At 60.9% G+C, this 112,709-nt stretch carries 107 protein-coding genes, 3 tRNA genes and 1 pseudogene (1 of these 111 running past the window's edge); 48 read left to right on the plus strand and 63 right to left on the minus strand.

Annotated elements, in window-relative coordinates:
* Nucleotides 1-3 precede the first annotated feature (3 nt).
* The 16 genes and pseudogenes from GY33_RS0109300 to GY33_RS0109380 all read left to right on the plus strand — a co-directional run bounded on the left by GY33_RS0109300 (nucleotide 4) and on the right by GY33_RS0109380 (nucleotide 16,021).
* Nucleotides 4-264, plus strand: a complete 261-nt coding sequence (locus tag GY33_RS0109300) for a type II toxin-antitoxin system Phd/YefM family antitoxin (RefSeq protein ID WP_031387074.1) — start codon at nucleotides 4-6, stop codon at nucleotides 262-264.
* The gene (locus GY33_RS0109305) at nucleotides 261-677 is read left to right on the plus strand and encodes a type II toxin-antitoxin system VapC family toxin (protein WP_031387075.1); all 417 of its coding nucleotides are present in this window, start codon (nucleotides 261-263) and stop codon (nucleotides 675-677) included. The genes GY33_RS0109300 and GY33_RS0109305 overlap by 4 nt, the downstream gene beginning before the upstream one ends.
* A 64-nt stretch (nucleotides 678-741) precedes the next feature.
* Nucleotides 742-2,076 carry an HD domain-containing protein gene (locus tag GY33_RS0109310; protein WP_051822468.1) on the plus strand — a complete coding sequence of 445 codons (1,335 nt, stop codon included), beginning with the start codon at nucleotides 742-744 and terminating at the stop codon, nucleotides 2,074-2,076.
* On the plus strand, nucleotides 2,073-2,594 hold the full coding sequence (locus tag GY33_RS0109315) for a hypothetical protein (protein ID WP_031387077.1): 522 nt from the start codon (nucleotides 2,073-2,075) through the stop codon (nucleotides 2,592-2,594). The genes GY33_RS0109310 and GY33_RS0109315 overlap by 4 nt, the downstream gene beginning before the upstream one ends.
* A gap of 223 nt (nucleotides 2,595-2,817) precedes the next feature.
* Entirely contained in the window at nucleotides 2,818-3,702 is an 885-nt protein-coding gene (locus GY33_RS0109325; RefSeq protein WP_235185498.1) for a hypothetical protein, read from the plus strand.
* A gap of 175 nt (nucleotides 3,703-3,877) precedes the next feature.
* Nucleotides 3,878-4,036 (plus strand): annotated as a pseudogene (locus GY33_RS21970) (chloramphenicol acetyltransferase); the annotation flags it as partial.
* Nucleotides 4,037-4,186: 150 nt separating this feature from the next.
* Nucleotides 4,187-5,086, plus strand: coding sequence for an alpha/beta fold hydrolase (locus tag GY33_RS19120; protein WP_084185022.1), 900 nt, complete (start codon nucleotides 4,187-4,189; stop codon nucleotides 5,084-5,086).
* A gap of 142 nt (nucleotides 5,087-5,228) precedes the next feature.
* Nucleotides 5,229-6,587: a PAS domain S-box protein gene (locus GY33_RS0109340; RefSeq protein WP_031387081.1), complete on the plus strand. Its 1,359-nt coding sequence runs from the start codon at nucleotides 5,229-5,231 to the stop codon at nucleotides 6,585-6,587.
* A gap of 281 nt (nucleotides 6,588-6,868) precedes the next feature.
* Entirely contained in the window at nucleotides 6,869-8,161 is a 1,293-nt protein-coding gene (kamA, locus tag GY33_RS0109345; protein ID WP_051822490.1) for a lysine 2,3-aminomutase, read from the plus strand.
* Nucleotides 8,151-9,089, plus strand: a complete 939-nt coding sequence (ablB, locus tag GY33_RS0109350) for a putative beta-lysine N-acetyltransferase (RefSeq protein WP_051822470.1) — start codon at nucleotides 8,151-8,153, stop codon at nucleotides 9,087-9,089. The genes kamA and ablB overlap by 11 nt, the downstream gene beginning before the upstream one ends.
* Nucleotides 9,086-9,949 (plus strand): ABC transporter permease, encoded by an 864-nt coding sequence (locus GY33_RS0109355; protein WP_028572798.1) that lies wholly within the window; start codon nucleotides 9,086-9,088, stop codon nucleotides 9,947-9,949. The genes ablB and GY33_RS0109355 overlap by 4 nt, the downstream gene beginning before the upstream one ends.
* A gap of 4 nt (nucleotides 9,950-9,953) precedes the next feature.
* Nucleotides 9,954-10,745 (plus strand): ABC transporter permease, encoded by a 792-nt coding sequence (locus tag GY33_RS0109360; RefSeq protein ID WP_031387084.1) that lies wholly within the window; start codon nucleotides 9,954-9,956, stop codon nucleotides 10,743-10,745.
* 30 nt (nucleotides 10,746-10,775) lie between these two features.
* On the plus strand, nucleotides 10,776-11,921 hold the full coding sequence (locus tag GY33_RS0109365) for an extracellular solute-binding protein (RefSeq protein WP_031387085.1): 1,146 nt from the start codon (nucleotides 10,776-10,778) through the stop codon (nucleotides 11,919-11,921).
* Nucleotides 11,922-12,143: 222 nt separating this feature from the next.
* Nucleotides 12,144-13,259, plus strand: a complete 1,116-nt coding sequence (locus GY33_RS0109370) for an ABC transporter ATP-binding protein (protein WP_031387086.1) — start codon at nucleotides 12,144-12,146, stop codon at nucleotides 13,257-13,259.
* A complete protein-coding gene (locus tag GY33_RS0109375; RefSeq protein ID WP_035271713.1) occupies nucleotides 13,256-14,386 on the plus strand; it encodes a proline racemase family protein in 1,131 nt (376 codons plus the stop codon). Before GY33_RS0109370 ends, GY33_RS0109375 begins: the two co-directional genes overlap by 4 nt.
* A gap of 18 nt (nucleotides 14,387-14,404) precedes the next feature.
* Nucleotides 14,405-16,021: an amidohydrolase gene (locus tag GY33_RS0109380; RefSeq protein ID WP_035271715.1), complete on the plus strand. Its 1,617-nt coding sequence runs from the start codon at nucleotides 14,405-14,407 to the stop codon at nucleotides 16,019-16,021.
* A 207-nt stretch (nucleotides 16,022-16,228) separates the two neighbouring features.
* On the opposite strand, the gene GY33_RS0109385 is transcribed toward GY33_RS0109380, so the two are convergent.
* Nucleotides 16,229-17,524, minus strand: a complete 1,296-nt coding sequence (locus GY33_RS0109385; RefSeq protein ID WP_035271717.1) for a HipA domain-containing protein — start codon at nucleotides 17,522-17,524, stop codon at nucleotides 16,229-16,231.
* On the minus strand, nucleotides 17,524-17,778 hold the full coding sequence (locus GY33_RS0109390; protein WP_031387090.1) for a helix-turn-helix domain-containing protein: 255 nt from the start codon (nucleotides 17,776-17,778) through the stop codon (nucleotides 17,524-17,526). The genes GY33_RS0109385 and GY33_RS0109390 overlap by 1 nt, the downstream gene beginning before the upstream one ends.
* 357 nt (nucleotides 17,779-18,135) lie before the next feature.
* On the opposite strand from GY33_RS0109390, the gene larB reads away from it, so the two are divergent.
* From larB to minE, 4 genes are all read left to right on the plus strand, one after another.
* Nucleotides 18,136-18,912 (plus strand): nickel pincer cofactor biosynthesis protein LarB, encoded by a 777-nt coding sequence (gene larB, locus GY33_RS0109395; RefSeq protein WP_031387091.1) that lies wholly within the window; start codon nucleotides 18,136-18,138, stop codon nucleotides 18,910-18,912.
* 385 nt (nucleotides 18,913-19,297) lie between these two features.
* A complete protein-coding gene (gene minC / locus GY33_RS0109400; protein WP_035271719.1) occupies nucleotides 19,298-19,981 on the plus strand; it encodes a septum site-determining protein MinC in 684 nt (227 codons plus the stop codon).
* Nucleotides 19,982-20,047: 66 nt separating this feature from the next.
* Nucleotides 20,048-20,854, plus strand: a complete 807-nt coding sequence (minD, locus tag GY33_RS0109405; RefSeq protein WP_031387093.1) for a septum site-determining protein MinD — start codon at nucleotides 20,048-20,050, stop codon at nucleotides 20,852-20,854.
* A 1-nt stretch (nucleotide 20,855) separates the two neighbouring features.
* Nucleotides 20,856-21,110 (plus strand): cell division topological specificity factor MinE, encoded by a 255-nt coding sequence (gene minE / locus GY33_RS0109410; RefSeq protein ID WP_028572806.1) that lies wholly within the window; start codon nucleotides 20,856-20,858, stop codon nucleotides 21,108-21,110.
* Nucleotides 21,111-21,244: 134 nt separating this feature from the next.
* Here minE and GY33_RS0109415 read toward each other — a convergent pair whose 3' ends face one another.
* Genes GY33_RS0109415 through GY33_RS19785 form a run of 3 tightly spaced genes read right to left on the minus strand, consistent with a single transcriptional unit; the run spans nucleotide 21,245 to nucleotide 24,218 of the window.
* Entirely contained in the window at nucleotides 21,245-22,612 is a 1,368-nt protein-coding gene (locus GY33_RS0109415) for a sigma-54-dependent transcriptional regulator (RefSeq protein WP_031387094.1), read from the minus strand.
* Nucleotides 22,609-23,214, minus strand: a complete 606-nt coding sequence (locus GY33_RS0109420; protein WP_031387095.1) for a hypothetical protein — start codon at nucleotides 23,212-23,214, stop codon at nucleotides 22,609-22,611. The genes GY33_RS0109415 and GY33_RS0109420 overlap by 4 nt, the downstream gene beginning before the upstream one ends.
* Nucleotides 23,215-23,219: 5 nt before the next feature.
* Nucleotides 23,220-24,218 (minus strand): HAMP domain-containing sensor histidine kinase, encoded by a 999-nt coding sequence (locus GY33_RS19785; RefSeq protein ID WP_161788460.1) that lies wholly within the window; start codon nucleotides 24,216-24,218, stop codon nucleotides 23,220-23,222.
* Between the two features lie 778 nt (nucleotides 24,219-24,996).
* On the opposite strand from GY33_RS19785, the gene GY33_RS0109430 reads away from it, so the two are divergent.
* The 3 genes from GY33_RS0109430 to GY33_RS0109440 all read left to right on the plus strand — a co-directional run bounded on the left by GY33_RS0109430 (nucleotide 24,997) and on the right by GY33_RS0109440 (nucleotide 26,818).
* On the plus strand, nucleotides 24,997-25,242 hold the full coding sequence (locus GY33_RS0109430) for a hypothetical protein (RefSeq protein WP_031387097.1): 246 nt from the start codon (nucleotides 24,997-24,999) through the stop codon (nucleotides 25,240-25,242).
* A gap of 252 nt (nucleotides 25,243-25,494) precedes the next feature.
* Nucleotides 25,495-25,764 (plus strand): hypothetical protein, encoded by a 270-nt coding sequence (locus tag GY33_RS0109435; RefSeq protein WP_031387098.1) that lies wholly within the window; start codon nucleotides 25,495-25,497, stop codon nucleotides 25,762-25,764.
* A 382-nt stretch (nucleotides 25,765-26,146) separates the two neighbouring features.
* Complete coding sequence (locus tag GY33_RS0109440) at nucleotides 26,147-26,818, plus strand: TIGR04211 family SH3 domain-containing protein (RefSeq protein ID WP_031387099.1); 672 nt, start codon at nucleotides 26,147-26,149, stop codon at nucleotides 26,816-26,818.
* Between the two features lie 326 nt (nucleotides 26,819-27,144).
* On the opposite strand, the gene GY33_RS0109445 is transcribed toward GY33_RS0109440, so the two are convergent.
* Genes GY33_RS0109445 through cbiE form a run of 3 tightly spaced genes read right to left on the minus strand, consistent with a single transcriptional unit; the run spans nucleotide 27,145 to nucleotide 30,257 of the window.
* Nucleotides 27,145-28,131, minus strand: a complete 987-nt coding sequence (locus GY33_RS0109445; RefSeq protein ID WP_031387100.1) for a GDP-L-fucose synthase family protein — start codon at nucleotides 28,129-28,131, stop codon at nucleotides 27,145-27,147.
* A gap of 9 nt (nucleotides 28,132-28,140) precedes the next feature.
* The gene (gene cobM, locus GY33_RS0109450; RefSeq protein WP_031387101.1) at nucleotides 28,141-28,929 is read right to left on the minus strand and encodes a precorrin-4 C(11)-methyltransferase; all 789 of its coding nucleotides are present in this window, start codon (nucleotides 28,927-28,929) and stop codon (nucleotides 28,141-28,143) included.
* Complete coding sequence (cbiE, locus tag GY33_RS0109455) at nucleotides 28,926-30,257, minus strand: precorrin-6y C5,15-methyltransferase (decarboxylating) subunit CbiE (RefSeq protein WP_031387102.1); 1,332 nt, start codon at nucleotides 30,255-30,257, stop codon at nucleotides 28,926-28,928. The genes cobM and cbiE overlap by 4 nt, the downstream gene beginning before the upstream one ends.
* Nucleotides 30,258-30,430: 173 nt before the next feature.
* On the opposite strand from cbiE, the gene GY33_RS0109460 reads away from it, so the two are divergent.
* Genes GY33_RS0109460 through GY33_RS19790 form a run of 3 tightly spaced genes read left to right on the plus strand, consistent with a single transcriptional unit; the run spans nucleotide 30,431 to nucleotide 33,310 of the window.
* Nucleotides 30,431-31,000 (plus strand): helix-turn-helix domain-containing protein, encoded by a 570-nt coding sequence (locus GY33_RS0109460; protein ID WP_031387103.1) that lies wholly within the window; start codon nucleotides 30,431-30,433, stop codon nucleotides 30,998-31,000.
* A gap of 48 nt (nucleotides 31,001-31,048) precedes the next feature.
* Nucleotides 31,049-32,701, plus strand: coding sequence for an AMP-binding protein (locus GY33_RS0109465; RefSeq protein WP_031387104.1), 1,653 nt, complete (start codon nucleotides 31,049-31,051; stop codon nucleotides 32,699-32,701).
* Between the two features lie 48 nt (nucleotides 32,702-32,749).
* Nucleotides 32,750-33,310, plus strand: a complete 561-nt coding sequence (locus tag GY33_RS19790) for a 3D domain-containing protein (protein WP_051822472.1) — start codon at nucleotides 32,750-32,752, stop codon at nucleotides 33,308-33,310.
* A gap of 37 nt (nucleotides 33,311-33,347) precedes the next feature.
* Here the strand turns inward: GY33_RS19790 and GY33_RS0109475 are convergent, their stop codons facing one another.
* Nucleotides 33,348-34,379 carry a glycosyltransferase family protein gene (locus tag GY33_RS0109475; RefSeq protein WP_031387106.1) on the minus strand — a complete coding sequence of 344 codons (1,032 nt, stop codon included), beginning with the start codon at nucleotides 34,377-34,379 and terminating at the stop codon, nucleotides 33,348-33,350.
* A 10-nt stretch (nucleotides 34,380-34,389) separates the two neighbouring features.
* Nucleotides 34,390-35,079 (minus strand): phosphoadenosine phosphosulfate reductase family protein, encoded by a 690-nt coding sequence (locus tag GY33_RS0109480; RefSeq protein WP_031387107.1) that lies wholly within the window; start codon nucleotides 35,077-35,079, stop codon nucleotides 34,390-34,392.
* Between the two features lie 240 nt (nucleotides 35,080-35,319).
* Between GY33_RS0109480 and GY33_RS0109485 the strand changes: the two genes are divergently transcribed.
* From GY33_RS0109485 to GY33_RS0109500, 4 genes are all read left to right on the plus strand, one after another.
* On the plus strand, nucleotides 35,320-36,285 hold the full coding sequence (locus GY33_RS0109485) for a patatin-like phospholipase family protein (protein WP_051822473.1): 966 nt from the start codon (nucleotides 35,320-35,322) through the stop codon (nucleotides 36,283-36,285).
* Nucleotides 36,286-36,342: 57 nt separating this feature from the next.
* On the plus strand, nucleotides 36,343-36,810 hold the full coding sequence (locus GY33_RS0109490) for a YaiI/YqxD family protein (protein WP_031387109.1): 468 nt from the start codon (nucleotides 36,343-36,345) through the stop codon (nucleotides 36,808-36,810).
* A gap of 95 nt (nucleotides 36,811-36,905) precedes the next feature.
* Nucleotides 36,906-37,679, plus strand: coding sequence for a sulfite exporter TauE/SafE family protein (locus tag GY33_RS0109495; protein ID WP_031387110.1), 774 nt, complete (start codon nucleotides 36,906-36,908; stop codon nucleotides 37,677-37,679).
* A 716-nt stretch (nucleotides 37,680-38,395) separates the two neighbouring features.
* On the plus strand, nucleotides 38,396-39,067 hold the full coding sequence (locus tag GY33_RS0109500; protein WP_035271724.1) for a nitrite/sulfite reductase domain-containing protein: 672 nt from the start codon (nucleotides 38,396-38,398) through the stop codon (nucleotides 39,065-39,067).
* Here the strand turns inward: GY33_RS0109500 and GY33_RS19125 are convergent.
* Both GY33_RS19125 and GY33_RS0109510 read right to left on the minus strand, forming a co-directional pair.
* Entirely contained in the window at nucleotides 39,059-39,895 is an 837-nt protein-coding gene (locus tag GY33_RS19125; protein WP_084185026.1) for a transposase, read from the minus strand. The two genes, GY33_RS0109500 and GY33_RS19125, sit on opposite strands and share 9 nt — an antisense overlap.
* Before the next feature lie 5 nt (nucleotides 39,896-39,900).
* Nucleotides 39,901-40,095: a ferredoxin gene (locus GY33_RS0109510; RefSeq protein ID WP_031387113.1), complete on the minus strand. Its 195-nt coding sequence runs from the start codon at nucleotides 40,093-40,095 to the stop codon at nucleotides 39,901-39,903.
* Between the two features lie 223 nt (nucleotides 40,096-40,318).
* Between GY33_RS0109510 and purD the strand changes: the two genes are divergently transcribed.
* Entirely contained in the window at nucleotides 40,319-41,596 is a 1,278-nt protein-coding gene (purD, locus tag GY33_RS0109520; RefSeq protein WP_031387114.1) for a phosphoribosylamine--glycine ligase, read from the plus strand.
* 93 nt (nucleotides 41,597-41,689) lie between these two features.
* Here purD and GY33_RS0109525 read toward each other — a convergent pair whose 3' ends face one another.
* On the minus strand, nucleotides 41,690-42,910 hold the full coding sequence (locus tag GY33_RS0109525; RefSeq protein ID WP_031387115.1) for a methyltransferase domain-containing protein: 1,221 nt from the start codon (nucleotides 42,908-42,910) through the stop codon (nucleotides 41,690-41,692).
* Between the two features lie 174 nt (nucleotides 42,911-43,084).
* Nucleotides 43,085-45,145, minus strand: coding sequence for an elongation factor G (gene fusA / locus GY33_RS0109530; RefSeq protein ID WP_031387116.1), 2,061 nt, complete (start codon nucleotides 45,143-45,145; stop codon nucleotides 43,085-43,087).
* 119 nt (nucleotides 45,146-45,264) lie between these two features.
* Here fusA and GY33_RS0109535 point away from each other — a divergent pair, with 119 nt between their 5' ends.
* A complete protein-coding gene (locus GY33_RS0109535; protein ID WP_084185028.1) occupies nucleotides 45,265-46,242 on the plus strand; it encodes a ParB/RepB/Spo0J family partition protein in 978 nt (325 codons plus the stop codon).
* Nucleotides 46,243-46,266: 24 nt separating this feature from the next.
* On the opposite strand, the gene GY33_RS0109540 is transcribed toward GY33_RS0109535, so the two are convergent.
* Both GY33_RS0109540 and GY33_RS0109545 read right to left on the minus strand, forming a co-directional pair.
* Complete coding sequence (locus GY33_RS0109540) at nucleotides 46,267-46,620, minus strand: DVU0772 family protein (RefSeq protein WP_031387118.1); 354 nt, start codon at nucleotides 46,618-46,620, stop codon at nucleotides 46,267-46,269.
* A 2-nt stretch (nucleotides 46,621-46,622) separates the two neighbouring features.
* Entirely contained in the window at nucleotides 46,623-47,201 is a 579-nt protein-coding gene (locus tag GY33_RS0109545; protein WP_084185030.1) for a lipocalin family protein, read from the minus strand.
* A 292-nt stretch (nucleotides 47,202-47,493) separates the two neighbouring features.
* Between GY33_RS0109545 and GY33_RS0109550 the strand changes: the two genes are divergently transcribed.
* Nucleotides 47,494-47,727 carry a cupin domain-containing protein gene (locus GY33_RS0109550; RefSeq protein WP_235185499.1) on the plus strand — a complete coding sequence of 78 codons (234 nt, stop codon included), beginning with the start codon at nucleotides 47,494-47,496 and terminating at the stop codon, nucleotides 47,725-47,727.
* 111 nt (nucleotides 47,728-47,838) lie between these two features.
* On the opposite strand, the gene GY33_RS0109555 is transcribed toward GY33_RS0109550, so the two are convergent.
* The gene (locus GY33_RS0109555; protein ID WP_031387121.1) at nucleotides 47,839-48,045 is read right to left on the minus strand and encodes a hypothetical protein; all 207 of its coding nucleotides are present in this window, start codon (nucleotides 48,043-48,045) and stop codon (nucleotides 47,839-47,841) included.
* A gap of 376 nt (nucleotides 48,046-48,421) precedes the next feature.
* Here GY33_RS0109555 and GY33_RS0109560 point away from each other — a divergent pair, with 376 nt between their 5' ends.
* From GY33_RS0109560 to mtgA, 5 genes are all read left to right on the plus strand, one after another.
* Complete coding sequence (locus GY33_RS0109560; protein WP_031387122.1) at nucleotides 48,422-49,462, plus strand: response regulator transcription factor; 1,041 nt, start codon at nucleotides 48,422-48,424, stop codon at nucleotides 49,460-49,462.
* Nucleotides 49,459-51,555: a GspE/PulE family protein gene (locus tag GY33_RS0109565; protein WP_084185032.1), complete on the plus strand. Its 2,097-nt coding sequence runs from the start codon at nucleotides 49,459-49,461 to the stop codon at nucleotides 51,553-51,555. Before GY33_RS0109560 ends, GY33_RS0109565 begins: the two co-directional genes overlap by 4 nt.
* 75 nt (nucleotides 51,556-51,630) lie before the next feature.
* Nucleotides 51,631-51,954, plus strand: a complete 324-nt coding sequence (locus tag GY33_RS19130) for a hypothetical protein (RefSeq protein ID WP_051822475.1) — start codon at nucleotides 51,631-51,633, stop codon at nucleotides 51,952-51,954.
* Nucleotides 51,951-52,727 carry an HD domain-containing protein gene (locus GY33_RS0109575; RefSeq protein ID WP_051822476.1) on the plus strand — a complete coding sequence of 259 codons (777 nt, stop codon included), beginning with the start codon at nucleotides 51,951-51,953 and terminating at the stop codon, nucleotides 52,725-52,727. Before GY33_RS19130 ends, GY33_RS0109575 begins: the two co-directional genes overlap by 4 nt.
* Before the next feature lie 177 nt (nucleotides 52,728-52,904).
* A complete protein-coding gene (gene mtgA / locus GY33_RS0109580) occupies nucleotides 52,905-53,660 on the plus strand; it encodes a monofunctional biosynthetic peptidoglycan transglycosylase (protein ID WP_084185034.1) in 756 nt (251 codons plus the stop codon).
* Nucleotides 53,661-53,762: 102 nt separating this feature from the next.
* Here mtgA and GY33_RS21430 read toward each other — a convergent pair whose 3' ends face one another.
* On the minus strand, nucleotides 53,763-53,921 hold the full coding sequence (locus GY33_RS21430) for a hypothetical protein (protein WP_162834855.1): 159 nt from the start codon (nucleotides 53,919-53,921) through the stop codon (nucleotides 53,763-53,765).
* A 49-nt stretch (nucleotides 53,922-53,970) separates the two neighbouring features.
* On the minus strand, nucleotides 53,971-54,600 hold the full coding sequence (locus GY33_RS0109590) for a LexA family transcriptional regulator (RefSeq protein ID WP_031387126.1): 630 nt from the start codon (nucleotides 54,598-54,600) through the stop codon (nucleotides 53,971-53,973).
* 151 nt (nucleotides 54,601-54,751) lie between these two features.
* On the opposite strand from GY33_RS0109590, the gene GY33_RS0109595 reads away from it, so the two are divergent.
* A complete protein-coding gene (locus GY33_RS0109595) occupies nucleotides 54,752-55,861 on the plus strand; it encodes an aminotransferase class I/II-fold pyridoxal phosphate-dependent enzyme (protein ID WP_031387127.1) in 1,110 nt (369 codons plus the stop codon).
* A 66-nt stretch (nucleotides 55,862-55,927) separates the two neighbouring features.
* Here the strand turns inward: GY33_RS0109595 and GY33_RS0109600 are convergent, their stop codons facing one another.
* From GY33_RS0109600 to rfaD, 10 genes are all read right to left on the minus strand, one after another.
* Nucleotides 55,928-57,421: a glycine betaine uptake BCCT transporter gene (locus GY33_RS0109600; RefSeq protein WP_031387128.1), complete on the minus strand. Its 1,494-nt coding sequence runs from the start codon at nucleotides 57,419-57,421 to the stop codon at nucleotides 55,928-55,930.
* Between the two features lie 47 nt (nucleotides 57,422-57,468).
* Entirely contained in the window at nucleotides 57,469-58,266 is a 798-nt protein-coding gene (locus GY33_RS0109605) for a universal stress protein (RefSeq protein ID WP_031387129.1), read from the minus strand.
* 177 nt (nucleotides 58,267-58,443) lie between these two features.
* Nucleotides 58,444-59,385, minus strand: coding sequence for an ADP-ribosylglycohydrolase family protein (locus GY33_RS0109610; protein WP_200874855.1), 942 nt, complete (start codon nucleotides 59,383-59,385; stop codon nucleotides 58,444-58,446).
* Nucleotides 59,386-59,412: 27 nt separating this feature from the next.
* Nucleotides 59,413-60,729 carry a CgeB family protein gene (locus tag GY33_RS0109615; protein WP_031387131.1) on the minus strand — a complete coding sequence of 439 codons (1,317 nt, stop codon included), beginning with the start codon at nucleotides 60,727-60,729 and terminating at the stop codon, nucleotides 59,413-59,415.
* Nucleotides 60,726-61,976: a glycosyltransferase family 9 protein gene (locus GY33_RS0109620; protein ID WP_035271729.1), complete on the minus strand. Its 1,251-nt coding sequence runs from the start codon at nucleotides 61,974-61,976 to the stop codon at nucleotides 60,726-60,728. Before GY33_RS0109620 ends, GY33_RS0109615 begins: the two co-directional genes overlap by 4 nt.
* 69 nt (nucleotides 61,977-62,045) lie before the next feature.
* Nucleotides 62,046-62,720 carry a ribulose-phosphate 3-epimerase gene (gene rpe, locus GY33_RS0109625; RefSeq protein ID WP_031387133.1) on the minus strand — a complete coding sequence of 225 codons (675 nt, stop codon included), beginning with the start codon at nucleotides 62,718-62,720 and terminating at the stop codon, nucleotides 62,046-62,048.
* Nucleotides 62,721-62,730: 10 nt separating this feature from the next.
* Nucleotides 62,731-63,735, minus strand: a complete 1,005-nt coding sequence (gene glpX, locus GY33_RS0109630; RefSeq protein ID WP_031387134.1) for a class II fructose-bisphosphatase — start codon at nucleotides 63,733-63,735, stop codon at nucleotides 62,731-62,733.
* Nucleotides 63,736-63,901: 166 nt separating this feature from the next.
* Entirely contained in the window at nucleotides 63,902-64,858 is a 957-nt protein-coding gene (locus GY33_RS0109635; RefSeq protein ID WP_031387135.1) for a hypothetical protein, read from the minus strand.
* Between the two features lie 9 nt (nucleotides 64,859-64,867).
* Entirely contained in the window at nucleotides 64,868-66,637 is a 1,770-nt protein-coding gene (locus GY33_RS0109640) for an AMP-binding protein (protein WP_051822477.1), read from the minus strand.
* Nucleotides 66,638-66,701: 64 nt separating this feature from the next.
* On the minus strand, nucleotides 66,702-67,676 hold the full coding sequence (rfaD, locus tag GY33_RS0109645; protein WP_031387137.1) for an ADP-glyceromanno-heptose 6-epimerase: 975 nt from the start codon (nucleotides 67,674-67,676) through the stop codon (nucleotides 66,702-66,704).
* 507 nt (nucleotides 67,677-68,183) lie between these two features.
* On the opposite strand from rfaD, the gene GY33_RS0109650 reads away from it, so the two are divergent.
* The 5 genes from GY33_RS0109650 (at nucleotide 68,184) to cobJ (ending at nucleotide 72,751) form a co-directional block, all read left to right on the plus strand.
* Nucleotides 68,184-68,600 carry a MucR family transcriptional regulator gene (locus tag GY33_RS0109650; protein ID WP_031387138.1) on the plus strand — a complete coding sequence of 139 codons (417 nt, stop codon included), beginning with the start codon at nucleotides 68,184-68,186 and terminating at the stop codon, nucleotides 68,598-68,600.
* Between the two features lie 274 nt (nucleotides 68,601-68,874).
* The gene (gene ahbB / locus GY33_RS0109655; RefSeq protein ID WP_031387139.1) at nucleotides 68,875-69,366 is read left to right on the plus strand and encodes a siroheme decarboxylase subunit beta; all 492 of its coding nucleotides are present in this window, start codon (nucleotides 68,875-68,877) and stop codon (nucleotides 69,364-69,366) included.
* A 203-nt stretch (nucleotides 69,367-69,569) separates the two neighbouring features.
* Nucleotides 69,570-70,838: a glutamate-1-semialdehyde 2,1-aminomutase gene (gene hemL / locus GY33_RS0109660; protein ID WP_031387140.1), complete on the plus strand. Its 1,269-nt coding sequence runs from the start codon at nucleotides 69,570-69,572 to the stop codon at nucleotides 70,836-70,838.
* On the plus strand, nucleotides 70,813-71,946 hold the full coding sequence (locus GY33_RS0109665; protein WP_084185036.1) for a cobalt-precorrin 5A hydrolase: 1,134 nt from the start codon (nucleotides 70,813-70,815) through the stop codon (nucleotides 71,944-71,946). Before hemL ends, GY33_RS0109665 begins: the two co-directional genes overlap by 26 nt.
* A gap of 22 nt (nucleotides 71,947-71,968) precedes the next feature.
* Nucleotides 71,969-72,751, plus strand: coding sequence for a precorrin-3B C(17)-methyltransferase (cobJ, locus tag GY33_RS0109670; protein WP_051822493.1), 783 nt, complete (start codon nucleotides 71,969-71,971; stop codon nucleotides 72,749-72,751).
* 93 nt (nucleotides 72,752-72,844) lie between these two features.
* Here cobJ and GY33_RS0109675 read toward each other — a convergent pair whose 3' ends face one another.
* From GY33_RS0109675 to GY33_RS19795, 14 genes are all read right to left on the minus strand, one after another.
* Nucleotides 72,845-73,174: an RNA recognition motif domain-containing protein gene (locus GY33_RS0109675; RefSeq protein ID WP_031387143.1), complete on the minus strand. Its 330-nt coding sequence runs from the start codon at nucleotides 73,172-73,174 to the stop codon at nucleotides 72,845-72,847.
* Between the two features lie 365 nt (nucleotides 73,175-73,539).
* Nucleotides 73,540-73,616 (minus strand) — tRNA-Asp (locus GY33_RS0109680).
* A 9-nt stretch (nucleotides 73,617-73,625) separates the two neighbouring features.
* Nucleotides 73,626-73,701: transfer RNA gene (locus GY33_RS0109685), tRNA-Val, on the minus strand.
* A 117-nt stretch (nucleotides 73,702-73,818) separates the two neighbouring features.
* Complete coding sequence (gene cysK / locus GY33_RS0109690; RefSeq protein ID WP_031387144.1) at nucleotides 73,819-74,775, minus strand: cysteine synthase A; 957 nt, start codon at nucleotides 74,773-74,775, stop codon at nucleotides 73,819-73,821.
* Nucleotides 74,776-74,799: 24 nt separating this feature from the next.
* On the minus strand, nucleotides 74,800-76,089 hold the full coding sequence (locus GY33_RS0109695; protein WP_031387145.1) for an O-acetylhomoserine aminocarboxypropyltransferase/cysteine synthase family protein: 1,290 nt from the start codon (nucleotides 76,087-76,089) through the stop codon (nucleotides 74,800-74,802).
* Between the two features lie 56 nt (nucleotides 76,090-76,145).
* Nucleotides 76,146-76,589 carry an RrF2 family transcriptional regulator gene (locus tag GY33_RS0109700; protein ID WP_035271731.1) on the minus strand — a complete coding sequence of 148 codons (444 nt, stop codon included), beginning with the start codon at nucleotides 76,587-76,589 and terminating at the stop codon, nucleotides 76,146-76,148.
* A 117-nt stretch (nucleotides 76,590-76,706) separates the two neighbouring features.
* Complete coding sequence (locus GY33_RS0109705) at nucleotides 76,707-78,290, minus strand: hydantoinase B/oxoprolinase family protein (protein ID WP_031387147.1); 1,584 nt, start codon at nucleotides 78,288-78,290, stop codon at nucleotides 76,707-76,709.
* A 55-nt stretch (nucleotides 78,291-78,345) separates the two neighbouring features.
* Nucleotides 78,346-79,524 (minus strand): alanine racemase, encoded by a 1,179-nt coding sequence (alr, locus tag GY33_RS0109710; RefSeq protein ID WP_051822479.1) that lies wholly within the window; start codon nucleotides 79,522-79,524, stop codon nucleotides 78,346-78,348.
* Between the two features lie 40 nt (nucleotides 79,525-79,564).
* Complete coding sequence (locus tag GY33_RS0109715) at nucleotides 79,565-80,104, minus strand: hypothetical protein (protein WP_031387149.1); 540 nt, start codon at nucleotides 80,102-80,104, stop codon at nucleotides 79,565-79,567.
* Between the two features lie 78 nt (nucleotides 80,105-80,182).
* Nucleotides 80,183-80,554, minus strand: a complete 372-nt coding sequence (locus tag GY33_RS0109720) for a hypothetical protein (RefSeq protein WP_031387150.1) — start codon at nucleotides 80,552-80,554, stop codon at nucleotides 80,183-80,185.
* A gap of 125 nt (nucleotides 80,555-80,679) precedes the next feature.
* Entirely contained in the window at nucleotides 80,680-83,058 is a 2,379-nt protein-coding gene (locus tag GY33_RS0109725; protein ID WP_031387151.1) for an SLC13 family permease, read from the minus strand.
* A 27-nt stretch (nucleotides 83,059-83,085) separates the two neighbouring features.
* Nucleotides 83,086-84,024, minus strand: coding sequence for an RluA family pseudouridine synthase (locus GY33_RS0109730; protein WP_161788462.1), 939 nt, complete (start codon nucleotides 84,022-84,024; stop codon nucleotides 83,086-83,088).
* Nucleotides 84,025-84,060: 36 nt separating this feature from the next.
* On the minus strand, nucleotides 84,061-85,746 hold the full coding sequence (locus GY33_RS0109735) for an FG-GAP repeat domain-containing protein (protein WP_031387153.1): 1,686 nt from the start codon (nucleotides 85,744-85,746) through the stop codon (nucleotides 84,061-84,063).
* 32 nt (nucleotides 85,747-85,778) lie between these two features.
* Nucleotides 85,779-86,288, minus strand: coding sequence for a hypothetical protein (locus tag GY33_RS19795; RefSeq protein WP_152555154.1), 510 nt, complete (start codon nucleotides 86,286-86,288; stop codon nucleotides 85,779-85,781).
* A 150-nt stretch (nucleotides 86,289-86,438) separates the two neighbouring features.
* Here GY33_RS19795 and GY33_RS0109745 point away from each other — a divergent pair, with 150 nt between their 5' ends.
* Complete coding sequence (locus GY33_RS0109745) at nucleotides 86,439-87,830, plus strand: RsmB/NOP family class I SAM-dependent RNA methyltransferase (protein WP_031387155.1); 1,392 nt, start codon at nucleotides 86,439-86,441, stop codon at nucleotides 87,828-87,830.
* Here the strand turns inward: GY33_RS0109745 and GY33_RS0109750 are convergent.
* Both GY33_RS0109750 and GY33_RS0109755 read right to left on the minus strand, forming a co-directional pair.
* Entirely contained in the window at nucleotides 87,813-89,669 is a 1,857-nt protein-coding gene (locus GY33_RS0109750) for a chloride channel protein (RefSeq protein ID WP_035271733.1), read from the minus strand. The genes GY33_RS0109745 and GY33_RS0109750 overlap by 18 nt on opposite strands.
* 10 nt (nucleotides 89,670-89,679) lie before the next feature.
* Complete coding sequence (locus GY33_RS0109755; RefSeq protein WP_031387157.1) at nucleotides 89,680-90,642, minus strand: bifunctional riboflavin kinase/FAD synthetase; 963 nt, start codon at nucleotides 90,640-90,642, stop codon at nucleotides 89,680-89,682.
* Between the two features lie 230 nt (nucleotides 90,643-90,872).
* Between GY33_RS0109755 and GY33_RS0109760 the strand changes: the two genes are divergently transcribed.
* A tRNA-Leu gene (locus tag GY33_RS0109760) sits at nucleotides 90,873-90,959 on the plus strand.
* A gap of 85 nt (nucleotides 90,960-91,044) precedes the next feature.
* Here GY33_RS0109760 and GY33_RS0109765 read toward each other — a convergent pair.
* From GY33_RS0109765 to GY33_RS0109800, 8 genes are all read right to left on the minus strand, one after another.
* The gene (locus GY33_RS0109765; RefSeq protein ID WP_051822482.1) at nucleotides 91,045-91,761 is read right to left on the minus strand and encodes a hypothetical protein; all 717 of its coding nucleotides are present in this window, start codon (nucleotides 91,759-91,761) and stop codon (nucleotides 91,045-91,047) included.
* 42 nt (nucleotides 91,762-91,803) lie between these two features.
* Nucleotides 91,804-94,494: a M16 family metallopeptidase gene (locus tag GY33_RS0109770; protein ID WP_084185038.1), complete on the minus strand. Its 2,691-nt coding sequence runs from the start codon at nucleotides 94,492-94,494 to the stop codon at nucleotides 91,804-91,806.
* Between the two features lie 139 nt (nucleotides 94,495-94,633).
* The gene (locus tag GY33_RS0109775; RefSeq protein ID WP_031387160.1) at nucleotides 94,634-94,903 is read right to left on the minus strand and encodes a hypothetical protein; all 270 of its coding nucleotides are present in this window, start codon (nucleotides 94,901-94,903) and stop codon (nucleotides 94,634-94,636) included.
* A 145-nt stretch (nucleotides 94,904-95,048) separates the two neighbouring features.
* A complete protein-coding gene (locus GY33_RS0109780) occupies nucleotides 95,049-95,537 on the minus strand; it encodes a hypothetical protein (protein WP_035271735.1) in 489 nt (162 codons plus the stop codon).
* Nucleotides 95,534-96,037 carry an EVE domain-containing protein gene (locus GY33_RS0109785; protein WP_031387162.1) on the minus strand — a complete coding sequence of 168 codons (504 nt, stop codon included), beginning with the start codon at nucleotides 96,035-96,037 and terminating at the stop codon, nucleotides 95,534-95,536. Before GY33_RS0109785 ends, GY33_RS0109780 begins: the two co-directional genes overlap by 4 nt.
* Nucleotides 96,038-96,052: 15 nt before the next feature.
* Nucleotides 96,053-97,450, minus strand: coding sequence for a DUF4139 domain-containing protein (locus GY33_RS0109790; protein ID WP_031387163.1), 1,398 nt, complete (start codon nucleotides 97,448-97,450; stop codon nucleotides 96,053-96,055).
* Nucleotides 97,451-97,644: 194 nt separating this feature from the next.
* A complete protein-coding gene (gene gap / locus GY33_RS0109795) occupies nucleotides 97,645-98,664 on the minus strand; it encodes a type I glyceraldehyde-3-phosphate dehydrogenase (protein ID WP_031387164.1) in 1,020 nt (339 codons plus the stop codon).
* A gap of 82 nt (nucleotides 98,665-98,746) precedes the next feature.
* Nucleotides 98,747-99,307 (minus strand): GAF domain-containing protein, encoded by a 561-nt coding sequence (locus GY33_RS0109800; protein ID WP_031387165.1) that lies wholly within the window; start codon nucleotides 99,305-99,307, stop codon nucleotides 98,747-98,749.
* A gap of 330 nt (nucleotides 99,308-99,637) precedes the next feature.
* Here GY33_RS0109800 and GY33_RS0109805 point away from each other — a divergent pair, with 330 nt between their 5' ends.
* Together GY33_RS0109805 and GY33_RS0109810 are read left to right on the plus strand one after the other, a co-directional pair.
* A complete protein-coding gene (locus GY33_RS0109805; RefSeq protein ID WP_051822484.1) occupies nucleotides 99,638-100,549 on the plus strand; it encodes an SEL1-like repeat protein in 912 nt (303 codons plus the stop codon).
* Nucleotides 100,550-100,556: 7 nt separating this feature from the next.
* Nucleotides 100,557-101,021: a tRNA (cytidine(34)-2'-O)-methyltransferase gene (locus GY33_RS0109810; protein ID WP_031387167.1), complete on the plus strand. Its 465-nt coding sequence runs from the start codon at nucleotides 100,557-100,559 to the stop codon at nucleotides 101,019-101,021.
* A 94-nt stretch (nucleotides 101,022-101,115) separates the two neighbouring features.
* On the opposite strand, the gene GY33_RS19135 is transcribed toward GY33_RS0109810, so the two are convergent.
* From GY33_RS19135 to GY33_RS0109860, 10 genes are all read right to left on the minus strand, one after another.
* A complete protein-coding gene (locus GY33_RS19135; protein WP_084185042.1) occupies nucleotides 101,116-103,161 on the minus strand; it encodes a TRAP transporter permease in 2,046 nt (681 codons plus the stop codon).
* A gap of 261 nt (nucleotides 103,162-103,422) precedes the next feature.
* Nucleotides 103,423-104,415, minus strand: coding sequence for a TAXI family TRAP transporter solute-binding subunit (locus GY33_RS0109820; protein ID WP_235185500.1), 993 nt, complete (start codon nucleotides 104,413-104,415; stop codon nucleotides 103,423-103,425).
* 366 nt (nucleotides 104,416-104,781) lie between these two features.
* Nucleotides 104,782-105,687 (minus strand): M23 family metallopeptidase, encoded by a 906-nt coding sequence (locus GY33_RS0109825; RefSeq protein WP_031387170.1) that lies wholly within the window; start codon nucleotides 105,685-105,687, stop codon nucleotides 104,782-104,784.
* 297 nt (nucleotides 105,688-105,984) lie between these two features.
* On the minus strand, nucleotides 105,985-106,752 hold the full coding sequence (locus tag GY33_RS0109830) for a tRNA lysidine(34) synthetase (RefSeq protein WP_031387171.1): 768 nt from the start codon (nucleotides 106,750-106,752) through the stop codon (nucleotides 105,985-105,987).
* Nucleotides 106,753-107,027: 275 nt separating this feature from the next.
* Nucleotides 107,028-108,047, minus strand: a complete 1,020-nt coding sequence (locus GY33_RS0109835) for an oligopeptide/dipeptide ABC transporter ATP-binding protein (protein ID WP_051822485.1) — start codon at nucleotides 108,045-108,047, stop codon at nucleotides 107,028-107,030.
* Nucleotides 108,032-108,970: an ABC transporter ATP-binding protein gene (locus GY33_RS0109840; RefSeq protein ID WP_152555155.1), complete on the minus strand. Its 939-nt coding sequence runs from the start codon at nucleotides 108,968-108,970 to the stop codon at nucleotides 108,032-108,034. Before GY33_RS0109840 ends, GY33_RS0109835 begins: the two co-directional genes overlap by 16 nt.
* On the minus strand, nucleotides 108,958-109,812 hold the full coding sequence (locus GY33_RS0109845; protein WP_051822486.1) for an ABC transporter permease: 855 nt from the start codon (nucleotides 109,810-109,812) through the stop codon (nucleotides 108,958-108,960). Before GY33_RS0109845 ends, GY33_RS0109840 begins: the two co-directional genes overlap by 13 nt.
* Nucleotides 109,793-110,740, minus strand: a complete 948-nt coding sequence (locus GY33_RS0109850) for an ABC transporter permease (RefSeq protein ID WP_031387175.1) — start codon at nucleotides 110,738-110,740, stop codon at nucleotides 109,793-109,795. Before GY33_RS0109850 ends, GY33_RS0109845 begins: the two co-directional genes overlap by 20 nt.
* A gap of 7 nt (nucleotides 110,741-110,747) precedes the next feature.
* Complete coding sequence (locus tag GY33_RS19800; RefSeq protein WP_161788463.1) at nucleotides 110,748-111,461, minus strand: class I SAM-dependent methyltransferase; 714 nt, start codon at nucleotides 111,459-111,461, stop codon at nucleotides 110,748-110,750.
* A 26-nt stretch (nucleotides 111,462-111,487) separates the two neighbouring features.
* Nucleotides 111,488-112,709, minus strand: the 3' portion of a protein-coding gene (locus GY33_RS0109860; protein ID WP_051822488.1) for an ABC transporter substrate-binding protein. 320 nt of this gene lie beyond the right edge of the window; only the last 1,222 of its 1,542 coding nucleotides appear in the window; its start codon lies off the right edge, out of view; its stop codon occupies nucleotides 111,488-111,490.

Raw genomic sequence — 112,709 nt, forward strand, 5'->3', positions numbered from 1 at the left:
AGTATGCAAACCTGGCAGCTTCAGGAAGCCAAGGCTAAGTTCAGTGAAGTGGTTAAAAGGGCACTGAATGATGGCCCCCAGGAAATTACCGTGCGTGGCGAACCGGCAGTCGTGGTGTTGACGAGGACGGAATACGAACGTCTGGTGAAGCCGCGACCGTCTCTTGTCGAGTTGCTTCGTTCTTCACCGCTGGCGAAATGGGACCTAGAAGGCGATTTGGATCTCGAACGCGACCATTCCCCAACTCGGGACGTGCTGCTGTGAGCTGGCTGCTGGACACCTGCATCCTTTCCGAGCTGGCCCGCTCCCAACCGAATCCTCATGTTCTCGGCTGGATCTCCGGGCTGCCCAACGAGGCGCTTTTCGTAAGCGTGCTGACCCTGGGCGAAATTCGCAAGGGAGTGGAGAAATTTTCCCAAGGGACGCGAAAGGAACGCTTACGGCTCTGGCTCGAGCACGACCTGGTCCATTGGTTCGAAGGGCGCATCCTGCACGTGGACCAAGGCGTGGCCAATCAATGGGGGGAGCTTCTGGCCATGCTGGGACGCACCGTCCCGGCCATTGACAGCCTGCTGGCGGCCACGGCCCTGCACCATGGACTGCAATTGGTGACGCGCAATGAAAAGGATTTCGCGTTTCCCGGACTCGTCGTTTTCAATCCCTGGTCTCTCGTCTAAGGCAATGTCGGCGTGAGATGAATGGAATGAAAAATTTTTACGAACACGACAGAGGAAGTGGCTGATGTCAAAGCTTACTCACGAATTTCGTGACCCTGTCCATGTTTTCATTCGCATGGATCCTGACGAAAGAAGCGTCGTAGATTCCGAACCGTTTCAACGGCTGCGTCACATTCATCAACTCGCTATGACCTATCAGGTTTATCCGGGAGCAACCCATCGTCGCTTTGAGCATTCTTTGGGTTGCATGGAGATCGCAACGCGGATTTTCGACTCGATAACCAGAACCGAAAAATTGAGAAAGCTCCCTTTGGAGGTGCGCGAAAGGATTCCCGAGCTTGATCATGAGGACAAGCTGTCACACTGGCGGAAGACCTTGCGTCTGGCGGCTCTTTGTCATGATCTTGGTCATCTGCCTTTCTCACACGCCTCGGAGGAGCTTTTACCTGAAGGCATTGACCATGAAATCCTGACCATGAGGTTGGTCCTCGAAGAGATGAAAGATCTTTGGTTTAAGATGAATCCAGCGCCCAAGCCGGAGCAAATTGCCAAGATCGCCGTTGGCAAGAAAAAAGCAAAGCACATGGAGTTCACCCCCTGGGAAACCATTCTTTCAGAAATCATTACAGGAGACGTTTTTGGTGCCGATCGAATGGATTACTTGCTGCGAGACTCGCTCCATGCTGGAGTTAGTTACGGACATTTTGACCATCATCGCCTGATTGACACGATGATGATCCTAGCCGGCCCCCCGCAAGACGACAGCCAGAAATACAGCATTGAGCCGGCGCTGGGCATTGAATCAGGCGGCGTGCAGGTGGCGGAATCCCTCCTTGTTGCCAGATATCTTATGTTTACTCAGGTTTATTTCCACCATGTGCGACGCATTTACGACGTGCACTTGAAGCGGTTTCTCAAGGAAAGCCTCCTTGGCGGCACTTACCCGGTTGACTTGAAACAGTTTTTGGCAATCACGGACAATGAGATATCAAGCCAAATCCTCCTTGCGGCGAAGGATAAAAAACGTGCTGGACATGAACATGCAAAAAGCATTGCAACCCGCAAGCATTACAGAAAAATTTACCAGTTGATGGTTCAGGACAGAGATTGCGCTCCTGACGTCCTGGAAAGGATAGCCAAGGGTTTGGCCGATGAGATCGGTTCAGAGAACATCATCATCGACTCACCGCACAAGAACATGGCAAGCAAAGATGATTTTCCAATTCGAACCGAGGATGGGCGAATTATGTCCGCACATGGTGAGTCAAAAGTTATGACGTCGTTGCCGGTTGCTGCGACGGGCTTTATTTTTGTTCATCCAGATTCCAGAGACAGGGCTTGCAAATGGCGTGAGAAATTCGTAGGGAATTATTTCCAAACCAGGGACGAACAGCCATGATTGAAGCTCACAGCACAGTAAAAATTCTTGAAATGATTGAAAAACTCAGGAAAAATGGCAATTGGGCGGGCGAAACCCATGTTCAAAAAGCCATGTTTTTCCTGGACAAGAAATGTCAAGTGGACACGGGATTCGAATTTGTTCTTTACAAGCATGGTCCGTATTCCTTTGAACTGCATGACACCTTGGACTTTCTTTTTGCTTTGTGCCTGGTCGAACACGAAATAAGGCCACCCTATGGCCCCAGGATAAAGCTGACAAAAAATGGGAAGATGTTTCTTGCTCGTCATGACGATGAACTTGCGCCGACCAAGAAGCATATCGCTGATGTTGCCAGCTGGTTTGGCTCAAGCGGTGTCGGTGAGTTGGAAAAACTGGCCACGGCGCTCTGGGTGCAAAGCGAAGCCAACGGTCAAGACTTTGCTGAAATGGCGAGGGAAGTCCACAAGATCAAACCTCACATTCCATTCAGTGAGGCAGAACAAGCTTTCCATAAGGTGAATGCTTTCCCTGCATAGCATTCCTATCTCTTTTTATCTTCCTGCTACCACCAAAGCCCGCGTAAAGCGGGCTTTTTCACTCCCAGACGATTTTATAGGCTTTGGGTGGGGCTGATGATAATAGAATCCAGAGGGACAGAGCAGGATGAACCGTCCTGGACAATTTGTTCAAACGGAATCCCTGGCCAGCATGCATACGGACAAGAACTGCAACGGCAAGTCAGCGACTACGAGCATCAGCATGAGCAAGATCATCCCGCTTTTTCCGGAACACAGCTCGCGAGGAAACGAGTCAAGTGGTCATGTCCGTGACCTTTCAGGGCCGTCGGGTATGAAACAGGCCGGCCCACTTTTCCAACTCTACATCGGCATCGACTACTCCGGCGCCGAAACGCCGAAAGCCAGCCTCAAGGGTCTGCGGGTGTACATGGCCGACCACGACAATCCGCCGTGGGAGGTTCCGCCTCCTCCCAGTCCTCGAAAATACTGGACCCGGCGCGGGCTAGCGCAGTGGCTGGCGGAGTTGCTTGCCGGGGACAGCCAAGCGCTGGTGGGCATTGACCACGGCTTTTCCTTTCCGCGCAACTATTTTCAGACCCATCGTATTCCCCTGGACTGGCCCTCCTTTCTGGATGATTTCCAGGCCCATTGGCCCACTGATGAAACCTACGTGTACGTTAATTTCGTCCTCGATGGGAGCGTGGGCAACGGCGCGGCCCGACTGGGAAGTCCCAAGTGGCGGCGGTTGACCGAAAAACTGGCTGGGGCGGCCAAGTCGGTCTTCCACTTCGACGTGCCCGGCTCGGTGGCCAAGTCCACACATGCTGGCCTGCCTTGGTTGCGTTATTTACGGAGCAGCCTTGGCGAAAAAGTGCATTTTTGGCCGTTTGACGGCTGGGGCGTGCCTCCCGGCCGTTCGATCATCGCTGAGGTCTATCCCGCTTTGTGGAGCCGGGGTTTCCCACGAGAGGGCCGCACCCCGGACCAGCATGACGCCTACAGCATCGCGGCCTGGATGCGCCAAACCGATTTGGACGGTAGGCTTCTCGACTTCTTCAGTCCGGACCTTTCCCTCAGAGAGCGCGAAATTGGCGGGATTGAAGGCTGGATTTTGGGAACGCGTTGACTGCCTGACTTTCAGGGCCAAGCCCGAGAGCACATGGGTCCACGTTTGAGACGACCGGAGATTCTACCGTACGAGAACACGCGGATTGCTTGGGAGCAGAGATGCTGGAGTGCCAAATATAACTGATACAAGAGGAAATACCGGGAACGGCCCAAGTCCATCAACCAAACATCCAATGGAAGGATTTCCGCGGGTCTGCTTCATCAAGAACACGGTGAGGAATCCGAACATCGTCATCGGGGATTACACGTATTACGACGATCCGGACGATTCGGCGAACTTCGAGCGCAACATGCTCTATCATTTCCAGTTTATGGGCGACCGGGAGGTCATCGCTTGGTTGGACTGGCCCGTAGAGCAGATCTCCCAACATCTGGACGTTATTGCTTCGGCTGACATCGAAGCGCTTCGCGCGTGTCGTCGCGACTGATCCAAGAACTTGACCAATGCGGACACGAAACACCCTATCATTCACAAAGAGGACATGATGAAGCTCAAGAATTTTCTGGTTGGTATCGTTTTTTCCTGCTTCTTGCATTCCATGCTGAACGCCCAGGTACTGGCGGATTCGGTTTGGCCGCGCATGGTCGGATCAGCCGATGGGGTGCCGATCTCCTATGAGGTGCATGGGACCGGCGAACCGACTCTGGTGTTCGTGCATGGCTGGAGTTGCGATGGGCGTTACTGGCGGATGCAGGTACCGCACTTCTCGAAAAATCATCGGGTGGTGGTGATCGACTTGGCGGGACATGGGCATTCCGGGCTGGGACGCGAGGATTACGCCATGGACGCCTTTGGCGAGGATGTCCAGGCCGTGGTCGAGGAAGTGGGGGCCGAGCAGGTGATCCTGGTCGGGCATTCCATGGGCGGGCCTGTAAGCGTGGCGGCAGCTCGGCTGATGCCGGGCAGGGTGATCGGCGTCATTGGAGTGGATATCTTTCAGGACGTCTCCCACCCCATGACGCAAGAGGATTTCAATTCCTGGATGGGATTGCTCCAACCCGACTTCTCCGCCGGGGCGGCCCAATTCGTGCGGCAGATGTTCATCGAGAAGACGGATTCTGTCCTGCGCGATTGGGTGGTGGCGGACATGTCGGCCGCGCCGTCGAAAGTGGCTGTCAGCGCCATGGAGAAAATGCTGTCGGACGTGGTCAGCGGTGAAGCACTCTTCGCCTTCGACGGGCTCGAGACGCCCATCGTGGCGATCAACGCGGACCTCTGGCCGACCAATGTGGAGGCCAACCGCCGCCATATGCATTCCTTCGATGCGGTTATCATTGAAGGAACCGACCACTTTCTGCACATGGCCGAGCCTGAAGCGTTCAACCGGAAGCTGGAAGGCGTGATTGCGGGCATGGTTGAGACGCGGAGCGGAGCGGAGTAGCCTAGGCAACTGACCTCCGAGAGCGTTCCGGAAGCGGAGGCGCTCATCCCTCATCGACTCTCTCTGCCGGGACATTCGCGCCGCACTGAGGTAAACGGCAATGATTGTTGGTGCATAAGAGGGCAAGGTGTCGAGCCTCTAATTGCCGCGCCTCAAACCGGAAGGAGCAACCGCCATCGCCCCCAAAACCACGGCTCCGCGCCGTCCTCGCAACCTGTCCGCCGTTGTCCGTGCGTTCAGCGATCATGTGGTGTTTGCTGACGCCGAGGGCAGGGTTCCGAGCGCCGGTCCGGGCGGGGCGGATGTTGTCGCGGGTGAAGATCCAGGCGGGACGTTCTGGGAAATCCTCGGGTTGCCGGTCCGGAGCCTGGAGCAGGCCTTGGAGCGGTTTCCGCCCGGGCGGGTGCATGAGGTCCACGCGCCGGGAGGCAAGGGTACCTTTGCACTGCGGATCATTTCCTTGCCCGACTGTTCCTCGAACCGTGAGCCACGGCCTCGATCCGACATCCAGGCCGGGCCCTCCACGGAGTCCGGCCTGACAGCTCGTCCCGCTTCCGCGGACGCCGCGCGCACCGCCTACGTGATCATCGCCACGGACAACCGGCCCATCGTGCAGTTGCGGGAGGTGTACAAGGAACGGATCGGGGAGAACATTCAGGCCCTGGAGAACTCGATCCATCTGTTCGGGGCCATGTTTGACGGGGTTCAGGACGCCATGCTGCTTTTGGCGCAGGATCAGGTCGTTCACGCCGCCAATCCTCGGGCCGGAAAGCTGTTGGATCCTCAGGGCAAAGGGCTTGTCGGACGTTCGGTCACGTCGCTGTTCCAGGCCGAGGACCGGGATACGGTTGCAGAAAAAATCGCCCGACTCAAGGACGGGGGGCGATGGACTTCCCGCAGGACGTGTCTGCGTCCGGACGGGGAAGCCCTTCCGGTGGAGGTGGCCCTCTGGCGGATCGATTTGCAGGGTTTCACCCTGTACCACATGGTATTGCGCGACCTGACAGCCCAGGCCCTGCTGGAAAAGGGTCTGCGCCGCAAGCGGGCCGAAGTGGAGGGCATGAGTCTGGCCCTGCGCAACGTGGTCCGCTCCACGGAAAAGGAGAAGGAGCAAGTCCGGGAGGCCATGCTCCGGGAGGTCCGGGCCGCGATCCTGCCGGCCGTGGAGCGCATGGCCAGGGAGGAATCCCCGGAGTTGCGCAACGCTCTCAAGGTGATGATCGAGGAACGCATCACCGCCTTTTCCGAGTCCGGTTCCGCCGACGGCCTGAACACCCAAACCGACGCCTCGGCGAACCTCCTGCTCAAGCTCACTCCCCGGGAGATCGAAGTCTGCCGACTGATCCGCATGGGTGCGGGCACCCAGCAGGTGGCCGAGCTGCTGAACACCTCCTTTGACACCATTCAGACCCACCGCAAAAATATCCGCCACAAGCTGGCCCTCAAAGGGCGCAAGGTTTCTCTTTCCTCCTTCCTCCAACAGCATAACTTTTTTGAATAATATCTTGTATCGGGTAGGCGCGCATACCCGAAAAATGCCCATTCTCCCCCCTTGCCGCCGCTCCCCAGGCCTGTTTTAGTTCCATGCTGGTAAAGAGGGACGACCACCATCGTCCCCTGAATGTATAACCAGGGAGGAGAATGTTTCAGTTAAGCGGGCGGCAACGTAGCGTCGCCAAGAAGATGACCACCGACCTAGCGGCCCGGAAGGCCAAGGCTGCGATTCAGCGCAAACCGCGAGTCGTCAAAGCCAGTCCGGACAGTCAGGCTTTTGATAAACCGATGGATTGGAAATCCCAGTGGACCGACTGGAAATGGCATGTCCGCAATTCCATTCGAGACCTGGATACCTTTGAGCGCCTGCTCGGGGTCCGCTTTCCGGACTTGCAGCGCAAGGCCTTCGCCCGGACCACGGACAAGTTCCCCATGTCCGTCACGCCCTATTATCTCTCCTTGATCGATCCCGAGGATTACGCCGAAGACCCGGTCTTTCTGCAGGCTTTTCCATCGCCCAATGAATTGCTGGTCGGCCGCAACGACATGAGCGACCCCCTGCACGAGGACGAGGACAGTCCGGCCCCGGGGATCACCCACCGCTACCCGGACCGGGTGCTCTTTCACATCAGCAACGTCTGTTCCATGTACTGTCGCCACTGCACCCGCAAGCGCAAGGTGGGGGATCAGGACACCGAGGCCATGGCCGGGAAGCGGGAATTGCTCCAGGGTCTGGACTACATCCGCAAGACCCCTCAGGTCCGGGACGTGCTGCTTTCCGGCGGTGATCCGCTGATGCTCTCCGATGAGCGCCTGGACTGGATTCTGGGCGAACTGCGGACCATCGACCATGTGGAGGTGGTGCGCATCGGCACCCGGATGCCCGTGGTCCTGCCTTACCGGATTACCGACGACCTGGTGCGGATGCTCAAAACGCATCATCCTTTGTGGCTGAATACCCACTTCAACCATCCCCGGGAAATCACGTCCACGTCCAAGGCCGCCCTGGCTCGTTTGGCCGACGCCGGAATTCCCTTGGGCAACCAGTCCGTGCTGCTGGCCGGGGTCAACGACTGCCACCGCCTGATCCGAACCCTGAACCAGAAGCTGGTCAAGAACCGGGTGCGGCCCTACTACCTCTACCAGTGCGACCTGTCCGAGGGACTGGAGCATTTCCGGACTCCGGTGGGCAAGGGCATCGAGATCATCGAGAGCCTACGCGGCCATACCAGCGGCTTTTCCGTGCCCACCTACGTGGTGGACGCCCCGGGGGGCGGCGGAAAGATTCCGATCATGCCCAACTACGTGGTTTCCTGGGGCGCGAACAAGGTCGTGCTCCGCAACTTCGAGGGCGTGATCACCACCTATGCCGAGCCGGAAAGCTACGAGGCCCGGTTTTGCGACCGCAAGTGCGACGCCTGCAACCTCCAGCTCAAGGAAGACGACGCCGTGGAGCAGTGCGTGGGCATCGAGAAGCTGCTGGCTGATTGGGACGACACGTGCAGTCTGACCCCCAGCGGCAATGCCCGGATGGAACGCCGCGACAATGCCCAAATGGAGCGACGCGACAATGTCGCCTAGCACCGCGACCGGCGGTATTTCCAGTTCCTCCGCGGACAAGCTGGAGCGCTTCGGCGCTTCCCTGATCCAGCACGGGCCGTTGAATGCCAGGGCCTACTTGATGCATCTGGCCCCGCCCGAGGAACCGACCATCGTGCCCACCCTGGAAAAACTGGCCCGCACGCACGGGTACACCAAGATCTTCGCCAAGGTGCCCGAAGGCGCGGCGGCCCGGTTCACCAAGGCTGGGTACGCGGCCGAGGCCGTGGTTCCCGGGCTGTATAACGGCCATGAAGCCGGCGTGTTCATGGGCCGGTATTTCGCGGACTGGCGCAGACACCCGGCCAATCCCCATGAGCTGCGCGACGTCCTGTCGGTTGCCCGGAGAAAGGCGGCTCAAGCCAAAGCCACTGCGTCTTCCCCGAACCCCGGTCCTTTACTGCCCCAGGACTCACGCATCACCCCCCTGGGCCCGGACCAGGCCGAGGACATGGCCGAAGTCTACCGCGTCGTGTTCGACTCCTATCCTTTCCCGATTTTCGACCCAAGCTACCTGCGCAGCTCCATGACCGGGAATACGCGCTTCTACGGCGTCCTGATCCGGGACCGGCTGGCGGCCTTGGCCTCCGCGGAGATGGACCCGGAAACCGGGTCAGCGGAAATGACCGACTTCGCCACCCTGCCTGAATTTCGGGGCCGCAAGTTGGCCGGGATCCTCCTGGCGCACATGACCGAACGGATGCGGGACCTGGGGCTGAGCACCTTGTACACCATTGCCCGGGCCGAATCCTACGCCATGAACGTCACCTTTGCCCGGGCCGGATATGTCTTCGGCGGGACCCTGCCCAACAACACGCATATCGGCGGAGGGTTGGAGTCCATGAACGTCTGGCACCTGGCGTTGCGTGACGCACCTTTCCATCCCTTCACCCGGAATCCGAAAACATGAAAGAAAGCCGCTGGCGGCCATGGCTGCTGCTTTCGCCGTCCCTGACCGCCATCTTCTTTCTGCTGGTGGTCCCGGTGCTCTTCGTCGTGGTCTACAGCTTCTGGCTGCGCGCCCCCACAGGCGCGGCCATCCCGGCGTTTCAGTTCGGCAACTACGCCCGCTTTTTCGAGGACCTGTTCTACCCGACCATCCTCTTCCGCACCCTGCGGGTATCGGTGATCTGCGTCCTGCTGTGCCTGGTCATGGGCTACATTCCGGCCTATTTTTTTTACCGCAGCAAATCCCGCTACCGCCAGGCCCTGATCCTGCTGATCATGGTCCCGTTCTGGATCAGCTTCATCATCCGGACCATGAGCTGGATCAACATTCTCGGGGCCAACGGATTCCTGAACTATACCCTGATGCGCTTCGGGATCATCACCGAACCGCTCTCCCTGCTGTACAATGAAGCGGCCGTGCTCATGGGGTTGATCCAGTATTTGTTGCCGTTCATGATCCTGAACATCTACGTCAGCCTGGAGGCCATCGACAAAAACCTGCTGGAAGCGGCCCGGAGCATGGGCTGCAACGAGTGGCAGGCCTTCAGGGAGGTCACTTTGCCGTTGAGTCTGCCCGGAGTCAGCGCCGGATGTCTGCTGGTCTTCGTGCTTACCGCGGGCACCTACCTGCCGCCGATGATCCTGGGCGGACCGGGCAACGAAATGATCGCCAACCTGATTTTCAACCGGGTCATCGGCACCCTGGACTGGCCCTTCGGATCGGCCATCAGCGTGATCCTGCTGCTGCTCCTGGGATGCATCGTCTGGACCTACAACCGCTATCTGGGCATCAATACGCTGTTCAAGGCGTTCAAGAGCTAAGGCCATGAAACTTCCCTTTTCCGGCTGGTCCCTGATCCGACTGTACACCATCCTGGTGTACCTGTTCATGTTTTTGCCCATCGTGGTGGTGATCGTCCTTTCCTTCAACCCGCAGCAGTTCGCCAGTTTCCCGATGCAGGGCTTCAGCCTGAAGTGGTACGTCCAACTGGCCCAGAACGAGGCCATTCTGCGGGCTTTCAAGAATTCCCTCGTCCTGGGCACACTCACCGCGTTGATCGCCTCGGCCATTGCCGTGCCCGCGGCCATGGCCTTTGTCCGTTACAGCTTCAGGGGCAAGAACACCTTGAACACCCTGCTGCTCGCGCCGATCATGATCCCGGAAGTGGTTCTGGGCGTGGCCCTGCTGCTGTTCATCCGCTGGCTGCAACAACCCAAGAGCTTCGCCCTGCTCCTGGCAGGACACGTGATCCTGACCCTGCCCTACGTGCTGCTCATCGTGCAGGCCCGGATGGTCAGCATCAAGCGGGTCTACGAGGAGGCCGCCCTGTCCTTGGGCGCCAGCCCGCTCCAGACCTTCAAGGAGGTCACGCTCCCGCTGCTCATGCCCGCGGTCCTGGCCGGGATGCTCTTCTCCTTCACCATTTCCTTCGACGACATCACGGCCACCCTGTTTTGGGCCACGGCGGAGCACCAGACCGTGCCCGTGCGCATCTTCGGCATGCTCCGCCATTCCATCAGCCCCGAAATCAACGCCCTGGGCACGGTGATGATCGTCTTCACGATCATGACCCCGCTCTTGGCCGGGTATTGTATTCGGAGGTTTTCGAAGAATTGAACCATGAACCCATAACCCCAGGAGGGAACCATGCAGAAACAACTCAATGACGTTCGTGAACGGTACGTGTCCGGGGATCTGTCTCGACGGGACTTCGTCAAGTACTGCGCCGTAGCCGGCGTGGCCGCCGGATTGGTGGGCGGGCCGTTCGGCCTGGCGCGCCAGGCCCTGGCCCAGGGCAGCATTCGCTTCGACGGATGGGGCGGAACCACCTCCCAGGCATTCCGCCGGTACGCTTTTGAGCCCTTTACCCAGGCCACGGGCGTACGCGTGATTGACGGCGAATTCGGGGACATGGACACCTACCTGACCCGGGTCATCGCCTCCTTTCCTCCAGGCGGCGAGTTCAACTTGGCCCACTTAAGCGGCGTGTTCGACTACGCCCGCTACGTGGGGCTGGAGTTCAACTCCGCCCTGGATGAGTCCAAGATCCCAAACCTGGCCCTGGTCATGGAGTCCATGATCGCGCCCTACCGCAAGCTGACCCCGGAGGCCCTGTCCGCTGTGCCCTACAACCTGGGCCAGACCGGCATCGCCTACAACACCAAGCACATTTCCAAGGAAAAGGCCGAGGAACTGGGCGCCTCTCTGCTCTGGGACGAGAGCGTGCGCGGCAATCTGGGCAGTTGGGGCGACTGGCGGACGAACATCTGGTACGCGGCTCTGCATACCGGGCAGAACCCCAACGACATCCAGGATATGGACGCGGTCTGGGACGCCCTGCGCGCCCAGGTGCCCATGGTCAAGAAATACTGGGGCTCGGGCGCGGAACTGATGAGTCTGCTGGCCGGCGAGGAAATCTACGCCACCGTGGCCTGGTCCGGCCGCATCGCCCACTTGCAGAACGACGGCTACCCCATCGGCTTCCTGGCACCGAAGAACTGCTATTCCTGGCAGGAATGCATTTTCGTGATCAAGGGTACGGACCTGGATGTGGCCCAGCAATTGCTGGACTTCATGCTCGCCCCGGAAGCCTCCATCGCCGTGGCCGAAGGGCAGATGTACCCGCCCAGCCTTGACCCCACCAAGGTCGACCTGCCGGAGAGCATCCGCAAGCTGCCGGCCTTTGATCCCACGGGCAAACTGGACGGCTACCTCTTCGCCGATCCGCTGTACTGGAACGACAAACAGATGGAGTGGGCCGAGCGCTGGGATCGCATCAGAGCGACGAGTTAGTTTTCATCCGGAAACGGCCCTTTTTCCTTTTGGCTGCGTCACTCTGCGCAATTATTCGTCAACGTATTGATATACGCCTCTTCGTAATTGCTTGAGTTCCTTGCCAAAAGAAAAAACTGCTCGTTTCTGAATTGAAAACTGTCAGTAGGGGCGAACCCGCGGGTTCGCCCCTTATTCCAACCAGACACCTCCATCTAACCACAACCCAAACAGGCGACCACCGTGACGACCACCCCAGAATACGCTGTTCAGCTCAAAGGCATTTCCAAACATTTCGGCAAGGTTCAAGCCGTAAAACCCATTGACCTGAATATCGAGCAAGGCTCCCTGGTGACGTTGCTCGGACCCTCTGGGTGCGGCAAGACCACGATTTTGAGGATGATCGCCGGTTTGGAGCATCCTACCAGCGGAGACATCTTCATCAAGGGTCGGCGGGTCAACGAGGTGCCCATCCACAAGCGCAACCTGGGCATGATCTTCCAGAACTACGCCCTGTTTCCGCACAAGACCATTTTCGACAACGTGGCCTTTGGCCTGAAGTATCGAAGCGTGCCCAAGGACGAGATCCGGGAGAAGGTCCGTCAGGCCCTGGAATTGGTCCGCCTGCCGGACGTGGAAAATCGCCATCCGGCCCAGCTCTCCGGAGGTCAGCAGCAGCGCATCGCCCTGGCCAGGGCCATTGTCATCGAGCCGGACGTTCTGCTGATGGACGAGCCCCTCTCCGCCCTGGACGAGAATTTGCGCGAGGAAATGCGTCGCGAGATCGACAACTTGCAGCAGATGATCGGCGTGACCACCATTTTCGTGACCCATGATCAACGTGAGGCCCTGAGCATGTCGGACAAGATCGTGGTCATGCACGACGGGGTCTTGCAGCAGGAAGGTCCGCCGGAAGAGGTCTACAACCATCCGGTGAACCGGACCGTGGCCGATTTTCTGGGCACGTCCACCTTTTTCCCGGCCACGGTTTTGGGCCGGGAAGACGGCTTGTATAAAGTACGCCTGGACGACGGGACGCTCTTTCTGGTCAAGAACGGCCGCGATTGGACCGACCAGAGCCGGGTGGAACTGGTGATCCGGGCCCAGAAGCCGAACATCGTTCCGGCCGGGGAGGACGAGGCCATGGACCAGCCGAACCACTTTTCCGGGAAGATCAAGGACCGCAGCTACATGGGCGGCGAGGTCAGCTACTTCGTGGAACTGAAAAACGGCCTGGAGTTGCACGTGGTCACCCTGGGCGATCAGCAGCCCATGAAAATCGGCCGCCGGGTGGACGTGCACATTCCCCCGGACCACTGCGGACTGCTCCCCGCGTCTCCCGCTTCTCTCGGTTCATGAACGCATCCTTGCGAGCCGAGGACGTCTCCCGCGCCTTCTTCGCCAGGCACCCCCGCCGCGTCCAGACCGTGGACTCCCATACCGGCGGCGAGGCCACCCGCCTGATCGTCTCCGGAGTTTGCCCGATTCCAGGGCCAGTCCCAGGGCCAATCCCAGGGCGGTCCATGGCTGAAAAGCGGCGCTGGTTTCAGGACAATCTGGATCCCGTCCGGCTGCGGCTGACCCGTGAGCCGCGCGGCCACCGGGACATGGTGGCCGCGGCCCTGACCGATCCGGTCTCGCCGGGCGCGGCCTTCGGCCTGATCTACATGGACGCCTGTCGCTATCCCCACCTCTGCGGCCACGCCACCATCGGCGCGGTGACCTCCATGCTGGAACTGGGACTGCTTGATCCAGGCCGCGGCCCGAACGACACTCGGATTCAGCAGTCCTCCGAAGACCCGCTCGTCCTAACCCTCGTCGTGGACACGCCTTCAGGTCCCCTGCCCGTCGAGGCCCGATTGGACCCAACGGACACGTCCCGCGTGTCCAGCGTGACCCTGACCTCGGTCCCGGCTTTCGTATTTGCCGAAAACGTCTACCTGGACGTCCCGCCCCGGCTCTTCGGCCTGGAACGGCTGCGCGTCGATCTGGTCTGCGTCGGCGGCTTTTTCGCCATGGTGGATCTGGATCAGCCGGGGTTGGAGATCGGCACGGCCTCTTCACGCCGGATCATCGACCTGGGCATGGAGATCATCCGCCTGGCCAACGAGCAGGTCCGCGTCCATCACCCCCTGCGCCCGGAAGTCGCCACCGTGGACGTGACCGAGTTTTACCGGCACACTGGACGACGCGAAGGGCACGGTTTCGTGGTCTACGGCGAAAGCCACCTGGACCGCTCGCCCTGCGGCACCGGAACCACGGCCAAGCTGACCCTGCTGCGCCACAAGGGGCTGCTCACGGACGACACGGAGTACGTGAACTCCGGACCGTTGCGGACCACGTTCACGGCGCGTGTCCATGAACAGACAACTGTGGGGGATTATCCCGCGATCACCGTGCGCTTCACCGGCAGCGCGCACCTTACCGGGCTGCATGAATTCGTCCTGGATCCCAACGACCCCTTTCCCGAGGGGTATCTCTTGTGAGAACCCCTGTGAGGACCAATGTCCCAACCTGACCTGATCCTGGAAAACGCCCGGATACGGACCATGGACCCGGCCATGCCCTGGGCCGCCTCCCTGGCCATGCATGCCGGGCGAATTGCTTCCGTTTCTCCGGACCGGAGACATCCCGAACCGGCCTTTGCCAAGGCCCGTCGGATCGACCTGGAAGGGCGGCTGGTGCTGCCCGGATTCTGGGATTCCCATTTCCATTACTACCAATGGGCCATGGGCCGACAGGGCGCGGCCCTGGACCAGGCCCGGAGCTTCGGACAGTGCATGGACCTTCTGCGGGAACTGGCCTCGCGGCCCGGGGAAGGCTACTGGATACAGGGACAGGGTTTTAATGAGTCCGACTGGCCGGAAAACCGTCTGCCGCTGCGCGGAGATCTGGACAAGGCCTGTCCGGACCGGCCCGTGCTGATCTGGCGCTGCGATCTGCACCTGGCCGTGGCCAGTTCCAAGGCCCTGGAACTGGCCGGGGTGGACGAGGTTGTGGCGGACCAGCATTCGGGTCTGATCGAGCGGGACCAGCAGGGCCGCCTGACCGGCATTCTGCGCGAGGAGGCCGTGAACTGCGTCAAACGCGCCATCCCCGAACCGACCTTCGCCCACACCAGGGAAGTCATGGACCGGGCTCAGGCCGGGCTGCACGCCCTGGGCATCACCGGGGTGCATGACGTGCGTCTGGCCGGAAACATCTCCGAATCCGCGCTGACCTTTCGGGTCTGGCAGGCTTTGCGCCAGGAGGAGCGGCTGAACCTGCGCTGCTGGACCAGTCTGCCCGGCGAAAACCGGGCCACGGCCGCGGAAATCGGCCTGCGTACCGGGCTGGGCGATGCGTATTTGCGTCTGGGCCACCTGAAATATTTCATGGACGGCGGCATGGGCGCCCGGACGGCCTGGATGCTGGAACCGTACCTGGACACCGGGAACACCGGGCTGTGTCTGATTCCGCCCGAGGAAATGCTCCAGGAAGTCCTGCTGGCCGAAGAGGCCGGGCTGGCCGTGATGGTCCACGCCATCGGGGACCGGGCCGGGCATGAACTGGTGGGCGTTTTCGAGGAAGTCCAGCGCCGCCGCCCCCCCTCGGCCATGCCCCTGGCCCTGGAACACCGCATCGAGCATGTCCAGGTGCTCCGGGAGGAGGACATCCGCCGCCTGGCGGCCCTGAACATGCCGGTCACGGCCCAGCCGCCGAACATGATCCTGGACATCAACATGATCAACCAGTGCGCCGGAGACGTCGGCCGCCACGCTTACGCCTTCCGCTCCATGCTGGACGCCGGGCTGTGCCTCCTGTTCAGCTCGGATTGCCCGGTCTGCGATCCCAACCCGCTGGTGGGCATTCAGGCCGCCGTGACCCGTGCCCGGTCCGACGGGACGCCCGAAGGCGGCTGGCATCCGGAGCAGAAAATCAGCCTGGATCAGGCCGTGGCCGCCTACACCAGCTCCCCGGCCCGAGCCTACAACCTCGCCCACCACCACGGCGCGATCAAGCTCGGCGCGGCCGCGGACCTTGTGATCCTGGAACGGGACATCTATACTTGCGACCCCGCCGACATCGCCGCCACTCCGGTGGTCATGACCGTCTTCAACGGCCGGATCGTCCACGAATAATGCATTTGTTCTCCATCCCCACGGGATGGTTCATAATTGGTTGACAAAACGTAACGCCTTCTTTCTGGCATCCTTCGGTGTAAGGGGCTACAGGCTTACTTGTTTGGTTGATTTTGACCGCTAATGAGTATGTGTATGGTGTTCCTGGAACCTGGACTTGGTCCCGGCGGGAATTTCGGAACTTTCCGACTTTCCGAAACTTTTTCCTTAAAGCCTGACATGTGGAAGCTCTTCGGCGATGGCCAGGAGGCGTGTGGCATTCCCCTTGACCTTTGCCATCAGCTCTTGGGAAAAGTCCATTTCCGCTCCGTGCCGGACATTGTCCAGGGGCAAACTCCCCATACGTTCCAACGCCGCTGAACAGATTTTTTTCAGGCTGGTCGCCACCTGGCGCAGCGGCAGATGGCTTGCGTCACAGAATTCCGCCAAGTCATAGGGCAAGATTTTTTCGGCAACAAATTCGTCTCCGATCGCCATGGCCAAATCCCGTTCGAACTCATCTCCATAGATGTCGATGCTCAACAGATCGTAGCTCGGTGCCACGTCGATCCCTGATTTGCCGACAAAGAAAGAGATGTTCTTGCCATGCGCATCGCTGTTGCCGATCAGGATCTGGAACAGGGTCCAGTTCAGCAGATCTCTTCCGGCCAAGGCCGGAATGCGACAGTTCCGACTCGAAGCAAAGAGTTTCGGCAGGCTGACCCCCGTCCTTATGCGAGCCCCTTCCCCTGACTTGCCGAAAGGACGCTCATATTTGTAAGTTGGCGGCAGATTGAGCATCTGGCAGCCATCAATGAGATGCCGCCTGTCTACCTTATCCCCCAACCAGCGCCGATCGAACCGCTCGACGACCAGAACCGGCTCACCAAAACGCTGCAAGGAGACCTTGGCAACAGGCAGCTTGACCAACTCCGCCAGCTTCATGCAGAGGAACTCGTTGATTATCATGTGCATATCAGGTCGCCGACCAAACTTAAGAATATGCGTCGAAGCCAGTTCGCCCTCGCCGAATCCCATGGCGCCGTCGGGCCTGATCATGATCGGCAGTTTATCTTGAACGCCGGTGACCGATAGGCGATGCCTGCCATCCCAGTTGGCAATGGAAATCCTTTGGCGCTGTGCAATCCGCTCGGCCAGTTCCTCTGCGCCGACCTCACGAAATTCAGTTGGCCGAGGCTCCTGGTCGGTGCCATGATATTGAAAAGTCAGCGCCCCGGTCGTCTCGGTACCAATCAATGCAACAAGACCAAAGACATTGCTCTTGGATATCTGGTTGTCGACCGAAAGTTCTTCCAGCCACTTACCTTCCGGAAGGAGATTGGAAAGAAAGCGCTTTACTTTCTCGGATTCGCACTCTCCCGGCTTTAGATGCGGCGATATGGCATACCACTGGCCATTGAGCCATGATGGGGCATACTCCAGGCCGTAGCGATCGTCCTTGCCCTCAAAGGTTGCCAGACCCAGTGGTTCGCGATTCAGAAATACGGACAAGGCCGCCGCCATCACTCCTCCCAAGGTTCGACGCTGAGATGGATGCCGAGCATGCGGCAGACCGTCAGGATGCTGGAGAGTTTGACGTCTCCCCTGGCTGTTTCGATCTTGCTCAGGGTATCGACTGCGACCCCGCAAAATGCCGCGGCCTCATGCATTCCCAGCCCGGATTGGGTTCGGCGGGCACGAACGAACCTTCCCAGGGTCTCGGCGTCGAGGGGACCGCTTTGCACAGGTGTTGGCTTTTTTTTGATGACTTTTGGCATACCATTCTCCACAAAGTTGCTGCTAAGGCAGTATTTATGGCTTTGCGAAGCCCTTGTCAAATAAAATACCGCTAGAGCAGTAGGAAAAGGCATGGTGTTCTTGAGATCTGGTAATATACCAGTAGGGCAGTATTTTGTTTGGGGTTCTCTCTGGGAGGTTTTTGGGAACTTTTGAGTTGAGCAGGTATATCTTGCGGATTGGACCCCACCACAAACGAATAATTGACGAAATCGAACCTCGCATTGTAGTGCAAGGCTGATCGGACGCTGGATACGCTTCGCTTGTCACGCCTACACTCACCCCCCTGCTCCACCGGAATGCCGGATTGTGTTGCGCAGGCTGAGGAAAAGAATACGATGGAAAAAAACGAGATGCACCGCCTGCTGGACGATGTGGCCCAAGGACGGACCACGCCGGACAAGGCCCTGGACCGCTTGTGCTTCACGCCTTTTTTGGAGGTCGGGTGCGGCGTGAACCTGGATACCCATCGGGCCCTGCGCACGGGGCACGGAGAAACGGTTTTCGGTCAGGGAAAGGATCCCGAACAGATGGTCAGGGCCGTGGGCGGCTTGGCCGCTTCCGGGCAGCCGGTGCTGGCCACCAGGGTGAACCGGGAACAGTCCGAAGCGCTGTGCGCGGCCTATCCCCAAGGAACATACTGGCCCCGGGCCCGACTTTTCAGTCTGGGCGCGGAACTCCCCGTGAACGAGCCCTGGCCGAATCAGGGCGCGGTGGTCGTGGCCTGCGCCGGGGCCGCGGATCTGCCCGTGGCCCTGGAGGCCTTCGGCACGGCCGCGTTCCTCGGGCTGAACGCGGGACTGATCAGCGACGTGGGCGTGGCCGGACTGCATCGCCTGCAACCGCACATGGAGACCCTGTTTCAGGCCAAACTGCTGATCGTGGTCGCGGGCATGGAGGGGGCCTTGCCCAGCGTGCTGGCCGGACTGACCGGAAAGCCGATCCTCGCCGTGCCCACCTCCGTGGGTTACGGGGCAAGCTTCCAGGGGCTGGCCGCGCTGATGGCCATGCTCAACTCCTGCGCCCCGGGCATCGCCGTCCTGAACATCGACAACGGATACGGGGCGGCCTGCATGGCCGCGAAAGTCCTGGCCCAGTTCGAATTCGGTTCGTGATTGGCGAGGTGCTATTATATCCGCCGACCCCTGTTCCGTTACTCTGTTCCCATCAAAATCGAAATCGCGATCGAAATCGATATTTGAATCGGAACTGGAAAATCCCGTGCATCACCCCGTGATGACGCCATCTTCTTGGACATGACGTTCGATTTCGATCACGATTTCGATCACGATCACGATTTCGATTTCGATTCAGATAGCGGGCGAGGATCGAGAGCAAAGCTGCCTTGGACCGCACTCCCCCCTGGGCTGTTCCTCTGGGCTTGTCTTCAAGCGCATCCCGCTGTAAACCTTGCCGTCATGGCCCAGCACGACTTGCCTCCCCTCCACCCATCGTCACGCCGGCCGGGCGTCCTGTCCGGAAAGCGCCGGAAACCATTCGATGTCGGCTTTTGAGATCCGGGGCAAAGTCGCCCCCTGCACGCTGTTTCGTCCCTTGACGCCAAACCTGGAAGAACTGACCGCCGACGTGGACAGCCGTCTGAGCCAGACGCCGGAGTTCTTTCGCAACATGGCCGTCATCGTGGATCTGAGCGGCCTGGGGGAGTTGCGCGAAAGCATCAATTTGCAGGCCCTAGTCCGGACCTTGCGCGAAAAGGGTCTGACGCCCGTGGGCATCCAGGGCGGGAACGAATATCAGGAGCGCCTTGCCCCGACCCTGTACCTGGGGGTTTTCCCCGCCGGGAAACAAGCCTCTTCGCCAGTGCAGACGGAACAGCCCGCCTGCCCGTCCCAGGAGAAGCAGGCCATGCTGGTGGAAAAACCGGTCCGGTCCGGACAACAAATCTATGCCAAGGACCGCGACCTGATCGTCCTGGCCCCGGTCGGTCCGGGGGCCGAAGTCATCGCCGACGGCAACGTCCACATCTACGCTCCGTTGCGCGGCCGGGCCCTGGCCGGGGTGATGGGCAATGAAAACGCGCGCATCTTTTGCAAGGAGCTGCGCGCGGATTTGATTTCCGTGGCCGGGTTTTATCAGGTCAGCGAGGACCTGCCCGAGGACATGCTCGGACGCCAGGTCCAGGTTAGACTGGCCGGACATCAATTGCTGGTCGAGGCGATCTGATCCGTCCGCCGCCAATACTCGAAACACATTCAACACCCTGAACAGCGTTCTTGATCAGGAGGAACCGTGGGAAAAATTATCGTTGTCACGTCCGGAAAGGGAGGAGTCGGCAAAACCACCTCCAGCGCGTCGCTGGCCACCGGCTTGGCCAGACGCGGCTTTCAAACCGCCGTCCTTGATTTCGACGTCGGCCTGCGCAACCTGGATCTGATCATGGGCTGTGAGCGGCGGGTGGTCTATGACTTCGTGAACGTCATCCAGGGCGACGCCACGTTGAACCAGGCCTTGATCCGCGACAAGCGCGTGGAGAACCTCTACATCCTACCGGCCTCCCAGACCAAGGACAAGGAAGCCCTGCACCAGGACGGGGTGGCCAAGGTGCTGGAGGACCTGAATTCCCGCTTCGACTACGTCATCTGCGATTCCCCGGCCGGAATCGAACACGGCGCCCTGATGGCCATGCATTTCGCGGACGAGGCCATCGTGGTCACCAACCCCGAAGTCTCCTCGGTGCGCGATTCAGACCGTATTCTGGGACTGCTGCAAAGCAAGACCGTCAAGGCCAAGAACGGCGAAGTGATCAAGGAACACCTGCTGCTGACCCGTTACGACCCCGAACGCGTCCAACGCGGAGACATGCTCAGCGTGGAGGACGTTCAGGAAATCCTGGCCATTCCCCTGCTCGGGGTCATCCCGGAATCCAAGTCCGTCCTGACCGCTTCCAACTCCGGTGAACCCGTTATCCTGGACGAGGTCAGCGATGCCGGCCAGGCTTATGCCGACGCGGTATCCAGGCTGATCGGGGAAGACGTCGCTCACCGTTTCATCCAACCGGCCAAGAAGGGTTTCTTCTCGCGGTTGCTGGGGGGTTGAGATGGGTATTTTCAGCTATTTTCGATCCAAAAAATCCACGGCCCAGGTCGCCAAGAACCGCCTGCAAATCATCGTCGCCCACGAACGCGCCCAGAACTCGGGCTACGACTTCCTGCCCAGACTGCGCCAGGAAATCCTGCTCGTGGTCCAGAAGTACGTCCATGTGGAGCTGGAACACATCAATGTCGACGTGAACCGCGACGGGGACTGCGAAGTCCTGGAGTTCAACGTCACCCTGCCGGACAGCAAGTCATAGTCCCGTGGCCCCCTTGGGCATGCACGCGATGCGTCCAACCAGGACATCTGTTTTTATCAACGATTGCGGCCTCCTGCATCTTGTACGCTGACGGATGTTCTCCTCTTGCCGGCCACCGAGTTATTGATGGCGGCTCAGGATTTTTCCCCCCGCTTGGGAATATCAATCCCGTATTTTCGCACCTTGTAATGCATCGCCCTTCGGCTGATGCCCAGGAGGTCGGCGGCGTCCTTTTGCACCCAGTTCACGTGTTTAAGAGCGCGGATTATCGCGTTGCGTTCGCTTTCATCCAGGGAGAGCACCGAGGCTTCAGGCTGCTGCGCGGACGGCTCCACATGCAGGTCCTCGGCGGTGAGCACCGGTTTGTCCGACAACAAAGAGGAAACTTCCATAACGTGCCGCAATTCTCGGATATTGCCCGGCCAGGGATGCTTTTCCAAGAGGCGCAGGGCGGCTGTTGAGAGTTCAGGACACGGCATGTTGGACTGTTCGCAGAAGGATTGCAGAAAAAACTCCGCCAGAGCAGGAATGTCCTCCCGTCGATCCCGCAACGGCGGGACGTGCACCCGAACGACCTTGAGGCGGTAGTAAAGATCCTCACGGAACGTCCCCTGCCCCACCATGGCCGCCAAGTCGGCATTGGTGGCCGCGACAACCCGGCAATTGACCGTGGTGGTATGCACATCGCCAAGCCTGCGCACGGTCTTTTCCTGCAGAAACCGTAGTAGCCGTGTCTGCATCTCCATGGAAATATTGCCGATTTCATCCAGAAACAGCGTCCCCTCGTTCGCCGCCTGGATCAGACCCTGCTTCTCCTGCAGGGCATGGGTGAATGCGCCCTTGATGTGGCCGAAAAGTTCACTTTCCAGCAACGTCGATTGCGTTGAACCGCAATCAACCACCACCAGTGGCCCGCTTGCACGTCTGCTCAACCGATGCAGCAACCGGGCGACAAGTTCCTTGCCTGTTCCGGATTCTCCCTCAACGAGCACGGTGACGTCACTTGGGGCAACACGCTTGATCAACGTCAACAGCTTGGCCATGGCCGGGCTTTGTCCCGCCACCAACCCGATATCCCTCATGTCGGAAGGGGCGAGGCTCGTCGTTCGGGTGCTCGGCCTTCCGGCAAGCACCTCCTTGACCTTGGCAACGAGCTCCCGCCCATTGAACGGCTTGGTCAGGTAGTCGGCCGCTCCTTGTTGGACGGACGCCACGGCTTCGGGGATGCGTCCGTAAGCCGTCAGCAAAATAACCGGCAATCCGGGCCATCCCTTCCGAACTTCTTTCAACAGTTCCTGGCCGTTCAGCCCGGGCATCCGGATATCGGAAAGCACCAGATCAACGGCCTGGTCGTGCAATTGCGCCAAGGCGTCCTGACCGTCCTGGGCGGTCAGGACGGAGAATCCGGCGGAAGCCAGCCGTGTCTCCAGGAGATGGAGAATGTTCGGGTCGTCATCCACCACCAGGACGCAATTTTCAACGAAATTTTCTTCTTGGCTCAATTGACAACTCCAGGCACGGAGAGTTGACGTTTTTGTTGCTCCAAAAACTGAAACAAGCCTTCCAGTTCCTCGACCTGGCTCCGCAGCAGAGCGACTTCTTCCCGTAACGCCGCGACCTGTCTGGACTTTACCTCGAATTCCGTTCGCAGCACTCGGCTATCCTGTCGCGCAGCATGGAATTCCAGGGCAAACTGGAGCACGGGGCGCATCAGATCCGGGTTCAGGGGCACGTCTCCAGCCCCGAGTCTCAAAGCGAGATGATCAAAATCGCGCAAATGCCGTTCAACCGCGTCCACGTCCTCAGCGGACAGCAAGCCGGAAAGAACGGCTCCCAGCATCGCCCTGTCCAAAATATCCACCTTATCCGTCTCCAGGGCAGCCCTGAGGAACAGCGATCGCGCCTCGACATAGCCCTCACGCTGGTAGGCGCTCAACGCCCGTGCCAGTCGATCGTGGCCCAGACTCCAGTCGACCTCGCCCAACGCAGGCCGAAGCAGGTCCTTGTCGAACCTCCACGGCGCCCCCCCGGAGGAACAGCCCAAGAGCGCCGTGATCAGCAAACCCGCCAGGACGAGAGCAATTGTTCGAAATGGTTGTCGCATAAGCCTTAGTCCCGATGGTTCATGACCAGGGGGAGCGTGAAACAGAACGCGCTTCCGGTTGATGACGTATCCTCCAGCCATATCTCTCCTGAATGCGCCTCGATGATCCGCCGGGAAATACTCAAGCCCAGCCCGGCTCCATCGGAAATTTTTTTGACGCCTTCTCCACGGTAGAAACGTTGAAAAACATATTTTCGTTCCCCCGGAGGGATTCCCGGACCTTGATCCATGACACAGGTTTTCACCATGCCGGATGCCTCCAGCACCGTAACGTTGATCGTGACCAATGAGCCACATGGGGCGAATTTCAGGGCATTTCCCAGCAGGTTGAAGAGCACTTGCTGAATATGTTCCTTGTCCGCCAAAACCCAAACCACTTCCTTCAGACGAGGCGGTTCGACGATTATGGATTTCTTCACGGCAATGGGTTGGATACGCAGGATGGCCTCGCGAACCAGATTTAGGAGGGGCAAGGCTTGCACGGAGAGGTCGATCCGCTTTGCACCCAAGTTGGAGATCTGCATCAATTTCGTAAGCAGATCAGAAAGTCTGTGCGCCTCTTTTTGCGCAATATCCAGGTAGGCTGACTGGCGTTGATCCACCGTTCCCAGAACCCCGTCCTGGACGAGACTGACGGCCTCCCGGATGCTTGTCAACGGCGTACGGATTTCGTGACTGAGCATGGATATGAATTCCGCGCGCACACGGGCTTCCACCTCCAGACGTTCGGCCATTTCGTTGAACGCCCCAGCCAACTCTCCCAGTTCATCCGAGGAATTCGTCTCGATCGGCCGGAACTCCTCATCATTGGCCATTCTGCTGATGCCCAGACGGATTTCCCGCAGTGAGCGATTCAAATGCAGGGCAATGCCAAGGCTCGTAGCAACACCCAAAAAAGTCATCGCCGCCAACCCCGTCAGCCCCCAACGGTATGCTGCTTCTCCTCGGTCGTAAATCTCCTGGACGCTCACATTGATCCGGTCAAAAATGCTCAGACGATCCATCGAAATCAGAGTGATCCACAGCTCTGTACGTTCTTCACCGGGCAATCCGGCATGTTCCCCATTGTGATGATAATTTGCAAGATCCGCATGTAAGAAGGAAATTCCCGGAGAAGGGTCACCTTGGCCGGCGAATGCACTCACTAATAAACGAAGGGTTTCCAAGTGATCCCAGGAGGCCGAAAGATACTCCTCCCGGCCCAAAATCTCGTACTTCCGAAAATTTTCAAGATAACTCAAAAGAGTATCCATGACCTGATCGGATCTTGCGACCCTGGCGAAATCTTCACTGACGATCCGTCCCGAAGTGGAGACGACATCCCTGATGCCCAAGAAGAGAGAAAAGATAATGATAGAGAAGCACGTAATCAGAGCGAGACTCCATACCAGGAGTTTCGTCGTTACCCCGATGCGCAACGGAATCGATGCCTTGCCCATTATCCCTCCCAGTCCGGTGTTGACCCGAGGCGCTTCGCCCAGTCCCTATCATGTCAGCCCACGCCACGGATCACAACCGCGATTATCCGATTCAATCCTTGCCTTCCGTCAGATGCGGATCACTTGAAGCTTTCGGTTTTCATATAAGTGGGGTGCAAAAAATGAAACCGAAGTACCGAAACTGCACGATAAGTCCTGGAAGGAAAGCAAAAAAACATTAAAATATACTAGATTACGTGTGGCATGCGGATTGCTTTGTCGAAGTTGTCTCCGGTCATTGGGGACTGGAGTTGTATTCGAATTGTCACGTCGTCAGGATGTGGCCTAATGAAATGGAGGTTGTATGAGAGGTTTTCTGACTGGAATCGTTTTGGGCTTCGTTTTTATGATTCCCTTTGCACTGGTCGCGGGAACGTTCGAAAAAGGGCAGGATATGATTGTTTGCATTCATGAGGGAAGCATGAGCATCGTGATCACGGAAGAAGAGTGCCCAGGTGAAGCCCGTGCGGGCACTCTCGTCGATGTGGCGAGCGAGCATGTCGATGTGCAGGTTGGCGAGGAAGTGTTCCGCGTGCCTTTGACTCAGTAACGGAAAAGCAGGTCCCGAAAGGCATTTTTCGCTTTCGGGACCCTGTGCCATAGCAGGAGATCGCCGTAAAGGTCGCCATCATTCATGGTAGAGGTGGGTGCCTGGTCATCCAAGTCAGTTAAAGCCCAGTTACGGTTGCCTCCTGCAGATGAGCAAGAACATCCAATGCCCTCAGCGGAAATGATCTCTCATGATTGCGTAACGAGATAATGCAGATGAATACTGGTTCTTATCCTTGAAGGAATGTCGATAATGAAAAAAAAATCCTGTTCCGCGGAAGATGTGGCCTCCGCATGCATTGAAAAAATTCACAGTACGCGACAACCAAAAGCTGTTTTTCTATTCAGCGGCACGGACCATCAAGTTGTCGGTGCGGAAACCAAAAAATATGCCCGGCTGCTCAAGACTCATCCGGATAATTTTCTCGGCATTTATGACTCACGGGCGACAATGGAGTGGCTGTGTGAAGATGTTTGGCACATGTTTCACAATTATGGCGCGAATATTGATGCTGAACAGTAATTTTCGAACGGACACGGCATCTGATCTTTCGTATGTTATTTATATTGAATATCCGTCATAATATTGGATAGAGCATCTTACTATAAATCAGATCAGAAGCATACTGAAGTCAGTAGGTATGTTTTCTTTCGCTGTAGATCAAAATACATGAAAGGACGAATACTCATTTTGGAGAAAAATGATGCCTTTTCATAATGTCATTGGCATGAGCATTGTCTTCCTTGCGTGCATGATCATCGCAATTTCATCGTTCTCACGAACAAACAAAGAGCATCCTGGAAAAGATACTCTGGCCGACAAGCGCTGACCGTGAAAACTCCACTAGAGAGGTGGTCCTGAAAAATCTCCGTTTAAACAAACCCTGATGGAGCTAAAAATAAACATGATGATGCTTTCGCGGATAGCCGCCCTTTTTTTTCTCTCGATCCTACTGAACGCAGACGATCTGTTTGCCAGATCCACATACGTCGCGGAACTGCAGCAGATTACTCAACGAACCGGTCCCTCCACTGACCATCGGATCGTAAAGATGCTGCCCTCCGGAGCCTTGCTGACCGTCCTGGAAGAAAGTGATGGATGGCTGCGCGTGCGGGATGCGGATGGCAGCACTGGGTGGGTACTGCAACGGTTCACCACAACCGAACTGCCTGCGCGACTGCAACTGGAACAACTACGGCAAGAACATGAAGACCTTCGAGAAACATCCGGCGGAGCTTTGGGCCGGATCGCCGAGTTGGAAGCGGCAAAGAATCAATTGGAAAGCGCCCTTTCTGAATCAATCAGAAACCATGATGTCCTGGAGCGGGAACACGCGACGCTGCTTACGGAAGCCGCCCATGTCGTGGAACTTCGTGAGCGCCATGACACCACCATGGCGCAATTGGAACAGGCGCAGATCAGGGTTCGACAACTCAGCTCCGATAACGAAGAACTCCGGGCATCCGAGCGTCTCCGCTGGTTTCTATTCGGTGGCGGGGTCGTTTTCACGGCTTGGTTTTTCGGCTTCTTGAGCGGACGGATGCAACGAAAACGCCGTGCCGGTCTGCAATACTGATCCCGGTCGTCCCAAAAAAGGCGTTGAAAAAATCCCAATTGTTGCGTCGCCTCGAAAAGTTCAAACTCTCACGTATCAATAACTACGCTTCGACCTTGATTCGATTGCCAGGACGGCAAATCGAAAATGTGGCGAAGTACAGCCCGTGAAGGCCGGACACAGGACGTGTCCGGTAGCTTTTCTTGCTCCTTGCACTTGGGGTTTTTGAACGGACTGCCGACAAGGGACTTTTTCAACACTCAGATAAGGGAAGACTTTATTCCAGTTCGGGATGCCGACTTCGACTTTTTGCGCGAAATTCCGCCCAGGGACTGTTTCAGATCAGCTCAAGCAGCGTCATTCGCGGCAGGCGATATTTTCTGGTTGGAAAGGAAATCCCGGTAGGTCGCCCCCAATCCCTCTCTCAAGCCGAAGGTGGGCTCCCAGCCCAAACCCCGCATCCGGGAGACGTCCAGCAACTTTCGCGGAGTGCCGTCCGGCTTGTCCGTGTCCCAGACGATCTCCCCTTCGTACCCGACGGTCTCGCGGACTATCCTCGCCAGTTCGCGGATGGTCTGGTCCTCGCCGGAGCCGATGTTCAGCAGCGGCGCGACGTCCTCCCTCAGCAGCCCGGCATAGTCCTCCTCGGGCGAATTCATTAGATACACGCAGGCTCGGGCCAAGTCGTCCACATGCAGAAATTCTCGGCGCGGCGCACCCGTGCCCCAGAGCGTGACGTGCGGCGCGCCGGAGACCTTGGCCTCATGGAACTTGCGGATCATCGCCGGGATGACGTGGCTGCCGGCTAGGTCGTAGTTGTCGTTGGGGCCGTAGAGGTTGGTGGGCATCACGGCCAAGAAGCGTGTGCCGTACTCCCGGTTGTAGGCCCAGCACATCTCGATGCCCGCGATCTTGGCCACGGCGTAGGGCCGGTTGGTGGGCTCCAGGGGACCGGTGAGCAGGTACTCCTCCTTCATGGGCTGGGGGCAGTCCCTGGGAAAGATGCAGGACGACCCCAGAAAGAGCAGTCGTCGCGTTCCGCAACGCCATGCCTCGTGGATCACGTTGGTCTGGATGGCCAGATTGACGTGGATGAACTGGGCCGGATAGGTGTTGTTGGCCAGAATCCCGCCCACCTTGGCCGCTGCCAGGAAGACGTAGTCCGGACGTTCTTGCTCGAAAAACCGGCGCACGGCCCCCTGGTCGGTCAGATCCAATTCCGAGCTGGTCCGCTGGAGAACGTTCCGACACCCTTTGGCCTCCAAAGCCCGAACCAGAGCCGAACCTACCAGGCCGCGATGGCCGGCTACGTAGATTATTGCGTCGTTTTGCATGGCGATGTGTTATTGCAGAGTTTGGTTCTTTTCGTTTTTTCGAAACCCATGTTCGAACTCCGGGGCGTAAAGTCTGGAGGAGGTGGCTAGTTCCTGGCTGGGAAGGACGAGGAAGATGGTCTGGCGTTCCCAGAGAGGTTTTGCCCCGGTCTTGGCCAGCTTGTCCAGGGTCAGGCGTTGGATGTCTTCCTCGGGCCAGCCGACGCGGTGGGCGGCGATGATCGTGGTGTCCGGAGGGTAGCCGCCGTCGAGCAGTTCCCGAGCCAGCTTTTGGTGGCTGGGGCCGCAGAGGTAGACGGCCAGGGCCGCCTGGTGAACGGCCAGCCTCCGCAGTTGTTCCAGTTCGGGGACCCTGGTCCGGCCGTCCAGGCGGGTCAGGATCAGGGACTGGCAAATCTTTGGAATGGTGAAGGACACGTTGGCCGCCGCCGCGGCGGCCATGGCCGCGGTTACACCCGGAACCACGGCATGGGAGATCCCCTCCGCGTCCAAAAGGCGGGCCTGTTCACGCACCGCGCCGTACAGGCCGGGGTCGCCGGTGTGCAGCCGGACCACTCGATGGCCCGAGCGGGCCGCGTCCCGAATCAGTTCATGGGTCTGGTCCAAGGTCAGTCCGGAGGAATCCACGATCCGGCATTCGGGCCCGGCCTCTTCCAGCATGGCCACCGGAACCAGGGACCCTGCGTAGATGATCAGGTCCGCTTCCCGGATCAGCCGTTGGGCCTTGAGGGTCAGCAGTTCCGGGTCCCCCGGACCCGCGCCGACGAAGTAGACGTTGGGGGTGGGTGTTGCACTCATGACATGGGCTTGCGACTGCTGAGCAGAAAGACGGGGTTTTGGGCGCTGATGCGCAGGTCGTCGGCCAGGGGAGCGCCGTGCCCGGCCTGGACCTGGACGATTTCCAGACCAAGGCCGCGGTGCTCCAGAAATGTTTTGGCCCGGTGCATGCTTCCCAGAAGCACGGTGGCGGCCACCAGCTTGCCGCCGGGCTTGAGCCTGTCCCAGGCTGATTCCAGAATATCCTTCGAAATATCACCCGGGCCGTGCCCCTGAATGTTTCCCGGGCTGTTTCCAGGGCTGTTTTTGGGGCTGCTTTCCGGGCTGCATCCTAAACTGCTTCCGAGGCCGCCGCCGAGAAAGATCCGATCCGGGTGGGGCAACGTTTCCAGACAGTCGGGCATCTGGCCGTGGACCACCTGGACCCAGAAGGCGTTGGTTCGCCGGACGTTCTCCCGGATCATCGCGACGCGGCGCTCCTCCCGCTCCACGGCCACCACGCCGCCCCTGGGCAGGAGCAGGCCGGCTTCGATGCCCACGGAACCGCACCCGGCCCCCAGATCCCAGAGCAGATGATCCGGCTCCAGGGCCAGGGCCGCCAGGGCTGCGGCCCGAATCGTCGGTTTGGTGATCAGGCCGCGCTCGTGAACGTAATCCTCTACGGCCATTCCCAGGGTCAGGGTGATTTCCGGCTCTCGGACCCGTTCCAGGAGGACGAGGTTCAACGGAGAGAAGGCCTGTTCGACGGCTTGTTCCAAGGAGTACGCTCCCCAATTCTGGCTGGGCAGTCCCAGGTCCTCGAAAACCCACATCTGAAAAATTTCAGCCCCGCGTTCCAGGAGCATCCGGGCCAGGGCCGCCGGGGCATGCCGCCCGTCCGTATACACGGCCACCCGATGGTTGCGGCCCAGGGCCGCGAATAACGACGCGGTTCGATCCCGACCGTGCAGGGAGACCGCCGGGACGTTCTGCCAAGCGATGCCCAGCAGCGCGGCGGCTGCCTGGAGCGTGGTGGTTCCGGGATGCAGCCGAACGTTTTCGCGCCCCAGACGGCGGACCAGCAGCGGGCCGATTCCGTAAAAACAGGGGTCCCCGCCCACCAGCACCACCACGCGGCGTCCGGCTTCCCAGGCCTGGTCCAATCGTTCCAGCGGCGAGGCTAGGGGAGCCTTGAGCACGACTCGTTCGCCCCGGAAATTCGGGAAGTCCGCCTGGATGCGTTCCCCGGCGGCCAGCATGTCCGCCTCCTGGATCAAGCGTTCCAGTTCCGCATGGCCATGCCGCGGCCCTTGTCCCAGTCCGACGACGTCGATGGGATGGCGGATCGGCTGGACATGATGGATGGACATGGTTCGGGCCTGGGGTTGCGCGAGGGCTGGATGCTGAATATGACAACCTTTCTTGACGGCTGGAGAACGTCTTGCCGGGCCGAAGGACCGTTTGTCAGGAATCCTTCACGGCAAGGCGAAATAGGTGTTCAACCGGACCGCCTCGGCGGTCATGCTTACCAAAGGTTCGGAACATGAGCAAAGAAAACGTCGGCGTCAGAATCCGCAACTTGCGGGAGGAGCGGGAAATCAACCGGGAGCAGTTGGCCGAGCGCACTGGTTTGGCTCCGGAATTCATCTCCCGCATGGAAGACTCCGGGGATGTCCCCTCCCTCGGCCCGTTGCTGAAGGTCGCCCGGGGCCTGGGCGTGCGGCTGGGCACCTTTCTGGACGATCAGGTCAGCCGCGATCCGCTGATCGTGCGCCTCGAAGAACGCCAGGCCGGGCTGAACATGCACAAGGACCACGGCGGTCCGCTGGCCCTGCGCTTCTTCCCCTTGGGCCTGGGCAAGACCGACAGGCACATGGAGCCCTTCTTCATCCAGGTGCTCCCCGACCCGGCCCAGGAAAAAAGCCTTTCCGCCCATGAGGGCGAGGAATTCATCGTCGTCGTATCCGGAGAGATCGAGCTGCGCTACGGCCGGGAGACCCAGCGACTCAAGGCCGGAGACTCGGTCTACTACAACTCCGCGATTCCGCATCACGTGGGAGCGGTGGGCCCGGAACCGGCGGAGATCTACGCGGTATTGTACATCCCTGAGTAACGTTCCGAACAGGTAGTTGCTCAACAAACGTCCATCTGGGGAGCATTCGTGGACAAGCCAATTCTTCGAGAAATCACCCTGGGCCGACTTCTGGACGAGGCCGTCAGGGACTATCCGGACAATGACGCCGTGGTCTACGTGGACCGCAACTTTCGCCTCACCTACCAGGAGTTCGGGGAGGTGGTGGATCAACTGGCCAAGGGCCTGATGCACCTGGGGGTGCAAAAAGGGGAGAAAGTGGCGGTCTGGGCCACCAACGTGCCTTACTGGGTGGCGCTGCAGTTCGCCACGGCCAAGATCGGCGCGGTGCTCCTGACCGTGAACACCAACTACAAATCCAACGAACTGGCCTATCTCCTGGAGCAGTCCGAGGCGGAGACCATCTTTCTGATCGACGGATTCCGGGATACGGACTACGTGGCCACGGTCAACGAACTGGTCCCCGAACTGCGCGTCGACGCCCGGGGGCACCTGCGCAGCAAACGTTTTCCGCACTTGAAGCGGATCTTTTTTCTGGGGCCGGAAAAACACCGGGGCATGTACTCCATTCCTGAACTGCTGGCCCTGGGGCACATGGTTTCCCAGGCCGACTATCTGGCCAGACAGGCCACGCTGGATCCCCACGACGTGGTGAACATGCAGTACACCTCCGGGACCACCGGCTTTCCCAAGGGGGTGATGCTCACCCACTACAACATCGCCAACAACGGCTTCTGGATCGGCGAGAACCAGCTTTTCACCCACAAGGACCGGATCTGCCTGCCCGTGCCGCTGTTTCACTGCTTCGGTTGCGTGCTGGGCGTGCTGGCCGCGGTCAGCCACGGCAGCACCCTGGTCATCCTGGAAGGGTTCAACCCGGTGCATGTGATGGCCTCGGTGGAGCAGGAGCGCTGCACGGCCCTCTACGGCGTGCCGACCATGTTCATCGCCGTGCTGGAGCACCGCCTCTTTCCCAAGTTCGACTTCAGCTCCCTGCGCACCGGAATCATGGCCGGTTCGCCCTGTCCGGTGCGGGTGATGCGCCAGGTCATGGAAAAGATGTACATGCGCGACATCACCATCTGCTACGGCCTGACCGAGACCTCGCCGGTGATGACCCAGACCCGGGTGGACGACGACGTCAACCGCCGGGTGGCCACGGTGGGTCGGGCCATGCCGGCCATCGAGGTCCGGGTGGTGGACCCGGAAACCAACCAGCCCGTGCCGCCGGGCGTCCAGGGCGAGGTCTGCTGCCGGGGCTACAACGTGATGAAGGGCTACTACAACATGCCCGAGGCCACGGCCCAGACCATCGACGCGGACGGCTGGCTGCACTCCGGCGACCTGGGCGTGATGGACGAGGACGGCTACCTGGCCATCACCGGACGGATCAAGGACATGATCATCCGGGGCGGGGAGAACGTTTATCCCCGGGAGATCGAGGAATTCCTGTACACCATGGAGGGAATATCCGACGTCCAGGTGGTGGGCGTGGCCAGCCGCAAGTACGGGGAGGAGGTGGGCGCGTTCATCGTTCCCAAGCCCGGCGTGACGCTTACGCCGGAAGAGGTCAGGGACTTCTGCCGGGGGAAGATCGCTCGCTACAAGACGCCGAGATACATCGCCTTCGTGGAGTCCTACCCCATGACCGCCAGCGGCAAGATCCAGAAATACAAACTGCGCGAAACCGCGGCCAAGCTGTTTCCCGAGGCCATGCGCTGACCGGAGGAGGCGGCCCGGTCTACGCCTCGCGACGCCACAGACCATCCCATGCGTTTTTCGCTCCCGATCATTCTCATCCTGGCCCTGACGAACGTTTACCTCCTGGTTCAGTCAGGCGCACGTGTCCAGGACATGGTGCCGCCTTCAGCCGAAGAGAGCCTGGTGAGCGCCGAGCATCAGTTGGAGCTGCTCAAGGCCCAGGACAAGATCACGATCCTCAAGCTGATGCTGGACCGCTACCGCGAGGCCAACACCCACCGGCTGCGCCTGACCGCCTACACGGCCAGGCCCGAGGAAACCAATGAAGACGTGGAAAACACCGCGATCATGCAGACTCCAAGACCCGGATGGACGGTGGCGGTTTCCCAGGACCTGCGGGGCTGGCTGGGCAAACGGGTCTACGTGGAAGGCTTTGGCGTGCGGTTCGTCGGAGACCTGATGAACCCCAGGTACTCGAAGTCCATCGACGTCCTGGTGGCCGACGTCGAGGAAGCCCGAGACATCGGCGTGATCCTGGACGTCTTCGTGACCCTGATCGAGCCCCTGCTCCCGGAGCACTACGACGGCGACTTCGATATCACGGCAGTGTTCAATTGGAATCGGGAATGACGGGTCAATCCCGAAAGGGCTGTGTGTCGGCCGTCCGCTACCCGAACGTCTCCAGGCAGGCGTCCCGAGCGACTTCGGCATAGAAATGACGGTGTTCCAGGGGCAAAGGGATTTCCTTGTCCGTGGCCAGGGAGGCGTAGGTCTTGAGCAGGTGCTCGCGGACCAGCCTCATCCCGTTTTTGCGTCGGTTCCCGGCACCGGAAACCAGGAGTTCCTCGGCCAGCCGGATGATTTCCCGGGCCCGAACCGTGGCGCTGTGGTCCCGAAGCACCCGGCGCTTGCCGCGCCGGGAGATTTCCTCCAGCCGTTCCGGATCGTCCAGGGCTTCGCGGGCGATGCGGGCCGCGGCTGAGGCGTCGTTGCGGGGATAGATCAGGATTTCTTCACCAGGGACAAAGACCTCGCGCAGGCCGTTTTCCACGTCCTCGGTGAGCACCGCCGCGCCGCAGGCCGCGGCCTGGAACAGCCGAAAATTCAACTCGCCCACAACACTCTGGTTGATCACGATCCGACTGCGCCCAAAAATCGGCGCGTACGCGCCCTGCTGGACAATGGTAGGGCAAGTTTGGCGAAACCGGCGTAAAAACGGCCCTCGGTCCGGGTTCAGCGGCGGATTCAGCGTGCCCACGAAACTGACCGGAATGTCCCGCTCCATGCCGGGATCCCGGTCCATGTCCAGACGGCAGTAAAGCGGAAACCAGCGACACTCGCGCCAGGCCCGAGGGTCCCGGAACAGCTTCAGATAATCCTTCTGGGCCACCAGGAACAAGTCAAAGGCCCAGCTGTAGGGCACGTGCCAGGGGTTGCAGTACTGGTCGATGGAGTACCCGACCACCACCCCCGGCAGCCGCTCCAGACCGAAGACCTCCAGCGGCCGACACCGGTCCACCCAAACGGTCAGCTCCGGCCGAAAGTCCCTGGCCGAAAGAATCTCCCACAGTTCCCGCGGACCGATGAGATGCTCAAGGGTCACGTCATGACCGGCCCCTTTGCCCATGGTCAGGACATGGTGCCCCATGTTCTTCCAGGCCGGGACGAAGTCCGTTCCCCCAACGCTCAAGATGCGCATGCTTTGTGCCTCAAAAGTATCCCAGACTGCGCAGGGTTTCCATTTGGCGTTCCTTGTCCTGATCCCTGCCGGAGCGCTCCCCGCCGCCCGCGGCCAGATCCGGGGCCTGATCCGGCGCGACGGTGCAGGGCATGCAGCCCAGGGAGCGGTAGCCTTGGGCGTAGAGCGTGCAATAGGGCAGCCCTTGTTCCATGATGCAGGCCCAGATGTCCATTTCCGTCCAGTCCAGGATCGGGTTGACCTGGAGATGATCCGGGGATTCGCGAGGCTCCACGGGCTGGCGGTCGCATCGGCTGGGCGCTTCGTCCCGGCGTAGTCCAGTGAGCAGGGCGGACAGGCGGAGGTCGACGATGGCCTGCTGTAAGGGGAGAATCTTCAGGTCGCGGCAGCAAGTCAGCTTGTCCTGGGCCACTGGGTAAACATCCAAGGGGATGTCCGGGCGTTGCACATGCAGGTCAATTTCCCATTCCCGGGCCACCTGATCGCGCAACTCCAGTACCTCGAGAAACTTCAACCCGGTATCCAGGTTCACGGCCCGGCAGGGGGCCATGTCCCGCTCCCGGAGCAGAGAGCGCCACAGCCAGAGGACCACGGTGGAATCCTTGCCTCCGGTCCAGGCCACGGCGGTCCGCTCAGGACCGTGTTTGGCCAGAACCTGTTCGAGGATGTGTCGGGAGTGGAGAATTTTATCGTGCAGCATGACAACGGCTCCTCGCAATCAGTTTTTCGAACTTCATGCGACGATTGGTTGGCCAAACCTGTATGTCAGTGTGGACAATTGGGCAACAGGCCGTCAGCCATGCCTGATTTTCAATTTCGGTTGACGCCAGGTTGATCCGAGTGAGAATACGGATTTGCATCCTGCGGTGTTGGAAGGCTGAAGAAGTTGTCTTTTGCGCGGGCGAACCAATGAGGATAAGAAGATGGGTACGGTGCATTTATGGGCTCGGTCGCCTGGATCGACCTGGAGGTGGACGCCGATCGACGTCGGAAAGATTCGGCGGGAAGCATGGGGACGTCTGGTGGGATCGACGTGGAGCTGAATCTGGTCGACGCCGGCCTGGTGCTGGAAGGCGGAGGGCTGCGCGGGGTGTTCACGTCCGGAGTGTTGCGGCGGTTCATGGACGAGGAGCTGTGGTTCGCTTCGGTGTACGGGGTGTCCATGGGCGCGTGCAACGGGGCCAATTACGTGGCCCTCCAGCCGGAGCGCAACCGGATGGTGAACATCGGTTTCGTGCGGGACCGCCGCTATCTGAGCTGGCTTCGGCTGCTGCGCGGCGGGGAGTTGTTCGGCATGGAGTTCATTTTCCAGGTTGTCCCGCGGCAGATCATTCCCTTTGACTACGCGGCGTTCCGGGACAGTCCGGTGAAATTCCGGGTCGTTCTGACCGATTGCGTGCGGGGCGAGGCGGTCTGGCTGGAAAAGGGCGAGTTCGCCCGGACCGACGATTCCGTGGACGATGTGTTCCGGGCCACGGCTAGCCTGCCCGTAATCTCGACCCCGGTGCGTTATCAAGGGCGCATGGTCATGGACGGCGGCATCGTTGATCCGATACCGGTCCGCGCTTGCGTGGAGCAGGGCGACGCAAAGCGCGTGATCGTCCTCACCCAGCCGGACGGATACGTCAAAAAGCCGAGCAAAAGCGGATGGGCCTGCAGATGGCGGCATCCCGAACTCGCGGGCATGCACCGGCTCTTGGCCCACCGTCATGACGTCTACAACCAGACCCAGACCGCGATCCGGGACATGGAGGCCCGGGGTGAGGCCTTTGTCATCCGGCCGGACACGACCCTGGGCGTGGGCCGGGTCTGCCGCGACCCCAAGAGGCTCTACGATCTCTACGACCACGGCTACTTCGCGGCTCAGAACCGCATGAACGCCTTGCGGGAGTATCTGGCGGCCTGAAAAAGGGCCTATCCTCTTGTTTTTTTCTCCACTCATCAGCCCAAAGGATGAATGCAATTGCTGCACATCTACATTGATGCCGACTCGTGCCCGGTCAAGCAGGAAGTTTATCGCGTCGCAAGCCGGTACCAGCTTGACGTGACGCTGGTGGCTAATTCGCGGATGCACGTACCCAGTGAACTTCGGGTAACGCTCATGGTGGTGAAGGGCGGTTTTGACGCGGCTGATGATTGGATTGTCGAACACGTCGACGCCCACGACATCGTCGTTACCGCCGACATCCTGCTGGCCGACCGCTGCCTGAAAAAGGGCGCGCTCGTCGTCGGCCCAACCGGAAAAACCTTTACCGCCGAAAGCATCGGCTCAGCCGTCGCAGTCCGGGGCCTGATGGCGGAACTTCGCAGCTCAGGGGAGATGACCGGAGGGCCTGCGCCGCTCAAAAAGCAGGATCGCTCCCGTTTCCTGCATCAGCTCGATGAAATGATCCAATCAATCCGCCGCGCACACCCTGACAGTGCCCGGTAGGACGGGCTGTCAGCTTGCAATGTGAGCAAGGAAATATTATATCGGATTTCGATATCGAAATGGATTTCTTGTTGTACAGTGCAAGGAGAAGAACAATGGACATCCTCATCGTCTGCGTGGCGGCCCTGGTCGCCTCGGCCTTGACCCTGTTTTCCGGCTTCGGCATGGGCACCCTGCTCATGCCGGTCTTCGCCATCTTCTTTCCGGTGCCCGTGGCCGTGGCCCAGACCGCGGTGGTGCATCTGCTGAACAACATCTTCAAGGCCTCGCTGTTCGGGCGCAACGCGGACAAGGGCGTGCTGCTGCGTTTCGGCCTGCCTGCCCTGGCGGCCAGCTTTCTCGGAGCCTGGATCCTGCTCTCCCTGGCCCAGGCCTCCCCGCTGACGACATATACCCTGGCGGGACGGGAGTTCGAGATCCAGCCCGTGAAGCTGACCATCGCCATGCTCATGGCCATGTTCGCGGGCCTGGAGCTGTGGCCCTGGTTCCAGAACCTGGCCTTTGACCGCCGGTACCTGCCCCTGGGCGGCATTCTCAGTGGCTTTTTCGGCGGTCTTTCCGGCCACCAAGGGGCCATGCGCAGCGCCTTCCTGATCAAAAGCGGGCTGACCAAGGAAGCCTTCATCGGCACCGGCGTGATGCTGGCCGTGATCGTGGATCTCTCCCGGATGACCGTCTACGCCGGCCTGCTCAAGTCCGCGGACGTCCTGGGCAACCCGACCACGGTCATCGCCGCGACCCTGGCCGCCTTTGCCGGAACCTTCCTCGGCACGCGGCTGGTCAAGAAGGTGACCATCAAGTTTTTGCAGGTGATCGTTTCGGTGATGCTCTTTCTGGTGGCGCTGGGTCTGGGGACGGGACTGCTGTAAAGTGGAAGTGACGGCCTCCTTCAGCGGGACCATCACTTCACGGTTATGTCAGCTCCAAGTGTTGCACGAAATGGAAGCCGCTTTTCGACATGCCCTCGAGTTCGTAAAATCGGTGCGCGTCTGCTCTTTGAAGACCTGAATCCAGGTGCATTTGCAGACAACCTACCGTCGTCGCGTAGTCTCGGAGCCAGGACAGCAACGCCGCGCCGTACCTCGTGAACGGCGGTTTTCGGTCGCGATCAGGTCGTCAACATAGAGAAACCGCCCCCACGCGAAGTTTTCTCCCGTCCTGAACCCGGCCATCGCGACAATCACGCCGTCGTCTTCCACCAACGCCAAGTGATAGCCGCTCTGCTCCTGGAGCCGCACCCGGGCGACAAATCCCTCTTCCGACACATGCGGCGAAGCTCCCGCATCACGAGGCAACAAGCGGCAATATCGTCATCCGTCCTGGCCAAGCGAATATTCATGGTTCCTTTCTTTTTGCACCTACATGGATGTCGAAATCAGTAGACTACGCCAGGGGTGGAGGCAAACTTGTCTGAAACCGGTCTGTCCGGTGATGCGCCGTGTGGGTCGTCAGTAGGCGGTCGGCCTTGAGTCGGGTGAGTCGGAATTGATTCATATCAAGGATCGTGTTCGTCGCTGGGAGTAGGGATGGGGCGAAACCATCAACTGTTTGGGTTTAACCACGTATCAACGACCAGGAGACCATCATGTCCGATACCGCTCCATCTTTAAAGTCCTATAACATCCTGCCTGGCCCTGAAATGGGCCTGGTCACGCCCGAGTACCTGGAATCCGTGGCCGCGGCGGTGCGCAAACACGAGATCCCCCTGCTCAAGATCACCTCGGCCCAGCGTCTGGCCATCGGCGGGCACGGGCCGGAGGCCGCGGCGGACATCTGGCGGGACTTGGGTTTTCCGGACGGTCCGAAAAGGCCCGCCGGCGTGCATTACATCCAGGCCTGTCCGGGCTCGCGCTGGTGCAAGTACGGCCAACTGGATTCCCTGGAACTGGGCCGCAAGCTGGACAAGGCGGTCAAGGACGTCGCGTTGCCGGCCAAGACGAAGCTCGGTCTGTCCGGGTGCGGGATGAACTGTTGCGAGAGTTATATCCGGGACGTGGGGCTATTCGGCAAGAAAAAAGGCTGGACCCTGATCTTCGGCGGCAACGGCGGCGGACGCCCTCGGATCGGCGACGCGATCGCCCGGGACCTGATCGACGACCAGGCTGTGGAACTGACCCGGGCCTGCCTGAGTTGCTACGCCGCCAAGGCCAAGCCACGGGAACGGACGGCCAGGTTCATGGAGCGGATCGGGGCGGAGGTTTTCAGGCGGGAGGTGCTGGGGGAGGTTGCGGACTGCCGTCCCGACGGCTCAGTTTGAGGGCACGGGCCGACAAAGGTGCTTCAGGAGAAGAGGGAGCCAGTCCTTTTGCGGCGTGTTGAAGCGGAATTCAAGTTCCTTAAGGTACAGCGGGCAGCATTCCGGGGTGAAGCAGCGGTAGCGGGTCAGCCAGTCTCCCGCGAACCGCCAAAAAGTCCGGTCCGCGTCCATGGGGATGGTTTCCTGATCCCACTTTTTGGCGAAGAGTTTACGCAAGTTGCCGCAGCAGGCAAAAAAAAGGGCCTCGCGGCCCTCGGCGGGTTCGGTGTAGACGAGGGTGCGCCAAATGCGCTTGCGGAGCGGACGTCCGAGAATTTCCCGGACATCCAGGTCGGGAAGCAACTCGAAGCGCACTGTCCCGGGCGTTCGGCGCAGCCCGAATACCGGAGCGTCCTTGCCCAGACAGTGCGCGTCTTCGGCGGCTTTCCCGCGGCAGTGCCTGCGCAGTTCGCCCTGTTCATCGAGCAACGGCGCGAAGGACGGGTCCCCGGCCAGAAGGCTGAGCCGCAGCGTGTTCACCGCCTTGAGGGTGGTTTCGTAGGAAACCTGAATCTCTCCGGCCATTTCCGTGGCCGGCACGCCTTCCACGAACAGGCGCATCACGGCCATCCACTGGGCTCGTGAGAGCGCGCACCGATTCAGCCAGCGGCCGGTGAAGTCGTGAAAGGTGTATACGCACGCCCCGCAACGATACCGACCATCCTTGAGCGGATAGACGGATCGTCGTCCGCAGCGGGGGCAGCGTACTTCGCCCTCGGGCCAGCAATGGGCCGCGAAAAGCGCTTGCAGCGGGTTCCGGTCCGACGCGAGAGTGGCGCGGCGGGCCATTTCCCCTATCCTTCCCAGTGAATGCACTCCACCGGGCAGTTTTCCACGGCCTCCTGAATCTGATCTTCCGGACCGCCCTCTTCCTGAACCACCTCCGCCTTGCCCGTCCCTATGTCCAGGTGGAACACTTCCGGACACATTTCCTCGCAAACCCCGCACCCAATGCATTCGTCCTGGTCAATGAACACCTTTCTGGCCATGATAGTCCTCCTTGAGAGTCAATCGGGACGTCGAACCCCGTCCCGGCTTCGTCGCGAACATCTCGCGCGGGCCGGGATATGATTCGCGTACTGTACCAGCCCGAGGTTCTAGGAGTGAACCAGGCGTTTGTCTACCCTGCTTGACAGATCATCCGTCCCCCACATAACTCCCTGCTGAAAAAAAACCGCCTTGAACCTCAAGCCTTTTCCCTGGAGTTGCATCATGCGCATCCTGCTCGTCGGATCCGGTGGACGTGAACACGCCCTGGCCTGGAAACTCAAGCAAAGCCCTCTGGTCGAGACATTGCTCGTCGCACCCGGCAATCCGGGCACGGTCGGGATGGGGGAGAGTTTGCCGATCACGGACGATGATATTCCCGCTCTGGTCCGCGCCGCACGGGAACACAAGGTGGACATGGTGGTCCCAGGTCCGGAATTGCCTCTGGTTCTGGGGCTCAAGGATGCTCTGTCCAACGAAGGTATCGCCTGTTTCGGACCCAGCGCCTTTTGCGCCCGGCTGGAGGGGAGCAAGGTCTTCGCCAAAAACATGATGCGCAAGGCCGGGATCCCCACGGCGGACTTCCGGGTTTTCGAGGAAGCCCACGAGGCCAGGGAGTATGCCAAAAAGCACCCCTTGCCCATGGTGATCAAGGCGGACGGGTTGGCCGCTGGCAAGGGAGTGATCATCGCCAAGACACGGGAAGAGGCCTTGGAGGCCATTGACGCGATCATGGTCCGGCGGATTTTCGACGCGGCCGGAGAGCGACTGATCATCGAGGAGGCCTTGGTGGGCGAAGAAGCCTCGCTGCTGGCCTTTTGCGACGGAAAGACCGTGGTCCCGCTGCCCTCGGCCCAGGACCACAAGCCCGTGGGCGAGAACGACACCGGTCCGAACACAGGCGGCATGGGCGCCTACAGCCCGGCCCCGATCCTGCCCGAAAGCAACCTTGCCGAGCTGACCGAGACGACCATCACCCCTCTGATCCGATTACTGGCCGAAAAAGGGCAGCCTTTTCAGGGGGTCATCTATGCCGGACTGATGTTCACGGCTAAAGGGCCGTACGTGTTGGAATACAACGTCCGCTTCGGAGACCCGGAATGTCAGCCGCTGATGGTCCGCCTGGAGTCCGATTTGGCTGAAATCATGTCCGCCTGCTGCGAAAAGCGGTTGGCCCAGGTTCCGGTGCGGTGGTCAGAGAAGACCGGACTGTGCGTGGTGCTGGCCGCGCCGGGGTATCCTGGTTCGTATCCCAAGGGTATGGCCATCTCAGGCCTGGACAGGGCCGAAGTCGTGCCCGGAGTCACTGTGTTCCAGGCCGGTACGACCCTGAAAAATGGCCGTCTGGTGTCGTCCGGAGGCCGGATTCTGGGCGTCACGGCCCTGGCTCCGGACCTTGTCTCCGCTCGATCCGCCGCCTACCAGGCCGCGGATTTGATTGACTTTGACGGGAAATACCTGCGGCGGGACATCGGGGCCAAGGGCATCGACCGGGCCGGGTGAAGGCCGACCTCCGACAAAAAAAGCCCCTTGGTTCAGTTTACATCCGTTGGGATGCCGAACCAGGGGGCCATGTTTTCGGTATTACCGATCAAATCAGCCCTGAACCGTCCCCATGACCACATAGACCGGATCGCTGGTCAGGGTCTGGTCGATGTGCGGGTCGTCCTCGGGCCGCCACCAGTTGCGGATGCTTACGGTTCGCAAGTCCGTGAGGGTCGGTACGGTCTGAAAATACTCCAGGACCAGGCCGACGCGCTCGAATTCGTGCAGGTCCATCCATATCCGGACGGCCTTGGTCGGGAACCAGCGATTGGAAACCCCCACCATAAGCGCCCCGCCGGGGCGCAACACCCGGGCGCACTCGGCGATGACCGCCTGGGGGGTGGTCAGGTACTCGATGGACAGGCTGCACGCCACGGCGTCGAAGCTCTTGTCCGGAAAGGGCAGCTTGGGGGTCGCGTTCAGATCGTGGACCACCCGCTCAGCCAGACGGGGGTTGGTCTCCATTTCCTCCAGATTCAAGCCCAGCCCGGTGACGTGCAGGTCGAGGTGTTCAGGGAGATGGGACTGTACGCTGCTCATCAGATCCAGAACCTTGGCCTTCGCGGACAGGGTTGACAGGGCGTCCGCATAGGTCTCTTTCAGAAACTCCCCGGCCTGGGCGTCAACATGGCCGATGATTCGGGGCGAAGCGTAAAACCGCGAGTCCTCGGTCTCGTCCCGGCGGTGGAGTCCGTCTTGCAGGTCAAAGCTGGTCGGGCGCCCGCCACCGCGGCACTGCATTCCCGGCCCGCTGTCCGCGATTTCTTCCAGCCAGCAGGTCAATCGCCCCCCGGTTTCCGTGACCTTGTCCGCCGTGTCCTTAACCGTGGCCCGCAGGGTCAACGGTCGTCCGGCCAGGGGGTGGTTGAGGTCCACGACCATGGATGATTCATCCAGTTCGATGATCCGTCCGGGGCGTGAATCCTGCGGGTACACCCCGAGCATGTCTCCCAGCATTCCTCGCGGATAAAATCGTCCACGGGCCGGTTCGATGATCCGTCCGCCCACGGTTCGGCGCTGGAACCGGGATCGGGGTACAGCATGGATCAGTTTCGGATCATGATCCGGGACGGCTTCTCCGGGTTGATAGGCTTTCTCCACCGTGTCGCCTGCTGACTTGCCCAGCAGGGCCTCCTTGAATCCGGGCGGAAACACGTCGCGCCAGAGGTTCACGCGCCGGGCCAGATACCGTTCCAGATGCCGGGATTCCGGGCTTTGCCATTCCAGGGCCAGTTCCAACGTCGTCAAACTGTGTTCACCAAGTCCGCTCACAATCTCCTTCTTTGCTCACCCTGAGTTGGGTTCAGAGGTTGATGGGTCAGTTGGGCCAAATGCAAAGGGGCGGCTAAAAAGCCGCCCCTTTGCAACCGAAGTCGGGGAGTTCTCCCCTTTTTCGACAGCTTTTATGCAGAGATAATTCTTCAAGAGGCCCGGTCAAGACCCGGACTATTCCTCCTTGGTCTTGGACTCGGCCACCACCTTTTCCGCCACCGGCGGCGGGCATTCCTCGTAGTGGTCGAACTCCATGACAAAGGTGCCCTGGCCGCCGGTCATGGAGCGCAGGGTCGGGGCGTATTCCAGGACCTCGGACATGGGCACGTGGGCGCGGATTTCGGTGACTCCGGCGTGGGAGTCCGTGCCCAGGACCTTGCCCCGGCGGCTGGACAGATCGCCGATGATGTCGCCCATGAACTCGTCCGGGGTGTACACGGTCATCAGCACAATGGGCTCCAGAAGCTGAATCTTGGCTTCCTCGGCCCCCTTTTTGAAAGCCAGGGAACCGGCCACCTTGAAGGCCATTTCCGAGGAGTCCACGGTGTGGAAGGAGCCGTCGAACAGGGTGACCTTGAAGTCCACCAGGGGATATCCGGCCAGGACCCCGCGCAGGGAGGACTCCTGGATGCCCTTGTCCACGGCTGGGATGTACTGTCGGGGAATGGCGCCGCCGACAATGGCGTCCACGAATTCGTAACCCGCACCCCGTGGCAAAGGCTCCATCCGGATCCAGCAGTCGCCGAACTGGCCCCGGCCGCCGGACTGCTTCTTATGCCGGCCCTGGACCTCGGCTCGGCCCTTGATGGTCTCTCGATAGGGAACCTTGGGTGGTTTGAGCACGATGTTTACCTTGTAGCGTCGTCGGCACTTTTCCACTGCGGTCTCGATGTGCATCTGGCCCATGCCGGACAGCAGCATCTCCCCGGTTTCCTCGCCTCGGGACAGGCTCAGGGTCACGTCCTCGTCCAGCAACTTCTGCACCGCGGCATAGACCTTGTCCTCCTCGCCCTTTTCCTCCGCGCCCAGGGCGTAGGTGATCATGCTCGTGGGCAGTTGCGGGGCGGCCAGTTGGAAGGGCTTTTTCTCGTCGCACAAGGTGTCCGCGGTGGTCGTGCTTTTGAGCTTGGCCACGGCCACGATGGCCCCTGGACCCAGCGGTTCCTTGCTCGGCGTGGTGGTCTTGCCCTGGAGCAGCAAGAGCTGTCCCATCCGCTCCTTGGCGTCCTTACCGGGGTTGAACAGGGTCATATCCGGGGTGAGCACGCCGGAGAGCACGCGCAGCACGCTGAGTTGGCCGGTGAAAGGGTCGGCGATGGTCTTGAAGACGAAGCAGGCCGTCGGAGCGTCGGGGCTGGAGGGGCGTTCCTCGCCGTCCGCGCCGACCCAGTTCGCATGGTCCAGAGGGGAGGGCAGCAGGTCCTGGATCACGTCCAGGATCAGCGGGCCGCCCCGGTTGACCAGGGCCGCGCAGACCGTCACCGGCACCAACTCACCGGAGAGCACGCCCTTGCGCAGAGCGCCCTGCATTTCCGGCAGGGTCAGCTCGCCCTCTTCCAGGTACTTCTCCATCAGCTCCTCATCGCTTTCGGCGATGTTTTCCATCATGGTTTCCCGGAGGGTCGCCACCTGGTCGGCCACATCCCCGGGCATCTCGCCGGGCTTGAGATTCCCGGCGTCGTCGAACAGCAAGGCCTGCTCGGCCAGGACGTCCACCACCCCTTTGAAGTCAGCCTCCGAGCCCAAGGGAAGATGCAACAGGACCGGCTTGATGCCCAGGATTTCCTGCAACCCGTTGAAGGCCATTTCAAAGTTGGCCCGGTCCCGGTCCATTTTGTTGATGACCACCATGGCCGGCAGACCGGCTTTTTTCACTTCGGCCCAGAATCGTTTGGTCAGGGGCTTGACGCCGTCCACCGCGTCGATCACGAAGACCGCGCCGTCCGCGGCGCTCAGGAGGTAGGGCAGGTCGCCGCAGAAATTGTTGTCCCCGGGCGCGTCGATGAGGAAATGCTGGTTTTTTTTCCAGAAGTATTGGCCGAATCCGGGCTGAATACCGCCCCGTCGCTTGACTTCTTCGGGTTCGTAATCCAGGCAGGTGGTGCCCTCGTCGATCTTGCCCAGGCGGTTGATCACCGAGGTGTTGAACAGCAACATTTCGGCCACGGATGTTTTTCCGCTGCCTCCATGTCCGACCAGGGCGTATGTGCGTTGGGTGCTGAGCTTATCCTGCATTCGGCCTCCTTCAGGGATTGTGTTGGTAAGGGGTGGCGCCGTCAGGCGAAGATGCTGCGCTGTTGTAAGCTTTGCACCTATAGAGACGGGGTTGGAAGAATGTCAAGGGAGGCTCTCGAATGGCAGGCTGGATAAGGGTTTATGCGTCCCAGTTGGATTGTTCGGGAGCCAGTTTGTTCTGGGCCGGCTCTCCCCCGGATGAGTTGTGTCGATCGATACGGGAGGTGGGGCAACTGGACCCGGTTCTGATCCGGGCTCACGACGAAGGGTACAAGCTGTTGTCCGGGTACCGCAGGGCGGCCTTCCTGGCCCAAGAGCACCGGGAAATCACGGCGAGGTGTCTGCCCGGCCCGGGTTCACCTCTGGAGGACGGCCTGCTCTATCTGCACGCCAATACGCACCGGCCCCTGGACGAGCCCATGCGCGTTCAGGCCCTGCGGTATTTCCAGCCGCTGCTTGAGCCGGAAGAACTGACCCGGTGTGTCGCCCCTCTGCTGGGCGTCCCCCCCCGCTCCGGGATATGGCGAAAATATCTGGCCTGGATCGAACTGCCCGTGTTCTGGGACGATCTGCTTCGCGTCGGCAACGTCCCCCTGGCCGCGGGAACGATTCTGGCCCGGCTCCGCCAAGACGAACTGGAAGCGTTACGACCTTATTTCGAGGCCTGGAAATGGTCCCAGGGTCGGGCCGTTCAGTGGCTGACTCTGCTCCAGGAAACGGTCCTGGGCCGCGGATGGTCCCTGGTCCAAACCCTGGAAGCCGTCGACGGTCGTCGGGTGCTGGAAAGCGGCCTCGCCCCTCAGGACGCCCTGCAAGCTCTGACCACTCAGGCCAAAGCCCTCCGGTACCCCCAATTGGACGGGATGGGATATCGTTTCGGGGATCTGGCCAAACGCCTTTTCGGCTCGTCCCGCTGGGAGATCATTCCCAGCCCGAACTTTGAATCCGACGCCGTGGAACTGCGTTTGCGGGCCCGAAGCGTCGAGGATCTCCGGGCCGCGGCCCGAGCCCTGAACGAGGCCACGGCACCGGAAAGCCCTTTGGGCTGTCTGAAAGGACTGTTTCAGATCGCCCAAGATGAGCAATCCGAGCCGTGACGTTGGATCTCTATTCTCTGAACGTTACTTCTTCTCCAATTCCGCGGTCAGCCATTCCTTGATTTCCGGGCTCAGCTCGTGAATCCCCTTCAGCCCGCCGATGGACTCCAGGTAGCTCTTGGCCAAATCCTCGGGAAGGCGTTTCTCGCACAGGGTCGTGGAGCCGTAGTTGGTCATCTTCATCAGCACCACCTTGGGCTCCTCCCAGGTGTCGATAACGAAGTAGATGGAGTACTCGTCCGAGCCTCGCACGGGCAGGCGCATGGCGTCGTGCCAATTGTTGTTGCCCCACTCCAGAAACATGGTCACCGCGTCCTCGTGGATCATGTCCCAGTTGACCTCGTTCAGCCACGTCTTGCAGGCATCCAGATCACTCATGCTCATTGCCCCTTTGCGGTTTTGGTTGTGTCTTGGATTGTATGTTCAACGAAGATCAGCTCTTCCACGGCAAACCCCAACTGTGCGGCCCGGTCCGTCAATCGGCGGACCACGGTCTCGTCCAGCCAGGGGGATCTGGCCAGAACCCACAGATACGAAAGGGTTGGCCCGGCCACCAGGGCGTATTCATAGCCCGTTCGGTCCAACTCCAGGATGTTGTAGCCGCCGTAAAATGGTCCGAAAAAAGAAACCTTCAGCCGCCCCGTGCTCGGATCGTCCACGAAATAAGCCCGCCCCTCGGCTTCCTTCCAGACATCCTTGCGCGGATCATACCCTCGGTTGAGCACCCTCACCCCTCCGTCGTCGCGCATCGAATACTCGGCCGTGACGTTGTTCAGGCCGCGCTCGAAGGAATGATCCAGCCGGGCGATTTCATACCACCTCCCCAGATACCGCTCTAGTTCAAACCCGCTCACCGGCTCAACTCCCTTGGGTATGCCCGCGCAACCAGAGAAGAGCGCGGAGATGGGCACGGCGAGCAGCGTCGCCAGGAGCACTGCAATGATGCCTTTGCCGCTCATGATCGCCTCCTTGGTTGTTGTGCTTGGTTTCTCGAATCGGAACTTTACCTGGGCCGGGGCGATTGCGCAAACCGCGTGCTCGGGTTGATTCGATGCACCAAGGAGGATAAAGTGTTCAATAGTGTAAGTTGGAAGGCGATGGTCGGTGACGTGACGTGTTTTTCGATAACCAGGAGGGCGTATGCACGGAATGTTTTTACCTCATGCAGAGCGCGTTTTTACGGATCATCAAAAATTTTCCGGGGTCAGAATCGCGGTTTTGGTGCGGGGAACGGATTCGGATAAGATCAGCGTGTCTCAATTAGAGATCGATCCCGGAGTCGAGGTGCCGATCCATACCCATAATCCGCAACTGGACTCCATCTTCGTGCTGTCCGGCGAGGCGGAAGTGTTCATCAACGGAGAGTGGCGGAGAGTCGGCCCGGAGGATTATCTTCTTGCTCCGGTGGGCGTTGAGCATGGAGTGCGGAATATCGGACGGGAGCCGCTACGGCTGTTTATTCATCACAGCCCCCCGTTGCTGTAGCCAAGAAAAGTCGCATGACAAACGCCGCGCCAAAAAGTCGGCGCGGCGCTTAGTCGGTGCGGGGTGTCCAGGTTTAAGGCTGCTCCCGAAGAGGCGTTCGAGGGGAGTAGGTCATCCGTACTGCCTTCCTGGTTGCCCCTGGAAGAACTCGTTGACCGCTTGGCTGACGTAGAGTTTGACCTCTTTCTCGCCTTCCTCCAGCAGAACGTTCGATTCGGCGAGCAGACCCAGATCCTCGGCCACGTCCTCCCAGTGCTTTTTCATTTTCACGATGTCGGGATCCCCGACATTGAACCGTCTGATGGCTACCCAAGACATGGCTGCCTCCTTATTTGGTTGGTGTACGCGGACAGCAGTCCGTTGAAAAACTCCCAATTGCTACGTCGCTGCAAAAGTTCAAGCTCTCACGTATCAATAAATACGCTTCGAACTAAACCTTTTCTTGCTCCTTGCACGAGGGCTTTTTGAACGGACTGCCTAGATATCTCAGTTAAGGCGGCCCCTTCATGGAAGCACCTTGTACCAGGAGCCGCCTCGAGTCGCAAAGCAATAATTGCCCCCCTCGCGCAAGTCAATTTTGTTGCATTTCTTCATGCCCGGGGATATGCGTTGAGGTCATGTCGAGCTGCTTTTCCCAAAATGCGAGCTTTCGGACGGTGCTCCGGTACCTCTGGATGGAACGGATGGAGTTAAGATGGAATCTAGGATCGTGGCGGAGAACAAGGTCGAACACGTCGGTTCCGTTCTCCTGATCGAACCCGACGCGGGCATGGCCCGGGCCATGGAGTCCGAACTGGCCAGGGGCAATTTCGCCGTTCGCGTGGTCCGGAGCCACCTCGGGGCCTTAGGGATGATCGAGGACCTGCGGGAGCCGCATGTGGTGCTCGTCCCGGCCGAAGCCACGGACATCGACGGATTTGATTTCGTCCACCTGGTCCGTCACCGCAACCGTTTCCTGGGGCAGTGTCTGCCGATCATCATGGTCGGTTCCGGTGACAATTTCGCCAGGATTGCTCGCAGTGACGACGGCGGGATCGCCGACTTCCTGTTGCGTCCCTACTTTCCTGGAGAACTGGTCTGGCGGGTGCGCAAGGCCTGGAAGGTTCTGGAGCGGCGGCGACAATCGGACTCCCTGGAATACATGGACACCTCCTCCGGCATCCTGACCACGGCCGGGCTTAAGCGCGCCATCCACGAGGAGTTGAACAAGTCGTTTCGTAAACGGGCCTGTTTTTCCCTGGCCGTGGTCGCGTTTCATCGTCTGGAAGACGTGCACCTGAACTACGGGCTGATGATGGCCGAATGGATGGAGCGGGATCTTTCCGTTCAAGTCCGACTTGCCCTGCGTAGTTACGACCGATTGGGTAAAATCGAGTTCGGGATGTATTGTTTGCTGGCCCCTGACGTGGACCGGGAGCACCTGCAAATGCTGATCTATCGTTTGGGCGGGCAGATCAGGGATTGGAACGGGTCCGTGGCCAGGAATTCCCATATCCGCACGCCGCTGGAGCTGAAAGTCCGTCCTCTGACCGTTCTCCCCCAGTTTGAACCCCGCCATCTGACCAAGGCCGCGGCCCTGCTCTGGGACTGGGCAGATCAGCGTGAAGGTCACGTTGATATTACCCGGGCCGAGTTTTCCGAGACCGTCCTGACCCCGAAGGTCGTCATGGAACGTCTTTTACCCGATCTTCCACCCGGTGGCGGTACTCCGCTCGGCCATCCGCAACGCTCATGACCGTCGCCCCGACCTCCCCATTACAGGGCGAAGTGTTGTTTCGCCAAGGACGCTTTCAGGACGCGGTTCAGTCCTTGCTGGACGAATATCGCGGAGGCGGGAAGACCTTCGCGGTGATCACCCTACTGATCCAGTCCATGCGCGCCCTGGGGCAGCACCGGGAAATGGCCGACTTTCTGGCCAAGGCGGTGATGGAATCCTCGCTTTCCATGCCCGAGCAGGCCGCGCTCTACTATCAGCTGGGGCAGGCCTTGTTTCAGGCCAAGGATATGACCCAGGCCAAGCAGGCTTTTTGGCAGGCCCACCGGCTGAACCCGAACCATCCGGGACTGGCTGATAAGTTGAAAGCCATCGGCCATCGGGAGCTTCGTCCGCAACACCGCTACAGCCTGTTGGTTTCTCGTGGTTTACTGACCGAAGACCAACTCGCGGAAATGACCCAGACCGCCAAGGAGGCCGGCGAGGATCTGGACCAGTATTTGCTTCGGGAAGTGAAGCTGGAAAAGGCCGTGCTGGGCGAATCCTTGTCCGCGTTTTACGAAGTGCCTTTCGTGCCCTTTGATCCGAATATCGACGCGCCTTTTGAACTACTGGAAAAACGCAAGCTGGACCCGGATTATCTGAAGCGCTCCGGCTGGACCCCGCTGGCCGTTGATGGCAATTCCATCACCGTGTTGATGGCCAACCCCTTTGATCACGCCCGGTTGGACGAAATCCGGTTCATTTTCGGCACCAGCCGGATCGAGCCCAAGGTCGCCCTGGCATTGGACATCCAGGGCTTCATCGACTTGTTCTACCGCAGCCTGGGGTCCGAGGAACTGATGGAGCTCGGGGACTCGATGGAGGCCCAGACAGACGAGGAGGCTGAACCGGGCTTGGACGAGGAAACCGGGGTCTCGGACTCCGAGGTCGTCAGGCTGGTCAACGCCCTGCTGGTGGAAGCCTGGCGGCGAGGTGCCTCGGACATTCACATCGAGCCCGACCCTCAGAATCGCTATTGCACGGTGCGCTTTCGCATCGACGGCAGTTGTCACGAATTCCGCAAGATCCGCGCCGGGATGGCCAAGCCGTTGATTTCCCGTGTCAAAATCATGGCTCACCTGAACATCGCCGAGCGCCGACTGCCCCAGGACGGCAAGATCAAGATGCGCCTGCCCGAGCTGGGCAAGATCGTCGAATTCCGGGTGGCCATCCTGCCGACCATCGAGAATCACGAAGACGTGGTTCTGCGCGTACTGGCCTCCGGCAAGCCCTTGCCTTTGGAACGGCTGGGCATGTCCGACGAGAACCTGGCCAAGTTCAAGTCTTCGGTCTACAAGCCTTACGGGCTGATCATCGTGGTCGGGCCAACCGGTTCCGGAAAAACCACGACCCTGCATTCGGCCATCAGCTACATCAACACCCCGGAGCGCAAGATCTGGACCGCCGAAGATCCCGTGGAAATCACCCAGGAAGGGCTACGTCAGGTTCAGATCAACCCGAAGATCGGCCTGGATTTCGCCACCACCTTGCGCTCCTTTCTTCGAGCCGACCCGGACGTGATCATGATCGGCGAAATGCGCGACGCGGAGACCGCGCACATCGGGGTCCAGGCGTCGCTGACCGGGCACCTGGTCTTTTCCACCCTGCATACCAATTCCGCGCCGGAAACCATCACCCGTCTGTTGGACATGGACCTGGACCCCTTCAATTTCGCGGATTCCCTGCTCTGCGTCGTGGCCCAGCGCCTGATCAAAACCCTCTGCTCCCACTGCAAGGAGGCCTATCATCCGGACAAGCAGGAGGTGGACGACTTGGCCAAGGAATTTGGACCGGGCTTTGACCAGTACATTCCCATGTCCCGGGAAATTTCCCTGTACCGGGCCAAGGGTTGCGGGCAGTGCAACCATGGGTACCGCGGCAGAACGGGGGCCCATGAACTGATGACCAGCTCCACGCAGATCAAAAATCTGATCAAGCGTCGCGGCCACACGGAGGAAATTCGGGACCAAGCCGTGGCTGACGGGATGTTGACCCTGAAGCAAGACGCTTTGCTCAAGGTGCTCCAGGGCTTCACGGACATGGTTCAGGTGCGCTCGGTCAGTGGATGGTGAGTAAAAAGTTTCGGTGAATCAGAGTCGAAACTCGTGGCCGAACACCCGGAGATAAACTTGAGGAGAACCCCGTAAATGGAAATATTGTCCGTTGTTGAACTGCTCTTCACGGCCCAGGGCACGTCCGAATGGGCCCATTGGCCCTTCGGGCCGTCGTTTGTCGGAAGCTGGCTGAACATGCTCACGAAGTTCGTCTTCATCGGTCTCGTGCTGGCCGCGATGATGTACCTGCTGCGGTATTTGTTCGGACCCGGCGGCCCAATGCGGGATGACGACCTGGACGCACCCTCCGATGAGCAGGCTCTTGAACAGGCCCTGGCCGTGTTGCGCAAGCGGATGATGGAGGGGCGCATCGAACCCGAGGATTTCGAACGGGCCAGGAAACTCATGGAACAATGACCGGCATGGACATGGAGGCCCCCGTACTCGCCTTGGTGGGCTTCGCTCGGGAACATTTTTCCCCTGATGCGCAAGACCGGGCCAACATGGCCCTCAAGCTGGACCACTGCTTGCGGGTTTTTCAGGAAGCCGAGACGATTACGATCCGGGAAGGTCTTCAGCCGGACGCGACCCGCCGGTCGCTCTGGGCCGCTCTGTTCCACGATGTGGGGCGGTTTCCGCAGTATGCGACCCATAAAACCTTCGACGACCGCAAATCCACGGATCACGGCAGTCTCGGGGTTCGGACCTTGAAGCGGCGCGGCCTGCTTGCGGCTCTGGATGAACACGACCGCAAGGCCGTGCTGGCGGCGGTGATCCTGCACAACAAGCGCTTTTTGCCCCCCGACCTTCCTGATTGGGCCGCGGTCCCTGCCCGGGTGGTCCGGGATGCGGACAAGCTGGACATCTTCCAGGTGATGATCGAGCACCTTCGTCCCGGCGCACGGAACAACCCGGTGGTTACTCTGGGATTGCACGACGAGCCCGCCGTCTGCACGGATGCGTTGGTGGAACAGATCCTGGCCGGAAAATTGGGCGACTACGCCAGGATGCGCACGCTCAACGACTTCCGACTGCTGCTGTGCAGCTGGGTCTATGATCTGAACTTCCCCGCCTCCAGGCAGGCCGTGGAAGAGCGTGGCCACCTGAATGAACTCCTGGACGACCTCCCGGACCTGCAGAAAATTCGTCGCGTGCGGGAAACCGTGCTTTCCGCCTTGGAACGGAAATAAGTCTCCGTTTCAGGTCGGAGCGGCAAATGGTTACAAAAATGGACGCGAAAAGCGAGTTCCCCGCAGCTCTCCCTGTCGGAAACGTCCTGTCTGGAGATCCCTGACTCATGGAGAAGCCCACGGGATGGGTGGCAAGCGGGAAGCGAGGGACAATCAACGGGCAGTCTGGTTGCGGGAATGAACAAAAAGAATGAACCAAAAATCGGAAAAAAATCGAAAACAAAAAGACGCAAGCCAAGTCTCCCAGGAGTTATCGTAAGAGTATTGCTGCTTGCGATTCTTACGTTTGTTGTTTCCTCCGTGCTCCTGGTAGGATTGCTTCGCTTTTACCCACCTCCAACCAGCGCGTTCATGGTTAAAAGACAAGTGGACGGCTTGTTTCAGCAGAGCAAATCTCCACGAATTCATTACCAGTGGACAGACTGGGAGTTCATATCACCGCACATGGCACTTGCTGTCGTTGCGGCTGAGGACCAGCAATTCCCACTCCATCGGGGGTTTGATTTTCAATCCATCAGTGAGGCGCTTGAAGAGAGGCGGACGAAAGGGCGGGTTCGTGGAGCCAGCACCATAACACAGCAGACGGCCAAGAACCTGTTTCTCTGGGAAGGCAGAAGCTTCGCACGCAAGGGCGTTGAAGCCTGGTTCGCGGTTTTGATTGAGGCGCTCTGGCCCAAGAGGCGGATTTTGGAAATATATCTCAACATCGTGGAATTTGGAGACGGAGTGTACGGTGTGCGATCGGCGGCAATGGTATTCTTCGATAAAGAGCCTTCTCAACTGACCAGAAGCGAGGCCGCACTCATGGCCGCCGTGTTGCCAAACCCCAAAAGATTCAGCGTCGTCGCCCCATCCGGATACATGCAGCAAAGGACCCGACAGATTGAGAGACAGATGAACAACCTTGGCGGCGCCTACTTGCGGAATCTTTGACTCATTGAAACGGCAGGGGAGGTTCCAGTTTGGTTCGCCGCATGAGGCAAGCAAACAGATCAACCTCTAGAGTCATAAAACCGTCGCCCCTTTGCTCCTCAACTATTTGAGATCGTTGATGTCGATCTGCCTGCCGCAGTTGGGGCAGCGCATTAGTTTGATCATTTTTGCCCTGGGCTGATACAGGTGCCTGATGCCCTTCTTCGTGATCACATACGCCACCATGACCGGATGACCGCATTCACAGAATCGTTGTTGCATGGGATGTCTCCTTTTGTTTACAAAAGTAAATCGATAGGGCAAAAAAATATCAGGCGTAGCTCCGACTGCTCCACAGAACCCGACCAATGACCCGCAACGACTCGACCTCGTCGCCCTGCAAGGTGACCGGCTGATAGCGTTGATTGGTGCTGTAAAGCGTGATCAGGCCAGGGCGGGCCTGGACCCTTTTGACCTGCAACACGTCCGCCAGGCCGACCACGTAGAGGTTGTTGCTCAGGACCTCGGTCTGGCTCTGGTCAAGCAAGATGCTGTCGCCGGGTTCCAGCTCCGGAGACATGCTGTCGCCGACTACGTCCATGACGACCATTTTTTCCGGCCTGCCCTTCCTGGCGACCCATTCCCGGTCAAAAGGGATCTCGGCGACGATGTTGTCCCACACTTCCAGGGAACCGCCGCCCGCGCAGGCCCTGGCCGAAACCTTGGGGATGAACCTGGTCTTGTGCTTATCGGCCTGATACACCGGCCCGGTCCCGGTTTTCAGCCACTCCAGATTCACCCCGAGCATGCTGGAAAGGGTCAGTGCCCAGCTTTTGGGCACGCCTCTGGTCTTGGCCAGGGTGATGGCTGGAGGTTCAATGCCCAGGAGATTGGCCAGGTCTTTCTGACTGCTGATTTCGGCGATCTGGGATGCGCGTTTGAAGAAGTCGTCAAATTTCATGGGGTGGCCTTGAGCTGGAACTGTTTACGAAAGTTAATTCCTTGTCAAGTCTTCTGAACGCATTCGTATTTACGATGTTTGCGGTTCATTGGAATTGTTGGGAAAAGTGAGACAAGATTTTTCAGAAAATCTTGATGGGGATTGAAACGACATGCACCTGAAACCTTTTCGATTGGAGCGGTATTTCGCCAAATATGAATTCACGGCTCCATTTCTGATGTGTACCTCGGACAGCGAGAGTATGCCCCTGGGCGAGCTGCTGGCCATGGAACCTGATGCCGGGCGAAGTTTCCAAGCGCTTTGGCTGGGCTACACGGAATCGCTTGGTGGTCCTGAATTGCGGCACGAAATCGCTGCGCTGTACGATTCGGCATCCGCGGAGCATGTTCTCGTGCATGCCGGGGCTGAAGAGGCGATTTTCAACTTCATGCATGTCGTGCTTGAGCCGGGGGATCACGTGGTCGTACAGGCTCCGTACTACCAATCCTTGGGTGAAGTGGCCCTGGGCATTGGCGCGCACGTCGCTCCGTGGCGCGGCGATCCGGAGCGGGGCTGGGCCCTGGAGATCGACGATCTCGTGCCGCTTTTGACCCCGCGCACGAAACTGGTGGTGGTCAATTTTCCCCACAATCCAACGGGCTTTTTGCCGTCCACGGCATTTGCCCGGGAACTTGCCGCGTTGTCCAAAAAGCATGACTTCATCATCTTTGCCGATGAGGTGTACCGAGGTCTGGAGCTTGATCCGTCCCTCCGCTTGCCGGGCTTCGTGGATCTGGATGAGCGGGCCGTCTCCCTGGGGGTGATGTCCAAGACCTACGGCCTGGCCGGTTTGCGCATCGGTTGGATTGCCACCCACGACAGGGAACTGTACCGGAAAATGGCCGCCTTCAAGGACTATACCACTATCTGCAACAGCGCTCCCAGCGAATTTCTGGCCGCCTTGGCGCTGCGCAACGCCTCAGGGATCATCCAGAGGAATCAGGAAATCGTCCGCTCCAACCTGGATGCCCTGGACGCTTTTTTCGCCGAACATGCCCGCTGGTTCGACTGGCAGCGACCCCTTGCCGGCACGGTGGCCTTTCCCCGGCTGAAAGGCGCCGACGTGGACGGGTTCTGCTCCGATCTCGTGGAGCGGGCCGGTGTGCTGTTGCTTCCGGGAACGCTGTATGAGCCCGGACTGAACCATTTTCGGGTTGGATACGGTCGACGCAACCTGCCTCAAGCTTTGAGCCAATTGGCATCCTATCTGGCGAAATCCTGAAGCCGGGCTGAAACCGCGCTGACCGAACATTCTCGTTACAGCGGCACCTTACGTAAACGTCTCGGCTCATTGCCTCAACCGGCTCTCCCGTGCTTCGGACGCCAGGGCTTTCCAAATGTTGTAGCACATGAACAGCAGAATGAAATTGAACGGCAATGCCGCGGTGATGGCCATGCGCTGCAGGGCGGTCAGGCCTCCGGAAACGAGCAGGATGGCGGCAACCGAGGATTGCGTGATTCCCCAGGTGATTTTCTTGGCCAGGGAGGGGTTGGGCGATCCTTTACTGGTCATGATGCCCAGGACAAAGGTGGCCGAGTCCGCCGAAGTCACGAAAAAGACGATCAGCAGCACCAAGGCGGCGTTGGACAGGATCAGCGCACCGGGAAAGTGGTCGAAGACCAGAAAGAGGCCCGTGGACACGTCGCTTTGGACCGCCAGGCCGATGTTCGTTCCTTGTTCCAGTTCCAGGAATAAAGAGGCCCCCCCGAACACGCTGAACCAGACAAAGGTCAGCAAGGTCGGCACAAGCAGGGCGCCGCTGATGAACTCCCGGATGGTCCGGCCACGGGAAATCCTGGCCACGAAGATGCCCACGAAGGGCGACCAGGCGATCCACCAGGCCCAGTAGAACAGGGTCCAGTTCTTGTACCATTCCTGTCCCAGGAACGGATTCACCGCCAGGCTCATTTCCAGCATGTTGCCCACGTATCCGCCGATGGTGTCGGTAAACACGTTGAGTATGTACGAGGTCGGCCCAGCGACCAGCATGAACAGGAGCAGGGCAAAGGCCAGGAGGATATTCGTCTTGCTCAGGGTCTGAATGCCCTTGTCCAGCCCCACCGCGGCGGAAATCATAAAGAGAAGCGTCGTCACCAGGATGATCAGCAGCGTGAAGCCGGTGGAGGAAGGCAGGCCGTAAAGGTGCTCCAGGCCGCTGTTGATCTGGATCGCGCCGAGCCCCAGGGAAGTGGCGATTCCGAAGATGGTGGCGAAAACAGCCATGATGTCGATGAAATTGCCGATGGGGCCGTAGATGCGGTTGCCGAGCATGGGGTAGAAGCAGGAGCTGATCAGGGGCGGCATGCCGCGGCGGAAGGAAAAATAGGCGATGCCCAGGCTCATCACGATATAGATCGCCCAAGGGTGCAGCCCCCAGTGGAAGAAACTGTAGCGCATGGCGAACGTCGCCGCCTGTCCGGTTTCCGGCTGGATGAATTCCGGCGGGTCCATGTAGTGGCTGAGGGGTTCGGCCACGCCCCAGAAAATCAGGCCGATGCCCATTCCAGCGGCGAACAGCATGCTGAACCAGCCGAAGTAGGTGTACTCGGGCTTTTCATGATCCCGCCCCAGTTTGATCTCGCCGTATCTGCTCAAAGCCAGGACCAGGCAGAACACCAGGAAGAAAAAGCCGGAGAGCATGTAGGCCCAGCCGAAATGAGCGATGATCGCCCCGTGAAGGACGGCGGAGGCGCGGTCCAGCAATTCCGGATCGATCACTCCGGCGAGGACGAACACGACGACAATGGCCAACGAGGTCAGAAAGACCTTGTCTTGGAACATGCGATACTCCCATCTGTTGGGATGGTTGGCGGGCTTTGTCAATACAGTCAGGGAATCAGCAAAACCGAGCTGGATACCCCGGATGTGACCCGAGAGCAGGTGGAACCGAGCAGTTTGGAAGGAAACGGTTCATTGAGCCGTCCCAGGACGACCAGGTCGGCCTGGATCTGCTCGACGACGTCGATGATGTGTTTGGCGGGCGAGCCGATCCGGGAGATCAGGGCGACCTCCTGGAAGTCGTCCGTGAATTTCGCGCGCAGCTCCTGGAGCAACGTCTCGGCGTTTTCCCTGCGCAGTTGTTCCGTGTCCGGGTCGGAGGCCCGTTCTCCCACGTGGAGGATGGTCAGCTTGGAAACGAAGCGGCCCAGCATGCGCACATACAGCCAGACCCGGCTCGCCGCCTTGCCAAAGTCCGTGGCAAAGACGAGGTTGCGAACCTTCTCGGTACGGACCAGCTCTGGCCGCTGCTTGTGGATGAAGACCGGGATATCGGAGAGGCGGATGACGTCTTCGGTCGTGCTCCCCAAAAATGACGAAACCAGGAAGTTCTTGCGGCTGGCGGGCAGATAGATCACGTCCGCGGCCGACTCCATGGCGGCCCGGGTGATCTGGGAGGCCACATGACCTTGCGTGACCACGGACTTGGCCTGGATGCCCACCTGGTTCAACTCGTCGACAAGATGCGCCAATCGCGCCCGCACCATGCCCTTGTCGCCGAGCCCGGGGTTCATGACATGGATCAGGACGATCTCCTGGCCGCCGAACCGGTCGATGAACGACGAGCGAATTTTTACATCCGCGAGGGATTCGCTCAGGTCCAACGGCTGGACAATTTTTTTCAGCATCGTGCTCCCCCGGCAGATGGTGTCATGTTGCTGAAAACGGGCGCGATAACGCTCCCTTTCTCCACTAAAACTTTGATATCAGGAGAACATGGGCCATGTCCGACATTGAAGAATATTGCGCATGAAGGCGGCGAAAACGATTCCGCCCTGATTGCGCACCTCGGGTCAAAGCATATTTCATGGCGTTGATAGCAACTGTTCGGCCAGTTCCAGGGCGTCCACGGGCCAGTAGATTTCCGGGCGAGGCCGGCGCACTCCGGAAAGGCCGGTTTGGGGGCGACAGGCGAGGACGGTTTTGACCCATCTTTTCGGCACGGCGCCGAGGCCGTGGACCGCGCCCAGCAACGCGCCGCAGATGGCGGCGTTGGTGTCCGTGTCCCCGCCGCGCATGATCGTGTCCATGATCCCGTCTTCCAGGGTCGGGGCGTTGAGCAGCTGCCAGACGGCGTTGCCAAAGGAGATGAGCACCCAGCCCTGGTGCTGGAGATAATCTCTGGGCGGTTCGTTGATGCAGGCCTTGATCACGCGGAACAGGAGCGGGTCGGCGTCCATGTCCTGGGCCCATTCGAGCATGTCGACGACAAGCTCCTTGGGCTCGGCTCCGGTGGCAACGGCCTGGGCAACGGCCAGGGTGAAGAGGGCGTTGACTTGGAGACAAATCGGGTGGGGATGGGTCAATTCAGCGTCTTGGACGGCCCACCGGGCCACCTGGTTCAACTCGAATCGCGAACCGAAAATGCCCAGGGGGCTGATGCGCATCAGGGCCCCGTTGGCCTGGCTGTCCTGGTTCGGTTCACCGGTTAGTCCGGCGGTGATGGTCGCGCCGCGGGAGAAGGGCTCGGAGCGCAGCCAGTCGAGATAGGCTTGTTTCGCGGCTCCGGCGTCGTAGCTTCCGCGGAAAACCAGCATCCTGGCCAGGGCCAGGGCCATTTCGGAATCGTCCGTGGGTTGGCCCGCGATGGTGTCGTGCGCGCAACCGTCGGCCATGTCGCGCACCCCGTCGGGATAGACCCGCCGGATTTGTTCCGGGGATTGAAACTCCACCAGGCTTCCCAGCGCGTCGCCGGCCAGTTGGCCCAGCAGACAACCTTGGGCGCGTTCAATGGTTTCCCTGTTCACTCGTGATTCCTTTGACATAAAGATTGACTATCTTCCCCTGCCATACTGCTTGCGCCATTCGTCCAGAAACAGCAGGGCGGTTTCCAGCTCGCTGAGGGTGCCTTGGCGTTGGCGGATGGTCCAGATCAGGTCTTCGAAGCGGACCGTGGGACGCAGGTCCAGGTCGTGGAGCAGGTTGTCCACCTGGGCGCGCAGTTCCGGAGAAAGGGCTGCCAAGGGGGAGTTGTCCGGGAGCGGGGCGGAAACGCCGGGTTCGCCTTTGGTCCGGATCGCGCTCAGGCCGAGGCGTTCTTGGAGAAACTCCAGCAGGGTCGTCATGCGATGCTGGTAGGTGTGTTCGCGCAGCACCCGCTCCCGGGCCAGGCGGCTCATGGCCAGGCGCTCTTCGGGGTGGGCCAGGTAATGGCGGATGGCCTCGCGCAAACCCTCCATGTCCTCGAACACAGCCAGCTCCCGATCCGTGAACAATTCGGCCAGCATGCCGCGGCGGTCCACCAGTTGAAAGGCCTGGCAGGAGGCCAGCTCGAAGGTCCGGGGGTTGACGAAGTCGCCGCCTGTGACCAGGGGTTCGGCCTTGACGCTGGAGTGCAGGTTCAGGTTGATCTTGGCGGCGTTGAAGATCTTGACCGCCTCCTCCGGGGTGATCCGTTCCCCGGGGCGTTGCAGCAGCGGGGTCAGGGGGCCGTGGGTGGGCCAGTCGTTGCCCCAGATTTTGAAGTCCAGGGACAGGAATTGGCGAAACGCGACCAGCCGGTTGGGGTATCCGGCGCCGAGAAAGGAGAGGTCCGATCCATAGCGGCGCTGGTCCACGGCGGACAGTTCCCGGGGGATATCCAGGGGGCGGTGAAAGTCCGGGTCCGCGGCCAGGGGGAGGTAGAGGGCGTTGCGCTGATCCAGCTCTTCCAGCAGCCCGAAAAACGGCTCCTTCTGGATCACCGCAAAGGCGTCGTAGAGCCGGGCAAAGGCTTTCCAGTAGGGGAAAACCTGGTAGTCCTCCACGAACCACATGGCCGTGGGCACCTTGTCCCGGCGCAGACGTTGCAGGGCCTGGCGGCTTAACGGAGCCTGGGCCAGGGCCAGGACCAGATCCGGCTCGAAATGTTCCACTTTGGCCAGTACGGTCTGGGCCACGAGTTGGAGGAAGCCGTTTTCCAAGGCCACCAGCCGATCCGCGGCAATGCGCTGTTCCCTGAGGGCCCGGAACGCGCCGTGAAATTCCGGGGCCTCGAAGCATTCCACCGTGTGGCCCAGGGCGCGCAGAGCCCGGACGCAGTAGCGGCCAATGGGCAGGGACCCGCCGTACAGGGGCAGGACCGTGAGAATTCGCAGGGGCGTGGCGGTCATGGCGTGTCGATCATCCAGTCGGGTTCATGGTACAGGGCCTCGGCCGCGGCCTGCTCCTGGCGGACCCGGCGCGGGCCGATCCGCAGCCGGTGGGAGCGCAGCAGCTCACGGCGGGCTAAGCGAGTTCCCTGGTCCGGCAGTTTTCCGGCCACGGGGTGAAATTCCAGGCCGAAGTCGTCCAGTCCGGTGCGCAGCAGGCAGAGAGATTCCGGCGGATCGGTGTGGTTGGTCCGCTCCTGTCCAGCCGGCCGGGCCAGTCGGGCCAGGACGGCTTTGTCCGCGAAGGCCTGGGCGCAGGCCGCGGAGCGGGGACAGGGCGCGGCTTCCAGGCAGGGGGCGCAGGGTTCCACGGACTGCCAGACCTGGTGGCCTTGGCCGTAGGGACCGGTCTCAAAGGCCCAGGCCGAGGAGAGGAAAAAGGCCGTGACCGGGGCGCCCAGGTGCGCTGCCAGGTGCATGGTCCCGGTGTCCGGGGTGAGCAGCAGATCCAGCCCTTGAACTACGTCGCGCAGGCCGGTCCAGCCGGTGCGACCGGTCAGATCCTTCAGCCTGCCCTGGATCGCGGCCGGGAGCAAGGGGCGCAGCGCCCTGGCCGCTTCGCGTTCCGCGGCCGTTCCCAGAAGATGGATCTTGCCTTCAATCCGGGCCGCCGCGGCCTGGATCACCCGGGCCAGAATGGGAATCGGCAGGGTCCGCCGGGCATGGCGTCCGGCCAGAACCACGCCCAACCCTCCGCCCTTGGGCGTGGCCGGGGGATTGACCAGGGCCGGGTCCAGGGCCACGCCCTGGGTCTGTCCGAGGAAAAAGCCCCAGTAGTCCATCAGGTTCAGAGGATTGGCCGACCGGTGGGCACTGAGCCGAAAGACCGTTTCCGGCCACGACCCCCGAAGTGCTTGTCCCTGATTCCACTGGTAGCCAACGACCTGCTCCGGTGCGAACAATCCGGCCAGGACGTGGTTGAACCCGGAATGGTTCAGGTTGTAGACCCGGGCGACGTCCGCGGCCTTCCAGGCGGAGAAGATTTCGGCGCAAGCGCGAATCAGAGTCGCGGGGTCCGAACGCGGATCATGGACCGGCAGGCCGTGGACCACCACGTCCGGATAGATCATCTCGGACAGCTCGACCAGCCCGGCGTCCACGGTCAGGTGGACCAGGTTGTCGGGATCGGCCAGCAGACCGCGAATCAGCCGCTTGGTCTGGATGACATCCCCGAAGCGGGCCAGTTGGATGACCAGATGCGCGTTCATGGCGGTTGTCCGAGGGAGCCGGGGGTGAGGCGGACGGGGGTCGCAGGTCGTTCGTCCTTAACGAAACCGCTATTCCTCTCTCACGGCCCGCATGAAGGTTTCCAGGCGGGCGGCGTAGGGCGGGAAGCCGAAGAAGGCTGAGCCGGAGACGAAGACGTTGGCGCCCAAATCGGCCAGCTCGCGGATGTTCTCCGGGCTCACGCCGCCGTCCACCTGGATGAAGGTCTCAGCCCCGACCTCCTGGATCATGGCCCGAAGCCGCTGGATTTTTTGCCTGGTGAAAGGGATGAACTTCTGGCCGCCGAAGCCGGGGTTCACGGTCATGATCAGGACCATGTCCAGTTGGGGCAGGAGGTATTCCACCATGTCCAGCGGGGTGTGCGGGTTCAGGGCCACGCCGGCCTTGGCGCCCAGGCGCGTGATCTCGGAGACGGTCCGCTCCAGATGAACGCAGGCCTCGGCGTGGACGCAGAGCAGGTTTGCCCCCGCGTCCACGAATTCGGCCAGATAGCGGTCCGGCTGTTCGATCATCAGGTGGACGTCGAAGAACAACCCGCAGCTTTTGCGACAGGCCTTGATCACCGGCGGGCCGAAGGTGATGTTGGGCACGAAGGCCCCGTCCATGACGTCCCAGTGCACCCATTGCAGCCCGGCCTGCTCCAGGGCCGCGAGTTCCTCGCCGATGCGGCTGAAGTCCGACGAGAGCAGGGACGGGGTGAGGATGATGGGGGGAGTTTTCGGCATTATCGTTCTCCTAGCTCGGCTCGGTTTTGTGGTATTCGATGGAGCTGATGCGCATCAGTTTGGAGAAGGAGTGCTGGGCCTCGATCCGGCGGAAGGTTCCTGTCCTGCCGCGCATGACCATGGAGTGGGTCACCGCGCCCTTGCCGGTGAACTCGACGCCTTTCAGAAACGTCCCCCCGGAGATGCCGGTGGCCGCGAAAAAGACGTCGTCGCTGCGGACCAGGTCGTCCACGGTCAGGACGCGGCTGAGGCTGTACCCCGCCTCCTCAAGGGCCCGGCGCTCGTCCTCGGACTGTGGGTCCAGCATACACTGCATCTCCCCGCCCATGATCCGGATGGCCACCGCGGCCAGCACGCCCTCCGGGGTCCCGCCGGTGCCGATCATCATGTCCACCTCGCCGCCCGGGGTCGTGGCCATCAGGGCTCCGGCCACGTCGCCGTCCGTATGCAGCTGGATGCGGGCTCCGGCTTCTCGGATTTCCTTGACCAACTCCACGTGCCGGGGCTTGTCCAGGATAAAGACCGACAGGTCGTCCACGGCCTTGCCCAGGGCCTTGGCCACCCGGCGCAGGTTTTCGGCCACCGGGGCCTTGATGTCCACATGGTATTTGGCCTCGTGGGGCACGGCCATCTTCTTCATGTAGAAAGCCGGGCCGGGATCATAGAGCGTCCCTCGCGGCGCCAGGGCGACCACGGCGATGGCGTTGGGTCGGCCATAGGCCAGCAGGCGCGTTCCTTCCACCGGGTCCACGGCCACGTCCACCTCAGGCCCGCGGCCCGTGCCGAGCTTCTCCCCGTTGTAGAGCATCGGGGCTTCATCCTTTTCGCCCTCGCCGATGACCACCACGCCGTCGATATCGATGGCGCTGAAGCTCAGGCGCATGGCCTCCACCGCGGCATAATCGCCGCGTTCCTTGTCGCCCTTGCCCAGCCAGCGAGAGGAAGCCAGAGCCGCGGCCTCGGTCACCCGGGCCAGATCCAGGGCCAGATTGCGTTGCGGGGTTTCCTGGGACATGTCTATCCTCCATCATGCATAATTTGCTTGAGAAAATGCAGTTGTCGGTGTCGGCGTCGGTATCGCTATCGGGATCGATAATGTTTGTGTGCCAATAACCTGAATTCGATCCCGATTCCGATAGCGATTCCGACACCGAAAGAGAATTGTTGACTTGGAAATGGTGTTATTCCAGCAATCCCGTCGCCTGCTCCACGGTTTGGACGTCGCCCAGGTTGCGGTGCATGATCTGGTGGATCGGGGCGTAGGCTCCCGCGGCTCGCTTGGCGAGTTCGATCAGCTCCAGTTCGTCCCGGATGGCCTCCGGGTCGAAGTGCTGTTCCGGGATGCCCAGCATCCGTCGTGTTTCGAAATTGTGCGCTTGCCGGACCCGTTCCATTTCCTCGGCCTGGTCCAGGTGGCGCAACAACGTTTCGCGCCGTTTGGCCAGGGCCGCGGGAACGTCCTCCCCGGAATGTTCGAGAAAGGACAGGGTCCAACGGACCATGTCCAGGGCGCGGCGCGGCGGCGTTTTCGGCAGCGGTTTGCTTTGGGCCGGCTCTGCGTCTGGCTCTTGATCCGGACCGGGGAGGCAAGCGCGCAGCAAGGTCAGGATAAAGGTCTCCTGGCTCGGGGTCCAGAGCAGTCGGGACTGTTTGCAGGCCAGGCTTAGGGCTGTCGCGAGTTCTCGATTCGCGGGAACGGGAGCGGTGAGAAGATCACGAATCGATTCGGGCAGGCGCTTGTCCAGGCGCAGGCGGCTTGCCAACTGGCGGACTTCATTCTGGTCCAGGGTCAGCCACAACTCGGTCCGGTCCGGAAGGCGCAAGCGAAGGTCGGCCTGGCCCAGAAGCGCGGCCACGGTGCCCGTGTCCGGCATGACCGCCTTGCCGTCGCGCTGTTCCCGTTCCAACAACCAGCTTTCCACGGCCAGGGCCAGGGGTTGGTCCGGAAACAGGACCAGATCGCGCATGGACCAGGCCTCGGCGTCGTCCGGGTCGGTCAAGCGGGCGGCGAGTTCCTTCGCCTCAGCGCCTCCCAGAACCTGGGAAATGGTGGTCAGGGCCGCGCCATCCAGGTCCATACCTTTTTCCAGAAGAGAACGGATCTGGGCCGCGAGTTCGGTGTCCGGTCGTTCGTGCATGGTGGTTCGTTAGAACGGCGGCGATGCGCTGGTGTAGAGATAGCGCTTGATTTTGTGAGTCGGGGTTTTCTCAAAAGCCTCGGTCTGCTCGATCATCTTGCTGACCCGGGCAAAGGAGGCCAGTCCGGCGTTGGTGCGGGTCCGGATGGTTTCCAGCAGGTCGGTGACGTACTTGCGTGCTTCGAATTCGCTCATCTTCCGCCAGGAAACCTCTTCGTCCAGCCGGTCATAGTCCAGGAAGACCCGGGCCGCGACCTTGCCGTTCAGATCGAAGGCCAGGGATTCCAGGACGTAATCCTGTTCATTCAGGACGTTCTCGATCTCCTCCGGGTAGATGTTTTCACCACTGGGGCCGAGAATCAGGTTTTTCAAACGTCCGCGGATGAACAGATAGCCGTCCTTGTCCAGCGTGCCCAGGTCCCCGGTGCGCAGCCAGCCGTCCTCCGTGAAAACTTCGGCGGTCAACTCCGGCTCCTGGTAATACCCTTGCATGACATTGGGACCGCGGACCTGGATTTCTCCGACGACCTCGCCGTCGGCCTGCCCCCTGGACGGCGAATCGCTCTCCTGCTGCACGGCGATGCGGATTTCGACGCCGTTCAAAGCGCGACCCGAGGAACGCCGCCGGACGCTCGCCGCGCCGGTCCCGGCCACCAGGGGCGATGCCTCGGTCAGCCCGTAGCCCATGGCATAGGGAAAACCGGCTTCGCGTAAAAAGGTTTCCGCTTCCACGGACAGGGGCGCTCCCCCGATACAGTAGCCGCGTAGGCTGCCGCCAAATGACTGGTACATCTTTTTCCCGGCGAGCTTGTGCAGCAGGCTTCGGCTCAGGTTGAAGCGATACAGGGTCCGGCCCACGGCGCTGCCGGTCAGTTTGGGCTGAATGCGGCGCTTGAAGATCTTCTCAATCACCAGCGGGACGCTGAGCATGAACGTGGGGCGGATCTTGGCCATGGCGTCCATCAGCATTTGCGGCGAGGGGACCCCGCCGAGGTACCGGACCTGGGTCCCGTGCATCATGGGCAGCAACAGCCCCAGGGTAAACTCCATGGTGTGGGCCAGGGGCAGAATTGAGAGCATCCGGTCCCGCGGCCCCAGGTCCACCAACTCACGGGTCATCCAGGCGTCGGAAACCACGTTGCGGTGGGTGAGCATCACCCCTTTGGCCCTTCCCGTGGTCCCGGAGGTGTAGACGATGGAGGCCAGGTCGTCCTCCTTGGGTGTCGCCGGAGTGCCGTGGCCGGTCACGTGCCGGGCCATGGATTGCAGGCGTTCCCTGTCCTTGAGGCTGGAGCGGATCACATCCTTGACCCGACCGGCCCAGGATTCCGGGGGCAAAATCCGGAAGTCGTCCAGGATGATCACGGTCAGGTGCTGCTGGTTCAGGTCTTCCAGCTTCGCCAGGCAGCGTTCCGAGGCCATCAGCACCTTGGCCCCGCTGTGCCGCAGAATATGCAGGACCGAGGACGGGTGAAAGTCCGGGAGAATCGGGACCAGCACGGCTCCCAGTGAACTGGCGGCGAAATAGACCATGGGCCATTCCGGTCGGTTCTCACTGAAAATGGCCACTCTGTCACCGTGGCCCACTCCCAAGTGGGTCAGGGTTTCGGCATGTTCCCTGACTTTGGTTCGGAACTCGGCATAAGTGACGGGGTCTCCCTCCACCAGGCCGAGGAGCGGGCGGTCGCCGAACAAGGCGACTCCGCGGTCCAGGGTTTCGGGTACCGTGCGGGGAGGGGTTTGGGGAGTGAAGCCGTCGTTTGTTTGCGTCGTGGTCATGGCGGCCCTCGAAATAAGTTGAGATGATGAATTGAAATGGAGCGGCGGAGTCGGACCGCGGTGCTCAAGCCAGATACGGATCCTCGGCCATCAGGTAGGTGCGCACATAGTCGGCCACTCCGTCCTCCAGGGAGCTGAAGGCGGCGGGACAGCCCAGGGAGCGCAGCCGCTCCATCCCGGCCTTGGTGTAGTATTGATACTTTTCCCGGATGGCATCCGGCATGTCGATGTATTCGATGTCCACGGGCCGATCCATGGCCGCGAAGACCGCCCGGGCCAACTCGTTCCAGGACTTGGCCTCTCCGCGTCCAAGGTTGAAGATTCCGTTCACGGCTCGGTTTTCCAGCAGCCACCAGACTACGTCGACGCAGTCCTTGATGTAGACGAAATCCCGGCGCTGCTCGCCGTCGGCGTAATCCGGGCGGTGTGATCTGAACAGACGCAGCCGTCCGGTCTCTCCGATCTGGCGAAAGGCCTTGCAGACCACGCTCTTCATGTCGGCTTTGTGGTATTCGTTTGGTCCGAAAACATTGAAGAATTTCAGGCCGACCATCCGGTCGGCAACGTTGGTGCGCAGCGCCCAGAGATCAAAAAGCTGCTTGGAATAGCCGTACATGTTCAGGGGCTTGAGCCCTTCCATGGCCGTGGGGTCGTCGTCGAAGCCCTGGGAGCCGTCCCCGTAGGTCGCGGCGCTGCTGGCATAGATGAAGCGGATGTCGTGGCGCAGACAAAACCGGGCCAGGATTTGCGTGTACCGGTAATTGTTCTCCATCAGGTATTCGGCGTCCGTCTCCGTGGTGGACGAGCAGGCGCCCATGTGCAGGATCGCCTTAACCTCCGGCCCGAGCTTGCCTTGTTCCAGGAGCTGGAGAAACGCGGCCTTGTGCAGATAGTCGGCGTACCGCAGGTTGACCAGGTTCTTCCATTTTTCGCCCCGGCCCAGATCGTCAACGATCAGCACATCCGCGACGCCTTGTTGATTCAGTTTCCAAACCAGGGCGCTGCCGATGAATCCCGCGCCTCCCGTCACCACGTACATGCTCTCCTCCTCAGTGCGCTGTCATAAAATTTTCCCGCGCTCCGGTCACGCGCTTTTGTCGGCTGTACCTCGGAGTCTTGTTCGCTGGCAAGCGTCGCGGGGATTTTGCGAGGAGAAAATGCTCTCATCGCCCACCCACCATGCTGCCCATTGTTTTGGGAGTCATCCAATGCCCCTCGAAACCAAAGCGAGACCCGGCATGTCGATGGCACATGCCAATATTATGCTTGTCATAGGAGACGATTTCACAAAAAAACAGCCTTGCTGGAGTCGATTGAAGTGAGCATGCACCGTGGGTTTCTCATATGATTGAAATGAAGAAGCGGGAAGGAGAATTGGAAACGAAAAACTTCAGTTTGTGGAAAATACAATCTCCAAGGATGTTGTCGAGATGTTTTTATGGATGACGACAATGCAACATGAGCATCAATGCTTGACTTAAGCGGCTTTTTTGTTATGAGTGCATTTGTTCGTTCGTCATTCATATTTTTTGAAAGGAGATTCACAATGGATGAATTCATCAAGCAAGCGTTGGAGATCGTAAAGGCTCAGGCTGGAGTTCGGCCCATGACCGAAGAAGAAATGATGTCCATGGTCACCAAAATCGCGACCAGTCTGCGGGCCGTTGCGGAAGGTGGAGTCATCGGGGACACGGGAGCGGAAGCCGCCCCTGAGTTGAATATCGATCCGAAAAAGGCGATCAAGGAAAAGTCCGTCACCTGTCTGGAGTGCGGTAAGAACTTCAAGGTTCTGACGAAAAAGCATCTTGCTTCTCATGGCCTGACCACCGAGGAATATCGCGCAAAATACGGCTATAAGAAAGGCACCCCGTTGATCGCGAAAGCTCTCTCCAAGGCTCGGCGCAAAAAAATGCAGGAAATGCAGCTTTGGACCAAGAAAGGGATGAAGTCCGGCCAGGATTAAGTCCAATCTTGCGGAGCCAATGAATCGGTCGAAAAAAGCCCTCCTTGCCTGGAGGGCTTTTTTTATGGCGATTTGAGGTGTTATATGGGAAGCGTCTAAGTCCGGCATGAACCACTGCATGGTCAAGCTTTTCGGTGTTGCGATCAAAGCCGGAAACATCTAAAAGGGCGACAAAAACGTCCTGGTTTTGGGCCTTCCGGAAAACATCCCCGGCAAAACGCTTTCGGGTGTGATCGGGCGAATTATCAGCCGACCGGCAATGGAGCGGAGTCGAATGAGCACGTCAACGAATTCTCACGAGCATACCGAGGCCGAACAAGCGGCCCTGCGTCTTCTTCAGGCCGACATCCCGGATACGGAGCGGCCTTACCTGGAAATCGCCGAGCGGACCGGCCTGACCGAGGAGGCTGTATTGGACCTGCTTCGCCGTCTGAAGGATCGAGGCGTGGTACGTCGCTTCGGCGCGACCTTGCGTCATCAGCAGGCCGGATACGGGGCCAACGCCATGGTCGCCTGGTTCGTGGAGCAGGATCGGGATTTGGACGAGGTCGGCGCGATCATGGCCCAGCGTCAGGAAATCACCCACTGCTATCAGCGTGTGAACTGCTACGCGTGGCCCTACAACCTCTACACCATGGTCCACGCCCGCAGCCGCGAGGAGTGCCTGGGCGTGGTGGAGCAGTTGGCCCGGATCGCCCAGGTGCCCCAGTACGACATTCTTTTCAGCCGCAAGGAGCTGAAAAAGACGTCCATGGCCTATTTCTAGTCGCAAAAAAATCCGGGCATACATGCTCTGGGTCGAAATCGAAATCGGTATCGAATTCGAAAAAGCAAGTTCATCAATGAATTGCGGCGATCTCGATTGCGATTTCGATTCTGGTCCAACGCCAAGCAGTTGACATCTTTTGAAAAAATGTAATTTCTTTTTTTCAGTTAATTACGAACCTATAGCGTATCGCGAGGAGAATCATGGCTGATTCGAAAACCTTGTTCGCCAAGGCCCAGGAGCTGATTCCGGGCGGGGTGAACAGTCCGGTGCGGGCCTGTTTGAGCGTGCAGAGCGATCCTCTGTTCATCGCCAAGGCCCAAGGCTCGAAGATGTGGACCGTGGAAGGTCGCGAACTCATCGACTACGTTATGTCCTGGGGGCCGATGCTTCTCGGGCATTCCCATCCCGCCGTGGTGGAGGCCGTGCACAAGGCCGTGGATCAGGGCGCCAGCTTCGGCGCGCCCTGCCAAGCGGAGGTGGAATTGGCCGAACTGCTTACGGCCGCCCTGCCCGGAGTGGACATGATCCGGATGGTCAATTCCGGAACCGAGGCGACCATGAGCGCCCTGCGTCTGGCTCGAGGCTTCACCGGGCGCAACAAGGTGGTCAAGTTCGTGGGCTGCTATCACGGCCACAGCGACGCCTTTCTGGCCAGCGCCGGTTCCGGTGTGGCCACCCTGTCCATTCCCGGCACGCCGGGCGTTCCCGAAGCCGTTGTCGCGGATACCCTGCTGGCCCCTTACAATGACCTGGACGCCGTGGAAGCGTTGTTTCGGGAACATGGCGACGAGATCGCCGCGGTGATCGTCGAGCCCGTGGCCGGGAACATGGGCATGGTTTTGCCTCAGCCCGGATTTTTACCCACCTTGCGCGTGCTGACCGACCGGCATGGCGCGCTGCTTATTTTCGACGAGGTGATCACCGGCTTTCGCCTGGCCTACGGCGGGGCCCAGAACGTCTTCGGCGTGATCCCGGACCTGACCTGCCTGGGCAAGATCATCGGAGGAGGTTTTCCGGTGGGCGCGTACGGCGGACGGCGGGAGATCATGGCCCGCATCGCGCCTTGCGGTGACGTCTATCAGGCCGGAACTCTCTCCGGAAACCCGGTGGCCATGGCTGCCGGGGTGGCGACCCTCAAGGAACTGGCCCAGGCCGACTACATGGACCTGACCATCCGGACCAAGGCCCTGGCCACGGAATTGAAAAGCGTCCTGGAAGAACGCGGCGTGACCGTCCAACTCAACTGCATGGCGTCGATGTTCACCTTGTTCTTCGCCACGGACCCGGTCACGGATTTTGCCTCGGCCTCCAAGTCTGACGCCGCGATCTACGCCTCCTTTTTCCGCCAGATGCGCGATGCCGGGATTGCCCTGGCACCCTCGGGCTACGAGTGCGCCTTCACCTCCTTCGCGCATACCGAAGAGGACTTCGAGCGGACCCTGGATGCCTGCCGGACCGTCCACTTCTAGCCGTTCCTTTTCCGTTGGAGCCCAGGCCGTTGTGCAGTTGCGCGACATCGCGGTCTGGGCTCTGACTTCCCGCGGTTGCGACCTTGCCCGGCGGATCTCCGCTGATTTGGGCGCGACTCTATTCCTTCCCGAAAAATTCGCCGCCCCTGACGAGCAACCGTTTCAGCTTTTTTCTTCAGCGTTTCCGAAGAACTTCTTTCGTTTCCGCCATCATGTTTGCGTCGCGGCCTCCGGCATCGTGGTCCGGTGCGTCGGCCCGTTGTTACGGGACAAGACAACGGACCCGGGAGTGGTGGTTCTGGATCAGGAGGGACGTCACGCCGTCAGTCTGGTGGGCGGCCACCTGGGCGGGGCCAACGATATGGCCCGGAAAGTGGCCCGGTTAACCGGGGGCCAAGCCGTGATCACCACGGCAACGGACACGGCCGGGCTGCCGGCCTTGGATCTCCTGGCCCGTGAACGGGGTCTTGTCGCGGACCATCCGGAGCGCTTCGCTCCCCTGGCCGCGGCCTTGCTGGACGGAGAAATCGTCCAGGTGCTGGATACGGAAGACTACTTTTGGTCGCGACTGCGCGAAATGGGGCACGGGGATATGTTCGAGCGGGTTCCGGACGTCGAGGCGTGGCAGGCCGACCGGCCCGGGCTCTGGGTGTCCTGGAGACGCCCGCCCGCTCAACCAGGCGAACCCGCCGTGCTTGGCCTGCATCCGCGTCGACTCGTGGCCGGGTTGGGCTGCCACCGTGGCGTGAGTGAGGCGTCGATCATCGCCTTCGTGCGCGATGTGTTTGACAAGAACGGGCTGGCCCTGGCCAGTCTGACCGCGTTGGGCACGGTTCAGGCCAGGGCCGCGGAAACGGGGCTCCGTTCGGCCGCTACCGCCCTGGGCGTGGACGTGGCCTTTTTTTCTTCTGAACAACTGCAAACCGTCCGGACGCCGAATCCGTCCGAGGCCGCGGCCCGGCTGGTCGGCACCAAAAGCGTCTGCGAGGCCGCGGCTTTGCTGCTGGCCCGCACCGACACGCTGGTGGTGGCCAAGACCAAGGGCGTGGAACTGACTCTGGCCGTGGCTTTACGCTATGATTCGAACGGATTGCGCGAATATGAATGAACGGAAAGGACAGAGCGAGACCATGAGTAATGTCGTCCATGTCGATGATTCGGCGCCATCCACAGGTCGTTTGGCCGTAGTTGGTTTGGGTCCGGGGAGTCCGGAATTGCTGACGCCCCAGGCTCGGAACATTTTGGAGCGGTCCCGGGCCATCCTGGGATACGGCGTGTATATCGACCTGATTCCCCGGGAACTCCTGGCCGGAAAACAGGTTCTGGCTTCGGGCATGCGCCGGGAGATGGAGCGTTGCAACCAGGCCGTGGACCTGGCACTGGCAGGGGTGGACACGGCCCTGGTCAGCAGCGGAGACGCCGGGATTTACGGCATGGCCGGGCCGTGCCTGGAAATCCTGGAACAGCGCGGAGTGTTGGACCAGGTGGATTTCGAGGTCGTCCCCGGGATTCCGGCCCTGGCCGCGGCCGCGGCCTTGTTGGGAGCGCCCCTGATGCACGATTTCGCGGTGATCAGCTTAAGCGACCTGCTCACCCCCTGGGAGCGCATCCTGCGGCGCATCGACCACGCCGGTCGCGCCGACTTCGTGCTGGTCCTGTACAACCCTCGTTCCCGAGGCCGGGACTGGCAACTGGCCAAAGCCCTGGAAGTTGCGGCTGAACACCTGCCCCCCGAAACGCCGGTTGGCTTGGTCCGCAACGCTTTTCGTTCGGGGCAGGAGGTTTCGATGTGGACCCTGGCTACAGTCCCCGTGGACCGGGTGGACATGTTGAGCATCCTCTTCATAGGCAACAGCCAAACCCGCGCCCTGGGCACGAGGCTGCTCACGCCCCGAGGGTATCCGCTCGAATGAACATCACGGAAGTCCGCCGGAAAAATTCAAAAAGAAAACCGCCCAGGNNCCTGGGCGGTTTTCTTTTTGATAGATAAGTTGAAAGGTCGGGGTCTACCAGTCGCGCTGCCTGCCGCCGCCGCCACCGGAGCGTCGGCCTTTGCCGCCGCCTCCGCCGTCAAAGCGAGGACGATCTTCCCGAGGGCGAGCCACATTCACCGTCAGGGGGCGTCCTTGATAATCAGTTCCGTGAAACAGATCGATGGCCTTCTGAGCGTCGTCGTCGGAACTCATTTCCACAAAGCCGAAGCCCTTGGAACGTCCAGAGTCGCGGTCCTTGATGACGGCGACGGATTGTACCGAGCCTGCATCCGAGAATAGAGCGTGCAGATCGTCTTCGGTGGTCGAATAGGAAAGGTTGCCGACGTACAGTTTGTTGTCCATGCGAGAATCTCCAGTTTACGTTAGACCGCGTGCAAGCAAGCAAGACCGGTCGCCCGACAGCGGGCCGCTTTTCAATGTTGTCCTCTCCGCCAAGCCTCAAACCTCAGGAGCAAGTCTTTATTCGGCCCGAATCCGGAAAAACTTCCGGAAGCCTCGAGCCGGGAAGATCGGGCGTGGCTCCCGATCTTCGCACTCCTGATTCCCCGGCTACTTGAAAACAAGCAAAGGCACAAGGGGCAAAGCCGCCCGGAGATCGAAAAAATGTGTTTTGGGGATAGAAAAGAGCGGATGCGAAGATGCGCCAACAAAAAAGGCCGGGAGAAAACTCCCGGCCTTTAGAGCAAGCCCTTTCGGGCTTTGAATTCTGGCGGGGCCGACGGGACTTGAACCCGCGCCCTCCGACGTGACAGGCCGGCGTTATAACCAGCTTAACTACGGCCCCGCATTTGTATGGTGGGCGGAACAGGGATCGAACCTGTGACCCTCGGCTTGTAAGGCCGATGCTCTCCCAGCTGAGCTATCCGCCCATCCCGCCCTGAAGGAATCGGTGTTTATGCGGGAAGGGAAAAAATGTCAATGGTCTTTGATGGGTTTTATTTCTGAGAACTGAAATAACGCACAACGACTGATCCTCATCGTCCATCCTAACCGGTGCCCTCGAACAGTACGGTGGACAGATACCGCTCTCCGGCATCGGGCAGAATAACCACCATGGTTTTGCCTTCGAATTCCGGCTGGGTGGACAGGCGGGCCGCGGCGGCCACGGCGGCGCCGCAGGAGATGCCGCAGAGCAGGCCTTCTTCCAGGGCCAGGCGGCGGGCGAATTCCACGGCTTCCATGCTTTCCACCGTTTCCACCCTGTCCACCACGGACAGGTCCAGGGTCTTGGGGATGAATCCCGCGCCGATGCCCTGGATTTTGTGCGGGCCGGGCTTGAGTTCCTCCCCGGCCAGGGTCTGGGAAATCACCGGGCTTTCCTTGGGCTCCACGGCCACGGATAGGATTTCCTTGCCTTTCTGGTGCTTGATGAACCGGGAGATGCCGCTGATGGTTCCGCCGGTACCCACGCCGGAGACCAGGACGTCGATCTCTCCGTCTGTATCGTTCCAGATTTCCGGCCCGGTGGTGACCTCGTGAATGGCCGGATTGGCCGGGTTCATGAACTGTTGCGGCAGAAACCAGCGCTGGGGATCTTCCGCGGCCAGGGCTTCGGCCCGGGCCACGGCTCCCTTCATGCCTTCCGGCCCCGGGGTCAGGATCAGCTTCGCGCCGAACGCGGCCAGAACCCGCCGTCGCTCTACGCTCATGGTCTCGGGCATGGTCAGAGTCAGCTTGTAGCCCTTGGCCGCGCAGACGTAGGCCAGGGCGATGCCGGTGTTGCCGCTGGTGGGCTCGATGATTTCCGTGTTTGGTCCCAGCAGGCCGCGCTTCTCCGCGTCCCAGATCATGGACGCGCCGATGCGGCATTTGACCGAATAGGCCGGGTTACGGCCCTCGACCTTGGCCAGAACCGTGACCTTCTTGTTGGGGATGATCCGTTGCAGCCGGACCAGGGGCGTATTGCCGATGGACAAGGAATTGTCGTCATAAATGCGGGCCATGATGTTCCTCCGGTGAGGGATGTTTCAATTGGTAGCCTTGCGCAGGGCCTGATCCATGTCCGCCTTGAGGTCGTCCACGTGCTCCAACCCTACGGACAAGCGGATGTAGTCCTGGGTCACCCCGGTGGCGGCCTGCTCCTCGGCGGTCAATTGCTGGTGCGTGGTGGAGGCCGGATGGATGACCAGGGTCTTGGCGTCGCCGATGTTGGCCAGATGCGAGAGCAACTGGACCGAGTCGATGAACCGCGTCGCGGCCTGCGCGCCGCCCTTGATCCCGAAACCGAGGATGCCTCCGAAGCCCTTCTTGAGATATCTGGCGGCCATGGCGTGGTTCGGGCTGTCCGGCAGGCCGGGGTAGTTGACCCAGGCCACTGCGGGATGCGTGGTCAGCCAGCGGGCCATTTCCAGGGCGTTCTGGGAGTGCCGTTGCTGACGGAGGGTCAGGGTTTCCAGGCCGATCAGGAACTGGTGCGCGTTGAAGGGGCTCAGCGCCGCCCCGGTGTCCCGCAGCCAGGTGACCCGGGCCTTGAGGATGAAAGCCACGTTGCCCAGGCCCGGAACGTTGCCCAGGGCGTCCCAGTAGACCAGCCCGTGATAGCCGGGATCCGGCTCGGTGAATTCCGGAAACTTGCCGTTGTTCCAGGCGAACTTGCCGGAATCCACGATTACCCCGCCGATGGAGGTCCCGTGGCCGCCGATGTACTTGGTGGCCGAGGACACGATGATGTCCGCGCCGTGATCAAAGGGCCGGAACAGGCCGACGCCCACGGTATTGTCCACGATCAGCGGGATTCCGGCGTCGTGGGCCACCTGGGCCAGGGCCTCGAAATCCGGCACGTCCAGCTTGGGATTGCCGATGGTCTCAATGTACAGGGCCCGCGTCTTTTCGGTGATCGCCGCCCGAAACGCCTCCACGTCGTCGGCGTCCACGAAGCGCACGGCCCGGCCCAGCTTGGGCATGGTGTGGTGAAAGAGCTGATAGGTTCCGCCGTAGAGGTTGTCCCCGGCCACGATTTCGTCGCCGACCTGGGTGATGGTCAGCAGGGCGTAGGTGATGGCCGCCATGCCCGAGGCCGCGGCCAGGGCCCCGGTACCGCCCTCCAGGGCCGCGACGCGCTTCTCGAACACGTCCGTGGTGGGATTCATGATCCGGGTGTAGATGTTCCCGAACTCCTTGAGCGCGAACAGGTTCGCGGCGTGGGCGCTGTCCCGGAACACGTAGGAGGTGGTTTGGTAAATCGGCACGGCCCGGGCCCCGGTGGTCGGGTCCGGTAGCTGCCCGGCGTGTAGGGCGATGGTTTCCAGTCCATTCATGACGATGCTCCCGTAAGGTTGATGGTGACGCGGCCTCCTTCCACTCATTGGCGGGCTCAGATGTTGTAATCCGGTCCCTGGGCGGTTCGCCGCTTCCTTTCCCGCTCCAGAATTATTTTCAGGGTGATCCCGTTCATCAGATCCCCCAGGCCTTGGCTGATTTCATCCCAGACATCGCGGACTTCACAGTGCTCGTGGCGCGGGCAGGTCTCAGGCCCGGACAGACACCCCACCAAGGCGCAGTCTCCCTCAATGGCCGTGTACACGTCCCGAATCGTCACATCGCCGGGATCGCGGGCCAGCCGGAACCCTCCGTCCTTGCCGCGTTCGGAAGTGATCAATCCCGCGGACTTCAAGGGTGCCACCACCTGCCAGAGGTACTTCTGGGAAATATCCTGCCGCCGCGACGCCTCACGCAAAGTGACCACGCCCTGGTCGCCGTGCTGGGCCACGTCCAGTAGGAAGCGCAGTCCGTACCGAATTTTCGTTGGGATTTTCATGGAGTGGGGTTAATGTCTACGAATATAATAGACATAGTTGAGAAATGGGGCGACGTCAAGCCCTGGTTTGAATGGTCGAGGTTGGTCCTCTGTGTGGGCTTATGAGCTGGGACTTATTTAGACTTGACCTGATTCTGTCGCATGACCGCCATACCCTCCGCCTCCGGGCGTCTCCACGCGCACGGCGTCTCCAGCGGCGACCTGGGTGGAGAACTTGCCGGGCATGACTGTCGGGACGCCGTCCTGGATCAGGATGTTCCGGCCAGGGGCGCCCGTTTGGCCGCCTTGGACCCCGTAGGGGCCTCGGGTGCGGCGTTCGGCCAGGACCGTGACCTCGGCCGGGGCTTCCAGGACGATCTCCCGGACCAGGCCGTTGCCCCCAGGCATCCGGCCGGCCCCGCCGGAGCCGCGGCGGATCGAATATTCCGTGACCAGAAAAGGATAGGCGTACTCCAGGGCCTCCACCGGGGTGTTCAGGGTGTTGGTCATGTGGGCGTGGACCGCGGACGCGCCGGGAACATGCCGGGACGCACCCATGCCTCCGGCCAGGGTTTCGTAGTAGGCGAAGGGTCGGTCGCGGCGCGGGTCGTGTCCGCCGATGGAGATGTTGTTCATGGTCCCCTGGCTGGCCGCGGGGATGGTTTCGGGCAGGGCCTGGGCCAGGGCGCCGAGGATCACGTCCACGATTCGCTGGGAGGTCTCCACGTTGCCTCCGGCCACGGCGGACGGAAACAGGGCGTCCACCACGGACCCGGGCCGGGTGATCACTTCGAGGGGACGCAGGCATCCGGCATTGGCCGGGATGGATTCCCGAACCAGGCAGCGGAACACGTACAAACAGGCGGACAGGGTGATTGCCCGGACGGCGTTGACCGGCCCGGGGACCTGATCGTCGGAGGCACTGAAGTCCAGCACGACGCGACCTCCGTCCGCGGTCAGCTCCAGGCGGATGGCGATGTCTTCCCGGCCCAGCCCGTCCCCGTCCAGCCTGTCCTCGAAGCGGTAGGTTCCCGCTGGAATCCGGGCCACGGCCTCGCGGGTCATGGTTTCAGCGTAGTCGTTCAGGGCGCGGGCGTAGAAGCGTACGGTTTCCGGGTCGTACTTGGCCAACAGTTCCTGGGCTCGGCGTACTCCGGTCATGTTGGCCATGACTTGTGCCGAGAAGTCGCCCTCCCGTTCTTGAGGCGTGCGGACGTTGTTCAGAAAAAAACGCAGGATCTTCTCGTCGATGCGTCCGGCCTCCACAAGCTTCAGCGGCGGAATGATCACCCCTTCCTGAAAGATGGAAGTGGATAGGGGCATGGACCCGGCGGCCATGCCGCCCACGTCGGCGTGGTGGGCCCGGTTGGCCACGTAGAATTCCGGCTTGTCGCCGCCTGGAGCGTAAACCGGGGCGACCAGGGTGATGTCCGGCAGGTGGGTGCCGCCCTTGAAGGGATCGTTGAGCACGACCATGTCCCCCGGGCCCATGGACTCGGCCATGGCCGCCTGCACGGACAGAGGCATGGAGCCCAGGTGCACGGGGATGTGCGCGGCCTGGGCCACCATCTCGCCTTCGGCGTCGAACAAAGCGCAGGAAAAGTCACGCCGTTCCTTGATGTTCGGGGAATAGGCCGTGCGCATCAGGGCCATGCCCATTTCCTCGGCAATGGAGGAGAAGCGGTTCTTGAACACTTCCAGCAGGATTGGGTTGAGGGTCATGGGTTTTCCTCTAAGGGGTGCGGCTGGGCTTGGGAATCGGATCGGCAATTCGTCGTCAGCGGTCCGGCATGACTCGATTTTCCGGCTTCGCAACTCCTTCGCCGGTTTCGGACGAGGCGACGTATTCCCGGGGGTTCATGCCCAGCAGACAGAAGATTTCGTACGGAATGGTCCCCCACCAGGAGGACAGGTCTTCAGGGGTGATGGAGGCCTGCCCGTCCGAACCCAACAGCACGGCCGGATCGCCGGGCGCGACGCCGGGAATGTCGGTCACGTCCACGGCGGTCATCTGCATGCACACCCGGCCGAGAATTTTGGCCCGTTGACCGTGAAGCAGCATCCAGCCCGTGTTGGACAGGCCTCGTGAATAGGCGTCCGCGTATCCGGCTCCGACGATGGCCACGGTCTTGTCCCGGTCCGCGACATAGGTTCGCCCGTAGGAGATGGACGCCCCCATGGCCAAGGGATGCACGGCCAGCACCGGGGCCTGCACGCGCATGGCCGGTCGGAGATCCCGACCCAGATGAGCCAACTCGGTGCCGTGGAAAGGGTTGGCGCCGTACAGGGCGATGCCCGGCCGCTGGCGGTCCCAGGCCAGATCCGGAAAGGCCAGCAATCCGGCGGAATTGACCAGGGAACAGCGCAGATCCGGCCAAGCGGCGTCAAAGTGATCGCGAATGCGCTGGAACCGGGCCGCTTGTTCCCGGACGAAGTCCGCCTGGTCCGGGGCGTCCGCTGTGGCCAGGTGGCTGAACAGCCATTGGGGTTGCAGCAGAGGGCAACGGGAAAGGGTTTCCAGAACCCGACCCGCGTCTTCCGCGCCGAAGCCCAGCCGGGCCATGCCGGTGTCGAACTTCAGGGCCACCACGGGTCGATGTTTTGCCCGATCGGCGGCTTCCTGGAGCCGGATCAGCTGATCATGTCGAGCGGCTATCGGTACGATGCCTCGTTCCACCGCCTCGCGGGCTTCCTCGGGAGATTGGGGGCCCAGCAGGGCGAACACGGTCCCCTCCACCTTGGGGCGTAATCGGACCGCCTCGTCCACCGTGCCCACGGCGAAAAAATCCGCCCCACATTCAGCCAGGGCTCGGGCCACGGGAATCAGGCCGTGGCCGTAGGCGTCGGACTTGATCACGGGGATCAGGGCCGTGCCCCGAGAACGCAGGAAGCGGTGGTTGTGTCGGATGGCATCCAGGTCGATGGTGACGCGCAACAGGTTGTAGTCGATGGGCATGGTGATCTTTGGTGTGCAATCGTCCAGAATAGTAGGGCAGTTATTGCAATATCTCTTCTAGGGCTTGTTCCGCGATGTCCACATCCACGGCCAGCCAGATCAATTCAATGTCCCTGGCGAGGAAATAATGGGCCTGTCCCTGTCCCAAGGCCATGTAAAAGGGAATTTCCTCCCTGGATCTGCGCATCAGGTGGGAAAAGCCGTGACCCTCCTTGCCCATGATCCGGGCCATCTCCTCCATGTCCTTCACGGCCCGTGCCGGATCTTCGTACAGGGAGACGTAGTACGTGGCCGATCCCCGCAAGCCCTGGTACGTGGCGATGAAATTGTCCTGGGTGGCCACGTCGCCGTGATGCATCCGGTCGATGATTTTGGCGGCCTCGGCCCCGTCGAGCAGATTGATCAGCGTCATTCCGGCGATGCTTCGGGGGATGAACTCAGGGGCGGCGACTTCCGGATCGTCGGCTTGTTCCGCCGTCACCGGGTTCGCCGTGAAGGCCGTGATCAGGGCGAGCAGGGCGAGGGCCGCGGAGGCCCGGTACATGAAGGATTTGATGGAAAAACGAGGATGGAACCGCATGGCGAATCCCCTTGTTTGTTGGTGGGTTGATCGGGTGTGCCGCGAAGAGGCCGAAGTTCGGGCCTCTTCGCGGGAACGTCAGTTCTTGACCGTCACCTCGACGACGTTTTGGCGAGCGATGCTGATTTCCCGGCCTCCCTCCTGCTTGACGAAAACGTGCATGAAGCCCATGACCTCATACTCGCCGTCTTCCAGGACGGTGGTGTCCCAGCGGACCGGAAAGAACGCCTCCTGATCCTCGGACTCTCCGATCTTGACCCAGGTGGCTTCGCCTTTTTTCCTGTAGTACCAAGGGTTGGTGATCCGGCTCACCGGCCCCTTGATGTTCAGCTTCTCCAATTGCTTGGTCAGCAAATCCCTGTCCAGGTCTTCGCGCAGCAGGATCGTGCCGGAGTAGACCTGAGACACCTCGGTGGGCACGATGAAGATTGGTCCCCAGTTGTACGACATGATGCGCCTCCTTTGAGCTCGATGCTTGAGCGGATTGTCGCGGATCGACCGGTCGCTCGGAAGAGTATGGGTACATTTTTTCGTTATCCGACTCTATCCAGCAAGGCAACCGACTTCAATGGAAACTACGCCGGAAAAAGGATCGGCAGCAGCCAGACGCAGACCACCATGGAGATGATGGTCAGGGGGACGCCCAGTTTCATGTAGTCCACGAAACGGTAGCCGCCAGGACTCATCACCAGCAGATGGGCCGGGTGGGACAGCGGGCTGGCGAAGCTGGAGGAGGCGGACATGGCCACGGTCATCATCAAGAGTTGAGGGGAAATGCCCATCGCCTCGGCGGTGGTCAGGGCCACCGGGGCCATCAGGACCACCAGGGCCGCGGTGGGAATGACCTGGGTGCCGAGCACCGTGACCAGGAACAGGGCCGCCACCACCCAGCGGGGGCCGAAGTCGCCGACCACGGCGAGCAGAGCCTCGGCCCCCATCTGGGCCGCGCCGGTGTTTTCCACGGCCACGCCCAGAGGCAGCATGCAGGCGATCAGAAAGACGACCTTCCACTCAATGGCCCGGTAGGCCTCGTCCATGCTGATGCATTTCAGAAGGACCATCAGGGTCGAACCCACCAGCGCGGCGATGGCAATGGGCAGCAGCCCGAAAATGGCGCTGAGCACCACGCAGAGCATGATCAACGCGGCGACGGGGGCCTTTTCCAAGCGCGGGGCCTGGGCCGCGGACTGGTCGAGGACGAGAAAGTCCGGGTTGCGGGCAATGGCCTCCAGACTGCGCCGGGAGCCGTGGACCAGCAAGGCGTCTCCAAATTGAAGAGGCAGGTCCTGCAATCCGGTCCGATGGGCCCGGCCCTTGCGCCAGACGGCCAGGACGCTGACCCCGTACTGATCCCGAAACATCAAATCGGCCAGGGTCTTTCCGGCCAGAGAAGTCCGCGGTGAAAGCAGGACTTCGGTCACGGCCACCTGTTGGGATTCCAGCTCGGCCAGCAATTCCGGATTTTGTTCGGCGATGGCGAGTTCCTGCAAGCCTTGCAGCAGTTCCAGGTCTCGTTCCGTGCCTTGCAGGACGAGCAAGTCGCCTGGACGGACGATTTCAGTGGCCGCGGGCATGCAGACCATGGCGTCGTCCCGCAGGATGCTGACCACGGTCAGACCGAAGGCGTTGCCCAACCGGCTGTCCATCAGATCCCGTCCGGCCAGTACGGAACCCTCCGGCACCCGCACGGCCAGAAAGTGGACGTCCCCGCCCGGAAGTTCGTCCGAATTTTCCTTGGAAACTCCCCTCAGATTTCGCAAGGGGCCGGTCTGAATCGGGATCGGGTCCGTGATGATCCCGCTTTGAACCAACTTGTCCAGGGGCTCCCGCTCTCCTTGGAGTAAGAGGCGGTCTCCCGGAGTGAAGCGGTGATATTGTGGATGCTTGAGAGTCCGGCCCTCGGCCGTGCGAACGCGCAGCACCTGGACCAGATGCTCTCGGCGCAGGCCGCTTTGGGCCAGGGTCGTGCCGACCAGAGGGGACTGCTCGCCGACATGGCCTTCGACAATGGCCGTGCGCTCGCAAAACAGGGCATCCAGACGGCCAAGCGGCTCCACTCGCAGATGTTGATCACCCTGGAATCGTTGAAGCTGTTCCGGCTGCCCATGTACGATGACCGTGTCTGCGGCCTGGAGCATGTCCGTGGCTCTGGGCGCCAGCATCAACACTCCCTTGCGTTGCAGGGCCACCACGGTCAGGTACAGGGCCGAGCCGATCCGGCTTTCGGCCAAGGTGCGGCCATCCAGGGGAGAACCGGCCGGAATGGTGATGGCGAAGACATGGGAGTCCATCTCATAGGAAGCTCCGGAAGACCGATCCCCACGGCCCGCCGCGGATGGTCCGGGCTTGTGAATCGGCAGCATCCGGCGGCCGATGAGCACCACGAAGATGATCCCGGCCGCGACGATGGCCGCGGTGATGGGGGTGAAGTCCAGCAGGGCGAATGGCGCGTAACCGGCGTTGCGCAGGGCGTCCGTGGCCAGGATGTTGGGCGGGGTGGATATCCCGGTGAACGGTCCGCCCAAAAGACAGCCCAGGGCCAGGGGCATCAGCAGCCTTGACGGCGGACGACCGCTGCGCCGGGCCAGTTCCATGGTCGCGGGCAACAAAATCGCGGCCACGGTGACCGTGTTGATCAGGGCGGAAAGCAGGCTCGCGGCCACCATCAGGGCGATGATCAGCACGGCCTCGCTGCCTTTGGCAAAGCGTTGCAACGGTTGTCCGAGCTGATGGGCCACGCCGGTACGGGTCAACCCGGCGGACAGGATGAACATGGCCCAGACCGTGACCACGGCCGGGCTGCTGAAGCCGGCCAGAGCGTCTTGCGGTGAGACGAGACCGGTCAGGGCCAGGGCGGACAGCACCAGCAACCCCACCAGATCCACCCGCAGCCACCCGGCGATGAACACCACCAGGGCCGCCGCGATGATCGTTGTCAGTAGAAAGAGATCCATGGCGTAACGTGTTCCTTGAAGAGTATTTCAGAGCGCGGGAGCGTCGTTGTCCGGTCGGTGTCCAGCCAGGTCGCGGGTCGCCTCGATCAGCGCCTCCATGGAGAGCTTGGGCGGCAGCGCCCATGGTGAGGGCCAGTTTGGGGGTAGATGAAATTCCTGGCCGGGCCAGGCGATATGCCAGGCATGGAGCAGCATGCCGCCGGGGCGGGGCGGCCCCCCGTATTTGACGTCTCCGACCAGAGGATGACCGCGGGAAGCCAGTTGCACCCGGATCTGATGGGTGCGTCCGGTCAGCGGCGCGACCAGGACCAGGGCGGCGTCCTGAGACTGGAAGAGAGTTTGGATCAGGGTGTGGGTGGGTTTGCCCGCGCCGACCCGCATTTTTTCACCGAGGCCCGTCCGTACTTTGGACGTCTGGTCCCGCAACAGCAAGGGTTCGCCCCACGCGGGGCTTCCCTGGACCCAGGCCAGATAGGTTTTGCGGACCTTTTCGGAGCGCCACAGGTCTTGCAGGGCTTGGAGCCGGGAGTAGGTCTTGGCCACGACCAGCAGACCCGAAGTGTCCCGATCCAGGCGGTGAACCAGGGCGGGCTTCCAGAGGTGTTCCGCGAAACGGGAGGTCAGACGGCTCGCGATGCTGTCCTGGTGGCCGGTTCCGGCATGGACCGGGAGGCCTTTGGGTTTGGCCAGCACGAGCAGGTCGCGGTCTTCATGCACCACGTCGAGATGGAGGGCTTCGGGACAGTCGGGAACCTGGGTGACGGACGATCCTGTCTCCGGGAGGTCATGGGGTGGAACGCGGATGCGCTGCTGCGCGTCCAGACGGGTCCCGGGCTTGGCCCGGGACCCGTCCACGCGGATTTGCCCGGTGCGGATCCAACGCTGCAAGGCCGAAGCCGGGATGGCTCCGGCCAAGCGGCGTTGAAGGAACTGAAGGAGCTTCTGACCGGCTTCGGGTTCGCTCACCGTCCAGATTTGGACTCCCGGCATCGCGAACCGGGACTATTCCAGGCCGATGTCCAGCGTGGTCCCGGTATCCGGCACGGTGTCCAGGTCCAGGGCGTAGGTCAGCAACACGGTGCGGCGCTGGGTGAACCCGGTCACTCCCGGGTGGGTGTTCACCAGGACGAAAAGTGCGGTGCGTCCGTCGTTCATCACATCGGCCAGGCCGTAATCCACCACCGTACCGCGGATGCGCCGGGTCTTCCAGTTGATGTTCAGGTTGATGCCGTCCCAGAACAAAGAGTGGATTTCTCCCTGGGGGAAATACCGGTAGCGGGCGAAGAACTGGGCCGAAAGGGAAATGTTCCGGTTGACCAAGAGGTTCCAGGCCGTATCCCTGCCCAGCCGAACCGGGACCAGGCGGGAGGGGATGTAGTAGTAACCCCTCAGCTCTTCAGTGCTTCTGTCCTGCCCGAGGCCCGGCAAGGTTTCGTCCATTTCCAGGCCGAGGGCCGAACCGGCATAGGACTCGTCGGTAACCGACTGAAAGCTGTTGGTGGAGGAAAAGACGCGCAGTTTGTCGCGATGGTCGGCGACGACGATCTTGAAGTCGTTGTCCTGGGGCAGGAAGGTGAAATTGAAGACGTTGGCCTCTCGCGGCAGGTTCAGAGGCGTGCCCAGGTCCAGGCTTCCGTCCATGCGCAGCACCTCGTGGACCCCGGAGTCAAAAAGTCGGTTGCGGCCTTTACGCTGTCCGATCAGGATGGACTGCAACTCCGGTGGCTGACGCACCACGTTCATGTACAGGGGGATGCGGTCTTCAAGGAGCGTGAAGCGACCGTCGATGAAGTTCAGGATGAATGAACGCGGCGTCTCCTCGAGTATCGCCGAGACGATGATTTCCTGAAATCCGTCCCGGTTGATGTCCAGCAGGTTGATGTTCAGACATTGGACACGGGTTGGGGCGGCGTATTCGGCCAAAGGCATCAACTTGTTGTCCACCACGTGGTAGGCCAGGACCTTGTTGTCCGTGAGGAGGAAGATCTCGTTGTTGCCGTCGCCGTTGGCGTCTCCGACCACCATGCCCAGGGAGGAGAAGGGCAGGGCCTGGCTGCGCCAGCGGCCGGGCGCGTCCGCCGATCCGGCGTACAAAATTTCCGGGTTCAGGTGGTAGGGCGTGCGTTCCGGGCCGTATTCGTTGTAGATCAGATCCGGATGGCTCGGCCCGGCGGGTCGGGCCGGTTGGCCCGCCTGGGGCTGGGCGGCCTGCTCCTGACGTCTGCCGAAGACCTGGGCGTTGATCTCCTGGGCCACTCCTTCCAGGGCGGGAATCAGGTCGTTGAGCGGTACCTGGGCGGAATGCGGAAAGTCGTTGCCCTTGGCGTCCAGCACATAGACGTCCAGGCTGGCTTGGTCGCCGAGAATGGTTACGCTGCCGAAGATCAGGTAATCCGTGCCCAGGGCAACCAACGCCTCCTGGGCCTGTTCCACGGAGGCCGGAGTCGTGGGGACGGTCTGGGAGATGACGGGCCTGTCCACGTCTTCGAAGCGGTCGGCCCACTTTAAGCGCGAAGTGAGCATGGTCTGCACGCCTTGCCCAAGGTAGGCGTACTGGTCCGGGCCGTGGACGGTGAAGGGCAGCACGGCGAAGCGCTTCAGCGTGTCCTCGGCCAGGGCCGCCCTGGGCGGCGTGGCGCAGGTGAACAGAACAACGGCCATCAGTAAAAAACGGAAGTAATGACGCATGGAGGTCTCCTTGACATTGGCGGGAAGGGACATCATGTCGGGCTGGTCGCGTCGCGCAAGACCACGACGAGTTGTCCGGGCCCGGAACGGCGGAGCGTGACCCGGGCGGCGTTGTTGACGGTTTGGGCCAGAATTTCCAGTTCCTCGGGAAGTCTGGGCCGGAAGACGGAGGCTCCGCCCTCTGGAAGGTACAGTCGGAGATGGCTTTCAGCGTCGTCGCTGAACAAATCCGGCCCGATCCACATTTGCACGTCGCCCTGGGATTGGGATACAAGCGAAAGATACAGCAGCCACAAGCCCTGAATCCTGTCGCGCTCAGGCATTCCGGGTGCCAGCAGCGATTCCAGCTTGGCGGAGAGATCGTCCACCACCTCGCCCAGCCTGGACTCCAGGGCGTCGAGTACGGCGGAGCGTCGGCTCGGAGGACAGTGCCTCAAGGCTTGGAACAGGGCCGCGAACAGCGCGGACGAAATGTCTCGCGAATCGTTTCCGGAAACCGTCGCGGGACGGTCTGAAAAAGTGGAAGGCGAATCGGAAGCCATGCCGGCAAGTGGATCGGGTAATGACTCGGAGAATGGGGCGATCAACGGCAACGGTCCATATGTTTTTGGAAAGTCGAAAAAACCATTTTAGACGCTTTCATTCACCAACGCAAATGATGATTTGCGCGCATAAGGGAGAGCACGGGCCGCATGCCAAGAAGTTTTCGCATCGTCTGCCGGCCTGAGCACGTCGGGCTGGTGGAGGAATTGCTGCGGGTCGAAGGCCACGTCTTCGCCCCGGAGCCCTTTTTCCCCCTTGCCCGTCGGATGGTGGAGGAACCGGCTCCGCTGGGAACTTCCGTTGCCGCGGCTTTTGGTCTGATCTACATCCAGGACCGTTCCTCCATGCTCGCGCCGCTCTTGCTGCAACCTCCCCAGGGCGGCACGGCGCTGGACATGTGCGCGAGCCCGGGCAGCAAGACCGGCCTGTTGGCCCAACTCGTGGGTCCCTCGGGGATGGTTCTGGCCAACGAGCCCAATCCGCGGCGGCTGGCGACGCTGCGCCAGAACATAACAGCCCTGAATCTGATCCAGGTGGCCACCTGCGGACGTCCCGGACAGGAATTGCCCCTGCCCGAAGCCTTGTTCACCCATATCCAGTTGGACCCTCCGTGCAGTGGATGGGGGACCGTGGAGCGCAACCCCCGGGTTCTGGAAATGTGGCCGGAACACAAGCTCGGGCCGCTGGTCGCCCTGCAACGCGAGTTGTTGCGCAAGGCCGCCGCGCTGCTGGCCCCGGGCGGGCGGCTGCTTTACTCCACCTGCACCACGAATCCGGCGGAGAACCGGGAACAGGTCCGCTGGGCCGAGGAGCACCTCGGCCTGACGCCCGTTCCGCTGCATCCCCTGCCGGGCTTCGAGCAGTCCCATATCCGGTCCGATGCCCTGGGCGAGGACGACGGTTGCCTGCACGTTCATACCGAGGCCGGGGAGGGGCAGGGCTTTTTTTTCGCCGCCCTGACATGTTCCGAAGCCTCTCCGGCAGCTTCCAGGGAAAAACGGGAAGGACCCGCTGCGTTGGAATCCTCCGGACGGCTCCATGGAGGCAGGGGAAGGAGAAAGGGTGATGCGTTCGGCACGGTGATCCGGCCCGGCGAGTTTCCCGGCCTGGAGAACGTGGTCTGGGAACATCTGCCTCCGGGAGAACTCCGGGAGTTCAACGGACGGGTGGTCTTTTTGCCGGAACCGGCCTTGTCTCAAGGCCTGGACTTGCCGTCTTCCCTGGGTTGGCGAGGATTCGACATGGGTCGATCGACGGGCCGAACCTTGCGGCTCAATCCCCGGTTGCGGCTGCTGCTGCCGGAATACAGGCCCGGTCAGGGGCTGAACCTGGACGACGCGCGGGACCTGAAAAAGCTGTTGCAGGGCCAAAGTCTGGATTTGCCCTCGGGAGCCGCGACCGGACTTTCGGGACGGGCCCGTGGGACTGTCAGGGAGCGGGCCAGGGGGGCTGTCGGGAGCTGGATCGGGCTCTACTGGCGCGGCTTGCCCCTGGGCTGGGCCACGGTCAAGGGCGGACGGTGTCTATGGTCGCCGAAGTGAGCATGCCCGGCGCTTTTCCTCCGGAATGGCCTGGGTGTAGGCCTGAAAGACGTCCTCGCGGTTAATCAGGCCCAGCACGTGATGGGCGTCGACCTCCGGTGTTTCGGGCCTGATGTCTTCCCGGACCACGGGAATCTGGTCCACGTCCGCCTGCACGAAGGCCATCAGGGCCGTATACAAAGAGTCCTCGGGCCGGAGCAGCACGGGCTTGCGGGCCACGTCCTTGACCACCAGCAGATCGCACAGATCCTGTTCGTAAAGGATCGTTCGCACGTCCTGGATGGACAGAATGCCGGTGATGCGGTCGTCGCGGCCGCGCACGGGAAAGTTGAACTGGCTGGTGTTGGCGATGACGTCCATCAAGGCCCCCCAGGTCGTCCCTTCCTCCAGAATGATCACCCGGCCGGGCCGGAAATGATCCTGGACGCGCAGTTCCTCCAGGACGTTGATAGTGGCGTCCTCCCGGTGCGCGGGTGAGTCGAACTTGTTTTCGGCCTGGTGCTCGTAGAGCGAGACGTCGCGGTTGATGACCAGGCACAGGGCCGAGGCCAGCATCAGCGGGACCAGCAGGCCGTAGCTCTGGGTGATCTCGCAGACCATGATCAGCGGGCCCACCGCGGCGTTGGCCACTCCGGCGAAAAACGCGGCCATGCCCACCAGGACGTAGCCTCCGGGCTGCGTAACCACGCCCGGAAGCAGGAAATGGCCGACCTGCCCCACCACGCCGCCGCACATTCCGCCCACGAACAGGGCCGGGGCGAACATCCCGCCGCTCATGCCCGACCCCAGGGTGATGGACGTGGCCAGGGTCTTGCCCAGAAACACGGCCAGCATCACCACCAGGGACAATTGGCCCAGCACGGCCATTTCCAGCCAGCCGTAGCCGTCGCTGAGCACGGGCGGAAAGGCGACCCCCAGCATGCCCACCAGCAGGCCGCCCAGGCCCATGGACCAGACCAGCCCGGCGCGTTGCCGGACATGCTCGAAAACAGTGCGTTTGATGAAGAAGAACGTCGAGAGGTAGGCGCGTCCGGCCAGGGCGCAGACCAGGGCCAGGACGATGTAAAAAGGCAGTTCCTGAGCGCTCTGGAAGCGGAATTCCGGGGTTTCCAGCATGGGCACGGCGCCGAAGAACAGAGTGAACAGGGAGTAGGCCGTGACCGAGGAGATCAGGGCCGGCAGGATGGCTTCGGCCTCGAAGTCTTCCCGGTAGAGCACCTCCACCGCGGTGATCGCCCCGCCCAAGGGGGCCCGAAAAACCGCGCCCAGCCCGCCGGCTGCCCCGGAAAGCAGCAGAATGCGACGCTCCTTGACGCTCAGCCCGAGGCGGTTGGCCAGCAGGGAACCGAAACAGCCCCCGAGTTGGGCCATGGGGCCTTCCCGTCCGGCGCTGCCCCCGCCGGCGATGGTCAGCACCGCGGTGGTGCTTTTGATCAGGGTCGCGCGTACGGGCATCTGGCCGTCCTGGCGATGGAACGCCTTGATCATGGCGTCCGTGCCGTCCGTCCCGCCGGACATGGGTTCCGGAATCCAGCGGCTGACCAGGAATCCGGTCAGTATGCCCACGGACGCGGTGAGGATGGGGACCAGCCAGGGGCGATACGTCCCCGGTTCGCCGTGAAACAGGTCCTCGCCCGAGGGCAGGGGAAGGTTCAGACCTGCGAGGTACACCAAAAAAAAGTGGCGCAGCCCCTCCAGGCTGACGAAAAATGCTACCGCGGCCAACCCGGAGAGCAGCCCGGCCAGCATGCCCAGCAATACCCACCGGGCTGATCCGCCCCGACTTGCGGCATGGATGAAGTGGCCCCATTTCCGGAAGTACGGCTCAAGAAAAGACATGGGGCGGGGGTCAGACGCACTGCCGGGCTTCCACCAAATGGGCCTCCGGAGAGCCGAGAATGCGGCGGGCCAAGACGATGTCTTCGCGGATTCTGGCCATCAATGCGTCAAGGTTCGGAAATTTTTGTTCGCTCCGCAACCGCTGAACGAAGTGGACGCGAACGTCGCGATCGTAGATGTCCTGGTCAAAATCCAGGATATGCACCTCCACGGAGAGCACGTCGTTTCCAAAGGTGGGGTTGTAGCCGATGTTGGCCACGGCCGGGTGCGTTCGTCCGTCGAATTCGGCCCAGACCGCGTAGACCCCGGTCTTGGGAAACAGTTCGTCCCGCAATTGCAGGTTGGCCGTGGGAAAGCCCAGCAAGCGACCGCCCCGATTGCGTCCGGAAACCACCTTGCCCTCCACCCGGTAGAACCGACCCAGCAAGGGGCGGACCTCCCAGGCGAGTCCTGCCTGGACCATATCCCGTATCCGCGACGAACTGACCACGGCGTCGTCGATCAACACCGGTCCGATTTGTTCCACGGCAAAACCGTGGCGCGTCCCGAGTTCCCGGAGCATGGCGTAATCACCCTTGCGGTTGCGGCCAAAGGCGTAATCGTATCCAATGACCATGTCCCGCATGCCCAGACCCTCCAAAAGATAGATCCGCACGAACTCCTCGGGCTCCAGTTTGGCCAGGTCCTTGGTGAAGGCGATACAAAAGGCGTAGTCGAGCCGCAGGGAGGCGATGGTTTCCAGCTTTTGGTGCGGCAACATGATGAACGGGGGCGTCCGGGACCCGCTTAGAACCCGTAGCGGGTGGGGCTCAAAAGTGACCGCCACGCTGGTAAGGCCGAGGGAAGCGGCTTTTTGGCGCGTCCGGCACAGCAGTTTCTGATGGCCCATGTGGACTCCGTCGAAATTGCCGATGGTGACGCAGGATTGAGAAACGGTTTGGCGGGCTTCTTCCAGGGTGCGCAAGACCTGCATGAGGATGGGGTTCTCCTACCGGATAGGTATGCCGCTCGCCGACTTCCGAACCCGGAAGGCGTCGCGAAACGGCGAAACCTGTATTCGTACCGGAAACCTTCGCGTCCTTCAACCACGTGACGATGCCCGAACAGGACAGGCCGGACACGACCAGGACGGCGGTACTGGAAAAAAACTTTCGCCGACCTCTTGCCAACCGAAGCCGATATGAGTAGACACCTCTTCTTCGGGCCGAAGTGGTGGAATTGGTAGACACGCTAGGTTCAGGGTCTAGTGGGGGTTCCCCCGTGGGAGTTCGACTCTCCCCTTCGGCACCAAAAATTTAAAAAGGGATTCAAGCTGTAACGGCTTGGATCCCTTTTTTTTATTCTTGAGCTCCCTTGTTCGTTGAAAGATTTTGCTTCAGGCCGAGCCTATCTTTGAGTGGTTTATGCACTTTGCCAACCATCGCCGCAGACCATGGATCACCTCGGGCAGGGGGCGGCCCAGGAGGAAAGGAAGGTGGTCCGGAGGGATTCCGGCTTTTGCCTGGAGGAGGTCGCGGAGCGCGGCGTCGTAGGCCGCGGCTTGGCGGAGGAGGTTGGCGGATTCCGGGGTGGAGTCTTGAAGGTGGCCGAGCAGGTCGGCGACGGAGCAGCGGGTTTCGTGGTCGCGGACCAGCTCGGCCAGAGCATTGTCCGGGCCCAGGATATCCAACCTGGACAGGCGCGGCGTCGCGGCGGTCTCGGCCAGGTCGGCGGTGTCCCAGCACTTCAGGGCCGCGCACTCGACGGGCTTGTTCTGGTGGATGGCGCAGCGGCCATTGGGGTGATTGGTCGTTTGGGGGGGAATGGTTTGGGGAGCGGGTTGATGGAAGCGACAGCCCGCGTCGCCCTGCGTCGAGGGCGTATTCACGGCTTCCCGTGAACGAATCTTGACGCATTCCGCGTTCAGCGGGACGACCAGTCCCTTGACTTGGTCATGGACCGGTTCGCCCACCCGCAGGGTGACCAGGTCTTCCCTGAGAATGATCTTGTCGCGCAGCAGAGACAGATCCGCGTGATGCAGGGCCGGACCGCCCTTGCGGCAGCAGGTTCCGCACCGTCGACAGTGGGTTGGCGGGGCCGGGTGTTGCGACATGGTGGGGCGTTCCTTCCGCGCTCGTTGCAGTCGAAAGCCGGGCTATGGTCGGACCTTGACCAGGTAAGCTCGGTCCCACTGCAAATATTCACGGGCCAGGGCGGTGATGTCGTGCGGGGTTGTTTGCTTGGCCTGTTCAATCATGTCCAGGGAATGGTCCAAGGTGAAGCCTCGGGACAGGTTCTCCGCCGCTTCATGGGCCCTGGCAATCAGGCGTTGCCGACCGCGTTGATAGTCGCCCCAAAGCAGGTTCTTGGCCCGGTCCAGATTCGCTTCCGGGAGGCCCCGGTCAATCAGATCGCGGACCACGTCCTGGAAGCCGTCGATAGCGGCCTCTTCGTTGTCCGGGGCGGTTCCGATGTAAAAGGCCAGAAACCCGGCCAGGGTCTCCTGCCAGAGCAGGGCGGTCACGGAATAGGCCAAGCCGCGGACGTCGCGCAATTCACGGAAAAGCATCCCGGACTGTCCGGCCAGGACTTCCCTGAGCAGGTTCAGGCCCGGGGTATGCTCGCTGCCCAGGCCCGGCAGGGGAAAGACCACCAGGATGTGGGTCTGGTTGCGATCCTGAAGCTGGAGCGACAGCTTTTGTTCCTCGCCCCAGTGTGGAGATCGGGGAGTGGGAGCGGCCATGACGTCCCGGCGAGCCAGGTTTTCGGACATGGTCAGCAGGGCGTCCCGGTCCAGATCTCCGCAGGCTGCCAGAACCCAGGGCCGGTCCTTCTGACGATCCCAAAAGGAGACGACCTGTTCACGGGTGAAGGCCGTGACCGCGCTCGGTGCGCCGGAGCGCTGGTAGCCGTAGGGGTGTCCGGAAAACAGGAACGGAAAGGTATTGCGCAGAGCCAGACCCACAGGGCTGTCCTCGGTCCTGACGATGGCCGCGCATTGTTCCTGCTTGGCCCGGGCCAGCTCTTCGGGCAGCCAGGCCGGTTCCTGGACCAATTCAGCGAAGAAGGACAGCATTTCCGGACTGAACCGGGTCGGGAAATGGATGTTCAGATAACATTGCTCCAGCCCGGCCCCGGCCGCCACCCGGGCCGACCTGTCCGCCAGAAAGTCTTGAACCTGCACGGCGTTTTTAAAGTGCGTCCCCTTGGTCCAAATCCGGGCAGTCAACTCGGACAAGCCCTGCTCTTGGTCGGCCAGCAACAGGTCGCCTCCGTTCCAGCACATGGTCAGGCCCATGTAGGGTAAGGATGCATCAGGCAGCAGGACCAGTATCCGGCCGGGCGCCAGGTGGACGATCTCCGGCTGGTGACGACCGATGTGGGGCGCGGTGGCGATCTCGGTGGTTCGGGAGGGCCGTTTCCGGATCAGCGTGTCGCGCAGATTCTCCGCGGCCAGAGCTTCGGGAGTCGGCGTGAAAATGGAACAGACCAGCCCGTCCGTCCGGACATGGGCGCGGATCACATCCCGTAATTGTTCCTGGTCCATGTTTTTGATCATGTGCAGGTAGATCCGCTCGGCCTCAAAGGACAGCTCATGAAACTGGAAATAGCCCAGTTTGGATGCCATGCCGGAAAGGGTTTCCTTGGTCTGAAACAGGCCGTCTTCCATGTTCAGCTTGGCCCGGTTCAGGGCCTCCGGGCTGAAACTCTCCGGGGCCAAATCGGCCAGCACATCCGTCAGGCCGGTCCAGAGGGCCTCGATATTGGCCGGGTCCAACTGGGCCTGGATGGAGAGCATCCCCGCTTCGTCCAGGGTGGTGGCTGAAGCGGAGATGGTGTCCACAATCCCTTGTTCATACTTGAATTTACGGTACAGCAGGGAGGTCCGGTCTCCGCCCAGCATATGGGCCAGCACGTCCAGACCCACGCTGTGCACGTCCCGCAGACCAGGAATGGGCAGGGCCAGGAAAAAATAGGATTTTTGCCAGGGTCCCCGATGAATGGCGATATGTGGGGCCGAGCCGCCCGGTACGCACTCGCCCGAACCGCCCTGAGCCGCATCTCGGGCAGCATTGTGGCCGGGCATGAACGGATTTGGGCAATGGACAAAATGACGTTCGCCGTGGTTGGTCAGGTGGCCGAAAAGCTCCCGAGCCTGCTCCAGCACCTCTGCGGACCGTACGTCGCCGCACAGAACCAGGACCATGTTCCCCGGCTGATAGCGGGACCGGACATAGGCCGCGAGGTCGTCCCGGGTGATGGAGCGAACCGTTTCCGGAACGCCGATGATCGGCCGGGCATAAGGCGTCCCGGCCCAGATGCGTTCCTGAACGGATTTGAAAATCCGGCGGTGCGGATCGTCGTCGCCCTGATCCATCTCGGCCAGAATGACTTGGCGCTCGGACTCCAGTTCCTCGGGGGCGAAGGAGGCGTTGAAGATCATATCCTGGATCACGTCCAGGCCCATGGCCCAGTGCTCCGCGGGCAGATCCACGATGTACATGGTGGAGTCGAACCCCGTGGCCGCGTTCAGCTCTCCCCCCAGGGACTCGACATCCGCGGCGGCCTGGCCTTGAGCCCGCCGGCTCGTCCCCTTGAAGACCATGTGTTCGAGCAGGTGGCTGATTCCGCCCTGTTCCGGGGCTTCATGGACCGAACCGGCCCGGACGAACAGCCGGATCGAGACCAGGGGGAAACGGTCGTCTTCGTGGACGAGCACGGTCAGGCCGTTGGCCAGGACGTGGACCTGGGTCCCTGATGCAACCGGAAGCGGCGTCTCGACAAGGGCTAGGTGGGAAGTTGCGGAGCGTGAAGCAGGGTCGACGGAAGAAGGGCTGTTCGCCATGGGCAAAACTCGATGGATGGTGAAGGTGAAAAAGGGGTGAGGGTTGAATGGAAAAAAGGCACGGACGCGGATCGTCCGTGCCTCTTTTCGCGAAGACGTACAGGCCGTCGTCCATCAAGAAGATGACGGCAATTTTTGATTAGACTTTGCAGGCTTCTCCGCCCTGGCAGTAGACGCGAATGAAATCCGCGACATGCACGCCCAGGTGGATGCACTCGACGCCCTGAAGACATTTTTCGGCGTCTTCCTGTTCGATGTGGGTCTTTTGCTCGCTGCCGTCTTTTTTCAGGGAGACCACCCAGGCCTTTTTGGCCTCGTCGAACGTCGTGGTCATGGTCACGCCGTATTTTCCCAACTCAGGGTAAAAACCTGAAATTTTGGCCAACAGTTCCTTGGAATCCACGCTCATAAGACCTCCTTGCGATGAGGGTTCGATGTCCGTGCATGATGCCTTTTGGTCGAACATTTAAGAAATGCACATTCAAAATATTGCTTTTTTAGCATGGGGGATGGTTTCAGGCAAGATAAATCCCAGGCTGCAAAGCTTGCGTACGTCACGGTTGAACGCACCCCGTCGGTTCGGGGAGAGGATGTCGCGATTGTTGGAGTGTATTTTCGCTGAGAGCAGCAAAAGCAGGTTGGTTGACGATCATGTAAATGTAAATCGGGCTGATTTCCGCGTAGGCCTCGGGTGAGAGCCGTTCTTCCAACAATTGCATCCATGTGTCCAATTGGGCCGGCCAGTAGGTGAGTCGAAAGCCGTGGGAGCGGTAGGCCTGAAAAACCCAGAGCACGGTGTCCACGAGGTTTTTGGGGTCGTAGAGCCAGAGCAGGGAGGTCATGAACCGGGCGTGGTTGCGGTGGTTGTCCTCCATCATGGCCGTGTTGTTTTTGCCTATCAGGGTGTCGATGTCCGCCCGTGCGGACATGCGCTGGTTCAATTCCGCGGCCAGGGCCGGTGCCAGGGACTCGAATTCCCGGGCCGTTTGTCGACTGGAGGGCGTGATGCGCCCGGCTTTTTCGATCAGTTCCTCGCGGGTCATGAGTTTGCCTCCTGTGCTTCCTTCGCCAGCCGCAGGATGGTCGCGAACTGGGACTCGGTCACGGGCTGGACCGAAAGCCGACTGCCCTTGCGCAGCAGCTCCATGCCGGCCAGGTCGGCCACGGTGCGCAGCATGGGCAGGGGCAAGGGGTGGGTGAATTTGCGGACCAGCCGGATGTCCACCATGTCCCAGACCGGTTTGTCCGGGGTGGATCTGGGATCGAAGTGGTCGCTTTGCGGGTCCCAGGCCGTGTGGTCCGGGTAGGCCTCGCGGACGATCTCGGCCAGGCCGACCACGGATGGGTTGGTCTGGCTGTGGTAATACAGGGCCTGGTCCCCAACACGCATCTCGCGCATCAGGTTCCGGGCCTGATAGTTGCGCACCCCGTCCCAGAAGGTGGCCTGACCGGGGGCCGCGGCCAAGTCGTCGATGGAAAAGCAGCCGGGTTCGCTTTTCAGGAGCCAGTACCTGGGGGTGTTTCTGGGGTTGTTGCTGGGCATGGGCGTCTCGCTGGATCAGGACCGGGTTTCCACGGTATAGGTCAGTAGGAGTTGATCCTGTTTACTGGAGGGCGGGACGTCCAGGGTGAAGCGGGTGCGGCGGGCGTCCAGGCGTTCGTGGTCGTGGCTGGAAGAGGTGATCCGCCAGTCGCCGAACAGGGTGTCCTCCAGCAGGATGCGTTGCGGCTCGTCCCTGCTGTTGCGAACCCGGATCTCCCAGGTGTAGCGGATCACATTGCGGCCCAACTGCTCATGGGCGGTCATGGTCCGCTCCACGTTGACGTCAAAGGCCTGGCCCATGCGCAATTCCACGTCCGCGTCCCTGGGCGTGTGGTCGATGCGGTCCTCGCCGATGAACAGGGTGCTGTCGTCGCGGCTTTCCTGATAGGCCCGGACAATTCCCTTGGGCAGGGGCAGACCCAGTCCATTGGCCTCGGCGTTCTTGAAGGTCAGAAACACGTCCACGCCCTGTTTGATAGTCCCCTGGCCTGGGTTGGGATAGCCGCCGAAACGGGCGATCAGCTTCTTGTCCAGAGTCATTTCCGGGGCTTGCAGCAGACTGACCTGCTTGGTCTGGCGGTTGGCGATGTCCACCGGACGGGGCAGGCTGTAGAGGTGGTATTCGAAGAATTCCTCCTGCTGCATCTGTTCCGCGGCCATGGGCGCGGCCCGGGTCATGTCCCGGCGCATCAGCGTGGGTTCCGGGCGGACCACGTTCACCTCCCCGGCCACCAGCTTCAGGGCGGCCTGGTCAAAGGCCATGCCCGACTGATTGTCCAGGGTCACCCAGCCGGACAGCGCGGCCCGTTGGTTGTCGCGGTCCACCTTGAGTACGTAGTCGGCCCGCCAGTTCATGCCTCCGGCCAAATAGGAGACGTCGAGAAACTGCCGGGGCGGTCCGTCGTTACGCACCAGCCAGACCAGTGTCGGCCGGGGTCGCAGCCCTGCGGGCATTTCGGCTAGGTACACGGCGTCATGATTGCCCACGAAAATCTGATCGTCCACCTGGAAGATCGGCCGGTCGTTGTTGGCCAGGAGCACGGCCTCCCGGAGCACCGTGGCTTTGCGGTCATGGGGATCGGGCAGCACGACCTTCAGCGTCTGGCCCACGTAGCGGTCCAGCAGGCTCTTTACGCTGATCAGGTCGTACTCGTAGTTCATGTCCAGGACGACGAAAGCATCGGGCGCGGTCAAGGAACGGACCTGCAAGGTAGGGGCCTCGATGGTCTCGGCTACTCCGCTGAACTCCACCAGCCCGGAGCCCGAAGGCAGTTCCACCTCCCGGACTTCGTTAATCAAAGCCTGCCCGTGGTTGTAGATCGTGACGGTCAGGGCCGTGCTCTCCTCGGCCCAGGACGTCCGGCCGAGGAGGACGCAGCATAAGAAGAGAGAAATGGTGATCAGGGTTTTCATGGCGAACCTCGGTGTTTGAAATTGCCTTCGCGCCTTCATCTTATTCCACTTTGCTTCAATAGTGGCCTTGGAATCATGATCGAAATCGGTATCGAAATCGAAATCGAGAAAAAAAGGAAGTCGCTAGAATGACAACGATAGCGATTTCGATACCGATTTCGATTTCGACTCCAAGCTTGGCTTAGCTGTTCAAATCACAACCCCTTCTCAGCCATATACGTTACCAGATCACCAACCCGGCAGGAATAGCCCCATTCGTTGTCGTACCAGGAGTAGATTTTGGCCATGTTTCCGGACTGAACCATGGTGAAGTCGGCTTCCACGATGGACGAGCGGGGGTCGCCGATGAAGTCCGAGGAGACCAGCGGGGACTCGGAGTATCCGAGGATGCCTTTCAAGGGGCCTTCGGCCGCGGCCTTGAGCAGGGCTCGCAGGTCCTCGGTGGTGGTGTCCTTTTCCAGTTCGCAGACAAAGTCCACCAGGGAGACCGTTGGGGTGGGCACGCGGACCGAGTAGCCGGAGAACTTGCCGGCCATTTCCGGGATGACAAGGGCCACGGCCTTGGCCGCGCCGGTGGAGGTGGGGATCATGTTGCAGGCCGCGGCCCTGGCCCGGCGCAGGTCGGAGTGTGGCAGGTCAAGGATGCGCTGGTCGTTGGTGTAGGCGTGGATGGTGGTCATGGTGCCCTTGCTGATGCCGTACTTCTCGTGCACGACCTTGACCACGGGGGCCAGGCAGTTGGTGGTGCAGGAGGCGTTGGAGATGATATGATGCTTGGCCGGGTCGTAGGCGGCCTCGTTCACACCCATGACGATGGTGATGTCCTCCTCCTTGGCCGGCGCGGAAATGATCACCTTCTTGGCTCCGGCCTCGATGTGCATGGCCGCCTTGGGGCCGGTGCGGAAGATGCCCGTGCACTCCACCACCACGTCCACTTTGCGCGAGGCCCAAGGGATCAGTCGGGGATCGCGTTCGGCGAAGTTGGTGACCTGGAAGTCGTCGCCCACCAGCATGGTGTCGCCGTCCACGCGGACTTCGGGCTCGAAGCGTCCGTAGCTGGTGTCGTGGGCCACGAGATGGGCGTTGGTCTTGATGTCGAACAGGTCGTTCACCGCCACGACCTCGATGACGTCGCGATGATATTTCCACATGGATTTGAGAACCTGCCGCCCGATGCGGCCGAAACCGTTGATGCCGACACGTATTTTGCTCATGCGTTCCTCCGAACGGATGTCGAGTTGCTGGGTTGGGGAAAAAAGAGGAAGGGCAAGTGGGCGTTTTTCAACGGACTATCAATCAATCCTCGAAGACTTGGTAGATATAGTCGTTGGCCAGTTCGCTGGCCCGTTTGAGGGCGTGAAACATCCGGGCGTTTTCCAAGGCGATGCCGCACAGGTTGGCGATGCAGCTCAGAAATTCCAGTTCTTCCTCGGTGAAACTGCGGGTTTCCCCGGCGTAGACGCGGAGGACGCCGATGACTTTGTTGCCCTGGGCGGTGAGCGGCACCACCACGATGGAGACCAGCCCTTCTTCGGTGGCCTGCTGGGGGTACTGGAAACGGGGGTCGGTCCGGACGTCGGCGATGTACACGGCGTTCCCGGCCAGGGCTTCCTGATCCAGCTTGCTCTTGGCCACTTCCACGGGGCCTTTTTGGGCGTAGCGTTCGCTCAATCCGTAGTAGGCGTCCGGCTTGAGGATCTCTCCGGTCCTGTTCAACAGACGAATGAAGCACCCCTTGGCGTTCATGGTCGTGGCCACCTGTTCGACGATCTGCCCGAGGACCACTTTGGGTTCCAACGACGAGTTGACGACCTTGGCGATCTTGTAAATGGTCTTGTAAAATGCTTGTGGTTCCATAGCTGTTCCTGCCTTTGCTGAATTGTCCACGTGCATGCGACCGGGCCACATTGGCGCTGGCGTCCCGTTCGCGGCCTCTTTTCGCTCATCACGCTTGGCTATAACAATGCGTCCCCTTCCCGGAAATCACGGTTTTTTTGTCTTCACAAGGGGACGATTTTCTTAAACTAGTCTAGGCGTTTTTGCATTGCAAGGGGAGGGAATTTGAGAGGTTTCGAGGCCAAAAGACCGGTGTGGGCGTGGCTGTACGGCGATGCTTGATTGCCGGATGATCCGGGATTTTGTAGATGCTTCACATTACGGACAGCAACCTGTTTCCCGGAGTAAGTCATGTTTACGCGCACGATCCCGTCCACGACTTTGATTTTTTGCCTGACCTTGGCGTGTTGTCTTTTTCTCGTCCTCCTTGGCCCTCTTTGCGTGGCCGAAAGCGCTCCGTTCCAGGATCTGGGGCGGATTCAAGAGCAGGCCTTGGCCGGGGACGTGGAATGCCAGCATCGACTGGGATTGATTTACGGGGAAGGTCGGGGAGTGCCTCGGGACCCGGAGTCGGCGTTCTACTGGTTCAGCAAGGCCGCGGATCAAGGCCATCTGGAATCCCAGGTGAATCTGGGAGCCATGTATGCCATGGGAGTCGGTGTGGAGCTTAATTATATGCACGCGGCCCACTGGTACAGGACCGCCGCGGAGCGCGGCCATCCGGAAGCCCAGAACAACCTGGCCATTCTCTTCGAGGAGGGGCTGGGCTTTGCCGTGGACAAGGGCCAAGCCGTGCAGTGGTATGTTCGGGCCGCGAAACAGGGATACCCGGAGGCCCAGTACAATCTGGCCCAGTTGTACCTGGAGGGCGACGGCGTGGATCGTGACCCTCAGACCGCCCTGGACCTGCTCATGGCCGCCGCGGAAAGCGGCTACGTCCCGGCCCAATACCATGCCGGATATCTCCTGGAACGGGGCGACGGCGTGGAGCCGAATCCGCGCCGGGCCGCGGCCTTCTACATGATGGCCGCGGAACAGGGGTCGCCCCTGGCCCAGCTCAACCTGGGGCTGATGTATCTCACAGGCCAGGGGGTCTCTCAGGAAAACGTTCTGGCCTATAAATGGTTCGTTTTGGCCTTGTTCCAGGGCGTTGAACAGGCCGCGGAAGCCATGCACCTGGCCGAACTGCAAATGACCCCCGGCCAGATCTCCGAAGCCCGCCGTCAGGCCGAAGAATGGGTGCTCCGGAAACGGGCCCAGTGAGACGGCCATGCACATCGTCCTGTACGAACCGGAAATCCCCCCGAATACCGGTAACATCGCCCGGCTCTGCGCGGCCACGCAAACCCCGCTGCACCTCATCGAACCGTTGGGGTTTTCCATTGAAGACAGATATTTGCGTCGAGCCGGGCTGGACTATTGGGAGCACGTTCAGGTCCGGACATGGCCGGACTGGGCCGCGTTTCTCCAGAACAAGGAGCCGGGGCGACTGGTGTTCACCAGCGCCCGGAAAGGCGCGGCGCACCACCTTTTCGCGTTTCAGCCGAACGACTTCCTGGTCTTCGGCCCGGAAACCAGAGGCCTGCCCGAGGAGCTGCTGTTGGACGACGCCCTTTGCGTGCGCGTGCCCATCTGGGGCCAAGTGCGCAGCCTGAACCTCTCCACTTGCGCCGGCATCGTGCTGTATGAGGCTTTGCGGCAAACCGGGATACCGCCTGAAGCGTCTGGTCAGTGAAGCCAATTCCAGCGGCCGGAATCAACGTCAAACGGCCCCGGCAGCAATTGCTGCCGGGGCCGTTTGACGTTGCATGGATCGGCGGGATTTGCCGTCAGGCGCTTCCGGTCTTTTCACCGACCACGCCCTGTCCGGCGGTGGGAAAGGGGCAGGTCGTGCCCATGGCTTGTTTGTGGGCTTCTTCCTGCTTGTTTTTGCGGTGCTGCCAGAGCCCCAGGAGCACGACGATGCCGATGCCCAGGGCGTCGCTGAGCAGGTTGGGCTGAAAGCAGAGGAAGGTGGCCCCGCCGAAGATAATCCATTCCAGGGTGGTCGTGCGTCTGACCAAGTAAAACATGGACCAGGCCGAAAAGGCCACCGTGCCGACGGCCGCGGCGAAATAGACCGCGGCGATTTCGGTCCATCCGGAGTCGCCCACCACTGCCTCGTCCCAGCCGATGAACAGGGTCATGGCGGGTTCGTAGGCAAAGAGGAACGGCATGACGTAGAGCAGCTTGGAAAACTTGAAGGCCGTCCAACCCGTCTTCCAGGGGTCGGACCCGGCTATGGCCGCGCCGGCGTAGGCGGCCACGCAGACCGGCGGGGTTATATTCGAATTCTGGCTGAACCAGTAGACGATCATATGCCCGGCGATCAGGCCCACGCCCATTTCGTGCAGGGCGGGCACGGCCAGCACGGCGACGATCAGGTACGAGGCCGTGACCGGAACGCCCATGCCCAGGACCAGCGAGGCCAGGGCGATGAGCACCAGGGCCGGGAGCAGGTGGCCGCCGGACAGGGAGATGATGATGTCCGAGAACTTCAGGCCGATCCCGCTCAGGGCGATGGTGCCCACGATGATTCCGATCACGCCCACGGTGGCCCCGATAACCAGGGTACTTTGCGCACCGGCGACCAGAGCTTCCCATATCTGTTTCGGCCCCATCCGGAATTCCGGATCGAACCAGCTGATGACGATGCAGGACAGCGTGGCCCAGAACGCGGCGTTACCCGGAGAGTAGCCGTACAGCATCATGGCCACGATGACCACCAGGGGCAGACACTTGTACCAGTGTTTCTTGAAGATGGCCGAGGGCGAGGGCATGTCGTCCAGGTCCAACCCCTTGATGTTCAGCTTCTTGGCTTCGAAGTGGATCATGGTGAACACGGATAAAAAGTACAGAATGGCCGGAAAGATGGAGATGAGCATGATCTGCACGTAGGGCGTGTTGGTCAGCTCGGCCATGATGAACCCGCCCGCGCCCATAATCGGCGGCATGAACATCCCTCCGATGGATGCAGCCGGTTCGATGGCCCCGGCCACATGGGGCCGAAATCCGGCCCGTTTCATCAGGGGGATGGTGAAGGCCCCGGTGGTCACGGTGTTGGCGATGGCCGATCCGGAAACCGAGCCGAAAAAGGCCGAGGCAATGACGCAGACCTTGGCCGGCCCCCCCACGGCCCGACCGGCCAGGGCCAAAGGCCAGTCGATGAAAAAACGGCCTACGCCGGATTTTTGCAAAAATGCGCCGAAAAAGATGAACAGGATGACGTAGGTCACCAGGACGCTGGCCATGACCCCGAACACCCCGTCCTGGGTCAGATAGATATAGGGGGCCAGACGGTCGATGTCGAAGCCCCGGTGGGCAATGGCTGAGGGGAAATACGGTCCGAAGTAGCCGTAAACCAGGAACAGCAGTCCGCCCATGGTGATGGACCAGCCCAGGACGCGGCGGCAGACTTCCAGGGAGATGATGATCCCCACCACGGAAACCCAGATGTCCATCTGGGTTTCCATCCCGGTGCGATAGTTCAGGTTTTCGAACTCAAATATCCAGTAGCCCACCACCCCGGCGGCGACCAGAGCCAGCAGTATGTCCACCACCGTGGGCCGGGTCTGGTTGGATCGCCTCCAAAACGGGAAGGACAGAAAGATCATGATGTACGTCAGAAAAACATATACGCCGCGGTGATACTGGTCACCCACCGGACGTACCCCGGCGGCGTAAAAATAGAACACGACCATGCACAGCCCCATGATGGAGACCAGCCATTTCCAGAAACCGGTCAGTTTGCGGCCGGTCTTGGCGTCCTTGGACTGGATTCGTTTCAGTTCTTCCTTGCGGGCGGCGGACATATCCTGGAGCTGAGGGTCGGTCATTCGTGAGTCTCCGGGCTTGGGGTGACTGGGGAAGAGCAAAAAGGACGCAATAATCCCCGGAACGCCTCAAGGCGTCCGGGGATTGTCGTCGTAAGGTTACGCGAGAACTAGCTGAATGCTGAAAAAACCTTATCCGACAGGCCGTTCAAAAACCCCAAGCGCAAGGAGCGAAAACAGTTCAAGGTCGAAGCGTATTGGTTCATACGTGAGAGTTTGAACTGGTTGCGGTGACGCGGCGATTGGGAGTTTTTCAGCGGGCTGTTAGGGCTTAAGTTCGTCGGGAATGGTCAGGCCCTGCTCGGTCCAGAACTTGTAAGCCCCGGGATGCAGGGCAACGGAAGCGCCGGTCAGGGCGCCCTGGACGGACATTTCCCGGGCCGCGGCATGGGCCGTGACCATGTGCTGCAAGCCTTCCGGAGAGTAAATGATCTTCAGGGACTCGTAGACGATGTCGTCGCTGACGCCGGCGTTGGTCATCCAGAAGGTGGAATCCTGAAAGGTCACAACGGGCTCGCCTTGGCCGCGGTAGGTGTCCGCTGGAATTTCGACCTTGGCGTAGAAGGGGAAGGCGTCGTAAAAACCGCTTTCCTCGGCGTCGTGGTGCAGGTTAACGAGGGCGATGTTGTCCTGGGTCGCGGCTTCGATGATGGAGGCATTGGGGTAGCCGACGAGGACCCAGAAGGCGTCGATCTTGCCATCCCGGAACGCCGAGGCTGCCGGTGAATAGCCCAGGAACTGCGGGCTGATGTCGTCCCAGAGTTCCATGTGGCGGAAAAAGCGCTCCGCGGCCAGGGCCGCGCCGGAACCGGCGTTGCCCACGGCGACGCGCTTGCCGACCAGGTCTTTGGCCGAGGTGATCCCGGCATCCCCGCGCACGACCAACTGGGCCGGAGCGCCGTACAAATAGCCCATGGTCCTCACGTTGGTGTACTGGCGGTCGTCGTTAGGCAGTTGTCCGGCCCGGCCGAGATAGGCGTCCCCGGAGTAGACGATGCCGAAGTCCACCTGACCGGCATGCAGGCGGCGGAGGTTTTCACCGGAACCGCCGGAGCCTTCGGAGGAAATTTCCACGTTGGGCAAGGCCCTGGAGAGATAAATGGCTATGCCGTTGGCGAAGTAGTTGAACGTGCCTCCGGTGGGCCCACCGCCGAAGGCCAGAAAGGTGCTGCGTTGGGCCGAGGCGGGGGAGGTTCCGATGCACAGGGCCAACAGCGCCAGTCCCGTCAGGACGATCTTCAATTTCGACTTCATCATGCTCTCCTTGGCTGGAAGGTTTTGGGAGGGGTTCCTCCCGGATTGCCATTGAAGACTCTTGCATGGAGAATCGAACTTTGGTCAAGGCTCACCCATGAAAGGAGGATATCGACCGGTAAACGATCGTCGTGTCGGGTTGAAAAAACAGGAGATCACGTGAAATTATGAACAAGGGGATGCGCGGATAGTCGCGTTCTCAGTGATGCGGAGCCTGAAGCTGAGATGAGGCTCGTGAAGGAGGAGTAGAGGTGAACACCGTCGCGCAAGGCTTGGGTCACGACGGACAGCAACCCCCGGTCTGTCCGGGGGCTGGGAAAACCGGCGCGAACGGAGCTGGTTCGGGCTGAGGCCGGAGGAGGGGGATGGTCAGTTCAGAATATAGCGCATGGGGTCCACGGGGATGCCGTTGAGGCGGACCTCGTAGTGCAGGTGGGGGCCGGTGGTGCGTCCGGTGTTGCCCATGTAGCCGATCAGCTCGCCTCGGCTGACTTCCTGGCCGGCCTTTACCGCGAATTGCTGCAAATGAGCATACAGGGTGACGATCCCCGCGCCGTGGTCAATGGTCACCGTCAGGCCGTAGGCTCCGTCGCGTTCAGCGGAGAGTACCCGTCCATTGGCCGAGGAGTAGATCGGAGTTCCGACGGGGCCGGCGATGTCCAGGCCCTTGTGCATCTCCCGACGATCCGTGAACGGGGAGCGGCGATAACCGAACTCCGAGGTGACCCAGCCTTCGGTGGGCCAGATGGAGGGAGTTGATGCGAAAAAGCTCTGGTTGTCCCGCAACGTGGCCAGCAGTTCTTCCTGGCGCAGCTCTTCGAGTTTGGCCTCGGCCTGGAGCTGTTCCAGGAAGCCGTGCATCTTTCTGACCAACAGCTCCTGGCGGTGGGCCGTCAGGTACTGGTCCGAAAAATCCATCCGTTCAACTCCGCCCAAGGGAGTCGTAGTCGGGACATGGCCGGGATCAAGGTTGGCCATCACCCGAACCTTGGCGTTGAAGTCCGCCACATGGAGTATTTGGTCCTCCAGATTCTTGATTTTTTCGGTCAGGGCCATGAACTGGCGTTGCTGATTTTCCAGGTCCCGCTGCGCCTGTTCCAGCCTGGCTTGGGCCGTGTCGGTTCGAAGAGTCGTGTTGTAGAAGTAGGTATTCAAGGCCAATGAAGACAAAAAAATACCGGCTACCAGAAGGCAGACCCAGATGCGAAGGGTAAAGGTCTTGCAGGTGCCGGCATTATCCTTCAATAAGAGGATCTGGTATTTTTTTCGAATCATTGTGCTCTCGGGGTGCTTTGGGGTGCATTGGATGCTGAAGAGGCGGCGTTCCTCGGGAATGTCACATTGAAGAAAGCGCTTTATTCCATATTTGATTCATTTTGCCCGGCGAAAAATGGTGGTCTTGATGGGCATGCGCTGAGACGAGAAAGCGTTGGAGGGTGGAGTTTCATACTCGGTCGAGGATGATATCCGAACGGAGGGCAATGAAAAAAGAAAAAGCCCGGATGTTCGTCCGTTATTCGTTCGTGTGGCGGACAAGAGGAAATCATTCGACCGCTGGTGCCTCACGAGTCGTCATTGCAAATGCTCACCTAATTGACTTCGATGCAGCACGTCAAGCTGCCAACGTTTCAGTGCCCCATAGACGCTGCCGTGCATGGCGGAATCCTGGGATAAGACGGTCCGCAGCCAGGCCTCGGTTCTTGATCGTTCGCTATTGGTGGCCGACGGGCAGGGGTTGCTCCACACTTGCAGCTTCCACTGGGCCGCGGCGCGGCGGATCGTAGGCTTTTCCAGCAGCAGCAAGGGCCGAATCAGGACCAATTCTCCGCCGAAATACTCCTCCTTGGGCGACAGCCCTTCCACCCGTCCGTTGCGAAACAGATTCATGAAAAAGGTCTGCACCAGGTCGTCGGCATTGTGGCCCAGGGCCAGATGGGTCAGCCCATAGTGCTTGCACAGCTCGAAGAGGCGCTTGCGCCGGTGCCAGGCGCACAGAAAGCAGGGCGAGTTTTTTCGGTTTTCAGGGCCGTGGGCCATGGGGCCGTAGTCGGTGACCTCAGCGTGCAGGGCCACGCCGTGCGCCGCGGTCCACGGCGCCAGCGGAGCATGGCTGGTCGCGTCGAACCCGGGGTTGAGGTGAATGGCCATCACCTCGAAGGGGAACGGAACGATGCGCTGGCGCAACAAGAGCACTTGCAGCAAAACCCAACTGTCCACCCCCCCGGACACGGCCACCCCTACCCGTGCTCCAGGCCAGATCATGCCCGTACGCTGCATCAACAGGCCGGCGGGGCCGAGACATTTTTTCTGGGCAAAGGTCAATTTTCCAAGGCGACTCATGAGGGGTTCCTACTCGGGATGGTCCAGGGGAAGACGACGGTCAATGGTTAAAAGCGTCGGTTGGTACCCATTTTCCATAAGATCGGCAACAGCATCCTTTACGCTCACAAAGCATTTTCGGCCTTCAGCCGGTACAATATTTCCTGGACGTCCCCAGGCATGTTGGATTTGAGGATACTCTTTCCGCCAAGTAACTACTCAGCACGTTTTCACGGCAAGACAAGCCGGAACGCAGGTGAGTAGTTACTCCGCCAATATGCGGACCATCAATTTCGCTATGTCAGGAGGCAGGCGACCTCTCTGCCTTTGACCGGCTTCAGTTCGGGCCGAATGCGGGTGCAGTCGGAGCAGGCTTCCGGGCACAAGGGGGCGTAACCGCATCCATGGTTTTGGCCGGACGAGGCGGGCGCGGCCCGCCCGGCACCGGCCGGTGCCGGGCGCTTTGATCTCAACACCAGCCGCGAAGGGTCCGAGGCGATCAGGCGGCGGGTATACGGATGGACCGGCGCATCGAGCACGGCATGGACGTCGCCGCTTTCCATGATTTGACCCTTGTAAATGACCGCCACCCGCCTGGCGATGAGGCGCAGGGTCGCGATGTCGTGGGAGATGTAGACGTAGGCGACGTTGCTTCGTTCCTGGGCCTGGCGCATCAGGCAGAGAATGTGCGCCTGAACCGAACGGTCCAGGGAGGCCAGGGGCTCGTCGGCCACGATGAGCTTTGGGGACAGGGACAGGGCTCGGAGGATGCCGATGCGTTGGCGTTGCCCTCCGGATATCTCGCTGGGCCGACGGGAGAGGATTTCGGGTGAGAGTCCGGCGAGATCGAGCAACCGCTCGGGCTCGCCGGACTCCTTGCCCGCATTGTTCCCGTTGCTTCCCCTATGCCCCCCATTGGCCATGGCGCTGGATGAGAGTCCATGCACGAGCAAGGGTTCAAGCAGCAGCTGTTTGATGGTCAGGCGTGGATTCAGCGAACCGTCGGCATCCTGGAAGATCATCTGCACGTCGCGTCTGAAGGTCGGGCCGGCGCCGTTCAGGGAGCGCAGGTCTTGGCCCTGAAACAGGATGCGACCTCGCGTTGGCGGTATCAGACGGGCAATGAGCCGCCCCAGGGTGCTCTTGCCGGAGCCCGACTCCCCCAGAATGGCCAGGGAATCGCCGGCCTCCAGGCTGAGGCTCACGCCGTCCACGGCCACGGTGGTCCGACGGCGGAACAGCCCGGACTGGAAGCGCTTGACCACGCCTTCCAGTTGAAGAAGCGTCCCGGCATGGGGGTTCAGGCCAGATGGCATCGACAGCCCTCCCGGATGTCCAGCGGTTGATGAAGGCACTGCTTCAGGGACTTGGAACAGCGCGGCTGGAAGCGGCAGCCCTGGGGATAATTGATCATGCTCGGAGCGCTGCCGGGGATGGGATGGGGTTCCGAGCCCGAAAGGGCGCCGAACAGGGCCTGGGTGTAGGGGTGGCGTGGTGAAGTGAAGACAGCGTCGGTGGTTCCCGTCTCCAAAAGCTGCCCCGCGTACATCACGGCCGTATTGGCGCACAGGGTTCTGGCCACGTCGCAGTCGTGGGTGATGAGCAGCAGGGCGCATTTGCCGCGACTGACGGTTTCATGCAGCAGTTCGATGATCTGGGCCTGCATGACCAGGTCCAGGGAGGTGGTGGGCTCGTCGGCGATGAGCAGCCTGGGTTTTCGGGCCAGAGCAATGGCGATCATCACCCGTTGCTGCATGCCCCCGGAAAGTTCATGGGGATATTGGCGGGCGCGTTTGGCGGGTTCGGGGATGCGCACTTCCTCCAGGAGGTGCAGGGCCCATTCCCAGGCCTGGTCATGGGCCATGCTCGTATGCGCCCTGGCCGCCTCCACGATCTGTTCGCCCACCGTAAACGCGGGCGCGAGATAGCCGGCCGGCTGTTCGAAAATCATGGCCATGCCCCCGCCGCGCAGCCGCTCCATCTCCTTTTCCCGGATACTCAGGACATCGTGGTTCTCAAATCGAATAGCGCCTCGCACCCTGGCCGAACCAGGCAACAGGCGCAACAGGCTCAAAGCCACCACGGACTTGCCGCAACCGGACTCGCCAAGCAGACACCAGGTCTCGCCGGGGGCAATATCCAGACTCACGCCGTCCACGGCGCGGACCACGCCCTCTCGAGTGGGGAAATGCACGAAGAGATCCCGGACATTCAGCAGGGACATGATCACCTCAGCCACAATTCCTCCCCAGCCGGGCGACCGGGACTGAGCACGTCCCGCAGGCCGTCGCCGACAAGGGTGAATGCCAGGGTGGCCAGGACAATGGCTCCGCCGGCGGAGAGCGCGATATGCGGGGCGATGGGCAACACGGTCAGTCCTTTCTGGAGCATCCCGCCCCATTCCGGCGTGGGCGGGGGGACGCCGAGGCCCAGCATGCCTAGTCCGGCGATGCTCACGATGCGTTGGCCCATGCCGATGGTGGCGATGGCTCCGATGGGTTCGAGCAGGTTGGGCAGGTAGCAGCGCCGGATCAGGTACCAGCGGCCGGCGCCGATGGCCCGCGTGGCTTCCACGAAGGTGCGTTGGCTGATGCTCAGGGCCGAGTTGCGAACCACCCGGGCGTACTTGGGCCAGCCCGGAAGGATCAGGGCCAGGGCGATGCTGCCCGGGCTCGGTCCCAGAATGCCGACGATCACCAGAACCAGGACCATGGTCGGAAAGGAAAAGAAGCAGTCCGTCGTGCGCATCAAGAACCCATCCATGCCACGCACGAGCACCGCGGCCAGTCCGACGGTCACGCCCACCAGCAGGCAGCCCACGGTAATGGCGCCGGCCAGTCCGATGGTCGGCTTGATGCCGTAGAGCAGTCGGCTGGCCACGCACCGTCCCAGGCTGTCCGTACCCAAGGGGAATTCCTTTGAGGGGCCGCTGAGGCGTTTGGACAGGTATTGCTCCTGGGGGGCGTGGGGAGCGATCCAGGAGGCGAAAAAACCGGCCAGCAGCAGGAGAGCCAGAAGCGTGCAACCCATGGCAAAACCGAGGAAACCGGCGGAGCGGGCGTCAGTGGACGGCTTCGACATGTCGCGTTCTCGGGTCCAGGATCCATTGCAGGATATCGACCCCCAGGTTGATCAGGACGTAGATCGCGGTAATGGCCAAAACACAACCCTGGACAACGAAGATGTCCCTGGAATTGACGGAATCCACCAGCAGGCGCCCCAGCCCCGGCCAAACGAAAATGACCTCCACCACCACGGCCCCTCCGAAAAAATAGCCGAACTGGGTTCCAACGTAGCTGCTCAAGGGGACCAGAGCCTGGCGCAAGGCGTGTTTCCAGACGACCACGCGCCGGGTGAGCCCTCTGGCCTTGGCCGCCAACAGGTGTTTTTCTTCCAGAGCCTGAATCATGCCGGCTCGCATCAGACGCGCGGAAATGGCCGCATTGGCCAGTCCCAGGGTCAGGGCCGGCAGAATGATGCCCCGCATATCGGTGAATCCGGCCACAGGGGTCAGGCCCAGGGATATGGAGAACACCACGATGAGGATCAGGCCCAGAAAAAAATCCGGAACGCAACTGAGGAACAGGGACCCGGCCAAGGCCGCCCGGTCCAAAGGCCGCCCCCGATGGCGGGCGGCAACCACTCCAATGGGCACGGCCAGCAGCAGGACCACTGCCAAGGACAAGCACGCCAGGGCCGCTGTGGCTGGAAACACCCGCGCCAGCTCACGGGTCACCGGGCGGCCGGTCAGATAGGAATGGCCCAGGTCGCCGGTAAGCACTCTCCCCAGCCAACTCACGTATTGCACGTGCAGCGGAGCGTCCAGGCGCAGTTCCCGTCGCTGCGCCTCGATGGCCTCTTGCGAAGGGGTTTCGATGCCCGTCTTGGCGGCCAGGGTGATGGTGGCCACATCGCCGGGACTCATGAGCAGGGCGAAAAAGGCCAGCAGGCTGACCCCGAAGAGCACCGGGATCATGGCCAGCAGCCTGCGCGCCAGAAATCCGATCATATCGTGATCATATCGGTTTAACGGCGCTCACGGCATGCGACGTCCAGCCGCCGCCCATGAGCCAGCTCCGGACCGGGCCGTCGGTGATCCGGTCCACATCGGTGTCCACCTCGCGCACCTCAAGGCCCTGTTCCGTCAGGCATTCGGCAACTTCCTCGGCGCTGATGCGCGGCAGTTTGTCGTCGAAGTTGGCGTAGCACGCATCCCGCCAGCCCGGTTTTCTTCCGGTCAGGAAATAGTCCGTAAGCTGACCCCGCCAGCGCGCCGCCCACCCCTGGCTCAAAACCCGGCCGTCGATGAACGCGGCGATGCCGCCGGGCTTGAGCACACGGGCCGCCTCGGCAATGGCCAGGCGAGGGCGCGGCAGGGTCCAGAGCACCCAGCGGCTGACCACGGCGTCCACGGTGGAATCGGGCAGGTCCACGGATTCGGCGTCGCCCTGCCGGAGGCTGACCCGGTCGCTCAGGCCCCTGTCGGCCAGATTCTGCCTGGCCCGGTCGAGCATGTCCTCGGACAAGTCAAAGCCCAGCACCTGGTATCCTTCCGCGGCCAGGATCGACGTGATGAAGCCCGTTCCCGCCCCCATCTCCAAAACCGTCGCGCCGGAAGGCACGCCCTGGAGCATGCCCCGAAGCAGATTTCGCCAACCCTGGTCCTTGGAAAGAAACCGGTAGGCGTCGTAGGCCTTGGCGTTGGAAGCGTTCCAGCGCTCCGAGCGCATGAATTGTTTGACTTCCTGGTGCGACATCAACGCAACCCCACGTGTTCCAGGCCCAAAGTGTGCTCAATGGTGTGCATCCTGTAGCCGGAGACCCTGTTGGAGACCAGGTCGATGTTCACATAGTAGTTCAGGTAAGCCATGGGCATGTCCTGCTCAAGGATGATTTGCACTTCGTCATAGATCTTTTTTCGCTCACCTTGATCAAAGGTCGTCCTGGCCGCCAGGAGCAGCTCGTCCATGCGGGGATTGTTGTAGCGGAACGCCCCCCAGCCGTCCTTGGCCGTGTTTTCGGAGAAGTAATCCAGCATTAGATTGTCGTCCGGATCAGGCACAAAAAGCAGTCCTCTCCCCATCAAGTACAGATCGAAGTCCCCGGCATTTCTGGTCTGTTCCGCCGCATTGACCTGCAGGGAGACGATGTCCGCGGCCATGCCGACTTTGGCCAGTTGCTGCTGGATGACCTCGGCCATGGGCGGCAGCTCCGCGCGTTCCGGGTAGGTCACGAGCCTGACGCGCAGGGGTTTGCCGTCCTTTTCCAGGATTCCGTCCTTGTTTGCTTCTTTCCAACCTGCCTGGGCCAGGAGTTCCCTGGCGGTCGCCGGGTCGTGCTCAAAACCGTCAAGTTCCGCGTTGGCCCACATGATCTGTGAAGGGAAAAGGGTCCGGGCCGGTTCGCCGATGCCGTCGAGAATCGCGTCAACGATTTCCTGGCGATTCAGAGCCAGGTTGAGCGCCTTGCGCGCCAGTGGATCGGAAAATGGTTCCCGGGTGAGATTGAAGGACATCATCCGGCAACGGCCGATGGGCATGGCGTGGATGGTGAAGTCCTTGGAATTGGCCAGGGAGCGCGCGGCATCGGCGGGCATGATCATGGCCACGTCCAGTTCGCCGCCCCGGAGCATGGCCAGGCGGGTCAGGGCTTCCGGAACCACTCTGTACACAACCCTGTCCACCTTGGGTTTGACCGTCCCCCAATGGGATGGATGGGGAACGACGACCACGTTCTCCCGGAGTTCCCAGGAATCGACCATGAAGACGCCCGTGCCTAAAGGCTTGATGACTTCGCCGGCGGCGTCGAAGGATGCCGGGGCCAAGGCGCCGGCTTCGCCCCTGGCCAGATAGGCCGCCAGCGGCGAAAAGGGCTTGGAGGTCCTGAAGATCAGCGTCGCGTCGTCCGGGGCCTCAATCGTCTCCAGCGGGACGTTCTTCAGCAGTGCTCCTTTCTCCATCAGCCGTTGCAGGGCCTTC

Source organism: Desulfonatronum thiodismutans, assembly GCF_000717475.1.
Lineage (GTDB): Bacteria > Desulfobacterota > Desulfovibrionia > Desulfovibrionales > Desulfonatronaceae > Desulfonatronum > Desulfonatronum thiodismutans.

Bases quoted from the DNA above. Each gene is read 5' to 3' on its own strand.
- GY33_RS0109440 (WP_031387099.1), top strand. From the start codon at position 26,147: ATGATGATGCTTTCGCGGATAGCCGCCCTTTTTTTTCTCTCGATCCTA.
- GY33_RS0109780 (WP_035271735.1), bottom strand. From the start codon at position 95,537: ATGACCCGCGAGGAACTGATCGAAAAAGCCGGGCGCATCACGCCCTCC.
- GY33_RS0109775 (WP_031387160.1), bottom strand. From the start codon at position 94,903: ATGAGCGTGGATTCCAAGGAACTGTTGGCCAAAATTTCAGGTTTTTAC.
- GY33_RS0109365 (WP_031387085.1), top strand. From the start codon at position 10,776: ATGCAGAAACAACTCAATGACGTTCGTGAACGGTACGTGTCCGGGGAT.
- GY33_RS0109565 (WP_084185032.1), top strand. From the start codon at position 49,459: ATGACCGTCGCCCCGACCTCCCCATTACAGGGCGAAGTGTTGTTTCGC.
- GY33_RS0109770 (WP_084185038.1), bottom strand. From the start codon at position 94,494: ATGGCGAACAGCCCTTCTTCCGTCGACCCTGCTTCACGCTCCGCAACT.
- GY33_RS0109665 (WP_084185036.1), top strand. From the start codon at position 70,813: ATGCCTGCCGGACCGTCCACTTCTAGCCGTTCCTTTTCCGTTGGAGCC.
- GY33_RS0109430 (WP_031387097.1), top strand. From the start codon at position 24,997: ATGAGAGGTTTTCTGACTGGAATCGTTTTGGGCTTCGTTTTTATGATT.
- larB (WP_031387091.1), top strand. From the start codon at position 18,136: ATGGAAAAAAACGAGATGCACCGCCTGCTGGACGATGTGGCCCAAGGA.
- GY33_RS0109765 (WP_051822482.1), bottom strand. From the start codon at position 91,761: ATGTCGCAACACCCGGCCCCGCCAACCCACTGTCGACGGTGCGGAACC.
- GY33_RS0109725 (WP_031387151.1), bottom strand. From the start codon at position 83,058: ATGGATCTCTTTCTACTGACAACGATCATCGCGGCGGCCCTGGTGGTG.
- cbiE (WP_031387102.1), bottom strand. From the start codon at position 30,257: ATGTCCATCCATCATGTCCAGCCGATCCGCCATCCCATCGACGTCGTC.
- fusA (WP_031387116.1), bottom strand. From the start codon at position 45,145: ATGCAGGATAAGCTCAGCACCCAACGCACATACGCCCTGGTCGGACAT.
- glpX (WP_031387134.1), bottom strand. From the start codon at position 63,735: ATGTCCCAGGAAACCCCGCAACGCAATCTGGCCCTGGATCTGGCCCGG.
- GY33_RS0109325 (WP_235185498.1), top strand. From the start codon at position 2,818: ATGAGCAAGATCATCCCGCTTTTTCCGGAACACAGCTCGCGAGGAAAC.
- GY33_RS0109605 (WP_031387129.1), bottom strand. From the start codon at position 58,266: ATGCTGAAAAAAATTGTCCAGCCGTTGGACCTGAGCGAATCCCTCGCG.
- GY33_RS0109510 (WP_031387113.1), bottom strand. From the start codon at position 40,095: ATGGCCAGAAAGGTGTTCATTGACCAGGACGAATGCATTGGGTGCGGG.
- GY33_RS19800 (WP_161788463.1), bottom strand. From the start codon at position 111,461: ATGCGCTCGGAGCGCTGGAACGCTTCCAACGCCAAGGCCTACGACGCC.
- kamA (WP_051822490.1), top strand. From the start codon at position 6,869: ATGGATTGGAAATCCCAGTGGACCGACTGGAAATGGCATGTCCGCAAT.
- GY33_RS21430 (WP_162834855.1), bottom strand. From the start codon at position 53,921: ATGCAACAACGATTCTGTGAATGCGGTCATCCGGTCATGGTGGCGTAT.
- mtgA (WP_084185034.1), top strand. From the start codon at position 52,905: ATGAACAAAAAGAATGAACCAAAAATCGGAAAAAAATCGAAAACAAAA.
- GY33_RS0109390 (WP_031387090.1), bottom strand. From the start codon at position 17,778: ATGCCAAAAGTCATCAAAAAAAAGCCAACACCTGTGCAAAGCGGTCCC.
- GY33_RS0109575 (WP_051822476.1), top strand. From the start codon at position 51,951: ATGACCGGCATGGACATGGAGGCCCCCGTACTCGCCTTGGTGGGCTTC.
- GY33_RS0109620 (WP_035271729.1), bottom strand. From the start codon at position 61,976: ATGAACGCGCATCTGGTCATCCAACTGGCCCGCTTCGGGGATGTCATC.
- GY33_RS0109375 (WP_035271713.1), top strand. From the start codon at position 13,256: ATGAACGCATCCTTGCGAGCCGAGGACGTCTCCCGCGCCTTCTTCGCC.
- GY33_RS0109555 (WP_031387121.1), bottom strand. From the start codon at position 48,045: ATGTCTTGGGTAGCCATCAGACGGTTCAATGTCGGGGATCCCGACATC.
- GY33_RS0109595 (WP_031387127.1), top strand. From the start codon at position 54,752: ATGCACCTGAAACCTTTTCGATTGGAGCGGTATTTCGCCAAATATGAA.
- alr (WP_051822479.1), bottom strand. From the start codon at position 79,524: ATGCCCATCGACTACAACCTGTTGCGCGTCACCATCGACCTGGATGCC.
- GY33_RS19785 (WP_161788460.1), bottom strand. From the start codon at position 24,218: ATGGATCGTCTGAGCATTTTTGACCGGATCAATGTGAGCGTCCAGGAG.
- GY33_RS19130 (WP_051822475.1), top strand. From the start codon at position 51,631: ATGGAAATATTGTCCGTTGTTGAACTGCTCTTCACGGCCCAGGGCACG.
- GY33_RS0109475 (WP_031387106.1), bottom strand. From the start codon at position 34,379: ATGCGCATCTTGAGCGTTGGGGGAACGGACTTCGTCCCGGCCTGGAAG.
- hemL (WP_031387140.1), top strand. From the start codon at position 69,570: ATGGCTGATTCGAAAACCTTGTTCGCCAAGGCCCAGGAGCTGATTCCG.
- GY33_RS0109700 (WP_035271731.1), bottom strand. From the start codon at position 76,589: ATGAAAATCCCAACGAAAATTCGGTACGGACTGCGCTTCCTACTGGAC.
- rpe (WP_031387133.1), bottom strand. From the start codon at position 62,720: ATGCCGAAAACTCCCCCCATCATCCTCACCCCGTCCCTGCTCTCGTCG.
- GY33_RS0109380 (WP_035271715.1), top strand. From the start codon at position 14,405: ATGTCCCAACCTGACCTGATCCTGGAAAACGCCCGGATACGGACCATG.
- GY33_RS0109445 (WP_031387100.1), bottom strand. From the start codon at position 28,131: ATGCAAAACGACGCAATAATCTACGTAGCCGGCCATCGCGGCCTGGTA.
- GY33_RS0109755 (WP_031387157.1), bottom strand. From the start codon at position 90,642: ATGCAGGTCTTGCGCACCCTGGAAGAAGCCCGCCAAACCGTTTCTCAA.
- GY33_RS0109850 (WP_031387175.1), bottom strand. From the start codon at position 110,740: ATGATCGGATTTCTGGCGCGCAGGCTGCTGGCCATGATCCCGGTGCTC.
- GY33_RS0109485 (WP_051822473.1), top strand. From the start codon at position 35,320: ATGGGCTCGGTCGCCTGGATCGACCTGGAGGTGGACGCCGATCGACGT.
- GY33_RS0109315 (WP_031387077.1), top strand. From the start codon at position 2,073: ATGATTGAAGCTCACAGCACAGTAAAAATTCTTGAAATGATTGAAAAA.
- GY33_RS0109715 (WP_031387149.1), bottom strand. From the start codon at position 80,104: ATGCGGTTCCATCCTCGTTTTTCCATCAAATCCTTCATGTACCGGGCC.
- purD (WP_031387114.1), top strand. From the start codon at position 40,319: ATGCGCATCCTGCTCGTCGGATCCGGTGGACGTGAACACGCCCTGGCC.
- minE (WP_028572806.1), top strand. From the start codon at position 20,856: ATGGGTATTTTCAGCTATTTTCGATCCAAAAAATCCACGGCCCAGGTC.
- GY33_RS0109745 (WP_031387155.1), top strand. From the start codon at position 86,439: ATGCCAAGAAGTTTTCGCATCGTCTGCCGGCCTGAGCACGTCGGGCTG.
- GY33_RS0109355 (WP_028572798.1), top strand. From the start codon at position 9,086: ATGAAAGAAAGCCGCTGGCGGCCATGGCTGCTGCTTTCGCCGTCCCTG.
- GY33_RS0109540 (WP_031387118.1), bottom strand. From the start codon at position 46,620: ATGAGTGATCTGGATGCCTGCAAGACGTGGCTGAACGAGGTCAACTGG.
- GY33_RS0109435 (WP_031387098.1), top strand. From the start codon at position 25,495: ATGAAAAAAAAATCCTGTTCCGCGGAAGATGTGGCCTCCGCATGCATT.
- minC (WP_035271719.1), top strand. From the start codon at position 19,298: ATGTCGGCTTTTGAGATCCGGGGCAAAGTCGCCCCCTGCACGCTGTTT.
- GY33_RS0109705 (WP_031387147.1), bottom strand. From the start codon at position 78,290: ATGACCCTCAACCCAATCCTGCTGGAAGTGTTCAAGAACCGCTTCTCC.
- GY33_RS0109360 (WP_031387084.1), top strand. From the start codon at position 9,954: ATGAAACTTCCCTTTTCCGGCTGGTCCCTGATCCGACTGTACACCATC.
- GY33_RS0109615 (WP_031387131.1), bottom strand. From the start codon at position 60,729: ATGACCGCCACGCCCCTGCGAATTCTCACGGTCCTGCCCCTGTACGGC.
- GY33_RS0109650 (WP_031387138.1), top strand. From the start codon at position 68,184: ATGGATGAATTCATCAAGCAAGCGTTGGAGATCGTAAAGGCTCAGGCT.
- GY33_RS0109785 (WP_031387162.1), bottom strand. From the start codon at position 96,037: ATGCCCAGCAACAACCCCAGAAACACCCCCAGGTACTGGCTCCTGAAA.
- GY33_RS0109500 (WP_035271724.1), top strand. From the start codon at position 38,396: ATGTCCGATACCGCTCCATCTTTAAAGTCCTATAACATCCTGCCTGGC.
- GY33_RS0109420 (WP_031387095.1), bottom strand. From the start codon at position 23,214: ATGCGACAACCATTTCGAACAATTGCTCTCGTCCTGGCGGGTTTGCTG.
- GY33_RS0109535 (WP_084185028.1), top strand. From the start codon at position 45,265: ATGGCAGGCTGGATAAGGGTTTATGCGTCCCAGTTGGATTGTTCGGGA.
- GY33_RS19125 (WP_084185026.1), bottom strand. From the start codon at position 39,895: ATGGCCCGCCGCGCCACTCTCGCGTCGGACCGGAACCCGCTGCAAGCG.
- GY33_RS0109805 (WP_051822484.1), top strand. From the start codon at position 99,638: ATGTTTACGCGCACGATCCCGTCCACGACTTTGATTTTTTGCCTGACC.
- GY33_RS0109810 (WP_031387167.1), top strand. From the start codon at position 100,557: ATGCACATCGTCCTGTACGAACCGGAAATCCCCCCGAATACCGGTAAC.
- GY33_RS0109790 (WP_031387163.1), bottom strand. From the start codon at position 97,450: ATGAAAACCCTGATCACCATTTCTCTCTTCTTATGCTGCGTCCTCCTC.
- GY33_RS0109545 (WP_084185030.1), bottom strand. From the start codon at position 47,201: ATGAGCGGCAAAGGCATCATTGCAGTGCTCCTGGCGACGCTGCTCGCC.
- GY33_RS0109830 (WP_031387171.1), bottom strand. From the start codon at position 106,752: ATGAGTCGCCTTGGAAAATTGACCTTTGCCCAGAAAAAATGTCTCGGC.
- cobJ (WP_051822493.1), top strand. From the start codon at position 71,969: ATGAGTAATGTCGTCCATGTCGATGATTCGGCGCCATCCACAGGTCGT.
- GY33_RS0109845 (WP_051822486.1), bottom strand. From the start codon at position 109,812: ATGTCGAAGCCGTCCACTGACGCCCGCTCCGCCGGTTTCCTCGGTTTT.
- GY33_RS0109800 (WP_031387165.1), bottom strand. From the start codon at position 99,307: ATGGAACCACAAGCATTTTACAAGACCATTTACAAGATCGCCAAGGTC.
- GY33_RS0109310 (WP_051822468.1), top strand. From the start codon at position 742: ATGTCAAAGCTTACTCACGAATTTCGTGACCCTGTCCATGTTTTCATT.
- cobM (WP_031387101.1), bottom strand. From the start codon at position 28,929: ATGAGTGCAACACCCACCCCCAACGTCTACTTCGTCGGCGCGGGTCCG.
- ablB (WP_051822470.1), top strand. From the start codon at position 8,151: ATGTCGCCTAGCACCGCGACCGGCGGTATTTCCAGTTCCTCCGCGGAC.
- GY33_RS0109825 (WP_031387170.1), bottom strand. From the start codon at position 105,687: ATGATTCGAAAAAAATACCAGATCCTCTTATTGAAGGATAATGCCGGC.
- GY33_RS0109300 (WP_031387074.1), top strand. From the start codon at position 4: ATGCAAACCTGGCAGCTTCAGGAAGCCAAGGCTAAGTTCAGTGAAGTG.
- GY33_RS0109820 (WP_235185500.1), bottom strand. From the start codon at position 104,415: ATGATGAAGTCGAAATTGAAGATCGTCCTGACGGGACTGGCGCTGTTG.
- GY33_RS0109560 (WP_031387122.1), top strand. From the start codon at position 48,422: ATGGAATCTAGGATCGTGGCGGAGAACAAGGTCGAACACGTCGGTTCC.
- GY33_RS19135 (WP_084185042.1), bottom strand. From the start codon at position 103,161: ATGACCGACCCTCAGCTCCAGGATATGTCCGCCGCCCGCAAGGAAGAA.
- GY33_RS0109385 (WP_035271717.1), bottom strand. From the start codon at position 17,524: ATGGCGGCGGCCTTGTCCGTATTTCTGAATCGCGAACCACTGGGTCTG.
- GY33_RS0109720 (WP_031387150.1), bottom strand. From the start codon at position 80,554: ATGTCGTACAACTGGGGACCAATCTTCATCGTGCCCACCGAGGTGTCT.
- gap (WP_031387164.1), bottom strand. From the start codon at position 98,664: ATGAGCAAAATACGTGTCGGCATCAACGGTTTCGGCCGCATCGGGCGG.
- GY33_RS0109735 (WP_031387153.1), bottom strand. From the start codon at position 85,746: ATGCGTCATTACTTCCGTTTTTTACTGATGGCCGTTGTTCTGTTCACC.
- GY33_RS19795 (WP_152555154.1), bottom strand. From the start codon at position 86,288: ATGGCTTCCGATTCGCCTTCCACTTTTTCAGACCGTCCCGCGACGGTT.
- GY33_RS0109695 (WP_031387145.1), bottom strand. From the start codon at position 76,089: ATGAATGGACTGGAAACCATCGCCCTACACGCCGGGCAGCTACCGGAC.
- GY33_RS0109480 (WP_031387107.1), bottom strand. From the start codon at position 35,079: ATGCTGCACGATAAAATTCTCCACTCCCGACACATCCTCGAACAGGTT.
- GY33_RS0109590 (WP_031387126.1), bottom strand. From the start codon at position 54,600: ATGAAATTTGACGACTTCTTCAAACGCGCATCCCAGATCGCCGAAATC.
- ahbB (WP_031387139.1), top strand. From the start codon at position 68,875: ATGAGCACGTCAACGAATTCTCACGAGCATACCGAGGCCGAACAAGCG.
- GY33_RS0109750 (WP_035271733.1), bottom strand. From the start codon at position 89,669: ATGTCTTTTCTTGAGCCGTACTTCCGGAAATGGGGCCACTTCATCCAT.
- GY33_RS0109600 (WP_031387128.1), bottom strand. From the start codon at position 57,421: ATGTTCCAAGACAAGGTCTTTCTGACCTCGTTGGCCATTGTCGTCGTG.
- GY33_RS0109675 (WP_031387143.1), bottom strand. From the start codon at position 73,174: ATGGACAACAAACTGTACGTCGGCAACCTTTCCTATTCGACCACCGAA.
- GY33_RS0109835 (WP_051822485.1), bottom strand. From the start codon at position 108,047: ATGCCATCTGGCCTGAACCCCCATGCCGGGACGCTTCTTCAACTGGAA.
- GY33_RS19790 (WP_051822472.1), top strand. From the start codon at position 32,750: ATGCGTTTTTCGCTCCCGATCATTCTCATCCTGGCCCTGACGAACGTT.
- rfaD (WP_031387137.1), bottom strand. From the start codon at position 67,676: ATGTACGTGGTGACGGGAGGCGCGGGATTCATCGGCAGCGCCCTGGTT.
- GY33_RS0109635 (WP_031387135.1), bottom strand. From the start codon at position 64,858: ATGCACGAACGACCGGACACCGAACTCGCGGCCCAGATCCGTTCTCTT.
- GY33_RS0109640 (WP_051822477.1), bottom strand. From the start codon at position 66,637: ATGACCACGACGCAAACAAACGACGGCTTCACTCCCCAAACCCCTCCC.
- GY33_RS0109460 (WP_031387103.1), top strand. From the start codon at position 30,431: ATGAGCAAAGAAAACGTCGGCGTCAGAATCCGCAACTTGCGGGAGGAG.
- GY33_RS19120 (WP_084185022.1), top strand. From the start codon at position 4,187: ATGATGAAGCTCAAGAATTTTCTGGTTGGTATCGTTTTTTCCTGCTTC.
- GY33_RS0109495 (WP_031387110.1), top strand. From the start codon at position 36,906: ATGGACATCCTCATCGTCTGCGTGGCGGCCCTGGTCGCCTCGGCCTTG.
- cysK (WP_031387144.1), bottom strand. From the start codon at position 74,775: ATGGCCCGCATTTATGACGACAATTCCTTGTCCATCGGCAATACGCCC.